The organism is Streptomyces sp. NPDC030799, from assembly GCF_055572255.1.
Genome location: NZ_JBVIDS010000010.1, coordinates 1 through 115,343 on the forward strand (window position 1 = coordinate 1; position 115,343 = coordinate 115,343).

The following is a 115,343-nucleotide window of genomic DNA, read 5'->3' on the forward strand; positions in this document are numbered from 1 at the left end:
TGATTTTTGGCACGCTGTTGAGTTCTCAAGGAACGGTCGCTTCCTTCGTACTCACCCTCTCGGGCTTTCCTCCGGGCGCTTCCCTTCGGTGTTTCCGACTCTATCAGATCTTTTCTCGATCCGATTTCCTCGGTGCTTTCCAGGTTCCCGCTCTCGCGTTTCCCTTTCCGGCGGTCCCGACTTTATCAGAAGTTCTGAGTCGGTTTTCCCACCCGCTCCGGGGCACCTGTATCCAGCGCATGAAGTGCTGGGGTTCCCGGTGGGCGGAGCCGTAAACGTACTGGAGCGGGGCGCCCCGATGCAAATCGAGGCGCCCCGCTCCGGGCTCGCACCGACGGGGCGTCAGACCTCCACGACCACCGGGAGGATCATCGGCCTGCGGCGATAGGTGTCCGAGACCCACTTGCCGAGGGTCCGGCGGACGAGTTGCTGCAGCTGGTGGGGCTCCACGACGCCGTCCTGGGCGGACCGCTCCAGCGCTTCCGTGATCTTCGGGGCGACGTCGGCGAAGGCCGCGTCCTCGATGCCGGAGCCGCGCGCCTGGATGTGCGGGCCACCGGTGATCTTTCCGGTGGACGAGTCCACGACCACGAAGACCGAGATGATGCCCTCGTCGCCGAGGATCTTGCGGTCCTTGAGAGCCGGCTCGCCGACGTCGCCGACCGAGAGGCCGTCGACGTAGACGTAACCGGCCTGGACCTTGCCGGAGATCTTGGCCTTGCCCTCGACCAGGTCGACCACCACGCCGTCCTCGGCGATGACGATCCGGTCGTGCGGAACTCCCGTGAGCGCTCCCAGCTCGGCATTGGCGCGCAGGTGGCGCCACTCCCCGTGCACCGGCATCAGGTTCTTCGGGCGACAGATGTTGTAGAAGTACAGCAGCTCGCCCGCGGACGCGTGGCCGGAAACATGCACCTTTGCGTTGCCCTTGTGGACCACGTTGGCGCCCCAGCGCGTCAGGCCGTTGATCACCCGGTAGACCGCGTTCTCGTTCCCGGGGATGAGCGAGGACGCGAGGATGACCGTGTCGCCCTCGACGATGCGGATCTGGTGGTCGCGGTTGGCCATGCGGGACAGGGCCGCCATCGGCTCGCCCTGGGAGCCCGTGCAGACCAGGACCACCTCGTGGTCGGGCAGGTCGTCCAGCGTCCTGACGTCGACCACCAGGCCCGGCGGGACCTTCAGGTAGCCGAGGTCGCGGGCGATGCCCATGTTGCGGACCATGGAACGGCCGACGAAGGCGACCCGGCGGCCGTATTCGTGGGCGGCGTCGAGGATCTGCTGGATGCGGTGGACATGGCTGGCGAAGCTCGCCACGATGATCCGCTTGCGGGCGCCGGCGAAGACCTGGCGCAGCACGTTGGAGATGTCGCGCTCGTGCGGGGTGAAGCCCGGGACCTCGGCGTTCGTGGAGTCGGTGAGGAGGAGGTCGATGCCCTCCTCGCTCAGCCGGGCGAAGGCGTGCAGGTCGGTGAGGCGGTTGTCCAGCGGGAGCTGGTCCATCTTGAAGTCGCCGGTGTGCACCGCCATGCCCGCGGGGGTGCGGATGGCGACGGCCAGGGCGTCCGGGATGGAGTGGTTGACGGCGACGAACTCGCAGTCGAAGGGGCCGATGCGCTCACGGTTCCCCTCCGCCACCTCGAGGGTGTACGGGCGGATGCGGTGCTCCTGGAGCTTGGCCTCGATCAGGGCGAGGGTCAGCTTGGAGCCGATCAGCGGGATGTCCGGCTTCTCGCGGAGCAGGAACGGGACACCGCCGATGTGGTCCTCGTGACCGTGCGTGAGGACGATGCCCTCGATGTCGTCGAGGCGGTCCCGGATCGACGAGAAGTCCGGCAGAATCAGGTCGATTCCGGGCTGCTCCTCCTCCGGGAAGAGCACTCCGCAGTCGACGATCAGCAGACGGCCGCCGTACTCGAAAACCGTCATGTTTCGGCCGATCTCGCCCAGGCCGCCGAGCGGGGTGACCCGCAGGCCGCCCTCGGGGAGCGGCGGGGGCGGGCCGAGTTCGGGGTGCGGATGACTCAAAAGACCCTCCTCAGCACGCGCGCCACGTACCGGTCGGGCACGTGGCGCGCGTGACGTTCGTGCAGAAGCAGTTGTCGTTGTGGGGTGCGGGCACCGGTGGCCCGCTTCTTCTGTTGTTCTTCAGTTGTGAAGCTGTTCTTCAGTTGTGAAGCCCGTGTGGTGCCAAGTCTGTTGTCAGAGCTGTACCCCGCCGGCAGCAAGATCGATCTTGAGCTGGGCGATCTCCTCGGGCGAGCATTCGACCATGGGCGAGCGCAGGGGTCCCGCGGGCAGGCCCTGCAGAGCGAGCGCGGCCTTGGTGGTCATCACGCCCTGGGTGCGGAACATGCCGGTGTAGACCGGGAGCAGCTTCTGGTGGATCTCGGTGGCCTTGACGACGTCGCCGGAGACGTAGGCGTCGACGAGGGCGCGCAGGTCGGGGGTGACGACGTGGCCGACGACCGAGACGAAGCCGACCGCGCCCACGGAGAGCAGCGGGAGGTTCAGCATGTCGTCGCCGGAGTACCAGGCGAGGCCGGACCGGGCGATGGCCCAGCTGGCGCGGCCGAGGTCGCCCTTGGCGTCCTTGTTGGCGGCGATCCGGGGGTGCTCGGCGAGCCGGACCAGGGTCTCGGTGCTGATCGGGACGCCGCTGCGGCCGGGGATGTCGTAGAGCATGACCGGCAGGCCGGTGGCGTCCGCGACGGCCGTGAAGTGCCGGTAGAGGCCCTCCTGCGGGGGCTTGTTGTAATACGGCGTGACGACGAGGAGGCCGTGGGCGCCGATGCGCTCGGCCTCGCGGGCCAGCTCGAGGCTGTGGTGGGTGTCGTTGGTTCCGACGCCGGCGACGACGTGGGCGCGGTCGCCGACCGCCTCCAGTACGGCTCGTACGAGGTCCGCTTTCTCCGCGTCAGTGGTGGTGGGGGACTCGCCGGTGGTGCCGTTGATGATCAGGCCGTCGTTGCCTGCGTCCACCAGGTGGGCGGCGAGCCGCTGCGCGCCGTCGAGGTCGAGTGCGCCGTCCGCCGTGAAGGGCGTGACCATGGCGGTGAGGACCCGCCCGAAGGGGGTCTGCGGAGTCGAGGTCGGAGCCATGGGTAACACGCTACTCGGTGCTGCATACGTGGTCTGCCCGTGGGGTGCCGGGAAAGTCAGGACAAATGAGGAGCCCGGCACTGCCTGCTCGGGGGTTCAAGCAGTGCCGGGTCCGTTTGATCAGGCTAGATGAACTTCTCTAAATGCCGCAATACGGACACTTCGCCCGGCTGATCCGGACATCCGTTCCTGGTGGGGGAACAGAGCTTCGTAGGCCTTTCTTACGGGGCCACGCGCCCGTTCGCGTTGAAGGCGGCGTAGGTGAGCGGCATGAGCTTCGCCCACTCCGCCTCCATCTGCTCGCCGACCATCTCGATCTCCCGCTGCGGGAAGGACGGCACCTTGGCCAGCTCGTGCTGGGTGCGCAGGCCGAGGAAGTGCATCAGGGAGCGGGCGTTGCAGGTGGCGTACATCGAGGAGTACAGGCCGACCGGGAGGGCGGCGCGGGCGACCTCACGGGCGACGCCCTCGGCGAGCATCTTCTGGTAGGCCGCGTAGGCCTGCTCGTACGACTCCCGCAGGGTGCTGCTGACCGCCTCGTACTGGGCCGGGGTGCCCTCGACGAAGACGTACTTGCCGGGGCGGCCCTCCTGGACCAGCTTGCGGTCGGTGCCGGGGACGTAGAAGACCGGCTGGAGCTCCCGGTAGCGGCCGGACTCCTCGTTGTACGACCAGCCGACCCGGTGCCGCATGAACTCGCGGAAGACGAAGATCGGGGCGCTGATGAAGAACGTCATCGAATTGTGCTCGAAGGGGCTGCCGTGCCGGTCCCGCATCAGGAAGTTGATCAGGCCCTTGGAGCGCTCGGGGTCCTTCTTCAGCTCGTCCAGGGACTGCTCGCCGGCGGTCGAGACCCGCGCGGCGAAGAGGACGTCGGCGTCCGAAGCGCTGGACTTCACCAGCTCGACGGTGACGTCACTGCGGAACGTGAGCGACTCGGGGGTGGTCACGGGGGTTGGGGTCCTTCCCATCACAGCTGTGGTTCGCGCCCACCTTACGGGGCACTCGCCGGGGCCACGGCAGTACCTCACCTCAAAAATCCCACCATGGATTTTTTCCGACATGGGCACCTTTTGTGTCACTCGAGCGTCTGTACCGGTGAGGCCTGCTCGTTCGATCCCTGAAAGGAGACGTACCCGCGATGTTCCGTCGGCGCGAGCCCGTGCCCTTCGCCTTCCTGGCCGAGGCGGACCGGTTCCGCAGCAATGTCACTCCCCCGCCCCGTCAGCGGGCGTCCTTCGGCGAGATGGCCGGGCGCTGGCTGCTGGGTCTCACGATCGCCGCGGGGTTGGTCGGAGCCCTCGTCCTCGGCATGCCGGCCATGTCCACGCCGTCCAGTACGCCGGTGCAGCAGTCCCAGGCCTCCCAGGGGCACTGACTGACCCTTCCGGCCGCCCACGGGTGGTGAGCGGGAACACCGGCGGATAGCCTCACCGGGCACAGCTCACGCAAGGATTGTGAGGACCAGCCGTGCCCCTGTCCTTCCTGACGGCCGACCGGACCTTCGAGGCCGCCGCCGAGAGCGCGCTGCCGTACGACGACCGCGAGCGCTGGCGGCGCCCCTACCGACCCGGCCCCTGGCGTGTGGCCGCGGCGGCACTGGTGCTGCTGTTCGCCTCCTTCGTGCTGTTCGCCGCGGTGGCCCTCGCCCTGACCGACTCACTGTCCTCCGGCGGAGCGGTCTTCGTCGCGGCGCTCCTGGTGATCACCGGCGCGCTGCGGCTGCTGCGCATGGGCGTGTGGGTGAGCGGCCGGGGGCTGCGCCAGGTCGGTTTCCTGGTGACGCGTACGGCGCCGTGGGCCCGGGTGATCTCCGTGCGGACGGTGCAGCAGCCGGTGCGCTGGCTGGGGCTGCCGCGGACGGTGCAGGGGCAGGCGCTGACGCTCGTACGAAAGGACCGGGCGGCCGGGGAGACGGCGCCCCTGCTGACCACGCACACGCTGGACTTCCTGGGCCGCCCGGCCGCGTTCGACCGGGCCGCGGATGTGGTGGAGGCGTGGGCGGCGGAATACGGGCGCGGGTGACCGAAGGGTGCCCTGTGCCGGTCGGGGGCGGCGGGCGCTGCCCGCTGTGAGGCGCCTCCCCCGGAGGGGGTGACCCCCAGCGCCCACCGGTGCCGTCTCTGGGGTCCCCCAGGCCCTTGAGGCACTGGGGGAGGCAGAACTTCCCGCCGCTACGGCGCGATGCGACCGACGGGGCTGCCGCTCCCCCAGCGACAGGGGCAGTCAGGGTTGGACGGGTCGGCCGTCGTGCAGGGCGATGGCCCGTTGCATCGCCTTGCGGGCGCGTGGCGTGTCGCGGGCGTCGTGGTAGGCGACGGCGAGGCGGAACCAGCAGCGCCAGTCGTCGGGGGACGCCTCGGTCTCGGCCTTGCGCTTGGCGAAGACCTCGTCGGCCGAGTCGCGGTCGATCCGGCCGCTGGGCAGGCGCTTCAGCTCGTCGACCGGCAGGCCGCCCTCGGCGTCCAGCTCGGCGGCGAGGGCGTTGGCCCTGCGGACGAACCGGGTGTTCTTCCACAGGAACCACAGCCCGATGACCGGCAGGATCAGCACCGCGACCCCGAAGGTCACGGTGACGACCGTGCCGGACTCGATGAGCATGACGCCACGGCTGCCGACCAGGACGAAGTAGAAGACCAGGACGGCGGCCGTGACGAGGTAGGAGATCTTCGCGCGCATGGCAGGGCCTGTCTCAGCTCAGGTCCAGGAAGTGCTCCAGGCCGAACGTCAGGCCCGGAGTGGTCACCACGCGGCGGGCGCCGAGCAGGATGCCCGGCATGAAGCTGCTGTGGTGCAGGGAGTCGTGGCGGATGGTGAGGGTCTCGCCCTCGCCGCCGAGCAGCACCTCCTGGTGGGCCAGCAGGCCGCGCAGGCGGACGGCGTGCACCGGGATCCCGTCGACGCTCGCGCCCCTGGCGCCGTCCAGGGCCGTGGCCGTGGCGTCCGGTGCCGGCGCCGTACCGGCCGCCCGGCGCGCCTCGGCGATGAGCTGGGCGGTGCGCGTGGCCGTACCGCTCGGGGCGTCCACCTTGTTCGGGTGGTGCAGCTCGACCACCTCGACCGACTCGAAGTACGGCGCGGCGATCTGCGCGAACTTCATCGTCAGCACGGCCCCGATCGAGAAGTTCGGCGCGATGAGCACACCGGTCCGCGGGGACTCGGCGAGCCAGCCCTTCAGCCGCGCGAGGCGCTCCTCGTTCCAGCCCGTCGTACCGACGACAGCGTGGATGCCGTGGCGCACACAGAAGTCGAGGTTGTCCATGACGGAGTCCGGGGTGGTCAGCTCCACGGCGACCTGGGCGCCGGCCGCCGTCAGCGTCTCCAGGGTGTCGCCCCGGCCGAGAGCGGCAACCAGCTCCATGTCCTCGGCGGCCTCGACCGCCCTGACCGCCTCGGACCCGATCCGGCCCTTGGCACCGAGGACCGCCACGCGCAGCTTGCTCATCTCTTGCTTCCTTAGGGGAGTGACCGGGAGGGTTAGGCGACGGCGTCGTGCAGCCGCGCGGCCTGCTTGTCCTTCAGCGGGCCGATGACCGACAGCGACGGGCGCTGTCCCAGGATGTCGCGGGCGACCGAACGGACCTCGTCCGGGGTGACCGCCGCTATCCGGTCCAGCATCTCGTCGACGGACATCTGCTCGCCCCAGCACAGCTCGCTCTTGCCGATGCGGTTCATCAGCGCGCCGGTGTCCTCCAGGCCGAGGACGGTGGAGCCCTGGAGCTGGCCGATGGCGCGGGCGATCTCGTCGTCGGTGAGGCCGTTCGCGGCGACGTGGTCGAGTTCGTCGCGGCAGATCCTCAGCACGTCGTGCACCTGGCTCGGCCGGCAGCCGGCGTACACGCCGAACAGGCCGCAGTCGGCGAAGCCGGAGGTGTACGAGTACACGCTGTAGGCGAGGCCCCGCTTCTCCCGGACCTCCTGGAAGAGGCGGGAGGACATGCCGCCGCCGAGGGCGGTGTTGAGCACGCCCATGGCCCAGCGGCGGTCGTCGGTGCGGGCGAGGCCCGGCATGCCGAGGACGACGTGCGCCTGCTCGGTCTTGCGGCCGAGCAGCTCGACCTTGCCGGACGTGCGGATCGTACGGCTGCCGTCGCGCGGGGCGATGGGCTGCGCGTGCAGGTTCTTGAGCGCGTCCGCCTTCTCGAAGGCAGCGCGGACCTGTCGTACGACCGTGGCGTGGTCGATGTTGCCGGCGCAGGCGACCACCAGGTGGGTGGGGTCGTAGTGCTTCTTGTAGAAGCGGCGGATGCGGTCGGCGGTGAGGGCGTTGACGGTGTCGACCGTGCCGAGGACCGGGCGGCCGAGGGCGTTGTTGCCGAACATGGTGTGCGCGAACAGGTCGTGCACACAGTCGCCCGGGTCGTCCTCGGTCATGGCGATCTCTTCGAGGATCGCGCCGCGCTCGACGTCGACGTCCTCCTCGAGGATGAGCGAGTCGGTCAGCATGTCGCAGACGACGTCGATCGCGAGCGGCAGGTCGGTGTCGAGCACGCGCGCGTAGTAGCACGTGTACTCCTTGGCCGTGAACGCGTTCATCTCGCCGCCGACGGCGTCGATGGCGGAGGAGATGTCCAGCGCGCTGCGCTTGCGCGTGCCCTTGAAGAGCAGGTGCTCCAGGTAGTGCGTGGCGCCGTTCAGGGCCGGCGTCTCGTCGCGGGACCCGACGTGTGCCCAGATGCCGAAGGTCGCTGAGCGGACCGAGGGCAGGGTCTCGGTGACGATGCGCAGGCCGCCCGGGAGGGTGGTCTTACGGACCGTGCCGATGCCGCCTGTGCCCTTGATGAGGGTTTGGGTACGGGCGACGGCCCGCGCCTCCGAAGAGGTGCGGGCCGTCGTCCTGGAGCTACGGGACGTCACTGCTCGGCGTCGTCCTTGTCCTGGTCGTCGTTGCCTTCTTCGCCCTCGATCACCGGGACGAGGGAGAGCTTGCCGCGGGAGTCGATCTCGGCGATCTCGACCTGGACCTTCTGGCCCACGCCGAGGACGTCCTCGACGTTCTCCACGCGCTTGCCGCCGGCGAGCTTGCGGATCTGCGAGATGTGCAGCAGACCGTCCTTGCCGGGCAGCAGGGAGACGAACGCACCGAAGGTGGTCGTCTTGACGACCGTACCGAGGTAGCGCTCGCCGACCTCGGGCATCGTCGGGTTGGCGATGCCGTTGATCGTGGCGCGGGCGGCCTCGGCGGAGGGGCCGTCGGCGGCACCGATGTAGATCGTGCCGTCGTCCTCGATGGTGATCTCGGCGCCGGTGTCCTCCTGGATCTGGTTGATCATCTTGCCCTTGGGGCCGATGACCTCACCGATCTTGTCGACCGGGATCTTGACGGTGATGATCCGCGGGGCGTGCGGGGACATCTCGTCGGGCCGGTCGATGGCCTCCATCATCACGTCGAGGATGTGGAGACGGGCGTCGCGGGCCTGCTTGAGGGCCGCGGCCAGGACGGAGGCCGGGATGCCGTCCAGCTTGGTGTCGAGCTGGAGGGCGGTCACGAACTCCTTGGTGCCGGCGACCTTGAAGTCCATGTCACCGAAGGCGTCCTCCGCACCGAGGATGTCGGTGAGGGTGACGTAGTGCGTCTCGCCCTCGATCTCCTGGGAGATCAGACCCATGGCGATACCGGCGACCGGGGCCTTCAGCGGCACACCGGCGTTCAGCAGCGACATGGTGGAGGCGCAGACCGAGCCCATGGACGTCGAGCCGTTGGAGCCGAGGGCCTCGGACACCTGGCGGATCGCGTAGGGGAACTCCTCGCGCGTGGGCAGCACCGGCACGAGCGCGCGCTCGGCGAGGGCGCCGTGGCCGATCTCGCGGCGCTTCGGGGAGCCGACGCGGCCGGTCTCACCGGTGGAGTACGGCGGGAAGTTGTAGTTGTGCATGTAGCGCTTGCGGGTCACCGGGGAGAGGGTGTCCAGCTGCTGCTCCATGCGGAGCATGTTGAGGGTGGTGACGCCCAGGATCTGGGTCTCGCCACGCTCGAACAGCGCGGAACCGTGCACCCGCGGGATGGCCTCGACCTCGGCGGCCAGCGTACGGATGTCCGTCACGCCACGGCCGTCGATGCGCTTCTTCTCCTTGATGACGCGCTCACGGACCAGGGTCTTGGTCAGCGAGCGGTACGCGGCGGAGATCTCCTTCTCGCGGCCCTCGAACTCCGGCAGGAGCTTCTCGGCGGCGAGCCCCTTGACGCGGTCCAGCTCGGCCTCGCGCTCCTGCTTGCCGGCGATGGTGAGCGCCTGGGCCAGCTCGGGCTTGACCGCGGCGGTCAGGGCCTCGAGGACGTCGTCCTGGTAGTCCAGGAAGATCGGGAACTCGGCGGTCGGCTTGGCGGCCTTGGCGGCGAGGTCGGCCTGGGCGCGGCACAGGACCTTGATGAAGGGCTTCGCGGCGTCGAGACCAGCGGCGACGACCTCCTCGGTCGGCGCCTCGGCACCGCCCTCGACCAGCTTGATGGTCTTCTCGGTGGCCTCGGCCTCGACCATCATGATCGCGACATCGCCATCCTCCAGGACGCGGCCGGCGACCACCATGTCGAAGACGGCGTCCTCGAGCTCGGTGTGCGTCGGGAAGGCGACCCACTGGCCGTGGATCAGCGCGACGCGGACGCCGCCGATCGGGCCGGAGAAGGGCAGACCGGCCAGCTGCGTGGACGCGGACGCGGCGTTGATCGCCACGACGTCGTACAGGTGGTCGGGGTTGAGCGCCATGACCGTGGCGACGACCTGGATCTCGTTGCGCAGGCCCTTCTTGAAGGACGGGCGCAGCGGGCGGTCGATCAGTCGGCAGGTGAGGATGGCGTCCTCGGACGGCCGGCCCTCACGGCGGAAGAAGCTGCCGGGGATCTTCCCGGCTGCGTACATCCGCTCCTCGACGTCCACCGTCAGCGGGAAGAAGTCGAGCTGGTCCTTGGGGTTCTTGGAGGCGGTGGTGGCCGACAGCACCATGGTGTCGTCGTCCAGGTACGCCACGGCGGAACCGGCGGCCTGCTTGGCCAGGCGGCCCGTCTCGAAGCGGATGGTGCGGGTGCCGAAGGGGCCGTTGTCGATGACGGCCTCGGCGTAGTGGGTCTCGTTCTCCACTAGCGTTTTCTCCGTTACATATCGTCTTTCGTCCCTTGGCTGCCCGTGTGGCAGGGGGACGGTGGTGGAGAAGCGCGCCGTCTGGTGCGGGCCGGTCTTCGATCGAAGCACCCGGGGCTCGCAATCCCCCGGGGGCCACTACCGAGGACCGGCGGCGGCGAGGAGCGCTTCTCCTCGTTCTTCGTCGTACGTGCTGTGTCGTACGCCGTTCTGTGTCATGCGTATTGCGTTGTGCTACCACACTACAAAGCGTGAGTGACACTCCGCACGTTTCCGCATGTACGACGAAGGGAGCGGTCCCCGGGTGCTACCGGGAACCGCTCCCCTTCATGGCGTCTTACTTGGCGCCCGCCGCACCACGGCGGATGCCGAGGCGGTCGACCAGCGTACGGAAGCGCTGGATGTCCTTCTTCGCCAGGTACTGCAGAAGGCGGCGGCGCTGACCGACCAGGATCAGCAGACCACGGCGGGAGTGGTGGTCGTGCTTGTGGGTCTTGAGGTGCTCCGTCAGGTCGGAGATCCGACGGGAGAGCAGAGCGACCTGGACCTCGGGGGAGCCGGTGTCACCCTCCTTGGTACCGAACTCGGCGATGATCTGCTTCTTCGTAGCGGCGTCGAGCGACACGCGTACTCCTCATAGTCTGTTGAGTGCCACCGAGTGCCCCCGGTCTGCGTCTCGGGGGAGCTTCCGTTACTCGGGAGGCGGGGATCCGCTGGGCGCAGCCACCAGAACCGAGGGTTCCGGGGGTGCGTACACAAACGGCCGTCGCCCAGAGTACCAGCTGGTGGCCGACGCCATTCCCCCCGCTCCGGAAACCGCCCGGCCGGGACGCCGCAGGCCACTAGGGTGAGCGCCGGGACCGTACGCACGCCGGAAAGGGATCGCGCCAACGATGACGGAGACGGAAGCGGAGATCAAGGCACGCAAGGAGCGGGAGCGGGACGAGCTGTACGCGCTCGACATCTCGGACGTGGAGTGGCACTGCGCCCCCGGCACCGAGGAGCACGAGGAGCGCGTCGAGATCGCGTACCTGCCCGACGGAGCCGTGGCGATGCGCTCCTCCCTGGACCACGACACCGTGCTGCGTTACACCGAGGCGGAGTGGCGGGCGTTTGTGCTGGGGGCACGGGACGGGGAGTTCGATCTGGAGCCCAGCGAGCGCAACGGCGGTCTTGCGGCCCAGTGAGCGGAACGTGACAAAGGGCGGCACGCATGCGTGCCGCCCTTTTCCGTGGCGCCGGTCCTCAGCTGGTCATCGCCCGTGCGCGCGCGTACACGTCGAACACGGCCAGCGCCAGCGGGATCAGCGTGAGCAGGACGAAGCTCTCGGCGATCTCCAGGAAGCGCCCCCAGAAGGGGGTGACACCGCGCCGCGGAGTGATCAGCCCGATCGCGGTGACCAGGGCGGTGGCCGCGCCGACCGCCGCGGCGAGCCAGACGCTGCGGATGTCGAGTGCGGTGGTGTCGCCCTGGAAGGCGTCGATCAGGTAGCTCCGGGGCGGGTTCAGGGCGAGCCCGAGGCCGAGGAAGACGATCGCGGCGAGACCGGCGGCCAGGGTGGCGCCGACCTGCGCGGTGTAACGGAACAGGTGTGCCCGCATCAGCATCGCGAGGCCGGTCGCGAGAGCCAGGAGCTGGGCCCAGGTGTTGCTGGAGAAGCCGAGGACGATCGACGCGCCCACGGCGACGAGGGCACAGCCCCCGACGAGGCCTACGAGGAGTTCGTGGCCGCGCCGGGCCTGGGCGGCCACCCGCTCGGCGTCCACGGGCTCCTGCTGGGCGGGCTCGGCGGTGTCATAGCCGCCGCGGGAGGGGTTGGGCGGTTCGAAGCCGATGGGCAGCCGCGCGAAGCGCATGGACAGCCCCGGCAGGAAGGCCAGCGCCACCACGGACAGCGGGGCGCAGATGGCGGCCGTCTCGATGGGCTGCAGATCGGTGAGGGTCGCGATGAAGGTGGTGATCAGACCGATCGCGGAGGCGAAGAGGAACGCGACGAAGGGTCCGTCGCCGCCGGGCGAGACCAGGGTGAGCACCAGGGAGGCGACGAGGACCGCTGTGCAGGCGAGCAGGAACTGGAGCCGCCCGATGCCCTCGCCGGCGGCGAGCGGCAGCAGCCCGGAACCGGCCACGCCGACATTGGGCAGGGCGCCGAGTCCCAGCGCGACCGCGGAGCCCCGGTCGTCGTACACACGTGCGCGTACGCAGCCGATGGTGACCAGCAGGATGCCGGTGACGCCCGCGATGATGCCCTGCAGGCTGTGCATGTCGTGGCGGACCTGGGAGCTCCAGGCCACGAACGCGAGCAGCGCGGGCAGGATGCCGCCGGCGACGAGTCCGGCGGCGCGGGTGAGGTCGCCGCTCCACAGGGTGCGGTCACGGGTGACGGCGGAGGCCACCGCCTCGGAGACGTCGTCGAGGACGGCGGGCGGCAGCGACTCGGCGAACGGGCGCAGGGTGAGCAACTCACCGTCGAGAATGCGCTGTGCCGTGAAGGAGCGCGCGCCGTCGAGGACGGTGCCGTCCCGCCGTACGAGGTGGTAGCCGACCGGAGCGCCCTCGGCGGGGCTCTGCTGGGACAGGCGCAGGATCTCCGGGTACAGGTCGGCGACCGGTACGTCGTCGGGCAGCGCCACGTCGATACGACTGTCGGGCGCCACGATGGTGACCCGGCAGAAGCCGAATCCCATGCCCGCCCCGGAAGGGGCTCCGGTGCCCGGTCCACCGGTCGCGCCGGCCGGCGCGGAGGCCGTCATGCTCACCTGCTGTTCCCCCTCGTCGGTGGTGGGGCGGCCCATGGTGCCGCTGCCGCCGCGCACCTTCCGCCCGTAAAGATCCTGTGTAGGTTGTGCGGCGCCCCGCGCTCAACCGGTCGACCGGGCGGTCGCATCCGGGGTGTGCGGGGAGGCGCCCCCTTCGAACCGTTGCGGATTGCCCGGGTTTTCCCGGAACGATTCGCAACTGCTCACGCGTCTCACCGGCACCCTACCGCCAGCCGTTGTCAGTGGTTGTCAGTAGGATCGCGCTTCGCGATCGGCGTTCGCCTGACACGGGGCGGCGGACGAAAAATCTCGGTCCGGCAAGGGAATTGGTGCGTAGTGAGCCACATCGTCGTCAAGCGCCCGCCACGGGCACTGCCGAAGGAAGTGCCCACGGACGAGGTCGTGCTGGAGGCGCCGCCGGAACTGCCGCGCGGTCAGCAGGAAAGCGCTTGGATGCAGCTCCTGCCCATGCTCGGCATGGGCGGTTCGGTGGTGTTCTTCTTCAACCCGCAGGCCCAGCCCTTCATGAAGATCATGGGTCTGCTGATGGTGGCCTCGACGCTCGCCATGGGTATCTCGATGCTGGTCCGCTACCGCCGCGGCAACCAGGGGCAGATGGCGGACATGCGCCGTGACTACCTCCGCTACCTGTCCCAGACCCGGCGCTCCGCCCTCGACACCGCGAAGGCCCAGCGCGACGCCCAGTACTACCTGCACCCTTCGCCGGAGCAACTGTGGGCACTGGTCGCCGAGGGCAGCCGGGTGTGGGAACGGCGCACCGGTGACGAGGACTTCGGGCAGGTGCGGGTGGGTCTCGGCCCGCAGGCCCTGGCCACTCCCCTGATCCCGCCTCAGACCGCCCCGGTGGACGAGCTGGAGCCGTTGACCGCGGGCGCCATGCAGCGCTTCCTGGCCACGCACAGCAGCCTCGACGAGCTGCCGATGGCGGTCTCGTTGCGTGCCTTCTACCACGTGACGATCAGCGGCGAGCCCAACACCGTGCGCGGCGCCGCCCGTGCCGTCGCCGCCTCCCTCGCCTCACTGCACTCCCCGGAGGACCTGGTCATCGCGGTCGCCACCGGACGTCAGTCGGCGCCCGAGTGGGAGTGGGCCAAGTGGCTGCCGCACGTACAGGCCCCGGGCCTCGCCGACGGCGCCGGCAGCATGCGTCTGATCACCACCGACCCGGTGGAGCTGGAGGACCGGCTCGCCGCCCGCCTCCAGGGCCGCCCGCGTTTCCACCCCGGTGGCGCTCCGGTTGCCGAGCAGCCGCACGTGGTGGTCGTGCTCGACGGCATCTCCCTGCCCCCCACGTCACTGCTGGCCAACCCCGAGGGCCTGCAGGGCGTGACGGTCCTGGAGGTCGTGCCGGGCGACCTCACCGTCGGCCGCGGTGACCTCTCCGTCATCGTGCAGCCCAGGGAACTGCGCCTGGAGTCGGCGCACGGCATGGTCTACGAGGGGACACCCGACGTCCTGTCGTACGAGGCCGCCGAAGCCCTCGCCCGTCAACTGGCGCCGCTGCGGATGGCGTCGGGCGGGGACGACGACGAACCGCTGCTCGCCAACCTGGAGTTCACGGACCTGCTGAACCTGGGTGACGCGGCCTCCGTCGACCCGAAGCGGACCTGGCGGCCGCGCTCGCAGTCGGAGCGGCTGCGCGTGCCGATCGGTCTCGGTGAGGACGGCCGGCCCGTGATGCTCGACCTCAAGGAGGCGGCACAGGAGGGCATGGGACCGCACGGCCTGTGCGTCGGTGCGACCGGTTCCGGCAAGTCGGAGCTCCTGCGCACGCTGGTCCTCGGCCTCGCCGTGACCCACTCGTCCGAGACGCTGAACTTCGTCCTCGCCGACTTCAAGGGTGGTGCCACGTTCGCCGGCATGGCCCAGCTGCCGCACGTGGCGGCCGTGATCACCAACCTCGCGGACGACCTGACGCTCGTCGACCGCATGGGCGACTCGATCCGCGGTGAGCTCAACCGCCGCCAGGAGATGCTCCGTGACGCGGGCAACTACGCCAACATCCACGACTACGAGAAGGCCCGCGCGGCCGGCGCCCCGCTGCAGCCGATCCCGTCCCTCGTCCTGGTGATCGACGAGTTCAGCGAGCTGCTGACCGCCAAGCCGGACTTCATCGAGATGTTCGTGCAGATCGGCCGTATCGGCCGTTCACTGGGCGTGCACCTGCTGCTGGCCTCGCAGCGCCTGGAGGAGGGCCGCCTGCGCGGCCTGGAGACCTACCTGTCGTACCGCATCGGCCTGCGGACCTTCTCGGCGGCGGAATCCCGTGCCGCGCTCGGTGTCCCGGACGCCTATGAGCTCCCGAACGTCCCGGGTTCCGGCTTCCTGAAGTTCGGCACCGACGAAATGGTGCGCTTCAAGGCGGCGTACGTCTCCGGTGTGTACCGCACCAGCTCGCAGCAGGCCGCGGCGCTCGGCGGTCCGTTGCCCGTCGACCGCAGGCCGGTCGTGTTCACCGCGGCCGAGGTGCCGGTGCAGTACGTGCCGGTCCCGCAGCAGCGTCAGGAGGCGGCAGCCGAGCAGCAGGACGACGCACTCGCCGACACCGTGCTCGACGTGATCGTGCGGCGCCTGGAGGCGCAGGGCCCGGCCGCCCACCAGGTGTGGCTGCCCCCGCTGGACAGCCCGCCGTCGCTCGACACGCTGCTGCCGGGGCTCGCCCCGGTACCCGGCCGCGGCATGACCCAGCCGGGCTACGAGGGCGCGGGCCGGCTCGTCGTCCCGGTCGGCCTCATCGACAAGCCCTACGAGCAGCGCCGCGACCCGCTGTGGCTCGACTTCGGCGGCGCGGCCGGCCATATGCAGATCATCGGCGGCCCGCAGTCCGGCAAGTCGACGCTGCTGCGTTCGGTCATCGCGTCGTTCGCCCTCACTCACACCCCTCACGAAGTGCAGTTCTACGGTCTGGACTTCGGTGGCGGCGGTATGGCCGCGGTGGCCGGCCTGCCGCACGTGGGCGGCGTGGCGTCACGTCTCGACCCGGAGAAGGTCCGTCGTACGACGGCCGAGGTGTACGGCGTCATGACGCGACGCGAGGAGTACTTCCGCTCCACGGGCATCTCCTCCATCGCGGAGTTCCGCTCCCGCCGCGCGCGCGGCGACATCTCGGTGACCGACCAGCCCTGGGGCGACGTCTTCCTGGTCATCGACGGCTGGGGCAACTTCCGCACGGACTACGAGGCCCTGGAGCCGCTGGTCCTGGACATGGCCCAGCGCGGCCTCGGCTACGGCATCCACGTGATCATCACCGCGTCGCGCTCGATGGAGGTCCGGGCGAACCTCAAGGACCACCTGATGAACCGCCTTGAACTGCGGCTGGGTGACCCCATGGACTCCGAGATCGACCGCAAGATCGCGGCGAATGTCCCCACCGGCGTACCGGGCCGCGGCCAGACCCCGCAGAAGCAGCACTTCATGGCAGCGGTCCCGCGCATCGACGGCCTCTCCTCGGACACGGACCTGGCGGAGGCGACGACCGCTCTCGCGGCCGAGGTCACCCGCCACTGGCAGGAGCCCGGCGCACCGCAGGTACGCCTGCTGCCCCGCGAGTTCGCGGCGGCCCAGCTCCCGCCGGGCGACCGTTTCCCGAACCGGGGCATCTCCTTCGCCCTCGACGAGGACAACCTCGAGCCGGTGTTCGTGGACTTCGAACAGGACCCGTTCTTCCTGGTGTTCGGTGAGAGCGAGTCCGGCAAGTCGAATCTGCTGAAGCTGCTGATCAAGCGCCTCACCGAGCGCTACGACGGGCACAGCTGCAAGCTGTTCGTCGTCGACAACCGCCGCTCGCTCCTCGGGGTGACCCCGGACTCGCACCTGGCCGAGTACATCCCGATGTCGAACCAGATGCAGCACCACATGGACGCGCTGGCCGACCTGATGCAGCGCCGCACGCCGACGGCCGACGTGACCCCGGAGCAGCTGCGCAACCGCAGCTGGTGGCGGGGGCCCACGGTGTACGTCGTCATCGACGACTACGACCTGGTGTCCACCTCCAGTGGCAACCCGCTGGCCGGCCTGACGGAACTCCTCCCCTTCGCCCGCGACGTCGGCGTCCGCTTCATCATCGCGCGCTCCACGGCGGGCGCCGGCCGCGCCGGCTACGAGACCTTCATGCAGCGCATCAAGGAACTCGGCGCCCAGGGCGTGGTCCTCGCGGGCGACCCCGCCGAGGGCGAACTGCTGGGCGGCGTCCGACCGCGGGCGATGCCGGCGGGCCGGGGCATCTTCGTGTCGCGGAAGCGGGGGAAGCCGATGGTGCAGGTGGGGTTGGTGGAGTCCTAGCGGATTGTCATCCTTTCGAGCGATACGGCTCTCCGGCCGACCCGGATGCCGCGGACCATGACGGTCCGCGGCATCTTGCCGTTCGCCTCAACCAGCTAGCGGCAGACAGTGGGGGTGGCGGAGGGACTGGGGACTTGGTCGTCCACCAGGACGACCTGGGAGCCGTTGGGCACGAGGCCAACATCCTTTACGGCGAAGTGAAGAGTCAGGCGGACATCACCGCGGCCGGAGCGGGCAAGGGCTCGACCGGCTCGACGATGCAGGCCGCAGCAACTCTGAAGTCGCACGGATTCCAGACGGCCAATGCCCTGGAAACCACCGTCGAGATCTGGAGCTCACAGGTGAGGTCCGTACTACAGGCATGTGCGCATATCTCCGACCACCTGGACTACACCCGTAAGCTCCACGCGCAGGACGACGCCGAGATCGGTGCCGTACTCCGGGGCCGTGACGGCTCAGCCGTGGCCGTCTCCCAACTCAACGAGTACTTCAAGCAGGAGTACCTCCGATGGCCCTCACACTCACAGACCTCGTTGACGTCGACCTCAGCAGACTCGCCACTGCCGTGTCGGACTGGAAGAAGGCCGTCGACGGCTTGAAGAAGGCGGCGGAGAGCGCACGTACGGGGATGCAGGCCAAGTCGGACTCGGCACGGTGGGCCGGCGTGAACGCGACGGTGACGCATGAGTTCGTTGCAAAGACCGCCAAGGAGGTCTCGGATCTCCACAGCGAGGGCAACAGCAACTACCAAGTCCTCGAGGACGGGCACAACGAACTTGCCTCGCTGCAGAAGCAGTTGAGGACCGCCGTTCAGGTGGACGCCCCGCATCTCGGTGTCCGGGTCGAGGACATCGGTGCCGGAAAAGTCCCGGTGCCGCAGCCGACCTCGACTCGAACAACGCTGCTCGCTTCCTGGGTGAAGTGGGACAGGACCTGGACGCCTATTCCGCCATCACCACCGCACAGCAGACTTACACGACCAATGTCGTGGATCATGTGATCAACGGATCCAGCCATTCGACGGCGTCGCTGGACGGGCGAGTAGGTGCCGCTGTCGCCCCCGGTTCTGCGATCGCAGGGATCATGAGCGACGCCCGGGCTCATGCGATCTACGAATACCACACCGCTTCCGACACAGAGTTCAACGAGGCTGCTGCCGAGAAGCAAAAATGGGTGAATCGCGTCCTGGGCATGGGCATCGAAAAGGTGGGGGAACAGGTTCCCATCGCCGGCGCCCCTCTTGAATGGGCCTCGGAGGACATCCAGGAATCCATCATGGAGAGCATCGAGCACGACACGTCGAGCGAAGCCGAGACCCAGGCCGGTGAGGAGTACACCAACGGTCGGCAGGCGGCTCTGGATTCTGCCCGGTCCGCCGTCGACCACGCACTGGTGAACAACAAGACCATCGATCCCGACACCGCCGACGATCTCAGGAGGGCCGCGCGCACATCTGCCGGTCACAGCCATTCGGACGGCGCAGTGGAAATCGGAGAGTAGCAAGCATTGAGTTACGCACCGCATGCCCTCCGTGGCGTATCACTCCTTGTTGCCGCGCTGACCGCAGCCGGCTGCTCCTCCGACGCACCCCGGCAGGACTTCACCGTCCCCAAAGCCCTGTGCGGGATCTCTGTCCCGACCGACGCTCTCTCTCAGCTGTTGCCTGCCTCGGGCAAGCAGCTCGCCGCCGAACGGACCGGAAGTCTGGACGAAGGCTCCGCGCTGTGCACGGTCAAGGTCGACGGAGCCACGGTGCTGGAGGTCAGCGGAGAGCGCATCGATGCCGGAGACTCGGCGCGGAACATCTTGCGCAGCCGACTGTCCATTCAGGATCCGAAGTCCTCAGACACTGGCTCGATCGCATATGCCGATCACGCCGCAGCGTCGCTGATCAAGCGTCGCGGCAGCGAAGTCGAGGTGGAAGACGTCAGCACCGTCATGCTGGAGGCCTTCAGAACACCGGCAGCGCGTAGAGCGAGCTGTCGTTCGTGATGAACGCCCTGTTGCCGTCGACTGCGATGGAGTGGTGCCGCGCTTCGGGCAACTCGTATGACCAGCCCGACTGCCCCGAGTCCATGTTCACGGTATTGACCGTCGTGCGGTACGAGTGGTCGATCATCCACACTCCGGTGCCCTGGACGAGCACGGCGCAGTCGCCGCTGCCGGCCTTGTAGGAGGTCCAGGTGTTGCCGCCGTCGGTCACTCTGCGCCGTTCGGGGAACCGCCCGCCAGTCGCATAGACGGAATCTCCATGGACACTCACCGGCCCCCACTGCGCGGGATGGTCGTACATGTCCTGGGTCGTGTGAGACCAGATCTCCGTCGCGTCGGTGATTTTCAGGGCGGTCAGTGTCTTGCCGTTGAGGTAGACGACGCCGTCCTGTACGACAGGAGTGATCGAGACCTTCTCCGCCTGGTGTCGCAGCTCCCACGCGAAGCGGCCGTCGCCGGTCATCACCGCCAGTACGTGGCCGTCGGTCGTCGGAAGGACCAGACGTCCGCTCCCGACGGCTCCCTTGGCGGAAAGCTTGCCGCGGTACCGCGCCGGGGCCTGGGCCGTCCAGCGGATCCTGGCATCCGAGCGCCCGACGCTGCGCAGCCGGCCGTCCTTCGTGACAACGTAGACCGCTTCGTCGTCCACGCCCACGAGTGACTTGGCTTCGGCCTCCACGGTCCATTTACGCTCGCCCGTGGACGGAACGAACGTGTGCAGCGTGCCCTCGGCGTCGACGGTCACGATCAGGCGGTCGGACAGCGAGAGATACTGGCTCGGCTGCACATCTGCTGCCAGCCAGCGCCGTTTGCCATTGACGACGTTGTAGGCCCCGATCCCCCGGACACCATTGTTGTAGTCACCGATCACGACGACATCCCGTACGGGCAGTGGAGCGGGAGATTCCTGGTCGATGATGTCGTGGCGGCTCCACAGCGCTTTGGGAGACCCGTCGACGATGTAGTCACCGTCGTCCGCCGAGAGCAGGCGGGCTTCGGGAGTCGTCACTGCAGGGGGAATGTCGAACAGGGCGTCCTTCTCGTCCCTCCGCTCCTCCCGGAGCAGCCACCAGCCCGTCGTACCGCCCCCGGCGGCGAGCACCGTGCCGCCGGCCGCGAGCCCGGTGAGGAGACGCCGCCTCGTCACGGTCCTGACGGTGCTCAGCATGAGTGGGGCAGTGAGCCGCCGTACCTCGTCTTCACGCGCCTTGATCTCCTCCGCGACCGACCCGCGCCGCCATACGCGACCGCTGTTCCTCGGCGGGGCGAACGCCGTAACGATCTGGCCTGGGCTCGGCCGTGACGCGCCGTCCTTGGCCAGACAAGGGGCGACAAGTGCGTGCAGTTGGGGAGACAGTCCGTCCCAGCGTGGCTCGCCATGCACGACCTCGTACTGGACGGCTGCCATGTGCCCGCCCTCGAACGCGCGTCGACCGGTGGCCGCATAAACAAGCACAGCGCCCAAGGAGAACACGTCCGCGGCAGGCGTCACTCGCCGCCCGAGCACCTGCTCAGGCGCACCGTACCCCGGAGTGACGGGGATCTGACCGGTCGTGGTGAGCGTCAGCCCGTGCTCAGGGCGGGCGATGCCGAAGTCGATGACCCGTGGACCGGTCGACGTCAGCACGACGTTCTGGGGTTTGAGGTCACGGTGAATGAATCCCGCGGCGTGGATGTCCGCGAGGGTCTGCGCGATCGTCGCCGCCAAACCGCGCACACTCGTCTCGTCGAGAGGCCCGAGCTTGTCGACCGCCTGGTCCAGGGTCGGGCCGGCAAGGAATTCGGTGGCAATCCAAGGGCGACCGCCCTCGGTGTGCGCGCCCAGGACCGCCGCCACGCCCGGGCTGTGCACGGCCTGTGCCGCCAGCGCCTCACGCACAAAGCGCTGGGCGATGTTCGGGTCGTGAGCCAGTTCCGGGCGCAGGACCTTGATCGCCGCGACGGCCCCGGCGCCGTCCTGGCCGACGTAGACCCTGCCCATGCCGCCCTCGCCGAGGACGCCGAGCAGGCGGTAGGGGCCGAGGCGGACCGGGTCACCGACGCCCAAGGAGTTCATCGCTGACTGCTTTCTCTTCTGCTCATCGGGGGACGGCCACTCACTTGAGCGGGAAGGCGGCGAGGAACTTGCCGCCCAGTGCGACCGTCACCCTGGCCTTCTCGTGAGTGATGAAGCGGTCCCCGGTGGTCTTGTAAGAGTTCACGGGTGTGCGCGACGCGAGATCGACCGCCCAGAGTGCCGAAGAACGTTTGCTGTAGGCGAAGTCGGTGCCGATCACCGGCGCGGCGGACACGTCCGCTCTCGCTCCTCCACCGCCCCTTTCCTTCCACAGCACCCGGCCGCTGCCGGAGTCGAAGGCGACGAGACCGAGACCCTTTTCGACGGCGTAGACCACGCCGTCCTTGACCGCCGGAGGACCGTAGGTATGCCCGGGGCGCTCAGACCTGGAGTCCCATACCCGAGCGCCGTCGCTCAGCCGCAGCGCCCGCAGCCGACCGGTGCCGAGGTACAGATTCCGGGCGTCCGTCGCCAGCGGTGCGTACACGCGGTCCGGTGCGGCGCCGTCGAAAGGCTTGTCCCAGCGCACCGCACCTGTCCGGGTGTCCCGTACGACGATGCGCACCTTGCCGGCGTTCGTCTCCTGCAAGGCCACCAGGTGGTGACCGACGACTCGGGCCGTGAGGAAGTGCAAGCGGTCGGTCTTGTCCGGCCGTGAGGGCAGCGGCGCGGCCCACAGCTTCTTCCCCGTGCTGATGTCGACGGCGAAGACGGACCAGGACTGGGATGCCAGGAAGTACGCGATGTCGTACTTGCCCTTGCCCGCCGCCGCGTACACGACGCCATCGGCCGTACACAGCACCTGGTTCTCGTCGATGACACCGTTGAAATCCGTGAGTTGGGCAAAGGGCTCACTCGCCACGCCCGACAGAAGGTCTACGGAGGCAAGGACGAGCGGAAACCCACCAGGCTTCCCCGCGTTTCCCTCGGATCCTTTCGGGGCCACCATGCGCACGAGCCGCTCGCCGTCAGTGGCGACCTGCCAGTGGATCTCCATCTCTTTCGACGTCCACTTGATGTCTCCGGAGCGGGCGTCGATTCCGGCCAGACCGGTACCAGCCACCAGCGTCACAAGGTTGTCGACGGCGAGTGGCTGCGCGGGCGGTTCGGTGCCGTACGGCGGATCGGCGACTTGGTACTGCCAGAGCGAGTCGAGCTCCTTCTCCGGCAGCTGGCTGTTGCTTGGAATCACGACAGGATGCCTCTGCCCCGACTCCGATCGCCGGTTCCATGCCCAGACTCCCGCCCCGACGGCCACCGCGCCGACTGCCAGTCCGCTTCCGGCCAGCAGCAGCCTGCGTCGGGACATCGGCGCCGTCGGTGTGGTCAGCGTTTCTGCAAGGTGTTCCGGCGGTGCGGGGAGTCGTCGAGGCGCGATCTGCCAGACCTCGGTGGCCCGGCGGGCGATCTCCGCGAGCAGTGAGTCCGGCAGGTGATCGGCGAACTCTCCTGAGCCGTCGTGCAGTTGGGTGGCGAGCTCAGAGGTGGTCGGACGGCGGAACGGGTTCTTGTCCAGGCACTGGGCGAGGATCGGGACCAGGGTGGCGGGTACGCCGCTCAGGTCCGGGTCGCCGTACCGGACCCGGTAGAGAAGATCGGCAGCCTGCCCCTGGCCGAACGGGGCACGGCCGGTGGCGGCGTAGACAAGAACGCCGGCCAGTGCGAACACGTCGCCGGCCCCGGTGTGTTCCTCTCCGCTCGCCTGCTCCGGTGACATGAAGGCCGGCGTACCCATTGCCAATCCGGCTCTGGTCAGACGGTCGTCACCGATCGCTCGGGCGATACCGAAGTCGATGACCTTGGGCCCGTAGGCCGTCACCAGAATGTTGGAGGGCTTGAGGTCGCGGTGGACGACCTCGGTGCTGTGCAGTTGGCCAAGTGCTCCGCACAGAGCCGCCCCGAGCGCGCGCACGGCCCCCTCGGGGAGGGGTCCTTCCTGTTCGACTGCCTCGTCGAGCGGCGGGCCGAGCACGTACTCGGTGGCGAGCCAGGGCGTCGCGGCTTGCGTGTCCGCCTCCACGACCTGGGCACCGTGCTGCCCTCCGATCACGCGGGCGGCATCGGCCTCGAGCCGAAACCGGGTTCGAGCAGCGGGGTCCGAGGCAATGCCGGCGTGCATCGTCTTGACCGCGACGGTCCGTCCACCGGCCGATCGCGCCAGGTAGACCGTGCCCATGCCGCCGCTGCCAAGGCGGACGATCGGTCGGTACGGGCCGAACGCTTGAGGGTCGTCATGAGTGAGCGGAGTAGGCATACGGCGGATCGTCAGTCCTGGCGTGAGATGGACGCGCCGACGCCCGGGATGTCGGCGGCGAGTACGGCGGCCGACTGGTGGGCGATGGCGGCGATCACGCGGCTCGGCAGCCAGCCGGGGCTGAGCAGCGCGGCGACTCTGGTCGCGAATCCGACATCGGCCGGCATAGCCGCCATGGCGGGGCCGATGGGACCCGGCGCCGCTGAAGAAGTCGCCTCAGCAGGGGCGAACGCATCGATCAGCTCGGCAAGTTGAGGCCGCGCGGCGGCGTCCCTCGACAGACAACGGCTGACGATCGTACGCAGCGGGGCAGGAAGATCGTCGCGTTCGGGCGTCGTATGACCGGTGGCAGCGTAGGCGAGCGTTGCGCCCAGCGCGTACACATCGCCCAGGGGCCGTGGGTGCCCACCGGACGCCTGCTCGGGCGGCAGGCTGCCTGGCTCCAGTCCCGGCATGCCGGAACGGACCGTGCCGTCCGGGGCTGCGGCTCGTACGGCGCCAAAGCACGTGAGGCGTGGCCCGTCGGCAGCGAACAGCACGGCCGCCGGGGACACTCCGGCATAGGCCAGCCCCTGCCCGTGCACGATGGCCAAGGCCTCCGCGAGGGCCGCGCCAAGGGCCCGGACGGTCCGCTCAGGAAGTGGGCCGCCATGCACGGCAAGTGCGGTGGGAAGGGGAAGCGCCGGCAGATAGGGACGGGCGTGCCAGGCGGGCTCCTCAGGGGCGGCGCAGGTGACGGCGGGGGACATGACCTGGCCGAGAAGGTAACGCGAGCCCTCGGCTTCCATCATGAAGCGCTTTGGATCGGTGCCGGCGAGCGGAGCGCTGAGCAGGACCGTGCGCTCGCCATCGGTGCTGCGCGCGATGTAGCGGCGCTCCGGGACCGGGACTCCGCTGTAGGGGTCGTCCAGCGGGGTGAGAAGGACGTACGGGCCGATTCGCCGGGAGACTGAGCCGCTCTGCTGCGCCGCGCCGCTTCCGGCGGTCGTCGCCTGCACCTGATACCCATCCTTGTCCGTGCGTTGTCCGCGCCGGTCCCGGCGATCCAGCCGCGGCCAAGGACTGGGCGTCAGGCGATGGGTCTGTGGACCGACGACAGGGTGGGCGCCTCCCGCGCGCGCCCACCCTGGAGTTGCTTGTGCGAGCCGTGTCCTAGTGGAAGTAGGAGGCCGCCTTCTTGTCGCCTTCCATGTACGTACCGCCGGACTGGGCGACGACGTGACCGATACCCTGCAGCGCCTGGTGGATGTCGTTCGCTTCCTTGTCCCAGCGCTGCAGCTTCTCGTGGAAGGTGCCCTGGGCCTGGCCCTCCCAGTACTGCAGGCTGTTCACCACCAGTCCGCGCAGGTCGTGCAGGTCCGTCTCGAGCTGGCTCGCCTGGTTGCCGATGCTGGTCGCCGCGGTGTCGAGCCCGTCGTAAGTGACTGACAGCCCCTCAGCGTTGTTGGCCATGCGTCTTTACCTCGTCTCGCTGGTGTGTAGCTGATGAGTGCGCCGGTTGCCCGGCAGTCGTTCTGAGTGCTGCTCGGCTCAGTAGGAGCTCAGAGCGGACGGCGGGATCGAAGAAGCACCGTCCCGGACGTCGATCTTGTTGACGGCCGCGCGGACCTCGTCTTCCTTGCTGTCCTTGATGTTGCGCGTCGTGGTCATGGCCTCGATGACATCGCCGAGGATGTTGCCGATGTTGCGCAGGGACGTGTTGATCTCGACCTGCTTCTTGTCGAACGCGGCACGGCCGATACCCTGCCACTGGCCCTCGAGGCTGTCGATGACGCCCTGAAGCGTGTGCACGCGCTTCTGGATGTTCTCGTACTTCTCGAGCATCTGCTTCTGCAGCCGGATTACTGCATCATCGTGAAGCTTCTGCGTTCCGCCGGCCATGTTCGGCCCTGCCTTTCGTGTGTCCGTTGTTGATCTGACGGTTTCGGCTCACCGCTGTCGCTTGTAGCGTCCAGCGGTGAACACGCAGTGCCTGCCCTGTCCGAACGGCACCGGACTGTACGGCTGTTGATGCCGAGGAACTCACCTGGCTCGTCGTGCCCGCGCGATGGCCAGGGCACCACCGCCGACCACGACGACCGCACCAACGGCGCCGAGTGCGATCCACGTGGTGTTGCCGCTGCCACTCGATGACTCCGCGCTCGATCCTGCCGCCGAGGTCGAGCCCGTGGAACCCTTGCCCTGGGCTTGTGACGAGGCTGATGCAGAAGGGGACGAGGGAGATGCGGGCTGAGCAGAAGAGCCTTTAGGGGCCACGGGGGCCACGCTCTCCCACCCCTTGCTGCGGTCCTGTTTCTGGAGCGGATCGACATCGGCAGGGCCGGGGTCGTAGTTCTTGTCCGCCAGGACCACGCGAGGACGGATGACTCCATAACCGAGGTACTTGCTCGGCTTGTCCTTCGGCCAGGTGCGTCCAGCGGTGTCGAGAAGGGCCCGTTCGACCTGATACACAGTCCAGTTGGGGTGCGCGGACCAGATCAGGGCGGCGGCGGCTGAGGTGAGGGCGGTAGCGGGGCTCGTACCTTGACGGTTGTCGCAGTAGCGGACGGTGCCGCCGTCGCAATAGCCTGGGTATCCTTCGCCAGGAGCTGCCAGGTCTGCGTAGCCTCCGCTTGAGGAAAAGCTCGACGTCGTCAGGGACTTGCCGACGGACGCTACGCCGAGGACGTATGGGTACGAGGCGGGATAGTCGGAATAGCCGTTCTTCCCCTGGTTACCCACCGCCGCGATCAGCAGTTTGCCCTTCGAGAGAGCGTATTTGACCGCAGCTTCGTCCTTGTCGCTACCCATTCCGCCGAATGAGATGTTGATGATCTTTACATCAGTATCGGCAGCGGCCCTCAGCGCCTCGTCGGCGTCCGGAGTCCTGGCCTCTTCCTTCGCTCCTTTGATGCCCGTTACCTTGATGCGGTACGGAACGATCTTGGCGCCCGGTGCCAGCCCCTTCAGCCCACCACCTGCCCCGGTGCCTGCGATCAACTCGGCCATGCTTGTGCCATGGCCCGCATAGTCGACCGTCGCGTGATAAGCCACCGACTTGGGGACCTCATCCGTCAGGACCTGACCCTTGAGTGACGGCGTATTTGCGTTCACCCCAGAGTCGATGACCGCGATCTTGACGCCTTTGCCCGTGCTCACCTTCCACATCTGTTCGGCCTGCATGGGTCCCAAGTACCACTGTTTCGACTGTTCGTCGGACGCAGCGGCACCCGGTGCCAGACCGACGGTCACAGCGGTCAGGGCGCCAACGGCCGCGCCCACCGCGCGCACTCGTCTTCCGGAGCGCGCCCTGCGGGCCGCAGCCTGCTCGGCTCGTCGGCTGGTCCCTGACTTCATGGCGTTGACTGTCCTCGCTTGCGTTCAGTTGGTGACCGGCGGTACATCGCGCCGGGGCTTGTTCGGTAGGTGGGTCTCTTCGTCCTCGACCAGGTAGTCGGGTCGCGCAGCTCCATCCGTCTTCCGCTCGTCACCGGACTTTCCCTTGTCGCCTGCGCCGCGCGTGAGGCCGGCGCCACCACGGGTCATGCCGTTGCGTTCAGCTCCTGCCTCGGAGTTGCGCGAGGTTGGCCTACCCGTGACAGCCTCGGTCGGCCGGGCGCCGGTACGAGAACCCGTGACACTCGAACCCGGCCGCGCCGCGGACTCGGGCGCGCCGAAGACACCGCGCTGGCCCGGTCGACCAGTCGCGGCCCGGGAGTTGGACTCTCCCTCGCCACCGACAACCGTGCCGCGAGGAATCCTCGACCCGTTCCTTCCCGATGGGTTCGTGGTGGACGGCCGCCCCCCGACGACTCCGTTGGACCGCGCGGCCCCCGTGGTCGGCCCGCCGTTCGCACGTGGTGCCGCCGTGCCTGCGGGTCGGGGTGTGCCACCCGTGACTCCTCGGCCCATCGGCGAGGAGGACCTGGGTCCGGAACCGGTGCCCTTGACAGCGGACTGGCCAGTGGACGTCGCGCGGCCCATCTGGTCCATGGGACCTCGTGCCACGGCACGACCCGAGCCCGGGTTTGACAAACCAGACGTACCTGCGCGCCCCTGTGCAGACGGCGGTGTACGGAAACCGCCGGCGCCGTTCAGGCTCCGACCCGATGTGGCATTGGGCACGGGAAGCCTGAATCCACCGCCGTCGAACACGTTGGGCTGGCTGCCACCTGTGGGCGGCGTACCAGTAACCGGCGGAGTGTGGGTGGGCCCGGGAGTGGTGGTCGTAGGAGGCGGCAGCGTGCCGGTGGTGTCGATGTGCGTACCCACCGGCAGGTCCGGGTGCCTGACTCGGTCCGTGGCGTCTCTTACGGGTGCCGGCGTGTCGCTTGCATGTGGCGGCGTGTGGCTTGTGCCGCTCACGCCCACGTGACGCACCGGCTCCACCGTCACATGGTGCCCCCCGACCGCGCTCGACCCTGTGCCTTGGTGGCCTTGTGGCGTGGAGCCCTGGGCCGAGGGATCGTCATACCTAATGGGCTTGGGCACCCCAACGTTCGGAAGGCTGCCAAAGTCAGGCGCGGCCTTGTGCCATTCCTGCAGCGATGCGGTCGACACCGCGTAATACGATGCCAACCGGTTCATCTGGTTGATCGCCTCTTGGCGGTGCTTCTCAACCGTTACGGCAGTGGCGTACCCGTCTTTGTCCGCCGCCTTTTCGGCCGCCGTAAATTTCTCCGGCCGCGTCGAAACCGCTCTCGTGTCGCGGGGAAACTTCATGGCATTGCGGACAGACGCCAGCCCCTCGGCGGCGGAGGCGATCGAGTCGCCGGCTCCGCCAGCGAAGTCGGCCAGCCCGTGTGCGTGCTTGACGAGATTCTCGCCCCATACACGGAAGTCGTGGCCCGCCTGACCGACCCAGGGGACCGTATCGAACTTGCCCTTGAGTGTTTCAGCCGCCCTCTTGATGGCATCACGCGCGTCCCAGAGAGCTCGACCCGAGGACTCCAGGTCCTCCGGGTTCGTCTGCTCGACCAGGTCGATCATCGCGTTGAGGTCGTATTCGTCGAACTCCGTGCGCTTGACCATGGCCTGCCCATACGGGGTGGCCTTGGCGAAAGAGCGAATTACCTCGACGGGATTGAGAAAGTACCCGCCAGTGCTGGGCTGGTCCCCGAGACCCCGGGCAAAGTCGGTGAAGCCGTTCTCCGCGGAGACCCGATCCATGTCCGCCTTGTGCTTGTCGGTCATGCTCAGAGCCCTCCCTGCTCCCCGCCGCCGGTGTTCTTGTCGCCCTTCGGATTGAGCCGCTTGATCTCCGACTGGATCTCGTAGAACCTACGACGCTGCTCTTCCTCGAGCTCGGTGAAGGTGCCCTTCGCCCCCTGGACGGCGATGCCGATCGCCTCGATCTGCAGATGCAGGGTCTTGGAAAGGTTGGTCAGCGCCTCGTGGACCGTGTTGAACGTCCCGTACAGGGCGTCGGCCTCGTGGAAGGCTGCAGATCCGCTCCTGAGTGACGTCTGCCGGATCGTCTGGTCTCCGACGCGCGCCGGATTGCCCGGCGACTTCTCAAGTTCCGCGAGAACACTGTCCACCGTGTTGACGAACTGCGTCAGGGCGTCACCGCTGACCTCGAGGTTCGCCGCCGACCCGCCCCCGCTCATGTTCCTCCCCGTTTCCCCGTACACCATCGGCCCGATCGGATCGAGCCCGACCACCGACTCGCCGTACGATCGCAAAGCGAGCCGCGCCTCACAACGCGTTTACCACTGTAGTCACCCTGTACAACAGGTCCAACCGGCCTGTGTGTTAGGTCAGTTACGACGCCGGAGCCGATGCCGGGCTTTGCCCGGTTTGTCGCGCTGGAGCGAGGGGTTCCACCAACTCCCGGCTCGCCTCTCCAGGGAGCACCACCCCAGCATGGCCGCGGTCGGCGGCACCAACACCGCACCGCTTGCGATCTTCATCGAACTTCCACACCGACGCGTGGATCCCGCCACACAACGATGCGTTGACGTGAGACAGAGCCCGCCGGGGGTTGCGTGGGCCAGTAAGCGGAAGGCTCCGTTCACAGCACCACCCATGTCCGCCATAATCTGGGGCCATGGAGCAATGGGTTGGGATTCTGGTGAAGGTGCTGTTCGTCGCTTTCATTGCGGGCATTTTTGCCACAGTGTTCACAGTGTCTGCACGCGGACGCAAGAAGAACGCACAGATCAGACAGGATTACGCCCAACTTGCCCGCCTGGCTCCGGAGCATGGATGGACATACGAGGCACGCGCGCATGGCCGGATCGATCAGTATTGCGGTGCGGGACCCATGCCCGGACGCGGAAGCAATCTGAGCGCCTGGCACTACACCACGGGGGAGTTCCGAGGTCGATCCTTCACCTACTTCGAGTACCGCTACGTCAATCCCATGTCAGGTGCTGACGCGGTGGAACGCAAGCAGCCCATCATCGAGACGGTATTCGTCGTCACAACTCCCGGCTCGGCCCCGTCCGTGGAGGTACTGCTCCCGAGCAAGCTGGACTCCGTACTGGACCGGAGGGCCAGGACACAACTCGGTGTACGGGAATTCGATCAGAACTTCCGTCTTGTCACGGCGGACGAGGACTTTGTCCGGACCAGCCTGAGTGACACCCTGGTGCCCTTCCTCCTCGAGGACCCCCGAGCGAAGAGGTCACCGCTCCAGCTGCGGGACAACAAACTCTTCACGTGGTACAGGGGAACGCTGTCTCCGCAGGACGTCGACGAAAGGCTGAACTACCTGTGTGACGTCCTGGATCGGATTCCGGCACAGGCTTGGACTTCCGCGTGAGCCATCAGAGCGCGTCGGCCAGCCGCACTGTCCGCAGGAAGGCCTGGAAGTCCCCGATCACTGCTTCGAGTTGAGTCGGCTTCGCGGTCAACACGAATTCGAGAACCGCACGCTGTGCCGGATTCTTGACGTCCTCCATGCCGAGGTACACCTGGGTCTGGAGCAGCTCGAGCGGCTCTCCCCGCAGGGTGGTGTGGAGGCGGAGGTTCTGGACCACGCCAGGAGAGTCCGTCAGACCCGGGAGGTCCGGGGTGCCCACTTCAGCCTTCTTCACGACCTCCACGGTCCCGGCCTGCTCCAGCCGCCGCACCGACTCGCCGGCGATCTCCCACATGGTGGCGGCGTCGTTGCGCATCCGCCCGGCGATGGTGATGTTCGCCGTGAACCCGTCGATGGAGGGTGGATGGAGTGCGACGAAGGCGACGCCGGGGGCTCCCACCTCGTCGGGCGGCGCCGCCTGCCAGCCGTCCGGCAACGAGAAGGAGATCTTGACCGGCAGCGTGGCCGTCATGGTGAATCCACATCCTTGATGAGCATCAGTTCAGCCTAGAACCAACTACCGACCGAGTCGTCCCAGGTGTCGCCCACCCAGTCGGCCGCGTCACCGACCGAGTCGACCATCTTGTGGGGATCAACGGTTACATCGAAAGAGACTTTGCCGCCGACGCCCAGACCGACTCCGAGTTCGCCACCGATGGTGAACTTGCCGTCCTTCGTGCCCAGGTCGGCATTGGCGGATGCGCCGACGCCCGCCCAAGCCTCACCGTTGACACCGGCACCGACTCCGCCGACGTCGGCGGAGACCGACCCGGTGGCCTTGGCTCCGGCGAACGCCTCCGCGCCGACGTGCAGGCCGTCCTTGCCGACACCGACGTTCGCTGACGCCTCGGCACCCGCATAGGCCTTCGCATCAGCCTGAGCGGCTGCGATGCCCCATTCCGCACTGCCGTTCGCGGAAGCCTGCGCCAAATAGGCACTCCCTGAGACACCAGCCTGCAGCCGTCCATTGGTGATGCTCGCACCGGCGGTTCCGTCCACTCCGAGTACGGATACACCAGCTGCGCCCTTCAGCTTCACACCTCCCACGGACCCTTCCTTGCTGATGCCGTCCGACCAGACGTTGGCGTCCCCCGTCCACTCGGCGAGCTTGACGGTCAGGTTGGTCTTCCCTCCGGGTGCGGCAGGGTCCCCCGGCTCGGCCGATGGCTTGTTCCGAACAAACCAGTTGCCGTCGGCGTCCTTGCCCCACTCCTTCTCCTGGTGCCATCGGCTGGACTCGCCCCCCAGCCACTTCTGCGTCTCCCACTTCCACCGGTTCTGGCTGGTCTTGCCGACGCTGTGGTCCTTGATCCACTCCCAGTTGTCGACCTGCTGCCTGACCTGCGCGAGCCAGTGCGGACTGTGCGCGGCACCCCCCGCAAGATCACCCAGCTTCTTCGTCAGCTTCTCGGCCTCGGGCTTGAGCTGCTTCTGCGCGGCCTTCAGAGTCGTCTCTGCCGCGTCATGGTCCCCGGACTTCCACTGCTCGATCGCCGTGTGGGCCTGCTTCTGGGCCCATCCCAGGGTCGAGGAGTACGAGGTGATCTGATCGGCCGCCCCCGACATCGCGTCGGACGCCAGGTACCAGTTCCTCTTCTCCTTGGCCAGGGTGGGCCAGAAGACGTCACTGGCCCGGCCGGTCCAGCCCGGGATCTTCAGGTCGCGCAGGCCGTCGCCGATCTTCTCGAACTTCTTGGACCAGCCAGTGAGGGTGGTGGCGAGACCGGTCAGCTTTTCGGGGTCTCCGGGGATGAGGTCTTTGGGGTCGCTCGTCGACCCCAACTCGCTTGCCATGGGTGCGGATTCCCTGTCCCTAACTCAGATCCGACTTGACCGCATTCACCGCGTCACGGATCGCCTCGTCCGTCTCCGTGTAGTCGTTGTTGGCCTTGTTCAGCCCGCCGGCCAGGGTTGCGGCGGAATCCGCGAGAAACTGGGCCCCCAACTGCCAGGTGGCGCAGAACGTGACCAGTGCGCCGGACGCCGAATCATCGCCCAGCGAAGAGCCCTGCTCGGCCGGGTCCTTCAGGTCGACCTTCTGGACCGGCACGAGGCATTCCAGAATGTCCGAAGCGCCTTTCTTGAGGACTCCTGGGCCCACTCCGAGATCAGCAGTCAACGAAATCCCCCGCTCCCTCTCTTTCAACTGCGGCCGCTCATGGGTGCCTTGGCGGCGCCGCACACGCTAGCACCAACATCATCATGCGATTGTCGAGCTCATCGCCCCGCACTGCTCCTGCCACTCGGCGCCACCAGCGTCACAGGCCAGTCAACTGCCCGCAAATTCAGGGCCATTACGTCACTTCGTCGACTTCGGATTCACTCTCGTGAGTGACGCGGGCGTACTTCGTTCACCGGTTACGCCGGACTTTCAGGCGTCGCGGACCATTCGCGGAGAAAGTGGAGAACTTATGGAGCATCGCCTGCAACGGCAAACGCCCGGACAGCCGTTCAGCACGCCACAGGCCCTCGCCGCGTATGCTTTCCGGGTCTTCTTTTCATCACGAGCCGACGCGGAGTGTTGCAATGTCCAAAGCCCGGACGACCACAGCTGTTTCGATTCTCTCGGCCGTGGCCGCCGGTACGCTGCTCGTCGGCTGCTCGGGCTCGGTGAGTGTGGGGAAGTCCGAGCCGAAGGTGTCCGCCGACAAGCTGGCCACCACGGTTTCCGAGCGGCTCGCCGCACAGACGGGCCGGCCGAAGCCGCACATCAGCTGCCCCGAGGACCTCACGGGGAAGGTCGGCACCAGCACCCGCTGCAAGCTGACCGCTGAGGACGGCAGCACGTTGGGCGTGACCGTCACCGTCACCTCGGTGAAGGACGGCCGGATCAACTTCGACATCAAGGCCGACGACAAGGCCTCTCCGGCCGTCAACTGATCCGCCAACTGATCCGCCAAGTGATCCGCCAACCGATCTCGGCGCGGGACACCGTCCTCATGTCCTGCTGGACCCGGCGGGGAGTGATCTTCGGCAGGCCGTCCGTGAGGTCTGGCAGGTCTGGCAGGTCTGTCGGCCTGCCGCCACTCCCCTCAGCACTCACCCTTCTGCGTCGTCGCACTGAGCCTGTATCCCCGGTACGTCAGTGAGCCCTCCCCGCCGGTGATGCCCGGCGGTGTGTAGTCGTCCTTCTTGGAGCGGGTGCGCTCGATGCGGGTGCAGAAGGCCGCATCCGTACCGGCCGCCGTGACGGTGAGGTGCGCGTCGTCGTACGTGTCGGTGTCGGCCGGGGTGACGGTCACGCCGGTCTGGGGGGCGTCGCCGCCGCCGTACTGGACGACCTTGTCCTTCAGCAGCGACGTGTAGTCGTCGAAGGAGAGCGGCGTGCCGGAGTCGTCCGCCGTGAAGGTGTAGCCGTCCAAGTCGTCCACGGCCTGCTGCACCGCGCTGGTCAGCTCGCTGTCGTCCCATGACGTGTCGTCGGAGACGCCGAAGCCCTGGATCGCCGTGTAGATGCCGATGGCGGCCAGGGTGACGAAGAGGACGCGTGCGGCGACGAAGGCGCCGTCGGGCAGCTCCGGTGCCGATGGGTTGATGTTCGAGCGCCAGGACCGCACCCGGTCCGCCTTGACGCAGGCCATGGCCAGCAGCACGGCGGACACGGCCAGGCCCAGCACGTTCAGCTTGTCCAGGGCGTTCACCGGCCGGCCTCCGCCTGCCTCCCGCGCCTGCGGCGTGCGTCCCGTACCGCCACCGCCGTACCGCTCAGGGCCGCCACCAGGACCAGGCCGCCGACGACCACGTACATCGCCATACGGGAGTTCCGTTCCTCCGCCGTCTCGCCGAAGTGCAGGGGCGTGACCGACGGGGCCTCGCCCTTGGACACGCCGCCCTCGGGTTTCGGGGACTGGACGGGATGTTCCGGGTCGACGTCCGTCAGTGCCTTGACGGGGTCCACCACGCCCCAGCCCACCAGCTGGTCATGCCCCGGGATCGAGCGTTCCGCGGTCTGTTCGATCTGGGCGACGACCTCTTGGGCCGACCAGTTGGGGTACTTGGACTTCAACAGGGCGGCCACGCCCGCCACATAGGGGGCCGAGAAGCTCGTGCCGTTGTCCGAGCAGTGGCCGCCGCCCGGGACTGTGGAGATCATGTCGACGCCGGGTGCCGCGACGCCCACCGTGTCCTGGGACTGTGAAAAGGGCGCCCGTTCGTTGTTGCGGTCGGACGCGGCCACGGCCAGGACGCCCTCGTACGACGCCGGGTAGGTCCGCTTGACGTTGCCGCCCAGGCCGTCGTTGCCGGCCGAGGCCACCACGACGACCTTCTGCCCCAGGGCGAAGTCGACGGCGTCCTTCAGCTTCGAGTTCCTCGGGTCGAGCGCCTTGGCCGTGTCCTGGGAGATGTTGATGACGTCCGCGCCGGCGCGGACCGCGTCGCGGATGGCCTGGGCCAGCGTGTCCGCCGTGCCGTCGCCTTCTGCGTCGTTCTGCTTGATCGGGATGATCACCGCGTCCGGGGCCAGGCCGACGAAGCCCGTCCCCTTCATCGGGCGGGCCGCGATGATGCCGGCCACGCGCGTGCCGTGGCCGACCGTGTCCGTGGTGCCCGACTTGTTGCCGCGGTCGATCTTCTCGCCCTTGGAGTTCTTCTCGGGCAGCAGGTTCTCGCCCTTCGACGCGTCCACGGCCTTGGTGAGCTGCCGGTTCTTGACGTCGACTCCGGTGTCGATCACGGCGACCTGGACGTTCTTGCCCGTCGACTGCGCCCACAGCTCATCGAGGTTGACGCGCTGCAGCGCCCACGGCCGGCCCGTGTACGGCTTGGACGGGAAGGTGCACTGGCCGTCGTCCGCCAGGGCCGGGGCGGCGGGGAGGGCGATCGCCGTCGTCGTGGCGGTGAGGGCCACCGCGGCGGTCAGGGCCGCCGCTCTTGCCGCGGTGGCCGATGTCCTGGCTCCCGGCGTCCTTGCCTTCGCCTTCAGCATGATTCCGTTCTCCTCCGCGCCGCCGCTACGAGCCCTGCGGCTGCCGGGCCGCCGCCTCCGACAGACGCGGTCCCGTCGGCAGGAACGTCGACCACTGCATGGGGATGGGGGTGGGCGTCACCTGCGCGTAGCCGAGGTGGGTCTGGGCGATCTTCGCCTCCTGCAGCTCCTCCTTGCGCTTCTTGGCGGAGGTGCCGACGCCCTCGTTCTTGGAGTCGTTGTCGCTGTTGGACTGGAGGGCGTAGCGCAGGCCGGTGTCGGTGACCAGGAAGACGCCGCCGACCGTGGTCTCCGTGCCCTGGAACTGACGGTAGAGCTGGCCGGAGCCGGGGGTCACATACCCGCTGGAGGAGCCGGTGGGCAGCTGGGCGGGGAAGTCCTTGCCCACCCAGGTCGACAGGGTGGTGCTGCCCTTGGCGCCGACCGACCGGAGCACGTTGCAGACCGTGTTGCGGCCGCTGGTGGCGCTGGAGCCGTCGTTCACCGTGTTCGGCTTGTACGTCGGCCAGTTCTTGCTCATGCGGAAGGTCGTGCTGTCGGCGACCGCGCCGGGGCTGACCTGCTGCGCCTCGCCCGCCTGGCCCACCCTGAGGAGCTGGGGGCTGTTGAGCAGGAGCGTGGCCGTGAACTCGGAGACGCGGGCCACCTTGCCCTGCAGTACGACGTAGTACTGCAGGCTCTGGCCGTCGTACGCCTTGATGACCTCGCCGACCTTGTCGTACTGCGCCGGAACGATCCCGGCGCCGGCCTTCGCACCGGGCGTGCCCTGGATCCTCGGGATCGAGACCGGGTCGCCCTTGTGCAGGGTGTCGAGCCACTCCTGGGAGACGCGCTGCGGGGCGCGGCCGCGGGTGTCGAGGGCCTTGAGCAGTTCCTTGTCGCCGGGAGCGGCGATCTGGTACGCCGTGCCTTGCGCGTCGACGACGTACTGCGTCTTGCCGTCGGGGCCGACGACGTACATCAGATCTCCACGGGTGAGCCTGTCGGGCCCCTCCGTGGTGGACCATTCCTTCTTCGCGAGGACGAACGCCGCCTTCTGGATGGCCCGGCCGCCCTCGCCGGGGCGTTCGCAGACCGCCCAGCGCTTGGCTGAGGAGGCCTCGTCCGGGGAGGGCAGACGGTCCGGGGCGTACGGGATGCCGATGGTGACGCCGTGCGGGGGCTTTCCGCTGTCGAGGACCTTCTCGTCGACGGTGATGACGCTGTCGTTGTCGGGGCTCAGGAGCAGCTTGGCCGAAGCCATGTTGAGGACCGGGTGCAGCTGCTTCTGCTTGCCCGTCTTCAGCACGACGTAACGCGTGGTCGACTCGCTCGCGACGATGACGTGCTTTTCCGGGTCGTCCCAGCCCTTGGGCGCCGTCGGACTGAACATGCCGATCGCGCCGAACACCGCGAGGACGACGGCGCCGACGACGAGGCCGGGCACCAGTGCGCCCAGCGGTTTGGGAGCGCCTTCCTCCGAGCCGGAGGGCGAAGGCTGAAGGAATGCTGCGAGCGTGCGGCGCTTCGCGAAGGTGTAGGCGTTGAGTTCGTCCCGCCGTGATGCCATCTGTGTCCGCTCTCTCCCCGTTGCGGAGCCGTGGGGAACCTGTGAAGATCCGTCCCCCGCCCTCGGTTGCCTCTGGTGACTCGACTGTCAGACCCGCCCCCTACTATGCCTGTTGCGTGGACGTGCGTGTGGCACGGGTAGGGTGCTCAGGGCTTGAAGGGACCGGAGCTGAAAGGGTTTCCGGGTGAGTTCGGGGGTTTTGGAGTGATGGCTTCCGCAACGCGGACCCGGTCGCGATCGCAATCGGGCTCACGACCTCATCGTGCGCGCCGGTCGGGTGGCCGCGGCGACTCTTCCTCCCTGACCACCGTCCAGCAGGCACCGACGCCCCATCAGGGCGCTTTCTCGCCGCATCTGGAGTCCCGCTCGGGTCGTGGCGGTTCGTTCGCGCTGCAGCGGCTGGTACTGCTGGAGATCGCGGCCGCGCTCCTGGTGTGCGGGTGGCTGATGGGGACCATCGCGCTGATCGCCGTGGCTCCCGTCGCCGTACTGTTCGTGGTGCTCGCCGTCGTACGACGCCGGGGGCGCTCCCTGCCGGAATGGCTCAGCACCCTGCTGGCGCTGCGGGCCCGTAAGCGGCGGGCGGCGAGCACACCGGTGCCTTCGGGAACCGACTCCGGTCTCGCGCCCGCCGTGGAGTGCGACCCGACCCTGCGCACGTACAGCTACAGCCGCGGTGACGACCGCGACCAGCGGCCGATCGGCATGGTGGGCGACGGTGGTTTTCTGACCGCGGTGCTCCAGGTGGAGTCGGACGCCGACGCCCTGCGTGCGGAGCGCGGCCGCAGACCGCTGCCGGTGGCCCTGGTACGGGACGTCCTCGAAGTCGACGGGATCCGGCTGGAGTCGGCGCAGATCGTGGTGCACACCCAGCCCGCGCCCGCGTTGCACCTGCCCCAGCAGTCGGTCGTGGTCAGCAACTACGCGCCGCTGCAGGCCCAGACCGGCTCCCCTGCCGTGCGCATCACCTGGATCGCGCTGAAGCTCGATCCCGAGCTGTGCCCGGAGGCGGTGGCCGCGCGCGGCGGCGGGCTGCCGGGCGCGCAGAAGTGCCTGACGCGCGCGGCCGAGCACCTGGCGAGCCGGCTGACCGGCGCCGGCTTCCAGGCGAGCGTGCTCACCGAGGAGGAACTGACGGCGGCCATCGCCACGTCCGCCTGCGCCAACCCCATGGTGACGGCCCAGGCCGGGCGGGGGGAGGCGCCGCAGCGTCGCACCGAGGAGTCCAGCCGCAGCTGGCGCTGCGACAACCGTCGGCACACCACCTACTGGGTGCGCCGCTGGCCCCAACTCGGCGGTGCCGACGGGTCGTTGGCGCAGCTGGTGGCCCGGCTGACCGAGGTCCCCGCACTGGCGACGACCTTCAGTCTGACGCTGGCCAAGGGTGCGCAGCAGGACGTGGCCATCACCGGCCATGTGCGGATCACCGGCCGCAGCAACCAGGAACTGACCGACGCACGCCGCGATCTCGAACGTGCGGCACGCGAGGCGCGGACCGCACTCGCGCGTCTGGACCGTGAACAACTCCCCGGCGTTCTGGCCACCCTGCCGCTTGGAGGTGCCCGCTGATGGCCCCGTCGACATCGTCCGCGCCGTCGCGCACCACCACGTCGGCGCCCGGCCTCGGCGAGCGGTTGCGCACCGGCTTCGGCCTCCTGGGCCCCCGCCACCCGCGGCACGCGCTGCCCGTGGAACAGGCCGACGCCCTGTCCCTGCCCATCGGCGACGACGGCGTGGTGGTCGGCGTCAACGCCGAGGGCCAGCCCGCCGTGCTCGGGGTGAACCGTCCCACGCCCTACGACATCGTGCTCATCGGCGGTCTGTGGACCGCACAGGTCATGGCGTTGCGGGCGGCAGCGACAGGGGCGCGGGTGGCTGTGGAGACCGGACGCGCGCAGGCCTGGATGCCCATGGTGCACGCCATGGGCGGCGGGCAGAACGGCCTCGCGGTGTACGACGTCGGCCGTGTGCCCCCGCAGGGCGCCTCGGCCGGTACACCGGTGCTGGTGGTGCGGGACTGCGGCATGCGGCCGCCACGCGGACGGGTGGTGTCGGCTCCCTGGCAGTCCGTGCTGACACTGCTGCCCTATCTGAGCCCGGTCGCGCCGCGGTTGATGCGTCAGGCGCGTCTGGTGGGCGTGCAGCGGGTGTCGCCGGACGAGGCGGCGGAGATCGGGCGGGTGATGGGGCTCCCGCGTCCCGAACTCGAAACGCTGCCCACGCTTCCGGACGGTGTGACGCTCTGGTGCACGGAGCGGGACCGGCAGTACGTGGTGACGCGGGCGACCGACGCCGAGACAGGACTGCTGGGCGTGGCACGCCGGATGGACTGAGAAGCACCCAACTTGACCGGTTTTCACGTGCACTCGCGGGTTGTCGCCTGAATTCGCCCGCTTCCGTGGGCGAATTCCGATGCGTCTTCGTCACGTTTTGGTGTACGCACCCATACGCCGTGGCGGTCTCGGGCCCGGTGTGACGCGTCGGACGGGCAGGAAGGGGCGGACGGGCCTGCCAGCCGCGTCGTTTTGGTGATTAGGCTGGGGTCGGGCACGTCGCGAGCCCCCGCGAGCGGGTGGTGCGCGCTCTGCGACGCAGGGGTCCAGTGACCCAAGGGGGAAGCCCGGCGAATCGTACGACAGGAACGGTCGCCCCCAAGCACGGCATGAGGGTGTTCGACCACCAGGAGGAACTGTGAACAGCGATCGGGACGGGATCCGCGGGGGCTGGGACACACCCGACGACGACCAGACCGACGCGGAGTCCGCCATCGAGATGACGGGCGAGTTCACCATCGACTACGCCCCGCCCGCCTGGTACACGCAGAACGCGTCGGGTCCGTCCGGCGCGCCTTCGTCGGCCCCGATGCCGCCGCCCCCGCCACCCCACTCCGCGCCGTACGCCGCCCCCGTGCCGCCCGTCGGGAATCCCGTGCCGATGCAGAAGGTGCCGGACGGGTTCGAGTTGCAGCAGGCGCAGCCCGTCCCGCAGGCGCAGCCCGTCCCGCAGGCGCAGCCGGAGGCCGTGGCGCCGGCTGCGGCGGTCGGGCCGGAGACGGGCAACGGGGACCTGGAGAGCGGGGCCACCATGCGGTTCTCCGCCGTGGCCCTGAAACGCGAGATGGCCGAGATCGCCGAGCGCGCGGCGGCAGCCGCGAAGGAGGCCGGGTCCGGCGGCGAGGGCTCCGCCGGGGTTGCGGGTACGGCTGCGGGCGACGGGGCGACCACGCCGTCCGCCGGTGCCGAGGGCGCTGCGTCCGAGGAGCCCGCGCCGGATCCCGTGGCAGCACCGCGGGGCTCCGAGGAGCCGGCGGGCGAGGAGTCCGGGGACGGGGTCGTCGGGACTGACCGCCCCGGGCGCGATGCAGCCGCCTCCGACGGAGCCGGGGAGGCGGAGCACCCTGACAGCTCCGGCGCCGACGGGGGTGAGGAGCCGGGTGACCGCGACGCCGTGAGCAAGGTTCAGGCCGAGGGCGACACCGGGGCCGGGGACGCGGCCGGTGCTCGGGCAGGTTCCGCCGATGACACCAAGTCCGATGACCCCGGGTCTGCCGAGGCCGGGTCCGACGAGGCCGAGTCTGCCGAGGCCGGGTCTGCCGAGGCCGAGTCCGCCGACGCCCGGTCCGACGCCTCGGAACCCGCGGACGCCGTCGTCCAGGACGCCATAGCGGCGGACACCACCACCCAGGACGGCGCCTCTCAGCCGGGCACGCCCGAGAGCGGTGCTCAGCCGCAGGCCGGCCAGTCCCACGGCACCCCGCAGCCCGGCGCGCCCCAGGCCGCCGTACCGCCCGTTCCTCAGGACGCCCCGCCCGCCTGGACGCCTCCGCCCGCGCCGCAGAACGGGGTACCCCCGCTGCCGCCCTCCTACCAGCCCGCGGCGCCCGCTCCGGCGGCCCAGTGGCCCCTGCAGCAGCCCGCGCCGCAGCAGCCCGGCCCGATGCCGGGGCAGCCGCAGCCGGCGCCCGCGCAGGGCCCCGGCCAGGTACCCGCACAGCAGCAGCCGTTCCAGCCCCAGGCCCCGCAGCCCGCCCCCGCCGCCTGGAGCCAGGCCGACCAGCCGGGGCCGGGTCAGCCGGGTCAGCCGGGTCAGCCGGGTCAGGGCAACCAGGTCGGCGCGCCTGTGGCGCCGCAGCCGGGGCAGCCGACGGCGGGACCGGGACCGCAGCCGGTCCCGGCCGGGTCTCCCACGCCGAGCGGTTACGGCTTCCCGCAGCCGCCGGCGCCGCAGGCCGACCCCAACGCGCAGGCCCGGCCTGGAGGGTATGGGTTCCCTCAGCCCGGCACCCCCAACGCCCAGCCCCAGCCGCAGCCGCAGCCGCAGCCGCAGCCCGGAGGTTACGGATTCCCCCAGCCGCCGGCGCCGCAAGCCGACCCCAACGCGCAGGCCCAGCCTGGAGCTTATGGATTCCCCCAGCCCGGCGCGCCCAACGCCCAGCCCCAACCCCAGCCCGGTGGCTATGGGTTCCCCCAGCCCCCGGAGAACCTGCACGGGCCGCAGGGGCCGGAAGCCGGGCAGGGTGGCGGTGGGCCGCAGGCTCCGGTCGATCCGCGGTCCGGTGCCGCGTGGCCGCAGCCCGTTCAGCACGACCAGCGGCAGCCGACCAACCCGGGTGCGGCGCCGCTCGGTTACACCGCCGCCGTGGAGCTGTCCTCGGACCGACTGCTCAACAACAAGAGGCAGAAGGCGAAGAGCGGGCGGCCCGCTGCGGCGGGCGGCCGGTTCAAGATCGGCGGCAAGAAGGAGGAGGCCGAGCGGCAGCGCAAGCTGGAGCTGATCCGCACGCCGGTGCTCTCCTGCTACCGCATCGCGGTCATCAGCCTCAAGGGCGGTGTCGGAAAGACCACGACGACCACGGCCCTCGGCTCCACCCTCGCCACCGAGCGGCAGGACAAGATCCTCGCCATCGACGCCAACCCGGACGCCGGCACGCTCGGGCGGCGTGTGCGCCGGGAGACCGGGGCGACCATCCGTGACCTCGTCCAGGCGATCCCGTACCTGAACTCGTACATGGACATCCGGCGGTTCACCTCGCAGGCGCCCTCCGGGCTGGAGATCATCGCCAACGACGTGGACCCGGCCGTCTCGACGACGTTCAACGACGAGGACTACCGGCGCGCGATCGACGTGCTCGGCCGGCAGTACCCGGTCATCCTGACCGACTCGGGCACCGGTCTGCTGTACAGCGCCATGCGCGGGGTGCTCGACCTCGCCGACCAGCTCATCATCATCTCCACGCCGTCCGTGGACGGTGCGAGCAGCGCCAGTACGACGCTTGACTGGCTGTCCGCGCACGGGTACGCCGACCTGGTCTCGCGGTCCCTCACCGTGATCTCCGGGGTCCGCGAGACCGGCAAGATGATCAAGGTCGAGGACATCGTGTCGCACTTCGAGACGCGGACCCGCGGTGTCGTGGTCGTGCCCTTCGACGAGCATCTGGCCGCCGGTGCCGAGGTCGACCTCGACATGATGCGGCCACGGACGCGCGAGGCCTACTTCAACCTCGCCGCGCTGGTCGCCGAGGACTTCGTACGGCACCAGCAGTCGCACGGGCTGTGGACCAGCGACGGCAACCCGCCCCCGGTGGCCGCCCCGCCCATGCCGGGCCAGCCGATGCCGGGCCAGCCCATGCCCGGCCAGATGATGCCGGGTCAGCCCATGCCCGGCCAGCCCATGCCCGGCCAGCCGATGCCCGGGCAGCCGATGCCGGGTCAGCCGTACCCGCCGGCCCAGCCGTACCCGCAGGGCCAGCAGCCCTACCCGCCCCAGCAGGGCCAGCCGTACCCGCAGGCCGCGCCGGGCCAGCAGCCCCACCCGCAGGCGGCACCCGGCCAGCAGCAGCCCTACCCGCCGCAGCAGCCCGGCCAGCCGTACGGCTACCCGCAGCCTCCGCAGCAGGGACAGCAGGGACAGCAGCCGCCGCAGGCGCCGCCCCAGCAGCAGTAGCACGGCAGGAAACACGGAGCAGGAGACAGGAAAAAGGGCGGCCGGTGCGTTCTTCGCACCGGCCGCCCTTCGCCGTGGAAGGAGTCAGGAAACGCTGCCGCTCAGGGCCTACGCCTCCGCGGCGACGATCTCCCGGCACCGCTTCACATCCGCGGCCATCTGCTCCAGCAGGGCCTCCAGCGTGTCGAACTTCGCCTGGCCGCGCACATACGCGAGGAAGTCGACGGCGACGTGCAGCCCGTACAGGTCGAGGCCCACGCGGTCGATGGCGTACGCCTCCACCGTGCGCTCGGTGCCGTCGAACTGCGGGTTCGTGCCGACCGAGATCGCGGCGGGCATGGCCTCGCCCTGGACGTGCAGGTAACCGGCGTACACCCCGTCGGCCGGGATGGCGGTGTGCGGGAGCGTCTCGACGTTGGCCGTCGGGAAGCCCAGTTCGCGGCCGCGCTGGGCGCCGCGCACGACCACGCCCTCCACGCGGTGCGGGCGGCCCAGGATTTCGCGGGCGCCCTCGACGTCGCCCTCGGCGACCAGGCGGCGGGTCAGGGTGGAGGAGAAGGGCTCCCCACCGCCCGCCGAGCCGGTGACGTACAGGTCGACGACCTCGACCTCGAAGTCGTAGGTCTTGCCCTGCTCGGCGAGGAACTCGACGTTACCGGCGGCCTTGTGACCGAAGCGGAAGTTCGGGCCCTCCACGACCGCTTTCGCGTGCAGCTTGTCCACCAGGACCTTCACGACGAACTCGGCGGGCGAGAGCTTCGAGAACTCGGTGGTGAAGGGGAGGATGAGGACCGCGTCCACGCCCAGGTCCGCCATCAGCTCGGCACGGCGGTGGTGCGGGGCGAGCAGCGGCGGGTGGCTGCCGGGGCGGACGACCTCGCTGGGGTGCGGGTCGAAGGTGACCACGACGGCCGGTACACCCAGCTCGCGGGCGCGGTCGACGGCGTGCTTGATGATCAGCTGGTGGCCGCGGTGGACGCCGTCGTAGGAACCGATGGTGACGACGCTGCGCCCCCAGTCCTGGGGGATGTCCTCCAAGCCACGCCAGCGCTGCACTGTGACCGCTCCTCGAACCCGTGTCCGTGTCTGTCTTGACTCTTGTGCAGGTCTAAGGGTGCCATGCCGGGTGCCCGGGGCCCGCATCGGTACCAGGGCTGTGACCGGGCGCACGTTCACCGTTCGCCCCGGGCACGGCTCAGGCCGGTACGCGTACGCCCGCCAGGTTCTCCAGCATGCGGCGGGTGCTGGGGCCCACCACGGCGGCCCAGTCCTCCGGGGCGGCGGCCAGCCAGCGGGCCATCCGGGCGGCGAAGCCGGGCACGTGCCGGCCCAGGTCGACCAGGCCGCGGTCGAAGTGGGTGGCGCCTTCGGGCGTGCGGACGAGGAGCAGTCCGGTGCGGTGGACGAGCCCGCGGGCCTCCTGCTCCCACTCCTCCCAGGCCTCCCCCTCCTCCCGATCCTCAAGGTCCTCCCGCTGCTCACGGTGCTCCCAGTGCGCCCGCTCCGCCCGCTCCTCCGACTCCTCACGATCCTCCCGAGCGCCATGCCCGGCTCTGTCGCCATGGCCGTCGCCGGCGCCGTAGCCGTACTCGGCCGCCGCGTGCAGGACGGCATCCAGGACGGAGGGGGCCTGCTCCCGGGCGAGCAGGAACTCCAGCAGCTCGCGGCGCAGGGGGCGGGAGGCGGTGGTGCCGGGGGCGGCCAGGACGGTCGCGAGGGCGGCGCGCAGCTGTTCGGGGGCGTCGTCCAGCAGGCCCGTGACCAGCGGCAGCAGGACCGGGCGGGTGGTGGGGCCCTGGGCGAGGCGGCGGTCGACCTGGGCGGCGACGTGTCCGGCGGTCTCCGGGTGCAGCCGTACCGCCTCCCGGACCAGGGCCGCGACGCGGCGGGCGAGGGCCGGGTCCGTGACGTCGGTCAGGGTGCCCAGTGCCTCTCGTGCGTGCGGGCCGCGCAGTCGGGCGCGAAAGGCCTCAAGGACCGGTTCGGGGTGGGTGGCCAGGGCGGGGGCCAGGGCGCCCGGCGGGAACTGCGGGTCGCCGTCGGCGAAGTGCCGCAGGGCTGCGGCGAGGTGCTGGTCGCGGGTCTGCGGGTCGCCCACCAGCAGGGCGAGGGCGCCGCCGTGCAGGGTGCAGTCGGCGGGTCGGGCGAGCAGGGCGAGGGCGGCGTAGCGCAGCAGTTCGCGGTCGGCCGCCGAGCGGACGTGCGGGGCCGCGCGCAGCCCGAAGGCCACGGCGGCGACCCGGCGGGCGGGACGCTCGTCGTGCGCCCAGCGGTCCACGGCCCGGCAGATGGCCGACGGCTCGTCCTCGGCGAGGGTGGTGAGCAGTTCGTCGGCGCGCCGGTGCGCGCTCGCCACCAGGATCTCGGTGAGGTCGTCCAGCGCGCCGTGCCGGTGGGTGTGCAGCAGCGCCTGCGCGGCGGTCGCGACGGTGGCGTGCGGGGTCGCGGGCAGCGGCCGTTCGTCGTCGAACCAGCACGTCAGTCGCGGCTGTACGACGGCGGGGGCGGCGGCGAGCAGCCGGGCGACGGCGTCCAGGTAGCGCTCGCCGGCCTCCGGGGGCGCCTGGTCGGCCAGCACCAGCCGGCGCAGCAGATCGAGCCGCTCGGTGTCGGAGACCGGCAGCTCGGTCCAGAAGGCGGGACCGAACTCGGCCGGTACCGGCCGCTGGGCTCGGCGCCAGACGACGATGCGGTCGGCGAGCTGCCGCAGCACCTCGGTGTACGGGGTCGCGTCCGGGACCTGGAGCAGGGTGCGGGTGAGCAGCCGGGCCCCCCACCAGGAGCCGGGGTCGCGGTCCAGGGCGTCCGTCAAGTCACGTAGTCGAAGGGCGAGTTGGTCGTGTCCGTACTGCCGCGCGAGGAGCAGCAGGGCTTGGACGACGGGGCCGATCCGGTGGTGCGGCACCGGCACGGGAGCGTCTTCGCGGTCGGCGCGGGGACGGTGGACCAGGGCGCGCAGGGCCTCGTCGAGGTCGAGGTGCAGGCCCTGGATCCAGTCGGCCAGCTCCTCGTGCGCGAAGCGGTAGCCGCGGCCGGCCGGGACGAGGAGGCCCTCGGTGAGGACGGCGGACGCCCAACCGGTACCGCCGCCGAGCCGGGCCGGGGCGGGGCCCCAGGGGAACACCGCTTCGAAGGACTCCCGGTCCAGCTCGCCCTGCCCGGGCCCGAGGCTGCGCCGGGCGGCCTCGTGCACCTGCCCGGCGACGCGTGCGGCGAGCCGGCGTACGGCCGTGCCGCGCAGGCCGCTGCCGGCGGCGAGCCGGACCGCGATCCGCAGGCACATGAGGTCCAGGTGGGCCGCGAACACCTCGTGCCGGTCGACCGGCCCGGCGACCGGCATGTCCGGCACGGCGGCGCGGATCTCGGCCAAGAGGCGCAGGGTCAGCGGATGCCGCGCTTCACGATCGGCCAGGACCCCGTCCGGGATCCAGTAGCGGGCCCGGGCGAGACGCGCCTCGTCCTCGGTGAGGTCGGGGAGGTGCAGGCGGGGCGGGAGAGGCCGGGCGGGTTCGGTGGGGGTGGGCGTGGTCGGCGGCGTGGTGGCCTGGGGAGCGGGAGGCCCGGGGGGTTCGGCCTGCGCGGTGATGACGGCGCTGGTGACCTTGGTGGCGGTGGCGCCGAGGGCGGGCAGGGCGGTGGGCGCCATGCAGGCGGGGCTCGGCGTGGAGGTGGGGGCGGCAGATGTGGCGCGGGCGGCGGATGTGGGCTGGGCAGCCGACATGGTGCCTGCGATTCCGGGGGCCTGCGCGGCTGAGGGGGCTGCCGGGGCTTGGATGGCGGCCGCGTCCGTGGGAGACGGTGACATGACGGCGGGGGCCGCCGGCGCGGCGAGACTTGCGGTGCCGACCCAGAACGCGGGCGTCACGACGTGTGTCGGAGCGGCGGGTCCCTCGGGCGCCACGGCGCCCCGCGAAGTGACCGGAGTCGCAGAAGGCAGTCGAGTGATCGGAGTCGCCGGAGCGGCCGGAGGCACCGGATCGGCGGGGGCAGTGGCGGGGCCCGGGGCCGGCGGGGTGTACAGCAGGTCGGTGGGGAATTCGGCCCCCGCGCGCTCCCAGTACTCCTCGCTGCAGGCCACCACCAGCCGTGCCCCGGTCTCGCGCAGCCAGGCGGCCGTTCCCCTGGTCCACTCGGGCAGCCGGTGTGCGAGGACGGGGGGCATCTCCTCGGGGCAGTCGAGGACGAGCAGGAGCGGGCGGCCGGCCCGTGCGGCGCGCCGGGCCAGGTGTTCCGGGCCGAGGTCGCCCAGGTCGGCACGGTGGACGGCGCGGGCGGCGGCGACGATCCGTGCGGCCCGTTCCAGGGTGCGGCGGGCCGCGTCGGCCACGGAGTCGTCGGCGTCGTCCAGGTCGGCACCGCGCAGCCACAACGTCGGGGCTGCCCGCTCGCCGTGGGCCCGCCGCGCGGCAAGGGCGGCGAGTTCCGTCGTACGGCCGCTGCCCGGGGCGCCGACGAGCCCGAGCACCGTGCGATCACCGTCCGTGAAGGCCCGCAACTCCCGTACGACATCGCCTCGTTCGACCGGTTCCACGGCACCTGCGAGGAAGCCCTGCGCGCTGTCCTGGCCGGCCGAGGTGGCGGTCAGCTGCAGGATGCCGGCCAGGTTGAGGTCGGCGCCGTAGGCGGGCACCGTGGTCGCGTTGCGGGCGAGCAGCTCGGCCAGGGGGCCGTCGGCGGGCCGAAGCGGCACCGCGAAACCCGTGTCGCGCTGCGCGGAGTGCAGGGCGGTGCCGAGGACGCCGAGCACCGCCCCGGTCCTCGCGTCGACCACCGGGCCCCCGGCCGCTCCGCCGCCCAGCCGCAGTGCGTCCTGGCCGGCGGTGCCGATGGCCAGCTCCAGCGCCTCCTGGACGAGGTGGAAGCGGTCGTTGGCGGTGTACGTCACCTCGGTGGCGGCCAGCACCCGTGCCTCCCGCCAGCAGCCCGCAGGGAGCCGCACGTACGTGCCGGCGTCGACATGCTCCCGCACGGTCAGCGGCAGCGGGTCCAGGCCCAGGCCCTCGGTGCGGATCAGGGCCAGGTCGAGAGCGGGCAGGGGGGTGACGGCGTCCGCGGCCACCACGCAGGTGCGGTCGTCCGCGGCATGCAGTACGAGCCGGGGCAGGCCGTCGACGGTCTCGTGGCTGGTGATCAGGGTCCCTTGGTGATCAGCGAGGAAACCGACGCCTCTGGGGCGCCCGGCGAGATCGCGGATCAGGACGAGGGCGGGGTCGGGGCTGGGGCTGGGCCCGGGGCCGTCGCCGGCGGGGTCAGAGGGGTCCGGGTCTGCGGTGGTGCCGCCGCCGACCGCGCCCCTGGTGGCGCCGGCGCCGCCGATACCGCTGGTACCGGTGGTGTAGCCGGTGCCGGCGGGGTTGCTGGTGTAACAGCTGCGAGCAGTGCCCGTGGCGTACCCGGTGTCGTCACCGCCCCCGCGGCCCCTGCCGGTCCTGTCGCGCCCCCGGCCACGACGCTCCCCTCCAGCGCCGTACCCCGGCTCCCCGGTGCCGTACGCCGACTCCCCGATGCCGACCGCCGACTCCCCCACGCCGTCCGCCGCCGCCCCGCGACCGCTTCCGGTGCGCGGGCCCCGTACCGCCATGCCGTACCTCCCGCCCGTACCGCGTGCCCTGTTTTCCGACGGTAGGTGCGCGATGATCGACGGGACAGATCGCCTGGCGAAAGCGCCCCCTTCCGCTCCCCCGGTTCACTCCGAGCGCCTGCCCGGACGGGTGAATAGGCGGGAGCCGTTGGATAACCCTAGAGGTGGGGGAACCGAGGGGGGACCGTGGAGCGGCGGCAGGGGCACACCCCGTGGCAGGCCGCCGCTCCACGGGCAACACCCGTGGCAGGTGTCTCAGCCGAAGACGGCCAGGCTCTTGGCCTTGCCCTTGTGCTGCTCGACGAGCGCGAGAAAGCGGCCGTCGGGGTCGAACACCGCGACAGGACCGGCGCCCGCGTACGCGTCGGGCATCTCCAGCCGGACGCCGTTCAGCAGCAGCCGGGCGCGCCGGGCGTCCACCTGCCAGCGCGGGAACGCGGCTCCGGCGGCCTGTGCGATCGGCATCACGGTCAGCTCCTTCTGGAGCTGGTCCAGCGTCTTCGCCGTGTCGATCTTGTACGGCCCGACGCGCGTGCGGCGCAGCGCGGTGAGGTGGCCGCCGACGCCCAGGTCTGCGCCCAGGTCACGGGCCAGGGCACGGATGTAGGTGCCGGAGGAGCAGACCACGGACACGACCAGGTCGAGCACCGCGGTGCCGTCGTCGGCGACGGCGTCCCGGACGTCGTACACCGTGAAGGAGGAGATCGTCACCGGCCGGGCGGGGATCTCGAAGTCCTCGCCCTCGCGGGCCCGCTTGTACGACCGTACGCCGTCGATCTTGATGGCGCTGACCTTGGACGGGACCTGCATGACGTCGCCGGTCAGCTTGGCGATGCCGGCGTCGATGGCGTCCCGGGTCACCTTGGAGGCGTCGGTGGACGAGGTGATCTCGCCCTCGGCGTCGTCGGTCACCGTGTTCTGGCCCAGGCGGATGGTGCCCAGGTACTCCTTCTCGGTCAGCGCGAGGTGCCCGAGGAGCTTGGTGGCGCGCTCGACGCCGAGGACCAGGACGCCGGTCGCCATCGGGTCGAGGGTGCCGGCGTGGCCGACGCGGCGGGTCCTGGCGATCCCGCGCATCTTGGCGACCACGTCGTGCGAAGTGAAGCCCGACGGCTTGTCGACGATGACGAGGCCGTCGGGCGTGGTGTGCTTCTGGGTCATTCCGCGGCGTCGCCGTCCGTCTCGGCCTCGTCCTCGGCAGGCTTGCGGTACGGGTCCGCGCCGCCCGCGTACGCTGCCCCCGCGGAGGCCTCGCGGACCTTCGCGTCGGACTGCCGCGCCTTGTCGAGGAGGTCCTCGATGGTCCGGGCGGTGTCCGGCAGGGCGTCCGCGACGAAAGTCAGGGTCGGCGTGAACTTCACACCGGCTGCGCGGCCGACCTCGGAGCGCAGGATGCCCTTGGCGCTCTCCAGGCCCGCTGCCGCGGCCTTCCGCTCCTCGTCGTCGCCGTAGACCGTGTAGAAGACGGTCGCCTCCCGCAGGTCACCCGTGACCCGGGTGTCCGTGATGGTGACGTGCGAGCCGAGCCGCGGGTCCTTGATCCCGCGCTGCAGCTTCTGGGCCACCACCTCCCGGATGAGGTCCGCCAGCCTTTTCGCCCGCGCGTTGTCGGCCACTGGTCCGTCTCCCGTTCTTTCTTCTTCTTGCGTTCTGTGGTCAGTCGTCGTCGCCGTGGAAGCGCCGCCGCACGGACAGCAGCTCCACTTCGGGGCGTCCGGCGACCAGCCGTTCACACCGGTCCAGTACGTCGGTCAGGTGCGCCGCGTCGCCGGAGACCATGGCCAGGCCGATGATCGCTCGCCGGTGGAGGTCCATGTGGTCCACCTCGGCCGCGCTCACGGCGTACTTCCGCTGGAGTTCGGCGACGATCGGGCGGACGACGGAGCGCTTCTCCTTCAGCGAGTGGACGTCGCCGAGGAGGAGGTCGAAGGACAGAGTCCCCACGTACATGTGTGTAGCCGGTTCACCCGCCGGTACGGGATCGATGGCCCCGGGTCCGTGTGGCCGGGGACATCAAGAACGGTACCGCGTACCTGCCGGTGACTCGACAGGGTTTCGGCACCGTGGACTGCGCTCCTGCCCGGGGGCGAAGCCCCCGGGAACGGCGCGCTGGCCGACAGGACCGCAGTCCCGCCGGCCAGCAGCAAACCGTCGGCCATCAGGCCCGCGGCTTCTCCCGCATCTCGTACGTCGCGATGACGTCGTCCACCTTGATGTCGTTGAAGTTGCCGAGGTTGATACCGCCCTCGTAGCCTTCGCGGATCTCGGTGACGTCGTCCTTGAAGCGACGCAGGCCCTCGATGGTGAGGTTCTCCGCGACCACCTTGCCGTCGCGGATGAGGCGGGCCTTGGTGTTGCGCTTGACCTCGCCCGAGCGGATGAGGACACCGGCGATGTTGCCCAGCTTGGACGACTTGAAGACCTCGCGGATCTCCGCCGTACCGAGCTCGACCTCTTCGAACTCCGGCTTGAGCATGCCCTTGAGGGCCGCCTCGATCTCCTCGATCGCCTGGTAGATGACCGAGTAGTACCGGACGTCCACACCCTCGCGCTCGGCCATCTGCGCCGCGCGGCCGGCCGCACGGACGTTGAAGCCGATCACGATGGCGTCGGAGCCCATCGCCAGGTCGATGTCGGACTCCGTGACCGCACCGACGCCGCGGTGCAGGACGCGGATGTCGACCTCTTCGCCGACGTCCAGCTGGAGCAGGGAGGACTCCAGGGCCTCGACGGAACCAGAAGCGTCACCCTTGATGATCAGGTTCAGCTGCTGGACCTCGCCGGCCTTGAGCACCTTGTCCAGGTCCTCCAGGGACACGCGGCGCGTGCGCTTCGCGAAGGCCGCGTTGCGCTCACGGGCGGCACGCTTCTCGGCGATCTGACGGGCCGTACGGTCCTCGTCGACCACCAGGAAGTTGTCACCCGCACCCGGGACGTTGGTCAGGCCCAGGACCTGGACCGGCGTCGACGGGCCGGCCTCGGCGACGTTGTTGCCGTTGTCGTCGAGCATGGCGCGGACTCGGCCGTAGGCGTCGCCCACGACCATCGTGTCGCCGACCCGCAGCGTGCCTCGCTGGACGAGGACCGTCGCCACGGCACCACGGCCGCGGTCGAGACGGGACTCGATGGAGATGCCCTGCGCGTCCTGGTTCGGGTTGGCCCGCAGGTCGAGCGAGGCGTCGGCCGTGAGGATCACGGCCTCCAGCAGCGAGTCGATGTGCAGACCCTGCTTGGCGGAGATGTCGACGAACATGGTGTCGCCGCCGTACTCCTCGGCCACCAGGCCGTACTCGGTCAGCTGACCGCGCACCTTGGTCGGGTCGGCACCCTCGACGTCGATCTTGTTGACCGCGACCACGATCGGCACGTCGGCCGCCTTGGCGTGGTTGAGCGCCTCGACCGTCTGCGGCATGACGCCGTCGTTGGCCGCGACGACCAGGATCGCGATGTCGGTCGACTTCGCACCACGGGCACGCATGGCGGTGAACGCCTCGTGACCCGGGGTGTCGATGAAGGTGATCTTGCGCTCTTCGTCGTTGACCTCGGTCGCGACCTGGTAGGCACCGATGTGCTGGGTGATGCCACCGGCCTCGCCCGCGATGACGTTCGTCTTGCGGATCGCGTCGAGCAGTCGGGTCTTACCGTGGTCGACGTGACCCATGACGGTCACCACCGGCGGACGGACGACCAGGTCCTCCTCGGAGCCCTCGTCCTCGCCGAACTCGATGTCGAAGGACTCGAGCAGCTCGCGGTCCTCCTCCTCCGGGCTGACGATCTGAACCGCGTAGTTCATCTCGTCCGCGAGGAGCTGCAGCGTCTCGTCGGAGACGGACTGCGTCGCGGTGACCATCTCGCCGAGGTTCATCATGACCGCGACGAGGGACGCCGGGTTGGCGTTGATCTTCTCCGCGAAGTCGGTGAGCGACGCGCCGCGGGAGAGACGGATGGTCTCGCCGTTGCCGCGCGGCAGCATCACGCCGCCGACGCTCGGGGCCTGCATGGCCTCGTACTCCTGGCGCCTCTGCCGCTTCGACTTGCGGCCACGGCGCGCGGGACCGCCGGGACGCCCGAAGGCACCCTGCGTGCCGCCACGACCGCCCGGACCACCGGGACGACCGCCGAAGCCGGGACGGCCACCGCCGCCACCGCCGGGACCACCCGGACGGCCGGCGAAGCCACCGCCGCCACCGCCACCGCCGGGACGGCCGGCGAAGCCGCCGCCGCCACCGCCGCCACCGGGACGGCCGGCGAAGCCGGGACGACCGCCGCCGCCACCGCCGGGACGACCGCCTGCACCGGGACCGCGGCCGCCGGGGCCGCCACCGGGGCGCGGGCCGGCAGCGGGACGCTGCGGCATCATGCCGGGGTTCGGACGCGGACCGGCCGGGCCGGGACGCGGGCCGCCCTGCGGCCGGGGCATGCCGGCCGGCGACGGACGGGGACCACCGGGAGCCTGCGGACGCGGACCGCCGCCCTGCTGGCCGGGAGCCTGCGGACGGGGACCGGCGCCGGGGGCACCCGGGCCGCCCGGACGGGGACCGCCCTGCGGGCGCGGGGCCTGCGGACGGGCCATGCCGGTGGAGCCACCGGAGGTGAAGGGGTTGTTACCCGGACGCGGACCGGCCGGACGGGCACCCGGACGCGGGGCCTGGCCACCGGGGCGCGGGGCACCCTGACCCGGACGGGCCTGCCCCTGGCCGGGAGCCGGACGGCCACCGGGCTTCGGGGCACCCGGACGGGCACCGGGACGCGGACCCTGCGCGGCCGGGGCCTGCGGGGTCTGGGCGGCCGGAGCGGCCGGCGGAGCGGTGAACTCCGGAGCGGCCGGAGCCGGACGCGGCGCGGGCTTCGGGCCGGGAACCGGACGCGGACCCGGGGTCGGCGCGGGCGCCGAGGGGGTCGACGGGGCCGCCGGCTGCTGGGCAGCGGGCGCCGTCGAAGGCTTGGGAGCCGCCGGCCTGGGGGCCGGGGCAGCCGGACGCGCCGCCTGCGCCGGAGAGGGCGCGGCGGGCTTGGGGGAAGCCTTGCGGGGGGCGGGCTTGCCGGCGGACTTGCCGTTGCCACCGCCCTGGAAGGCGTCGGTCAGCTTACGTACAACCGGCGCTTCGATGGTCGAAGACGCCGAACGGACGAATTCACCGAGTTCCTGGAGCTTGGCCATGACGACCTTGCTCTCGACACCGAACTCCTTGGCGAGTTCGTAGACCCGGACCTTAGCCACTTCGCTCCTTTGAGGTCCGGGTTGAAGCCGGACCGTCGCTAGTTCATGGGCGTACTCATCGCGTACTCATCGAGTGCTCATCGCAATCTCGACCTGCTTTCGACTCGCGAGGTACCAGGGCCGCACGGGGTTCCGCGCGGCACGTCTTACCGTGTTGCCTGCTCGACAACTGTTGTCTGCTCGACGTATCGGCGCAACGCCTTTGTGTCGAGCGGCCCCGGGGCGCGCAGTGCCCGCGGGAACGCCCGGCGGCGTACCGCCTGGTCGAGACAGACCAGAGCGGGGTGTACATAGGCACCCCGGCCGGGCAGCGTACCGCGAGGATCGGGGGCGCATGCGTCCTCGATCCTCACGATCCGCAGTAGATCGTTCTTGGCCGCCCGCTCCCGGCACCCCACACAGGTGCGCTCAGGGCATGCTCGGGCGTGCGTCCGGCCAGACACAGTTAAGTCTACCTCCCCGTACCGACCTCACCCGTTTGGGGCAAAGATCGAACGGTTGTTGTCGTGATCTCAGCGACCTGCGGCCGGGATTTATTCCCCGCCTATTCCCCGGCCTGCTCGGTGTCGGGCCGGATGTCGATGCGCCAGCCGGTGAGGCGGGCGGCGAGGCGGGCGTTCTGCCCCTCCTTGCCGATCGCGAGCGACAGCTGGTAGTCCGGCACGGTCACCCGGGCCGAGCGGGAGGCCATGTCGACGACCTCCACCTTGCTCACCCGAGCGGGTGACAGGGCGTTCGCCACCATCTCGGCCGGGTCGTCCGACCAGTCGACGATGTCGATCTTCTCGCCGTTCAGCTCGCCCATCACGTTGCGCACCCGGCCGCCCATCGGGCCGATGCAGGCGCCCTTGGCGTTCAGACCCGAACGGGTGGACCGTACGGCGATCTTGGTGCGGTGACCGGCCTCACGGGCGATCGCGGCGATCTCGACGGATCCGTCGGCGATCTCCGGCACCTCCAGGGCGAAGAGCTTCTTCACCAGGTTCGGGTGGGTACGGGACAGGGTGACCGACGGTCCGCGGACGCCCTTCGCCACCCGGACGACGTACGACCGCAGGCGCATGCCGTGCGGGTAGGTCTCGCCGGGCACCTGCTCCTGCACCGGCAGGATGGCCTCCAGCTTGCCGATGTCGACCAGCACGTTCTTCGGGTCGCGGCCCTGCTGGACCACGCCGGTGACGATGTCGCCCTCGCGCCCGGCGTACTCGCCGAGTGTCGCGTCGTCCTCGGCGTCGCGCAGCCGCTGCAGGATCACCTGCTTGGCGGTGGTGGCGGCGATACGGCCGAAGCCGGTGGGGGTGTCGTCGAACTCGCGGGGCTCCTGGCCCTCCTCGAGGTCCTCGGGGTCCTCCTTCGCCCACACGGTCACATGCCCGGTCTCCCGGTTGAGCTCCACGCGCGCGTGTCGGCGGCTTCCCTCGGTGCGGTGGTAGGCGATGAGGAGGGCCGACTCGATCGCCTCGACCAGCAGGTCGAAGGAGATCTCCTTCTCCCGAACCAAGCCCCGCAGGGCACTCATGTCGATGTCCACGGCTACGCCTCCTCCTCTTCCTTCATGGTGTTCTCGTCCGTCTTGTCGGCCTTGCCGGCCCTGTCGTCGGTCTTGTCCTTGCGGTTGAACTCGACCTGCACGCGCGCCTTGTCGATCTCCGGGAAGCCGAGTCTGCGGGTGGTCGCCTTGCGGCCCTTGACCCCGGGGACCTCGACGTCGAGACCGTCCTCGTCGACCGCCAGGATCCGGGCGACCAGCTCGCCGCCCTCGGTGAGCTGGAACTTCACGAGCCGGTCGGTGGCGCGCACGAAGTGCCGGTGCTCGGTGAGGAGGCGCTCCGCGCCGGGGGTTCCGACCTCCAGGTCGTACGCCGCGTCGCCCATCGCGTTGGTCTCGTCGAGCTTCGCCGAGAGCGCACGGCTCACATCGGCGATGGCGTCCAGATCCGCTCCGGTGTCGGAGTCCACGACCACGCGCAGCACCCGCTTGCGCCCGACGGAGTCCACGGCGATCTCTTCGAGATCCAGTCCCTGGGAGGTGACGAGCGGTTCCAGCAGCTCTCGCAGCCTCTCGCTCTGGGTGGTGCTCATCCGGGTGACTCCTCGGCCGCGTGTGCTGTTGTGGGATGGGTCGCGTGTCTGGTCAAAGGGTATCCGGTCGCGGGGGGTGTTGCTGTCCCCTCCGGGGGTGGGGCGGGGCGCCTTCGAGCTCGGGTGGCTGTGGTGACGGGCTGAGCCGGTGACATGAAGCGAGGGAGTGCACGGGTACCGTGATCACGGCGGGCCGCGCTCCCGCCCGTGTGTTCGTACGAGCCCCCCGAGGACGTCAGCCGTGCCGTACCCGCCACCCCTGCGCGCCCCCTCGGGGCCGCGCAGAAGATCCCTGCTCACCTCGGCCGCCGGTGCCGCGCTGCTGGCGGGCTGTTCGGCCGACCCGGACTCCGCCGGCAGCGGCGGCCCGTCCGCGACGGCACGGGCACGCGCGCGTGCCGCGCGGGACAGCCGGGCACTCCTGGAGCGGTACGACGCCGTCCTCGCCGCGCATCCCGGGCTCGCCGACCGGCTGCGCCCGCTGCGCGCCCAGGTCGCCGCCCACGCCGCGGCCTTCACGGACGGTGCGACGCCCACGACGGCGACCCCGGCATCCCCCTCCCCCGCCCCCGTGCCGGCCGCCGAGAAGGACGCGCTGGCCGGGCTGGCCGCCGCCGAGCGCGCCCTCGCCGACCAGCGTGCGAAGGAGCTGCTGGAGGTGCCGGGCGAGCCGGCGCGGCTGCTGGCGTCGGTGGCGGCGGCGGGCGCCGCGCACGCGTACCTGCTGGCGGAGGCGGCGAAGTGAGCGGCAGGGCGAGGGACGACGCGAGGGCCGCCGAGCTGACCGCACTGCAGGCGTCGCTGGCGGCGGAGCACGCGGCGGTGTACGGGTACGGCGTCGTCGGCGGCCGGATCGGCGCGGCGCGCCGGGCCGAGGCGCGGGCAGCGTACGACGCCCACCGGGCGCGCCGGGACGCGCTGATCCTGGAGGTCCGGGACCTGGGCGGCCAGCCGGTCGCCGCGAACGCCGCGTACGCGCTGCCGTTCCCGGTGCCGGACTCGGTCGCGGCCGTACGGCTCGCCGCCCGGCTGGAGGAGCGGGTGGCCGGCGTGTACGCGGACCTGGTGCGGGCGGCGACGGGCGCGCGGCGCGGTGCGGCCGCCGCGGCGCTGCGGGAGGCCGCGGTGCGCGCGGTGCGCTGGAGCGGGGAGAGCGTAGCCTTCCCTGGGCTCGCCGAGCGGGCCGGCGAGGGGACGGGCGCGGCCGGCGCGGCCCCGTCGGCCTCCGCCTCGGTGGCACCGTCACGGTGACCCGGTGAGTGCCCGTACGACAGGAGCCGGACTGGAAGGGAACGACTCGCGCATGGCTTTCGAACCGCCGCCGCGCCTGGTACGGGCGCTCGGTGAGACGGCACCGGCCGGGGACGCCTGGCTGGCGGAGCTGCCCGCGATCGCGGAACGGGCCGTCGCCAGGGGCGACTTGACCGTGGAGCGGATCCAGCTGCCGGGCGGGCGCAGCAGCCTGGTGGTGCTGGTGCGGCGGGCGGACGGCACCCCGGCCGTGCTGAAGCTCGCCCCGCCGAGGGCCCGCCCGGAGAGCGAGCGGGCGGCGCTGGCGCACTGGGGCGGACGGGGTGCCGTACAGCTGCTGGAGACCGGTGCCGAGGACGGTGTGCTGCTGCTGGAGCGGCTGCATCCGGATGTGTCGGTGCGGTCGCTGCCGGAGGCGAAGGCGCTGCTGGAGGCGGCGGGGACGCTGCGGCGGCTCTGGGTCGAGCCGCCGGCCGGTCATGCCTTCGAGACCGTCGCCGAGCGCACCGGGCGGCAGGCGACGGCGATGCGGGCGGGTGCGGACGCCGACCCCGAGGTGGCACCGCTGGTCGACGCGGCGCTCACGGCTCGCGAGGAGCTGCTGGCCGTACCGCTCGATCAGCGGCTGCTGCACGGCACGTTCCGGCAGAGCAAGGTGCTCGCCGGGGAGCGGATGCCGTGGCTCGCGGTGGGGCCGGATCCGGTGGTCGGTGAGTGTGCGTTCGATCTGGCGCGGCTGGTGCGGGACCGGGTGGAGGATCTGATCGCGGCGCCGTCCGGAGCGGCCGTCGTCCGGCGTCGGGTGAAGCGGCTCGCGGAGTCGCTGGAGGTGGACCAGGAGCGCCTGCGGGGCTGGACGCTGTTCCGGGCGGTGGAGTCCGGGGTGCGTGCGCTTCGGGTGGGGCGGCCGAAGGACGCCGAACTCCTGCTGGAGTTCGCGGGCTGGCTGTAGGCATGAGTAGGCGTACTCATGCACCTGGGTAGCCGGACCCGTGCCGGCTGGGCAGGGCACCGGACAGACTCACCGCATGCGAACAACATGGCACGGGGGCCTGCTGATGGCCATGGCCGGGCTGCTGGTCGCGGGCTGCTCCGCCGCGGAGCCGGACGACGGCGAACGCCACCGTCTGGCGGCGTCTGCGGCGGCGCAGCGGCAGCGGGCAGGCGAGGAACGGGCCCTTCGCAAGCGGGTGGCGGACTTCGCGGCGCTGCCCTCGCTGGAGCCCGTGCTGCTGCGGTTCAGCGACTTCTGCTTCGGTCCTCGGCAGCCGGATCTGTTCGACCAGTCCGAGGACCCCGACGTGGTGCACTGCCGGATGGACGCCGTCGCCCACTACGGGGCGTCCCGCAGGGTGACGCCGGTCCTTCGGGACATCGGGCGGGCGCACCTCGGCGACTGGGGCGGCTTGCCGGACGGGGTTCCGGACACCGGCGGGCGCGGCGGGCTCCGGTACGCCCTGGAGTACCAGCGCGCCAAGGGCCGGGGGGCCGACGGACGGCTCATGTCCGAGCCCGACCTCGAGGATTCGTCGCTCACCGTCGAGTGGGACGACCCGTGGGACCGGAGGGAGCGCGTTCAGGAGCCCGTGCCGTGCCCCTCGCCCGCCCCGGACGGGCGGTGCCGGCTGGAGCCCGGTGGCACCACCGTCGCCCGGGCACGCGCCCGCTACGGCACCGTCTTCTCGGTCACCTTCAGGAGCCGGGAGTACTGGACGCTCTCCCGCAAGGAGTGGCGGCGGTCCCACACGTGACCGCCGCCCTCACCGTCGTCAGGCCGTCAGGCGGGCGATCGCGTCCTCGACGGACAGTTCCTCGCGCTCGCCGGTCCTGCGGTCCTTCAGCTCCAGGACGCCCTCGGCGGAGCGGCGGCCGGCCACCAGGATCTGGGGGACGCCGATCAGCTCGGCGTCGGTGAACTTCACGCCCGGGGAGACCCCGGCCCGGTCGTCCACCAGGACCCGGGCACCGGCGGCGGCCAGCTTCTCGGCGACGTCGAGGGCCAGCTCGGTCTGCAGGGCCTTGCCGGCGGCGACGACGTGCACGTCGGCCGGGGCGATCTCCTTGGGCCACACCAGGCCCTTGTCGTCGGCGCTCTGCTCGGCGATGGCCGCGACCGCGCGGGACACGCCGATGCCGTAGGAGCCCATGGTGACGCGGACCGGCTTGCCGTTCTGGCCGAGGACGTCCAGCTTGAGGGCGTCGGTGTACTTGCGGCCCAGCTGGAAGATGTGGCCGATCTCGATGGCGCGGTCCAGCTTCAGGCCGGTGCCGCACTTGGGGCAGGGGTCGCCCTCCTGGACCACGACGACGTCCACGTACGCGTCGACCTCGAAGTCACGGCCGGCGACGACGTTCCTGGCGTGCGTGTGCTCCTTGTTGGCGCCGGTGATCCAGGCGGTGCCGGGGGCCACGCGCGGGTCGGCGATGTACGTCACCTTCTCGCCCAGGCCCTGCGGGCCGACGTAGCCGCGGACCAGGTCGGGGCGGCCGGTGAAGTCCGCCTCGGTGACCATCTCGACGACGGCCGGGGCGAAGTGCGCCTCGACCTTGTCCAGGTCCACCTCGCGGTCGCCGGGCACGCCGACGGCGACGATCTCGCCGTCCACCTTGACCAGCAGGTTCTTCAGCGTGGCGGAGGCCGGGACGCCGAGGGAGGCGGCCAGGGTCTCGATGGTGGGGGTGTCGGGGGTCGGGATCTCCTCCAGGGCCGGGACGGCCGAGCCGTCCACCGGCTGGAGCGGGTAGGTGATCGCCTCGGTGTTGGCGGCGAAGTCGCAGTTCGGGCAGTCGGCGAAGGTGTCCTCGCCGGCCTCGGCGGGGGCGAGGAACTCCTCCGACTTCGAGCCGCCCATGGCGCCGGCGGTGGCCGCGCAGATGCGGTAGTCCAGGCCGAGGCGCTCGAAGACGCGCTGGTAGGCCTGGCGGTGCAGGGCGTAGGACTGGGCGAGGCCCTCGTCCTCCAGGTCGAAGGAGTACGAGTCCTTCATCAGGAACTCGCGGCCGCGCAGGATGCCGGCGCGGGGGCGGGCCTCGTCCCGGAACTTGGTCTGGATCTGGTAGAGGATCACCGGCATGTCCTTGTAGGACGTGCACTGGTCCTTGACCAGGAGGGTGAAGATCTCCTCGTGGGTGGGGCCGAGGAGGTAGTCGCCGCCCTTGCGGTCCTTGAGCCGGAACAGCTCCTGGCCGTACTCGTCCCAGCGGCCGGTCGCCTCGTAGGGCTCACGGGGCAGCAGGGCGGGGAGGGTGACCTCCTGGGCGCCGATGGCGTCCATCTCCTCGCGGACGATCCGCTCGACGTTGGAGAGGACCTTCTTGCCGAGCGGCAGCCAGCTCCAGATGCCGGCGGCCGTGCGGCGGACGTAACCGGCGCGGACGAGGAGCTTGTGGCTGAGGACCTCGGCGTCCGCCGGGTCGTCGCGCAGCGTCTTCGCCATCAACTGGGACATGCGCTGGACCGGTGCGTTCGCCATGGTTCTCGTACTCCTGCCGGGTAAGGGTGATGGCATAGGAGGTTAGCCGGGCCGACTGTGCCGGTGGAAATCGGATATGACCCCGGCTTTGTCTGCGTTTATCTGCGCCGCAGCGGCAGGGGGGCGCCCATCACCACGTACGGCCGTGGCGCGCTCGGGAAGTGGACCTGGCGGGCGAGGTCCGTGTAGCCGAGGGAGTAGTAGAGGCCGCGGGCCGGGCTGTCGGTGTCGATCGCGGAGAGGATCGAGCGGGGTTCGGTGGCGGTGTCGGTGATCGTGGTGATCAGGCGGCGGCCGATGCCGCGGTTCTGGTGGTCGGGGTGGACGTGCAGCTCCGTGATCACAAAGGAGTCGTCCAGCCAGAAATCGTTTCCGCCCGCGCGGAGGTAGGGCTCCACGACGGTGGACCACCAGTGGGTGCGGGAGTTCGGCATGCCGTAGACGAACCCCACGAGGTGACCGCCCACGGTGGCTCCGAGGGCCCTCGCGCCCTGGTACTGCATGTGGCGCTGGACGATCTGACGGCGTACGGCGACTTCGTCGGGGCCGAGGCCGAAGGCGACGGCCTGGACGGCGAGGGCCTCGTCGACGTGGGCTGCGAGGTCCAGGGGGCCGATCACGAGGTCCATGACGGGAGCGTACAGGGGTGTACAGGGCTTCAGAACAGCACGCTCATGAAGGCGCCGACCTCCTGGAAGCCCACCCTGCGGTACGTCCTTCGCGCCGCCGTGTTGAAGTCGTTCACGTACAGGCTGACGACCGGGGCCACGTCGGCGAGCGCATACCGCAGGACGGCCGCCATGCCGGGGGCTGCGAGCCCCCTCCCCCGGTACTCGGGGGCCACCCACACACCCTGGATCTGGCAGGCCTGGCGGGTCGCCGCGCCGATCTCCGCCTTGAAGACGACCTTGCCGTGCTCGTCCAGGCGTGCGAAGGAGCGGCCGGCGCCGACCAGTTCGGCGACGCGGGCCTGGTACAGCAGCCCACCGTCACCCGCCATCGGCGACACGCCGACCTCTTCGGTGAACATCGCCACGCACGCCGGCATGATCGTCTCCATCTCGTCCTTGCGGACGCGGCGGACGTAGGGGTCCGGGGCGATGTCGGCGGGCATGCGGTCGGTGACCATCAGGGGCTGGTGGGCGCGGACCTCGCGGGCCGGGCCCCAGTGGGGCTCCAGCAGGCGCCACAGCGCGGTGGTGGGTTCGGCGGGGCCGACGATCGAGGAGCAGCGCCGGCCGGTTCTTCTCGCCCGGTCCGCGAAGGCGCGTACGGCGCGCGGGGTGGCGCAGACCGGGACCAGGTTGGCGCCCGCGTAGCACAGTGACGTGAGCATGCCGTCCTCGTACCAGCCCCACATCTCGCCGCCCAGGCGCCACGGGTCCAGCCCGGCGACCTGGACCCGGGCGGCCACGAAGGCGTTCGCCACCGGCTCGCGGTCGAGGACGGCGAGCGCGGCGTCGAGGTCACTCGGTTCGAGCACCCGAGAGGTGGTCTGGGTCAACACGTACGGGGCCTCACCCTGGGGTTCTGCTGGTCTCGGAACTGTACCCCGAGGGCTTGCGGAACGCTTCCGGGTGAGAACGGCTGCGGCGCCGGGCCGGTGCAGGTCCCGGCCGGCCGCGGGCATCCGGCGAGCGCGTCCTCGCCCGTCTCGAGCAAGGGTGGATCTTCCAAGCTCGGCCGGAGGGTCACCGCCGACCACACCGTCGAGACCGCCCGGCGATCAGGGTGCCGCCCGAAGAGCAAGCCCCCCAGTTCCGAGCCTTCTTCCCCTTGCCGTGCGCTGACGCGTCGGCAGTTGGTCAAGAACGTAAATAAGTTGGCCATAAGATGGCGCCTCCCCAACTCGTTTGAACTAAGGAAACAGATGGGCAGACAGATACGGCGCTTGGCGGCACTCCTCGCCCCTCTCGCCCTCGGTGCGGCAGTGCTCGCTCCGGCCACCGCTCAGGCGGAGACCGTCGTCTCCGGGAACTACACCGCGGTGTTCAACTACCCCACGCCCACGACGTACGACTCCTCGATCAACACCTCGGTCGGTGACCTGATCGATCTCGCGGCGCCCAACTCGACGCTGTACATGGGCATGTACTGGTTCAACAGCTCGACTCTGCAGGCGAAGCTCTCCGCCGCCCAGAGCCGCGGCGTCACGCTGCGCATCATCTCCGAGTCGGCGAACCGGCCCAGCAGCAACCTGGACGGTCTGACGCTGACGGGCAACTCCAGCCTCACCTGGTGCTCCCGCGGCTGCCTGGGCAACGGCTCGGGCGACACGAACGCGATCGACCACGACAAGTACATCGTGTTCGACGCGCTCACCGACGGACGCACGAACGTCGTCTGGCAGAGCTCGCAGAACCTCGCGGGCGGTCAGGACGGCGAGATCAACAACGCGGTCGTCGTGTCCAACAACGCGACCCTCGCCTCCCGGTACCGCGCGCACTTCAACGACCAGATCAAGCATGCCGGCGACAGCCTGCACACGACGTACAACTACACCACGGGCGACCCGAGTTCTCCCGTCGAGGCGTTCTTCTTCCCCCGTGACACCGCCTCGGACGCCACCCACTACGGCAACGCCGACATCCTCGCCTCGTTCATCGACAAGGTCGACTGCTCGATCGACGGAAAGATCAGGATCTCGGCGGCCGAGCTCGACCAGCGGTCCACCCGCCCGGCCGTCTACGACGCCCTGCAGGCCAAGCGGTCCCAGGGGTGCAGCGTCGACGCGAACATCCGCGATCTCAGCAACGGCGGCGGCAACAACGGCGTCAACGACCTGACCGCCCTCGACATCGCGGCCTACGGCAACCGCCCCGGCGGGTGCCGCTACAAGTCCTCGGCGACCGCCTCCTGCAACCACGGCACCACCCACTCCAAGTACCTGCTGACGGAGTGGACGAAAGCCGACGGCAGCAAGGTCCAGCATGTGTACACGGGCTCCCACAACTGGACCTCGGGCTCGCTGAAGACGAACGACGAGACGCTGCTGCGTATCGACGACCCGGCGGTCTACCAGGCCTACGTCGCCAACTTCACCAAGGTGCACTCGGGCGCCGTCGACATCGACGCCTCGAAGTACGGCTCGACGTCCCAGCACTACTCGCGGGTCAACGTGCAGGCCGACGGCGACCAGCACTACAGCGCCATCGCCTCCGGCGGCACCTCGTCCGTCTACACCGCCGTGGTGTACGAGCAGGGCGACCGGCACGACTCCTCGGACACCGAGCTGGGCACCGACGTGTACATCCGCATGTACAAGGACGGCGTCGCGCTGTGGAACGAGAAGCTGCTGAGCAACAGCGGCACCGCCGGCAACACGACCTGGTCGCACCAGAAGCCCGACGTCGGCGTGGACGACCAGGGCAACGCGATCGTCGCGTGGGCCAAGGACGACGACGGCAACAAGTTCGCCGACATCGCGGTGGTCAAGATGGCCCCCGACGGCACGGTGACCGCGCTGCCGCGCCCGCACGCCTCCGGCAGCGGGGACCAGCTGCGGCCGACGGTCGCGGTGGCCGGCGACGGCTCCTACACCGTCGCCTGGGAGAGCACGGCCGACGGCTCCACGCTCAACCAGATCTACGCGAGCAGCTGGTCCGGGACCGGTGCGCTGCGCTACCAGGACGTCCAGGTCAGCACGATCAACTCGGGTGCAGCCGGGTCGAACCGCCGCCCCGACGCGGCGATCGACGACGCCGGTAACACCGCGATCGTCTGGGAAGAGGACGCGGACGGCAACGGCGGCATCAACATCGGTCTCGCGAAGCTGAACGCCTCGGGCGGCTTCGCCGTGGCCCGCAAGGTGGCCAACTCCCTCACCGACGGGCAGCAGACCGTTCCCGCGGTGGCGTCGGCCGGCGACGGCCGGTTCGTCGTGGCGTGGACGGACGAGTACACCACTGGCACCGGCACGCTGGTGCGGCCGCAGCGGATCTACGACCGCGTCTTCTCCGCGACCGGCAGCGCCGCGGCGGCCGAGCAGCGGACCACCGAGGACGCCACCAGCAGCGGCCCGTACGTCGACAGCGAGCGGCCGATCTCCGACCAGGACACCGCCGATGTCGCGGTCGCCGACGACGGCAGCTTCGTCGTCGCGTGGAAGGAGGCCTTCGACGTGAACGTCGGCGGGACCCTGTACGCGGGCAAGGACGACGTGTGGGCCCGCGGCTTCAACGCCGACGGCACGACCACCGGCCGGCTCCCCGCCTACCGGATGAACGTGGTGACCGGCGGCGGCCAGGGCGGCCCGGCCGTGACCCTGGCCTCGACCGGCCGGCTCGCGCTGACGTACTCGGACGACTACGACGGCAACGGCTTCAATGAGATGCGCCTGCGGGACGCGTTCAGCAACTCCTGAGCGCCCGAGGGCGGCACCCTGCAAGGGGTACCGCCCTCGGTAGCTGCGCTCCTCCGCGCATGGATTTCAGACTTCGTTCACATACGCCGACAGTTTTGAGACGAATGCAGTGGCTGCGACGGCTCGGATGCGAGTCCCGGACGAGATGACGTTGACAAGGATGCCCTTGCCGTCACCCTCCCCGCCGAGAGAAACATCTGCCGCGATGTGAGTTCCGAAGCCCTCCAGAGTGACCGTTTCGAGGCCGCTCAGGGAAAGCTCAAGCTGCACCGTGTTGAAACCCTGCGTGGTCCACTTGCGCGGAGGCCGGTCCGGGTAACGCGGGAGATCCAAGCGCAGCCGCAGCGTCGGTCCGTCCTCCTGCAGAGCCACCTCGTGCAGATGAACACCGACGAGATCCGGGGGGACGCCTTCATAAAGAGAGGCAATTCCCTCCGGATTGCGCAGCAGCGAGGTCCATGACATGTCGACTCACTCTTCACTGAAACAGTAGACGTGACCGTCCGATCCTCCTCTGACGGCCGCCTCGATATCGCCAAGCGCGGCGAACCGGGAGCGCACGGGCCGGCGTACATCCCGCGCCCGGCCTAGACGGAGTAGGGGTAAACCTCGATCCGGGGTGTCGTGAATTCGATGAAGTCACCGACTCCCGGCCTGCGGGCCTGATCGGGCTGCGTGGAGTTCAAGGGGTCCGCGAACTCCACGAGAACGATGTCGGCGCCGACCCGGACAGCCGTCACGGAGTCCTCGTCCACAGCGGCCACGGCACCCCTGATCCGGACCGGGGATCCCGGTGCGTCCGATGCCACCACGGCCGGTCCGTCGACGACGGCCCACTGGGCGATCTCATCCGGAATCTCGATCTCGACATCCACAGGCGTGCCCACCCGTGGCATCTCGGACCCACACCACTGGGCCCATGCTCGTCCGCAGGCGCTGCTGAAGGCGACCATGGGTCCTTTCTCGGTCTCCCCGCCGGGTGAAAAGTTCAGAATCTCAATGTGCACTACTTCAGCCCCAGTGGTACTCGAACCATGGTGTTGTCCACAATCCACGTGTTGGTAGGCGCTTCGAACGTCCAGGTTTCCATATGGAAGTGGAATTTCGTCGGCTTGCTGTTCATTTCGTGTGGTCCCAGTCGAATGCTGCGCCGACCGTCGGCGGAGACCAGACGATCCGGATCCGGTAGTCCAGTGCGCGGGTGGACGTTCGTATAGGGGCCGTCGCCCAAAAACTTCTCCCACTCGTCCAACACCTGGTGCGGCTTGAGGGGTTTGGGTGCGACGACCTCCGGGGTCTGGACAACTTGTTGTTGCGGAGGGTAGGGCGCGAGCCCGAAGGGGTCCGACCAGGTGTGTGGATTGTCGACGTACGCAGAGGGATTGGGCGCCGGTGCGAGACCGAGGGGGTCGGGGCTGAGATACCGGGCGGCTTCGGCGTCGTAGTGGCGGAAGTAGTTGTAGTGGAGGCCGGTCTCGGGGTCGTAGTACTGGCCCGGGAAGCGCAGGGGTGTGTAGGTCGTGCTGTTTGCCGCCCATGCCGTGGTGCCCCAGAGGGTGCTGCGGGTGCGCCAGGCGATGTCGCCGTGTTCGTCTATGAGTTCGTTGGGGGTGCCGACGAGGTCGGTGACTATCGCGAAGAAACGGGAGTCGATCTCGTCCTGGGGCGCATCGGCCGCGGTGATGCGTTCCGTCTGGGCCAGGGGGCGCAGGCCTTCGTGGTCCCAGGTGAGGGTGACCGGGTTGGGGAGGGCAGGAGAGGTGGTCGTCTGCTCGCAGAGAGTGGTGCCGTCCCAGGTGAAGTCCACCCGTTCCAAGACCGTTTCGCCGTCCTCCGCCAGGCGGAGTTTCGCGGTGCGGCGGCCCAGGGGGTCGTAGGTGTAGCGCCAGCGGGTGCCGTCCGGCGTGGTCACCGAGGTGAGGCGGTCTTCGGCGTCCCATTCGTAGTGCCAGGTGTCCGGCTTGCGGGACAGGCGGGTCTTCTGGCGGAGGGTGATGCGGCCGAGGGCGTCGTGTTCGTAACGGACGTTGCCGGCTCGGGTGATCCGGGTGCCCGTGTAGGTGCGGGGGCCGGTTGCCTCCGCGCCCGGGTGGTTCGCCGGCCAGACGGCCTCTGTCTGGTTGCCCGCCTGGTCGTAGGCGTAGCGTTCCGTCCAGCCCGCCGCGTGGACCGCCGTCACCCGGCCCGTCGCGTCCAGGTCGAAGCGGCGGGTGCCGGAGAGGTGGTCCGCTACGGCGGTCAGATTGCCGTCGGCGCGGTAGGTGTACGCCCGGCTCTGCAGCGTGCGGCCCTCTGCACCGGTCACCGACTGGGTGGTCAGGCGGCCGAGCGGGTCGAAGGTGTGCTGCAGGGTGATCGTTTCGGCTATGTGGCGGGTCAGTTCGCGGCCCGCCTCGTCGTAGGCGAAGTCGATCGTGCGGCCGTTGGTGGTCAGCCGGGTGCGGTTGCCCGCCGCGTCGTACGACCACGTGGAAACGGCACCGGTGGGTGTCGTGCGGCCGGTGCGGCGGCCCAGGGAGTCGTAGGCGTACGTCAGCGTGCGGCCGTCGACCGTTTCCGAGTGCAGGCGGCCGTAGCGGTCGCGCAGCAGTGTCAGGGTCGTGCCGTCCGGGCCCGTGGCCTGGGCCAGCTGGTCGGTGAAGTCGTAGGCGTACGTGGTGACGGCGCCCGCGGCGTTCTTCGCGGTGATCCGCCCCAGCGCGTCACGCTCGAAGGACGTCACCTCACCGAGGGCGTTCCGGCATGAGGTCAGGTGGCCCGCCGGGTCGTACTCGTACGTCAGCGTGCGGTCGTCGAAGTCCGTCTCCGACAGCAGGCGGCCTGCGGGGTCGTAGGCGTACTCCCACGTCAGACCCTGCGGGTTCGTGACCTTCGTCAGGTGCAGTTCGGTGTCGTGGGCGAATTCGTAGCGGACGCCGTCCGGGCCCGTGCGGGCCGACAGGAGGTCGAAGTGGGTGTACTCGAAGCGGGAGACGCCGCCGAGGGGGTCCGTGTGGCTGGTGCAGTTGCCCTCGCCGTCGTACGTCCAGCTCTCCGTCGTGCCGTCGGGGGCCGTGCGGCGGGCCAGGTGGCCTTCCACCGTCCATTCCAGGTGGGTTGTCGCGCCGGTCGGGTCCGTGATCGCGACCGGACGGCCGAAGGCGTCCCTGTTGTAGCGGGTGACCGCGCCCAGGGGGTCGGTGACCTCGACGGGGAGGCCCGCGCGGTTGCAGATCACCGTCGTCGTGTTGCCCAGCGGGTCCGTCACCGAGGTCAGGTGACCGGCCTGCGAGTAGGTGAAGCGGGTGGCCTGGGACGCGGGGTCCGTCACCGATGTGCGGTTGCCCCGCTCGTCGTAGGTACGGCGGTGGGTGTTTCCGTCCGTGCCGGTCACCTTCACCGGCAGGCCCAGGTCGTTGTACTCCGCCCTCGCCTCACGGCCGTCCGGGCGGACGACCGAGACGAGGTTGCCCTCGTCGTCGTAGCGGAACGTCGTCGTGTGGCCCAGGGGGTCGGTGTGCGACAGCAGGCGGTTGTAGCGGTCGCGGGTGAAGTGGGTGGCCGCGCCCAGGGGGTCGATCTCGGTGACGACCTGGCTGTTGGCGTTGATGAGGTAGCGGCGGGTGTGGCCCTCGCCCGTCACCGTGGTGGTGATCCGGTGGCCGGTCGCCGGGTCCGTGTCGTCGTACGACAGGCGCAGGGCCATGTGGCCGTGTGAGCCGCTCTCGGCGATGCAGCGGTCCCGGTCGTCGTACTCGTAGGTGTAACTGCGGTCGTTCGTGTCCGTCCAGGACACCACCCGGCCGCGGTCGTCGTAGCCGAAGCGCAACGGGAGACCCGAGGCATTGAAGACCTCTGTCAGGTGGCCCTCGGCGGAGTAGCCGTAGCGCTTGATCTCGACATCGGTGCCGTCCGGGGCCGCGCCCGCCAGATGCAGGGCCGTGATCCGGTCACCCGCTGTCGTGATCTTCAGGCGGTAGCCGGCGGAGGAGGCGATCGCGAGCGGGGTGCCGTCGGTGTCGTACTCGAAGGTCAGCCAGTTGCCATTGCGGTCGTCCATCTGCTCCAGGACCGCCCTCGTCCCGGACTGGTCGGCGAAGTGCCGGACCCGCCCGGTGCGGGGATCGCTGATCGTGTAGCCGCCGTCCACCCTGTGCAGGGGCCAGCGGTTGCTGCCGTGTGTGGGGAGCGACGGGGCGCCCGGCTGCGGGTGGGGATAGGTGAGGAGGCGGCCGTCCTCCGTGACGAAGATGATTCCCTCGGCGTCGATCGCCAGGTGCTGGTCGACGGTGGAGGACCAGGACGGGCCGAACCAGTGGCCCAGGTGGTAGCCGGACTCCACGCGGCGGGTGAAGGTCAGCGGGAGAGTGCCGGGGAGTACGACATCCGTCTGCGGCAGGTACATCTTGCCGGTGACCAGGTCGACCGGGTCGGTGTTGTCGTCCTGGACCTTGTTCTTCGGGTTCTCCGCCACGCCCTCCGGGTCCTCGCCCGCGGCCCGGCGGGCGTCGCCTGCCGCGGCCCGCTCACCCGCGCTCAGGTCGGAGCCGAGGCCGTCGAGTTCGCTGGGCAGGGCGCGGGCGCCGGGGATGGAGATGCCGTCGAAGAGGGCGCGGAAGCCGCCCGCCTCGCCCGCCGCCTTGGCGAGGGCTCCCCCGCCGCCGAACATGCCGCCGAACACCATGCCGGTCGTCGCCGCGTCGCTCGCCTCGTCCAGGCTGAAGCCCTTGCTCTCGCCGGTGGCGATGGCGACCGGCTGGGTGACGGCCAGGTCGACGGCGACCGACTCGACACCGCCGAACGCGGCCGTGGCCAGGGTGGTGCCCGCGATCGTGGCGACCTCGGCGGAGACCTCGATACCCAGCGTCCCGGCGAGTTCCACGATGCTCGCCGTGGCCGCCGCCGCCGCGCCTTCGGAGATACCGGCCGTGAAGATGGCGAGCGCGGTGCCCGCGACGATGGTCGCGCCGACGATCTCCAGCTCGTGTTCCAGCTTCTTGACCGCCTTGTGCACGACGTCGGCGTACTTGTCGAGCGCCTTGGCCATGCCCCGGGCGGCGTCGGCCATGTCCTTGAGCCAGCCATGGCCGTTGTAGTAGTAGCGGCGCCAGTACGGGTCGTCGAAGGCGGAGATCGCCTCGCCCTTGTTGTTGTCGATGATGCCGCGGGCCGACTTGTTCGCCGCGGACAGTACGTCTTCGATGTCGTCGGCGAACTGCCGCCAGGCCTTCGCCGCGTCCCGCAGTCCGTCCTCGTCGGCGTCCGGCCACCACATGCCGGTGAGGTCCTGGACGATCTGCTTCGCCTTGTCGGCCGCGCTCACTTCGGCTGGCCCCCGCCCTCGCCGTGGCCGTCGTGCTTCACCTGGATCCGGCTGAACATCGAGCGGACGAGCTGCTCGTTGTCGATGTGGCCGTCCGCCATGTCGGTCATCGCCTGCTCGATGCTGGCGAGTCCCTGAGCGAGGATGGTCGCGGCCTTCTCGATCTTCGTGACGTTCGGGCCGTAGACCTTGTGGAACTCCTTGCCCTGCTTGTCGTCGCCCCACGGCGAACCGGCCGCCGCGAGCGCCGTCTTGAGCTTGGTGAGCGCCTTGGTGAGATCAGTGCTGTGCGTGTGGAAATGCGGAGCCGTCTGCTTCAGATCGGCCATCTTGATGTCGAGTATCTTGCCGTCGCCGCCGCTGCCGCCCTGGTCACCCATGGTGCCGCGCTCCTCCCCGTCAGTCTGCTCACCAGCCCGAAGACCCTAGTGGGCAGGACGAGTTCGCAATCGGAAGCGGAACCAAAGGGACGGTAAAGTTCCGTTCAGGATTGCGCAATCCTGAGGAACGCCTGCCAGGCGGCGGGGGGCAGCGTGAGGGTGGGGGCGGTGGTGGGGCGCATGGACAGTCATGGTGCTGCCGCTGTTCAGCGTTACTGAGCGTGCGGAGGCGTAAGCGGCAGGAGGTCAGAAATCTCCAGCCGCGAGTTCGCCATGCGCTTCACCTCCTCCCCCCCCCCGCGGCGCACGCCTCGCCCGGCGGCTCGTCTCGCACCGGCTGGACGAGTGGGGGCATCCCTACGACGGTCCCGTCTTCCGGCTCCAGCTCACCGAGTCGGCCGGAGCCCTGCGGGTGGAGGTTTCCGACACTCGCCGACAAGTGGGGTGTCACTCCGCGGCAGCCCGGCACATCCGTCTGGGCGGAGGTGCACGTGAGTCCCGCCACCAAACGGTGACGGGACTCACAGGACAGTCGAAGGGATCAGCCCGCGACCGACACCGACGGCTCGCCCGACTCCACGCCCTCGTCCTGCATCTGCTCGGCCAGCTTCATGGCCTCCTCGATGAGGGTCTCGACGATCTTGGACTCGGGGACCGTCTTGATGACCTCGCCCTTGACGAAGATCTGGCCCTTGCCGTTGCCGGAGGCGACGCCGAGGTCGGCCTCGCGGGCCTCGCCGGGGCCGTTGACGACGCAGCCCATGACGGCCACGCGGAGGGGTACGTCCATACCCGTCAGGCCCGCGGTGACCTCCTCCGCCAGCTTGTAGACATCGACCTGGGCGCGACCGCAGGACGGGCAGGAGACGATCTCCAGGCCGCGCTGGCGCAGGCCCAGCGACTGGAGGATCTGGAGGCCGACCTTGACCTCCTCGGCGGGGGGCGCTGACAGGGACACGCGGATCGTGTCGCCGATGCCCTGGCTCAGCAGCGCGCCGAACGCCACCGCCGACTTGATCGTGCCCTGGAAGGCGGGACCGGCCTCCGTGACACCGAGGTGGAGCGGGTAGTCGCACTGCGCCGCGAGCTGCTTGTACGCCTCGATCATGATCACCGGGTCGTTGTGCTTCACCGAGATCTTGATGTCGCGGAAGTCGTGCTCCTCGAAGAGGGACGCCTCCCACAGGGCCGACTCGACCAGGGCCTCGGGGGTCGCCTTGCCGTACTTCTGGAGGAGGCGCCTGTCCAGGGAGCCCGCGTTGACGCCGATGCGGATCGGGGTGCCGTGGTCCTTGGCGGCCTTGGCGATCTCCCTGACCTTGTCGTCGAACTGCTTGATGTTGCCGGGGTTGACGCGGACGGCGGCGCAGCCGGCCTCGATGGCGGCGAAGACGTACTTGGGCTGGAAGTGGATGTCCGCGATGACCGGGATCTGGGACTTGCGCGCGATGGTCGCGAGGGCGTCGGCGTCGTCCTGGGTGGGGCAGGCCACACGGACGATCTGGCAGCCGGAGGCGGTCAGCTCGGCGATCTGCTGGAGGGTGGCGCCGATGTCGGACGTACGGGTCGTGGTCATCGACTGGACCGAGACGGGCGCGTCTCCGCCGACCGCCACGCTTCCGACCTGGATCTGCCGGCTCTTCCGGCGCTCGGCAAGCTTGGTCGGAACGGACGGCATGCCGAGAGAAATCGCAGTCATCTGCTGTGCAACCCCAAGTCGTTGATCAAGGTCCGGGCCCGTCAGCAGCGGGCTCCGGGCTTCGAGATTACGGCACGGACGTGAACGGAGGCACGTGGCGTCCCAGCAGTCCACCCGATGGCGTCGCGTCACAGGGGGCCGGGCATGGTGCGGGACCCGGAGGAGCAGGGTTTCCGGTTGATCGCCGTGCCCGGCCCGCAACACGGCCTGCGCCGCTGAGCAGGGCCGGGTTAGGGTCGGATGATGATCTCCCTCCGTGAGCCCGTCTTCTTCACCCGCCTGCGCACGGCGGGCCGGGTCCTCGTCGCCGGGGCGGGTGGGGGTTTCGACGTCTACGCCGGGCTGCCGCTGGCCCTCGCGCTGCGGTCGGCCGGTGCCGAGGTGCACCTGGCCAGCCTGTCCTTTTCCGACCTGTTCGGCCTGGACCTGGACTCATGGGTCGCGGAGGACGTCGCCGCCATACGCCCGGACACCCCGCTGCGGGGCGACTACTTCCCCGAGCGCGCCCTCGCCCGCTGGCTGCAGTCGCAGGACCTGCCCGACACCGTGTACGCCTTCCCCCGCACAGGTGTCCGGCCGTTGCGCGCCGCCTACCGGGCGCTGCTGGAGCACCTGGGCGGGGTGGACGCGGTCGTGCTGGTGGACGGCGGGACCGACATCCTGATGCGCGGTGACGAGCACGGGCTCGGCACCCCGGAGGAGGACATGGCCAGCCTGGCGGCCGTCGCCGGGCTGGACGAGGTCACGCACCGGCTCGTGGCCTGCGTGGGCTTCGGCGTGGACGCCTATCACGGCGTCAACCACTCGCTCGCGCTGGAGAATCTGGCCGCTCTGGACCGCGTCGGCGGGTATCTGGGGGCGTTCTCGCTGCCTCGCGAGAGCGTCGAGGGTGCCGCCTATCTCGACGCGGTGGCCCATGCCCAGCGCAGCCATGCGAGTCATCCGAGCATCGTCCACGGGTCCATCGCCGCTGCCGTGCGAGGGGAGTTCGGCGACGTACGGTTCACCGAGCGCACCCGTGGCAGCGAGCTGTTCGTCAACCCGCTGATGACGCTCTACTTCTGTGTCGACCTGCCCGCCCTGGCGCGCGCGAACCTCTACCTCGACCGGCTGGAGGACACGGTTCTGATGCGCCAGATCAGCTCCGCCATCTCCGGTTTCCGCGAGGAGCTGCCCCGGCAGCGGCCACCCCGGGCTTTTCCGCACTGAGCCCTCTCCCGCACTGAGCCCTTTCCCGCACTGAGCCCGGCAGCAGCGCGAAGGCTCCTGCGCCGAGGTGCGAGGTCACGATCCTCACCCGCAACGGCACAGGAGCCCTATGTGTGCTGCACGGTCTCAGCGGTGGGCGTCGACCTGCTGGAGCATCAGCTGATCTTGACGGGGTTGACGATGTCGGCCACCAGCACGAGCACGGTGAAGCAGACGAAGATTCCGGCCACCACATACGCCACCGGCATCAGCTTCGCCACGTCGAACGGACCGGGGTCCGGGCGGCGCAGCACCCTGGCCACATTTCGCCGCAGGGCCTCCCACAGGGCGCCCGCGATGTGCCCGCCGTCGAGCGGGAGCAGCGGGAGCATGTTGAACAGGAACAGGGAGAGGTTGAAGCCGGCGAGGAGCATCACGAACCCTGCGACCTGCTGGGAGGCGGGGATGTCGAGGGTGGCGATCTCGCCGGTGACCCGGGCCGCGCCGACGATGCCCATCGGGGAGTCCGGTTCGCGCGGGCCGTCGCCGAAGGCGGCGTCCCACAGGGCGGGGATCTTGCCGGGCAGGGCGGCGAGGGAGTCGACGGCGTCGCTGACCCGGTCGGTCATCCAGGTCACGGACTGGCCGAAGTCCTGGTGGACGACGCCGGTGGCGGCGCTGAAGCCGAGGAAGCCGGCCTCGACGTACTTGCCCTGGACGTACTGGCCGCTGGAGTCCTTCTTGGCGACCCTGTTCGACGCGATCGTCGTGTGCAGGGTCAGCTCCTGGCCCTTGCGGTCGACGACGATCGCGACGTTCTTGCCGGCGCTGTCGCGGATGAGGTCCGAGAGCGTGTTCCAGTCCTTGGTCGGCACGCCGTCGAAGGAGACGATCCTGTCGTGCGGCTTCATGCCGGCCTGCGCCGCAGGGGACACCGGGTCGGACTTCTTGCAGGTGTCGCGGTGCTGGCTCTGGTCGATGGAGCACGGCGAGACCGAGGCGACCGTGGTGGTCTGCTGCTGGATGCCGAAGCCCATGAGCACGGTGAAGAACAGGCCGATCGCCAGGATCAGGTTCATGAAGGGGCCCGCGAACATGACGATGACGCGCTTCCACGGCTTGCGCGTGTAGAACATGCGCGTCTCGTCACCGGGCTGCAGCTCCTCGAAGGCGGCCGAGCGGGCGTCCTCGATCATGCCGCGCCACGGCGAGGTGGAGCGGGCGGAGACCCGGCCCTGTTCGTCGGGCGGGAACATACCGATCATGCGGATGTAGCCGCCGAGCGGGATGCCCTTGATGCCGTACTCGGTCTCGCCCTTCTTCCGCGACCAGATGGTCGGGCCGAAGCCGACCATGTACTGCGGGACTCGGATGCCGAAGAGCTTGGCCGTGGACAGGTGCCCCAGCTCGTGCCACGCGATCGAGACCAGCAGGCCGACCACGAAGACCACTATGCCGAGGATGAACATCAAGGTCGTCATGCACGCGCCTCCGCGGTCGCCGTCGTGGCAGTCAGTTCACGGGCCCGGGCTCGCGCCCAGGTCTCCGCTTCGAGGACGTCCGACACAGTGAGTGAAGTTCCCGTGTCCGGGGTGCCGTGCTCCTCGACGACCCTGGTGACGGTTTCCATGATCCCGTTGAAGGGCAGTGCGCCGCTGCGGAAGGCCTCGACGCACTCCTCGTTGGCCGCATTGAACACCGCCGGAGCGGTCCCCGCGAGCTGCCCCACGTGCCGGGCGAGGTTCACCGAGGGGAAGGCCTCGTTGTCCAGCGGGAAGAACTCCCAGGTGGAGGCCCTGCTCCAGTCGAAGGCGGGCGCGGCGTCGGGGACGCGTTCGGGCCAGCCCAGACCGATGGCGATGGGCCCGCGCATGTCGGGCGGCGTCGCCTGGGCGATCGTGGATCCGTCGGTGAACTCGACCATCGAGTGAACATACGACTGGGGATGCACGACCACCTCAATGCGGTCGAACGGAATGTCGTAGAGGAGGTGGGCCTCGATGACCTCCAGACCCTTGTTGACGAGGGTCGCGGAGTTGATCGTGATGACCGGGCCCATGGCCCAGGTGGGGTGGGCGAGGGCGTCCTCGACGGTGACGTGCGCCAGCTCGGCCTTGGTACGGCCGCGGAAGGGGCCGCCGGACGCGGTGACGACCAGCTTGCGGACGTCGGCCCGCGTCCCCGACGCCAGCGCCTGGAAGAGGGCGGCGTGCTCGGAGTCGACCGGGATGATCTGGCCGGGCTTGGCGAGCGCCTTGACCAACGGCCCGCCGACGATCAGGGACTCCTTGTTGGCGAGGGCGAGGGTGCGGCCGGCCTCCAGGGCGGCGAGGGTGGGGGCGAGGCCGATGGAGCCGGTGATGCCGTTCAGCACCGTGTGACAGGGGGAGGCGGCGACCTGGGTGGCGGCGTCCGGTCCGGCGAGGATCTCGGGGAGTGGCTCGCCGGTGCCGTACTCGGCGGCGAGCGCCTCGCGCAGGGCGGGCACGACGTCCTCGCGGGCGACCGCGACGGTGCGCACCCGCAGCCGGTGCGCCTGCTCGGCGAGGAGGGCGATGCGGCCGCCGTTCGCGGAAAGGGCGGTGACCCGGAAGCGGTCGGGGTGGCGCAGCACGAGGTCGATGGCCTGGGTGCCGATGGATCCGGTGGAGCCGAGGATCACCACGTCCTTGGGGCCGTCGCCCGCGAGGGGGTCGTAGACGAGGTGCGGGTCGGCGAGGGGTGCCGGATGGGCGGGGCTGTCGGTCATCCCTCCATTGTTGCCGCAAGCGGTGACGGTCAGGACAGGGCGTCCCCCGGGCGGGTGCGTGAACAGGTTTCATCGCCGGATGGAGTGATTTTCCCCTTGTGAAGTATCGGTGAAGATCATGTGATAACACTTTGGCGGTATCACTTTCGCGGACGACATCCTTGGGGGGATCTCTCCATGCGTACTGTGCGCATTCGCGCCGCCCTGCCCGCCCTCGCCGGCGCGGCCCTGCTGACCGGCACCCTGCTCAGCACCCCGGCCCAGGCGGCCGGCGGCGTGCAGATCCACCACGTCTGGTTCGACAGCCCGGGCAGCGACAACCGCTCCAACGCGAGCCTGAACGCCGAGTGGGTGCAGATCAGGAACACCGGCGGCACGGCCGTCTCGCTCCGGGGCTGGGTGCTGAAGGATGCCTCCAACCACCGGTACGTCTTCCCGAACGTCAAGATCGGCGCCGGGAAGTACATGAAGATCCACACCGGTCGCGGCTCGGACACCGCGTCGGACAAGTACCAGGACCGCCGCGCCTACGTCTGGAACAACGACAGGGACACGGCCACCCTCACCAGGGCGAGCGGCTCCAAGGTGGACTCCTGCTCGTGGACCACGCGGGACCCCAGCGACAAGTACTGCTGAACAAGTCCTGCTTAAATTGCGCACGTCGGGCCCCGGGAGATGGCATCCTTCTCTGTCGGGGCCCAGTCAAGAAGGGCCAAAGGGGGGAGTACCACCATGAACAGCAAGCGTGCGACCGCGGCCGTCCTGGCCACCGCCGGAGTTCTGACCGCCACTCAGCTCGGACTCGCCGGAGCGGCATCGGCCGCCACCCGGACGTCGACCAGCGCCGGTTGCCCGATCAACATCGTCTACCCGAGCCGCTTCTACGTCGACTCGCACGGCTGGGTCACGAACGGGGGCCTGTACTTCGGCATCAAGAGCAAGACGTCCCAGAGCTTCAAGAGGGTCACGTTCAACGTCACGAACGTCAAGAACCTCCGCTTCGGCAAGGCGAAGCCGACCGGCGGCCGGATCACCCGCAACTCGTCGACGTCGGTGTCCGTCTACACGGGGACGTTCAAGGGCAAGGCCAGCCTGGGCTTCCGGGTGCCCTCGCACCTGCTCAACACGCACTCCTACCAGCTGAAGTTCAGCCTGTACGGCTCGGGCTGGAACTGCGCCGTGAAGCAGGGCACCTGGGGGGCGTGACCCCAGGCGCCCTGCCGGCCGACACAGGAGCGGCTCAGTCGCTGTAGGAGCGATTCAGTCGCCGTAGGGGCGGCGCTCACTCGGCCGGGTGGCCGGTCCGGGGGTCGCGTCGGCGATCCACGGACCGTCCCCGGACGGGTCGACGATCCCCTCCTCCAGCCAGGTGTAGGCACCGCCGAGCACGCCCTTGACCACACTGCGGTCGAGGGCGTCGGTGTTGGTCCACAGCCGGTCGAAGAGTTCCTCGACCCGGATGCGGGCCTGCCGGCAGAAGGCGTCGGCCAACTGGTAGGCCTCACGGCCGTGTTCGTCGCGGGTGCGCAGCAGTTCGGCGCGGACACAGGCCGCGCTCATCGCGAACAGTTCGGCGCCGATGTCCACGATCCGGCCGAGGAAGCCCTGCTTGGTCTCCATGCGGCCCTGCCAGCGGGACATGGCGTAGAAGGTGGAACGGGCCAGTTTGCGGGCGGTGCGTTCGACATAGCGCAGATGCCCGGACAGGTCGACTCCGTGCCTGAATTCGCCGTAGGACCTGGGCAGTTGTCCTGGTCCGGCGACCAGCTTGGGCAGCCACTTGGCGTAGAAGAGGCCCGCGTTCGCGCCCGCCTTCGCCTTGTCGGACAGGGACTTGTCGGGGTCGATGAGGTCGCCGGCGACCGCGAGGTGGGCGTCGACGGCCTCGCGGGCGATCAGCAGGTGCATGATCTCCGTCGAGCCCTCGAAGATGCGGTTGATGCGCAGGTCGCGCAGCATCTGCTCGGCCGGGACCGCCCGTTCGCCGCGCGCCCTGAGGGACTCGGCGGTCTCGTAACCGCGTCCGCCGCGGATCTGGACCAGTTCGTCGGCCATCTTCCAGGCCATCTCGGAGCCGTAGAGCTTGGCGAGGGCGGCCTCGATGCGGATGTCGTTGCGGTCCTCGTCGGCCATCTGCGAGGACAGGTCGAGGACGGCCTCCAGGGCGAAGGTGGTCGCCGCGATAAAGCTGATCTTGGAGCCGACGGCCTCGTGCAGCGCGACCGGCTTGCCCCACTGCTCGCGCTCCGCCGACCATTCCCGGGCGATCTTCAGGCACCACTTGCCGGACCCGGCGCACATCGCGGGCAGGGACAGCCGGCCGGTGTTGAGGGTGGTGAGCGCGATCTTCAGGCCCGCGCCCTCCGGGCCGATGCGGTTGGCGGCCGGTACGCGGACCTGGTGGAAGCGGGTGACGCCGTTCTCGATGCCACGCAGGCCCATGAAGGCGTTGCGGTTCTCGACGGTGACGCCCTCCGAGGTGGCCTCCACGACGAACGCGGTGATGCCGCCCTTGTGCCCCTCGGACTTCGGTACGCGCGCCATGACGACGAGCAGGTCGGCGACCACGCCGTTGGTGGTCCACAGTTTCACCCCGTCGAGGACGTAGTCGTCCCCGTCCGGTACGGCCGTGGTGGCGAGCCGCGCCGGGTCGGAGCCGACGTCCGGCTCGGTGAGCAGGAAGGCGGAGATGTCGGTGCGGGCGCAGCGGGGCAGGAAGGCGTCCTTCTGCTCCTGGGTGCCGAAGAGCTTCAGCGGCTGCGGTACGCCGATCGACTGGTGGGCTGAGAGCAGGGCGCCGACGGCGGGGCTCGCGGAGCCTGCCAGGGCGAGGGCCTTGTTGTAGTACAACTGGGTGAGGCCGAGACCGCCGTACTTGGGGTCGATCTTCATGCCGAGGGCGCCGAGTTCCTTCAGGCCCGCCACGACCTCGTCGGGGATGCGGGCCTCGCGCTCGATGCGGGCGGAGTCGATCGTGGACTCGCAGAACGCGCGCAGCTTGCCGAGGAACTCCTCGCCGCGCCGGACGCTGTCGGGGTCCGGGAGTGGGTGGGGATGGATGAGGTCGAGCCGGAAGCGCCCGAGGAACAGTTCCTTGGCGAAGCTGGGCTTGTGCCAGTCCTGCTGCCGGGCGGCCTCCGCCACCTGGCGTGCCTCGCGTTCGGTGACGGTGGTGCGTGACTGGGTGGGGGCGGACATGAGGCTCACCTCGCCGCGAAGAGGGATGATTGCGGACCGTTCGTTACCGACCAGTGCTACTGGATCGTTGGTACCCGAAACGGGCCGACCCCACCACCCCTCGCGCGTCCGAACGGCCGAAAGGTCTGCCGCAGCCGGGCTCCGGGGTGCGTACTGCTCCCCCGTGGCTCGTTCGGCATCGCGACCGCGCCCACCCGTCCAGGAGAGCTGCCGAGCCTGCGGCCGGGCCCCCCGGGGGCGGGCCCGGCCGGACGCGTCCGGGTCAGGCCCGGCAGACGGATGCCACGGAACGCACGAGCGCGCCCGTGTGCAGCAGGTCGGGGTGCTTCTCGTGGTGGACCTCGACGACGGCTACGACGAGCTCGGGCCCGCAGGCCGGGGTGGTGCGCTCCGCGGTGGTGTCGGCGAGGGTGCGGACGAGGTCCGTGTTGATGCGGTTGATCGTCTGCCGTACGACGTTCAGGTCCGGCCTGGTGGTCGGGGCCTGCTCGGGATGGGCCGTCCACCGGGCGAACAGGCCGCGCTGGACGATCTTGTTGGCTGCTATCTGGTCGCGGAAGACACGCCGGGCGTCGTCCGGATCGGCGCCGAGCTGCTCGGCCTGCGCGGCCACGGAGTCGAGGACCTGCTGTTCCCGGGCCGGGTCGTCGATGGGGCTGTCGGTGCCCCACTTGGCGGCGGCGACCAGGTCGGCGGTGGCGAGCCGTTCGGCGGCGAGCGAGGCCATGGGGCGGAGGGGCGAGGACGTGGGAGCCGCGGCCGCGGTGCCCGGCACGGCGAGCAGCGCGCCGGCGGCGGTCAGGGTGCAGATGAGGGGGGTGGAGATTCGCATGGAGTACATGGAACCCCATCCCCCGGCTTCTCAACTGCTGTTGACGGTCCCGTGGTTCTCCTTCCCCGGGGACTAGTACCTCTGGAACCAGTGGGCGCGGAAGTGACGGGCGGTCGAGAAGGGCTGCTTCGGATCGGTGAGCAGGCGATGGATGTACTCCCCGGTCGACCCGTCGAACCGGTAGGCGGTGCCGTCGTCCTCGTACGCCAGGACGGGCCATCCGTCGGGGTCGGGGCCCTCGGTGAGCCAGTAGAACGAGTCGGCCTGCACGCTGTCCGCCCATTTCAGCAGCCCGCCCGGAGCGGGGTACGGCCAGTGCGGTTCCCACAGCCGGTTGCCGTGCGCCTCGGCCCACCGGGCCAGCCACTCGCTGTGCTCGACGAGGTCGGAGTGCCGGTCGCCGGGCAGGTAGAACTGGAGGTAGCCGTCGAAGGCGCCGCGCCCGAACAGCTCGGCCAGCCGCTTGTAGTCGCGTGGCAGCGCGGTTCCCAGCCGGGCCTCTGCCGCTGCCCAGTCGACGGTGTGCGGTCGGTCCGCCACCCATCCCGTGACGGCGACGACCCGGTCCACCCAGGAGGCGTCCTCCGGCAGGTCCGCCGACGACGGTACGGCCCGCTCCGCGATGACGACGACGGGGCGTATGCCGTCGCGGGTGCGGGCGGTACCGCAGCCGGCCCACCGCCCGCCGACGGCCCATGAGCACATCTCGATCACGTCGTCGCCGAACGGAGCGAGCAGCGGCAGCCCGGTCCGCTCGCAGGCCACCGGATCGGCACGCCCGTCCGTGACCAGCGTGCGCGGCTCTCCGTACCGGTCACTCAACTGTTCGCGCAGCCCGGGCAGACCGGTCCCGGCGGACGCCGTCAGGCACACATGTCCCTTCGGGTGCCCGGCCTCCCCGCTCGCCAACTCCTTCGTGTCCGGCCAGCCCAGGGAGTGGATGGCCGCGAGCAGTTCGTGTGTGTCCATGGCGGGGAAGTGAAGCACATGCGTACTGCGGGGCGGAGTGCCGTACCGGAAAGCCCTCCGGCCCCGCTTCGTCACGCGCCACGACGTCCGCGGCGCCGCCCAGCACCGGCTCGACCAGGTCCGTACGGCCGGTGATCCCAGGACGATTCCGCCGAAGTGCCGCCATGCTTCGAGGAGTACGGGGACGTTCCCGGCCGTGCCGCTGCAGAGCGTCGGGGCCGGCTCGTCGTCCGAGGGCCTGGTCGTCCGGGTGAGACCTGCGGAGGAGGTTTCCCGCGCCGCAGGTCCCTCTGCTCGCCGCGTGCGGCACGCGCCGACGGCCCGGGTCGGGGACCCGGGCCGTCTGGGGCTTCCCCCGGTGAGTGGCGGGGCGTCAGCTGCGGTGGGCTGCCTTCGCCAGGGCCGGGACGAAGCGGAGGGCGTCCAGCGTGCCCACGCCGGTGGCCATGTCGTAGCCGTTGACGGCCTTGTAGCCCTTGACACCCTGGTAGGTGTTGTCGGTGCCGTCGTTGACGTCGACGACGCCCGGGTTCTTCTGCTTGAGAAGGGTGTAGAGGGCCCCGTTGATGTCACCCAGGCGGTGGCCGGCCACCTGGTCGGCGAGGGCGACGATGCCCGAGAAGAGCGGGCTGGCCTCGCTGGTGCCGCCGCTGACGTCCCAGCCGGTGGCGGTCGGGTCGTAGCTGGAGTACACCCAGGCACCGCCGTTGACCGCGGCGGCCATCGAGATGTCCGGGGTGCCGCGCCGGGTGCCCACGACGTTCTTCACGCCGTCCTGGAAGGACGGACGCGTGAACACGTGGGACTGGCCGCCGCCGCCCGCGCCGTAGTCGTTGTAGACGCTGTCCGGCTTGATGCGCTCACCCTTGTCGTTCAGGTGGAGCTGGGTGCCGCCGATGGAGGTGACCAGCGGGTCCGAGGAGGGCCAGGAGTTGACCCGCTTGTTGTAGTACGTCTTGCCGTCCAGCTTCATGTCCGTGGCCCCGCCGTCGCCGGAGGAGGCGAGGACGGTCACGTTCTTGCGCCGGGCGTCCTCGAAGGCGTACCGCAGCTTCTTGATGCTGGAGAAGTCGCCCTTGCCGAAGCCCGGGAAGGTGTTCTCGGTGGCGCCGAAGCTCTGGGTGATGACATCGCCGACGCCCTGGTCGATCAGGTGCTTCTCGGCGGACATCATCTCCGGCAGACCGGTGGTGCCCTCGGTCTCCGCGACCGCCGTCTCCACCAGGACGATCTTGGCGCCTGGCGCGACGGCGTGGGCCATCTCGACGTCCAGGGTGGTCTCGCCGGCCCAGCCGGTCATGTCGGAGTTCTTGGGGTCGAACTTGGGGACGTGGCCCCACTTGACGACCTTGACCTTGGTGCTGGGCAGCCCGAACTGCTTGCTGTAGACGTCCAGGTCGTGCTGGACGGTCGGGGAACCGAAGGAGTCGACGATGACGATCGTGCGGCCCTTGCCGGTGATCCCCTTCTTGTACAGGGGGTTCAGGTTGTACGCGGTGCGGTACTGCAGCGGGTTGTAGCAGTTGATGTGCCACTTGGCCTGGCACTGCGCGATGGGCAGCGGGCTGGCCACGCCGTGGACCAGGGTGTGCCCCGCGATGGCCGGTGCCGCGAAGGTGTGCGGTACGCCGGCGGGCGCGGCGGTGGTGGCGCCGGCCTGGGAGGTGGCCGCCAGTGCGGCGGCGGCGAGTGCGACGGTGGCGGCGGACGCCGCGACGCCGCGCCCGGTACGGGCTATGTGCATGTGGTCCCCTGAGAGATCCTGGGACGTCCCGAGTTGGGCGAACCAACTGGACGAAGTGGTCAGGCGCATCTCATCGGGAGAGTCATGGACAGAACAAGACTCTTGAACCGCCGATATCAAATCCTTTACCAGCAGGCAGAAAACGGGTGAGCGTTCTCCTCGGATCTCGGCCGGATGGTGATCGGCGGCACCGTGCCGGGTCACGAGGCCGGACGGAGGGTCATCGAGCAGACGGGGCGGTCCGGCGGGCCCATCGTGGTGTCGACGCGGCGCAGCGACCGGCGGCCCGGGTCGGCAAACTGCTCGGCGACGGCGGCGGGCAGGTCGGTGCGGCCGGAGACGGAGAGTTTGCGGTACACGCGGCTGAGGTGGAGTTCGACGGTACGCCGGGTGACGTACAGGCGGTCGGCGATCTCCTTGTTTGTCAGGCCCTCGGCGGCCAGCAGCGCGGTGCGGTGCTCGGCCGGGGTGAGGGCGTCGAGGCCGGTCTCGGCGCCGCGCCGGGGACGGGCGCCCGCCGAGGCCAGGTCGTCGCGCAGCGCGGCGACGAGGGCCCAGGCGCCGCACTTCTCGGCCAGGGCGAGAGCGGCGCGCAGTTGTTCGCGGGCCTGGCGGTTCTTGCGCAGCAGCCGCAGTTCGTGGCCCAGGGAGCGCAGCACACGGGCCTGTTCCAGCCACGCCCCGGAGTCCTGGAGCAATTCGGCCGCCTCGTTCAGGAGGGGGGCGCGCCGGCCGCCCCGGGTGACGAGGGCGAGCGTGTGCAGGGCGGCGGCGACGGCGTGCGGAGCGCCCCAGCCGCGGGCCAGTTCGAGTTCCTCGCGGGCCAGCCGTTCCGCGGTGGCAGTGTCGCCCGCCTCGGCGTAGAGGGCGGCGGCGGCCGAGCGCCACGGACAGCGGGCCTGGTGGTACATGCCGTCCGGCAGCCTGCGCCCGCATTCCTCCAGGTCGGCGAGTGCGGCCTGGGTGCGGCCGAGCGTCCCGTTCAGCCGCCCCCGGTGGAACAGCAGGTCGGGCAGCGCCGTCGCGGGCAGTTCGATGAGCGCCAGGTCGTCCAGCAGCAGCCGGCGCGCCCCGTCCAGGTCCCCGGTCTCCAGGAGGATGCCACCGAGCCGGCAGCGGGCCATGCCGCTGCCCACCCAGATCCCGGGCGGCCCCTCCGCGAGGGCCGTGCGGGCCGCCCGGGCGGCCTCGCTCAGCCGCCCGGCCTTGTAGCCGCACGCGGCCAGGACGGTCTGGGCGAGGGCCGCCATGGTGTGGGCGCCCTCCTCGCGGGCCTCGGCGGCCAACACCCGGCAGGCGTCCAGGGCATCGTCGTGGTGCCCCGCATCGCACAGCAGTTGGGCGAGCAGCAGCCGGAGCGGGGTGGTGGGCACGTCGGACGGGTCGTCGGGTTCGCTCAGCCCGGTGCGGGCGTACCGGACGACCTCCTCGCGGCGTCCCCCGTGCGCCCAGGCGGCGAGCGCCGACAGCGTCGCCTGGGCACAGCGCACCCATGGGGTGCGGACGGCGGTGGGGTCGACCGGGACGGGCAGCGGCGTGCCGTTGCCACCGGTGATCAGGGTGAGGACGCCGAGGAGAGCACGGGCGCCGGCGGCCGGTTCCTGGGCCGGGTCGAGTGGGCCCAGGTCCGCGAGCGCGGTCCGCAGGGCGTGACGGGCGCCGTTCAGGTCGCCGTCCAGGGCGGTGGCCTGGACGAGGTTGACGAGGGTGGCGAGGGCGGCGGTGTCGCCGCCGTGGCGGGGCCGGGGCAGGGCGCGCAGCCGGCTGACGGCGGTGGCGGGCGCGTCGGCGGAGAGCAGGACCCGGCTGAGCCGGCGCAGCAGTTCGGGCTGGTCGCCCGCTCCCCCTTCCTGGAAGCAGCGCTCCAGCAGGGTGCGGGCCTCGCCCAGGTCGTGCCGGGACAGGGCGGCGCAGGCGGAGTCGAACAGCAGCCGGTAGGCCCAGCGTTCGCCGATGCGCGTGGCGTGCCGCAGGTGGTGGACCACCTCGCGGGCGGGGGCGGCGGAGGCGTGCAGGGCGTGGGCCGCCGCCGTGTGCAGCCGGGCGTGTTCGCTGGGCGGCAGCGCGGCGAGGAAGGAGACCCGCATCATCGGCTGGGCGAAGGCCACGCCCTCGCGGGTCTGCTGGAGCACACCGCAGAGCACGAGGGTATGGAGCATGTCGGCGGCTTCGGTGCGGGAGATGCCGACGAGGTCGGCGACCAGGGCGGCGGTGCCCGCGCGCACGCTGACGGCGACGGAGTCCAGGGCCCGGCCGACACCGGGGAAACGTTCCTCGAACCGGGCGGCGACGGTCTGCGCGACCTCCACCGAACCGAGCGAGCCGATCTGCTCGCAGGTCGGTTCGGTGACGGTGCCGGCGCGTCTGAGTTCGCGCAGCAGGGCGTGCACCAGAAGCGGGTTGCCGCCGGTGGCCCGGTGGCAGGCCTGCACCAGGGCATCGGCGACGGGGCGGCCGAAGAAGGAGTTCAGCAGGTAGCCGACGGCGTCGAGGTCCAGGCCGGACAGCACGGTGCGCTGGTGGAAGTCGGAGACGACGCGGGCGAGGGCAGTCGTGCCGTCATCGCCGCGCGCGGGGCCGTCGCCGCGTGCCGTGGCGGCGCGGCGCGGGGCCAGGCCGGGGGCGATCGTGGCCAGCAGCGCCACCGGCAGCCCCTCCAGACGAGCCATCAGACGTTCCAGCCAGCACAGCGAACGCCGGTCGGCCCAGTGCAGGTCGTCCACCGCGATCAGCAGCGGAGTGCGTGGGGTGAGCGCGCCGATGAGCTGGTCGAGCCGGCCGGCGGCGGCCTCGGGGGTGTCCGGTTCCCCGGCAGGCGGCCCGGCCGACGCGCCTTCCGCTGTCTTCAGTTGGCGCAGTACGTCGCAGGTGAGGGCGGGGCCGGACGGGCGGGCGCGGAGGGAGATCGTGTCGAATCCGGCGGCGCGCGCGGTTCTGACGGCGACGCGCATCAGATAGGACTTGCCGGACCCGATGCCCCCTTCCAGCAGGAGGCTGGCCCCCGCGCTGGACGCCGCCGACGCCAGAAGCCTTTGTAAACCGGACGCTTCACAATCGCGGCTCAGCACATCAATCCCTTCTTCGTACCGTTCGCCCTGGACTCCGTGTCACCCGGTGCGGTGTCAGACGCCGTCCACGGCCTGGTGCTGGCTGCGCCACTGCGGCGTGGCCACGCCGGTGAGGACCAGCTCCACCACGTCCTCGGCCAGGGTGGGCGTGAGCGGCAGATGCCCGAAGAGCACCCGGTAGTAGACGGTGGCGCCGAGCATGTCCAGCAGCAGGTCGATGTCGGCGTCGGGTCGGATGTCACCGCGCCGGATGCCCCGGCGCAGGGCGGCGGCCGTGGCGGCCCGGCGCGGGTGGAACAGCCCGTTCAGGAACTCCGATTCCAGTTCCTCGTCGTCGGCGAGGTCCGCGATCAGCGCGGGCAGCGCGCGCCGCCCGACGGTGGTGGTGAACGCATGACTCAGGGTGCGGATCCCGGCGATCAGGTCGCAGTGGGTGCAGCCGGTGTCCGGGGTCGGTGAGGTGCCCATCGTGTGTACGAGCGCGCTGACCACGAGGTGCTGCCTGGAGCGCCAGCGGCGGCGCAGGGTGGGCTTGCTGGTGCCGGCCCGGGCGGCGACCGCCTCCAGCGTCAGCCGGCCGTAGCCGACCTCGTTGAGGATCTCCACCACGGCGCGCCGTACCGCGCCGTCGATGCGTTCGTCGCGCGGGCGGCCTCGCGACCGCTGATGCGCCGTCATGGGGGAGGCGCCCGCGGCGCCTTGTGGCGTGCTCACCATGCTCCTAGTATATTTATAATTCCGTTCCGGATCGGAACGTAATTCTCACACGAGGAGACCTGATGTCTCAACACGCCGACGAGTTACCGGAAGCACCGGGGCGGCCCGCGACCGTCGCCGAGCCCGCGCAACCGGCGCAGGCCGAGAGCGTCTTCTCCGGCCCGTACCGCGCGCTGAGTCTCGGCGTGATCCTTTCGGTGAGCATGGTCGCGTTCGAGTCCCTGGGCGTGGCCACGGTGCTGCCCGACATCGCCCGCAGTCTGGACGGTCTGGGCGCCTACGGGTGGGGCCTGTCGGCACTGATGCTCGCCAATATCATCGGCACCGTGCTCGCGGGCCGGGCCGCCGACCGCCGGGGTCCGTGGGGGCCGGTGGCCGTGGGGATGGCCGTCTTCGCGGTGGGCTGCGCGGTGGCCGGCGCGGCCGGCTCCTGGCCGCTGTTCCTGGTGGGCCGCTTCCTCCAGGGCCTGGGCGTGGGCGCCGTGATGGCCATGGCCTACACGGTGATCGGTCTGGCCTACCCGGAGCACCTGCGGGCCCGGATGTTCGCCCTGCTCTCCTCGGCGTGGACGATCCCGTCGCTGATCGGCCCGGTCATCGCGGGCACGCTGGCGGACAGTGTCAGCTGGCGGGCGGTGTTCCTCCTGATGCTGCCGATCGTGGCGATCGCGGCGCTGCTCACGCTGCCCGGTCTGCGCCGCCTGGAGCGCCCGCGGGCCGAGGAGTCGGCGGCCCCGCCCGAGCCGTGGTGGCAGGGCCCGCTGGCCAGTGCCGTGCTGCTGACGGTGGGCACCGGAGTGCTGCTCCAGGCGCTGCTGCTGAAGAACATGGTCCTGCTGGTCGTGTTCGCGGTGGTCGGCATCGCCGTCGCCCTGCCGGCGCTGCGCCGGGTCACCCCGGAGGGGACCCTGACGGCGCGCGCGGGGCTGGGTGCCGGTGTGGTCATCCGGGGCCTGCTGTGCGGGGTGTACTTCGGCAGTGAGGCGTATCTGCCGCTGGGCCTGCAGGAGTTGCGCGGGCAGAGCGCGTGGGCGGCCGGCCTCGGCCTGTCGGCGGGTGCCATCGCCTGGGTGGTGGGCTCGGCCTGGCAGGCCAAGCGGGACGCCCGGGCGGGCGGGCGGACCGGCAGCGTGGTCCTCGGCTTCGTCGTCCTGCTGCTGGGCGTGGCCGTGATCGCCCTGTCGATCCTGACCGAGTCGGTCCCGGCGTGGCTCGCGGTCGTGGGCTGGGCCGTCGGCGGCATCGGCATGGGTGTGGCGTTCAACGCCGCCACGACCGACACACTGGAGCAGACTCCGGCGGAGCGGCAGGGCGAGATGAGCGGGGCGCTCCAGCTCGCCCAGACCCTCGCCACCGGTGTGGTCGCCGGGCTCGGCGGCGCGGCGCTGGCCATCGCCGAGCACTACGACTCGACGACGCGTACGGCGCTGGGCGGCCTGTTCGCCTTCACGGCGCTGCTGGCCGTGATCGGCGTCCTGCTCTCCCGGCGCCTGCGGCCCGCGGCCACGGCGCAGTGAGGTTTCCCGGCCGGGCCCCCGGGTCCGGCCGGGAAACGGCCGGTGCCGGTCTTTGGGGATCGCCGGCACCGCGCCGAAGGGTGCTCCACTGCTTGGGCTGCGGTGGAAGCATCGCTGTTACAAGGCGTCCGGCACGGGGACGGCTCACCGTGCCGGACGCCGAACGGCCCGCCGCATGCACCGTGTCGACGGGCAGGCGGGCCGGGTGTCCCTCCCCCAAGCTGCCGTCGGGGTGATCCGGGCGGACGGTCGGCGTATCCATTCCCCCGTCGCGCCACACCGGACCGAGCCGGACACCCCGGCGGCACAAAGGAGTCCTCGTCCAGCCGTTCAGCACGGCCGGACGAGGACTCCCGTCCTTCCCGCTCCCCGGATGCGCGCGGTCAGGCCCGGCAGTGGAACATGGTCAGCGGCGGGTTGGCGAGGAAGTCCGCCCAGTAGTCGGCGCCCCGGTCCCGCAGGCCGTCCTCCGGCACGTGCAGCGGCACCCACGTGAGGTCGTGGAAGCCGGCCTTGCGCAGGCTCTGCTCGTACACCTCGCGCCGCGGGTACGACGTCACGAACTCCACCGGCGGGTCGAGCAGCGCGGTGATACGCACCCGGGGGCCGATCGGGCCCTCCCCGACCGGCTCGTACGTGAAGCCGTACTTGGCCATGTCCGGGCCGTCGAAGCGGTAGGCGGGCGCCTGGGTCAGCACACAGAAGCGGGCGCCGGGCCTCAGGCTGCGGTGCACCGACTCGCACATGCGCTCCATCGCCGCGGCGTCCTCGGCGTAGTTGAGCAGGTACACGGCGCTCGCCACGTCGAACGGGCGCTCCGGCTCGGGCAGTTCGGCGATGTCGGCGACGGCGTACCGCACGCCGAGCGGGGCGCGCTCCTCCATCGCGCGGGCAGCGGCGACCATCTCGGTGGAGATGTCGACGCCCAGCACGTCGGCGGCGCCCAGGCGTTTGATCTGCCGGGTGTAGAAGCCGGTGCCGCAGGCCAGGTCAAGCACCGACGCGCCGCGGACGTCACCGAGCATCGCGAGGAAGCTCGCGGACTCCGCGTAGTGGGCCATCGGCAGCGACTTGAAGCCCTCGTAGGTCTCGCCGATCTCGTCGTACTGCTGCACGCTCATGCCGTGCTCCTTCCATTGGTGCGGGTGACAAACCGCTCGGGGTCGGTGCGCACGGTGTCCTGCCGTACCGTGCGGCGCGGGCGCGGGGCGCGGCGGAGCAGGTCGCCCGCGAGGGCGGTGCGCCGGCCCTGGTGGGCCACGGCGGCCCTGGCCTGCGGAGTGGGCACGTCGCCCGCGGTCCGGGGGTGGCAGGTGCCGTAGGGGTTGCCGCCCGCCGCCTCGACGGCCGGGTCGGTATAGCCGGGCGGGACCAGCACCGCGCCGGCGTGCAGCAGCATGTGGCCGAGGCCGAGGACGGCCGTCTCCGAACCGGCGTGCGTCGCCGGGCTGGTGGCGAAGCCGCTCGCCGGTTTGCCCCAGAGCGGGCTCCGGCCGCCCTCGGCGGGCTCCAGCGCCTGTACGAAGTCCAGCAGCGGCGCGGCCAGGGCGCCCAGCCGGACCGGCGCGCCGAACAGCACCGCGTCGGCCCAGGCGATGTCCTCGGGGGTGGCGGGCACGGCCCAGGGCCCCAGCCATGTCGCGGGACGGCCCCCGCGCCCGCCCGGCACCCGCCGCAGCCGCACCCGTGAGCCGAGGGCCCGCCCTGCCGCGGCGGCCTCCTGAGCGAGGATCCGGGTGGCGGCGTCCTCACCGTGGTAGACGACGGCGAGTCGGACGGGACGGGGCGTGGCGTCGAGTCGGCCGGAGCGCGCGCGACGGGCAACACCGTCCGCCCGACCACCGGCCGGCGCCCCGCCCGGCCCCACTCCGGCAGCGACCCCGGAACACGCGGGGCGGACAACGCTGTCCGTCGGGCCTTCGGGCAGCGCTCCGTGCGGCCCGGCTCCGGGGGCGGGCTCGCCCGGGGCGGTGGCGTCGGCTTGCCCCGCCGGTGCCGGCCGCCGGGCGGGGACGGTGGTCAGCAGGGGTGACATGGCGGGTGTGGCGCGGGCCCGGGCCGTGAGGTGGGCCAGGCGGCGGCCCAGGGCTCGGGCAGCCGCGCGCTCGTGCGGGGCCGGGTCGCCCCGGTGGTTGTCGGCGGCCAGCCCGTACGGTGTGCCGCCCGCCGCGCGGGTGACCGGGTCGGCCGGGTCGGCCCCGGCCACCCAGCAGCCCCAGTGGTACAGGGTGTGCTGAAGGGCCGTCAATGTCGCCTCCCGGCCGCCGTGCCGCTGGGTGGAGACGGTGATGCCGGTCGCCACCCGGTCGGCCAGCAGTCCCTGCCGCCACAGCGGTGACGTGGACTCCAGGAACCGTTTGAACGGCGAGGACACATTGCCGTAGTACGTGGGACAGGCCAGCACCAGTCCGTCCGCCCACAGGACGTCCTCCGGTTCGGCCGGCCGCTCGGGCCATCCCGGATCTGCGGCTCCGTCGTCCGCGACGCGCAGCAGCCGCACCTCGGCGCCGGCCTCCCGCGCCCCCTCGGCGGCGAGCGCGGCCAGCGCGCGCACGGTGCCGTGCCGGCTGTGGTACACCACCGCGATCCGGTGGCTCATGCCCCGCCTCCCTCCGCCGTACGGCTCTCCGCGCGCTCCGGATCCGGTCCCGTGCGGCTCCCGGCGGCGGCTGCCGTCGCGTCGGCCGGCAGGTCCCGCGTGCGCAGCAGCAGCCGTACGTCGTCGCCGAGGCGGGTCACCTCGCCCAGCCGCAGCCGCAGGCCCGCCAGGAGGGTGCCGGCGCCGAAGTCGCCGAGGACGGGGCGGGCGGGGGCGCCCAGCACCACGGGCGCCACGTACGCCACGACCCGGTCCAAAAGGCCCTGGGCGACGCAGGACGCGGCGAGTCGGGCGCCGCCCTCCAGCAGGACCGAGCGCACGCCCCGGCCCCACAGATGTCCGAGCAGGGCGGCGAGGTCGAGCGCACCGTCGGTGACCGGCACCCGCAGCACCTCGTGCCGGCCGGGCAGCGTCGGCCCGGGCGTGTGCGGCCCGGTGACCACGAGGGTGGGGGCCGTGTCGTCGAGCACGCGCGCGTGCCGCGCGATGGTGCCGTCGCGGTCCAGGACGACACGCAGCGGAGGCGCGCCCGCCACGCCGTGCCGCAGGCCCAGGTGCGGGTCGTCGGTGCGCAGGGTGCCGGAGCCGACCAGCACCGCGTCGTGCGCGGCGCGCAGGGTGTGCGCGTCCTGCCGCGACTCGGGGCCGGTGATCCACCGGGAGGTGCCGTCCGGCGCCGCCGCCCGGCCGTCCAGGGTGCCGCCGAACTTCCATGTCACGCACGGCCGTCCCCGGCGGACGGCGGTCAGCCACAGCTCGTTGCCGCGCTCGGCCTCGGCACGCAGCACCCCGCCGGTCACCTCGACCCCGGCGTCCCGCAGCCGCCGCGCGCCGCCCGCCGCCGTCGGGTCGGGGTCCGGCACCGCGTACACCACGCGGGCGATGCCGGCCCGCAGCAGCGCCTCGGTGCAGGGCCCGGTGCGGCCCTGGTGCGAACAGGGCTCCAGGGTGACCACAGCGGTCCCGCCGCGCGCTCGGTCCCCGGCCGCGGCCAGCGCCTCGACCTCGGCGTGGGGCCGGCCGGCACCCCGGTGGAAACCCTCCCCCACCGGGGTGCCGTCCGCGCCGAGGACCACGCAGCCGACGACGGGGTTGGGGCTGGTCCGGCCCAGCGCCGTCGCGGCCAGCTCGACGGCCCGGCGCATGGCGGACTCCTCGGCCGAGGACGCCGGCGGCGGGGTCGGCTCCTCGGCCGAGGAGCCGGGTGCCGGGACCGGCTCGTCGGACGGGTACGGACTCCGAGTGGCCGTCACCCGCCCCGTCACGGCGTCTCCGCGAGCCGGAAGCCCATGGCGTAGATGTCGCGGTCGTACCAGCCGTGGCGGCGTCGGGTGCGGGCCAGGTCGCCGAAGCGGGTGAAGCTGCCGCCCCGGGCGATGCGGTACCTGCCCCGGGTGACGGCCAGATCGTCGGCGACGGCGCTGCCGCCGGGGTAGGGCCGGTAGTCGTCGGCGGTGTACTCCTCGACGTTGCCCGCCATGTCGTGCACTCCGAACGGGGAGCGTCCGGCCGGATGCACGCCGATCGGGGTGGTGGACAGCGGCCCGGCCTCCACGGTGTTGGCACGGTCCCGCTCGAACGACTCGCCCCAGGGGAACTCCCGCCCCTCGGGACCGGCAGCGGCGTACTCCCACTCCGCCTCGGTCGGCAGCCGGAAGGCGCGGCCGGTACGGGCCGAGAGCCAGGCGGCGTAGGCGTCGGCGGCCTCGGGCGACACGGTCCACACCGGGTGGTTGCCGAGTCCCTCGGGGTAGCCGCCGAACCGCCAGGAGGTCGGCAGCGCCGTGCGGCCGGTGTCCTCCAGGAAGCGCCGGTACTCGGCGTTGGTGACCGGGTGCAGCGCGATACGGAACGCCGGGAGCTCCACCTCGTGCACGGGGCACTCCTTCGCGATCCAGTCCTCGATCACCCCGGCGTGCCGCCAGCGCGCGGTGACCCGGCCGACCTCGTCGGGGTCCAGGCCGAGCCGGACGCGGGCGGCGGGGACGTCCGCCATCGGCGGGTCGTCGGGACGGATGCGGGGGTCGCCGATCAGGCCGAGCACCCAACCGGCCGCGTAGCGGCGCGGAAAGGACAGCTCGGGGTCCTCCGCGACCGCGACGAGGGTGTCGGCGGGCGCGCCCAGCAGGTCACGGTGGTCCCGCAGCAGCCAGGGGCCGGTGCGTGCCACGAAGGAGTCGGGCAGACCCATCGCGGCCCGGTCGGACAGGGTGTTGGGGTTGGCCATCGCCGGGGCGCCGGTCACGGGTGCCTCCCATCGGTGTGCGCTACGGAGTCCGCCGGGGCACCGGCGGTGAGCAGGTCGGTCGGCACGGCGCCGGCCACCGCCCGGTAGCCGGCGTCGTTGAGGTGGATGTGGTCTCCGGAGTCGTAACCGGAGCGCACCCGCTGCGGGTCGGCGGGGTCGCGCACGACCGCGTCGAAGTCGGCGACGGCGTCGAAGTCCCGGGAGGTGCGCAGCGCCGCGTTCAGCGCGACCCGCTGCCGCTCGGCGTCGGCCGTCCACAGCGCCGAGTCCTTGAACGGCGTGAGGGTGCCCACGATGACCGGTATGCCGCGCGCGTGCAGCCGCTCGGCGAGAGTGCGCAGCCCGGCCAGGACCTCATCGGCGCTCGCGCCGGGGGTGAGCTGGAGGTCGTTGATGCCTTCGTAGAGGACGGTGGCACGCACCCCGGACTGGTTCAGCACGTCCCGGTCGAGCCGGCCGAGTGCGCTGGTGCCGCGCTGCGGACGGTCGGTCTCGGCGCCGTCGCGCAGCACCCGGTTGCCGCCGATGCCCTTGTTGAGCACGCCGAGGCCCCGGGTGGCGGGGACGGCGGCGAGCCGGCGGGCGAAGGCGTCGGTCCAGCGGCCGTTGCCGTTGTCGGTGGAACCGCCGCCGTCCGTCTGCGAGTCGCCGAGCGCGACGACGGTGCCGCGCGTGGCCGGGCCGCGCACGTCGACGCCGGTCAGGAAGAACCAGGAGGTGGCGGCGTCGGTGAAGGCAGCCGCGCCCTGGTCACCGGTGTGGTCGCCGGGCTCGGAGAGGTAGTTGGTCTGGTGGGCGAGCCAGTGCCAGGTGGTGGGGCCGGTCGCCTTGGGCAGGTGGACGCTGACCAGCAGGTCGGCGTCGGCGGGCACGTCGTAGGGCAGCGGATCGCTGACGGTCTCCGTCCCGGCGGGCACGACGGTGCCCGGTGCGCCACCGAAGGTGACCGGGCGAAGACTGCCGGGGACGGCTGCCGCCGAGGCGGGCGACTCGGCACGGCCCACCGTGACCCGGCCGAGCACCAGGTCCCGGGTGCCGTGGACGGCGGACAGCCGCAGCCGCAGCGCACCGCCGCCGACCGAGGTGTGCACGATCATGCGTACGGTGCGGTCCTCGATGCCGGTCTGCGAGACGCCGTCCGGTGCGGCGGGTGCCGGTGCGGTGCCCCAGGTGCCGGACCAGGTGCCCCCGGCGGCGCCCGCGGTGGGGCGGGCGGCGGCCGAGGGGGCGGTGCCCAGCAGGGAGCCGCCCAGCAGCGCGGCCGTGGTCAGCTCCGCGAGCACGCCGGACAGCCGGCCGCCGCGTCGGCGGGCCGGCACCGGCTCGCCCTCGGTGCGGACCGCACTCATCGCTCCCCGTCCCCGGAGGTGCCCGAGCCCGTTCCCGTGCTCGCGTCGGCGGCGCGGTAGGTGCCCACCAGGTAGTGCAGCCCGCCCGTCCCGCGCGGCACCAGCCGCACCTCAACGGGACTGAAGCCGTGCGCGGTGACCAGCTCGGTCAGCTCCGCCTCGGTGAACTCCCGGTACAGGCGCCGCGCCCCGTTGGCGAAGAGCCGGCCCGGGCCGTCCGCCGACTGGAACACGGACACCGTGAACAGGCCTCCGGGGCGCAGCAGTTCGTGGATCCGGCCGAGGTAGCGGCCGTAGCCGTCGGGGTGCTGGTGGTGCAGGCAGCCGTTGTCGAGGACGGCGTCGTAGACGGCCGTGCCGTCCAGGTCGGGCAGCGAGGACACCTCGAACCGCGCCCGCCCCTGGCTGCGGGCGGTGATCTCGGCCCACTCGGGGGACTCGACGAGGTCGATGCCGGTGACCCGGCAGCCCGCGGCGCTCAGGACGGCGGCGTCGCGGCCGTGTCCGGTGCCGATGTCGAGGATGTGCGCGTCGGCACGGTCGCCGAGGGCGCGCAGCAGCAGGCGGGGAGCCTCGCGCATGGCCTCCTCCGCGGTCCACACGTCGCGCCCATTGACGTAGTGGTCCTGGAAGTCGGAGCGCAGCACGTCCGCGTACGCCGTCTCGTCGAGCGGCGGAGCAGGCGTGGGAGAGACGGAGTAACGGTCGGCTATCCGGTGGCTGGGCATGGGTCATTCAGTCCTGTCGTGTGGGGCGGACGAGGGCGGCCGCGAGCAGGAGGGGGCCGCACGCACGGACGGTGCCGCGCGGACGCGCTGCCGCGGCACCGCTCGTGTCGGGCGCCGGGCGCCGCGTCGGGTGGGGCCCCGCTCCCGCTGCCGTTCAGCCGGCGACCGTGTAGACCTGCCCGTCGTAGGAACCGGCGACGAAGAGCTTGCGTGCCGCGTCGTAGGCGAGGGAGGAGATGCCGGAGGTGGTGGGCCGCTCGGTCACGGACCAGCGGTCGTCGGTCCGGTCGTAGACCGCGATACGGCCGTCGTAGCTGCCGGTGGCGATCAGGCGGCCGTCGGTGTCGGCGGCGACGCACTTGACGGAGTGCGTGTGCGGCGTCGACAGGACCTGCACGGTGCGGTCGGGGCGCCAGATGCGCAGCTTCAGATCGCGGCTGACGCTGGCGAACCAGCCGTCGCCGAGGCCCGTGCACCCGTTGGCGATCTTGTCGTGGGCGTCCTCAACGGTGGCGACCTTCTCCAGCGTGGAGATGCGGTACCAGGTCGCGGAGGCGTCGGCGGCGACGGAGAACAGCAGGTCGCCGGAGACCGCGACGTCCTTGACGGCGTTGACGTTCAGCGCCAGGTCCGTGATGTGCTCGACGGTGTCGCCGGTCAGCTTCAGCAGCAGCCCCTCGCCGGTGTAGGCGCCGACCACGGCGTAGCTCAGGCCGTCTCGTTCGAAGGCGACGCCGCAGTTGAGCGGCGAGCGGTGCTGGTGGAGCTCGCGGCCGGTGAGCGCGTCGAAGACCTTGCCGAGCTGGCCGCCGGAGAGCACCAGACCACCCAGCGGGGTGAGGAAGTTGCACAGACTGCCGGTCTCGGCCACCGGCTCGCCGCCGCGCCGCACCACGCCCGCGTCGCCGACGGTGAGCGTCGAACCGCCGCGCTCCGGCAGCACCGCGTTGACGCCGCCGGTGACCGGTACGACGGCCGTGTCCCAGGTGCGCGCCTGGTAGTCGTAGCCGCGGTAGGTGGCGCCGAAGGTGGCGAACACCAGGCGGGTGCCGCCCGCGAAGGCACAGGAGCGGGGCCAGACGTCGTCGGGCAGAGCGGTGGTGTCCCGGGCCTCGGGCGCGCCGGAGGAGACGTCCCACAGCCGCATCGTGCGGTCGTAGGAGAGGCTGACCAGCAGGTTGCGGGCGTCGTCGAGGACGAGGCGCTTGATGCCCGCGTCGTGCGCGGGGACCGTGGTGCGTCCGGCGGGGTCGACCACGATGATCTGGCCCTCGTCGTTGCCGGCGAAGATGGTGCCGGAGGAGGAGATGGCGACGGTGTCGGTCTCCACGCCGTCCATGTCCAGGTCGGCGATCATGCCGCCGGTCTGCAGGGACCAGCGCTTGATGGTGCCGTCGTCGCTGGAGGAGATCAACTCGTCGGCGTCGCGGGCCCATTCGACGGAGATGACGTCGGCCGTGTGCCCCTCGAAGCGGTGCAGCAGCCGGCCGGTGAAGTCGTAGACCCGCACCCGGTGGTCCCGGGAGGCAGTGGCGATGAGTTCCTCGCGCGGGTGGAAGACGGACATCTCCACGTCGTCCTCGTGATCCCCGAGGACCGCCACCAGCCGCAGGTCGGGCACGGTCCACAGGCGGGCGGTGTAGTCGCTGGAGGAGGTCAGCAGATGTGTGCCGTCCGGCGCGAACTGGCACTGGTTGGCCAGGTGGTCGTGGAACGAGCGGGCCACCGCGCGACCGGTCCGCTGGTCCCAGCAGATGACCTGGTTGTCGTAGCCGGCCGTGGCCACGTACTCGTCCCCCCAGGCGGCGATGCCGCTGATGGGTCCACGGTGCTGGATCATATGGACTCCCCCAGAAGCTCTATGGTGTGTCCGCCCTGTTCGGCCTTGACCCGCAGATAGTCGTGATTGCGTTCGGTCCGGTGGATGCCCGTGGGGATGACCTCTTCCACACCGATGCCGTAGCCCCGTAACTGGCCGACCTTGTCGGGGTTGTTGGTGCGCAGCCGGATGCGCGGCACGTCCAGGGCGCGCAGCATCTGCGCGGCGACGAGGTAGTCGCGCAAGTCGTCCGAGAAGTTCAGCTCACGGTTCGCGGCGAAGGTGTCCAGGCCCTGGTCGTCCTGGACCCGGTAGGCGTCCAGCTTGTTGTACAGCCCGATGCCGCGCCCTTCCTGGCGCAGGTACAGCAGGATTCCGCCGGACTCGGCGAACAGGTCGACCACCTCGGCGAGCTGCGGTCCGCAGTCGCAACGGGCGGAACCGAACACGTCACCTGTGAGGCATTCCGAATGCACACGCACCAGGGGTACGGACCGTGCGGACGGGAACACTACGGCGATGTGCTCCCGTCCGTCGGCGAGTCCGGAGAAGCTGATCATTTCGGCGGTGCGCCAGGAACCGTCGCTGAGATTCACCGGTACCTCGACCCGGGTGCGGATCGCGGCTTCGGTGGTGAGCGGGCTGGTCCCCGCTGGCGGCATCTTGCTGCCGGACGTACTCAACATGGATCGTCCCTCCGCTTGTAAGGGTGCCCTTACGTAATCACACCGTTACCGCAGCGCACAGTACGGTCCGACCGAGACACCCTCCGAAATGTTTTGCGTCCGCTACCGAAACAAGAACGATCACCGTGAACGGCCGGAAGCGCAGAGGCAGCGGCGAGGAGAGCACGCGGCAACCGCGAGAGCGGAGAAGAGGAGAAGAAGGGGAAACAGAAACGGCCGGAGCCCCCGCACAGTGGGCTCCGGCCGTTTCGTCCGACCTGTCCGTGGCAGGTCAGAGCGCGAGTCCGGTGAGAACCAGCACGCGCTCGTAGGTGTAGTCCTCCATCGCGAACCGCACGCCTTCGCGGCCCACGCCGGACTGCTTGGCGCCGCCGTACGGCATCTGGTCGGCGCGGTAGGACGGGACGTCGCCGATCACCACGCCGCCGACCTCCAGGGCGCGGTGGGCGCGGAAGGCGACCTGCAGGTCGTGGGTGAACACGCCCGCCTGGAGGCCGTACTTGGAGTCGTTGACCGCGGCGAAGGCCTCGGCCTCGCCGTCCACCTTCTGCACGGTGAGGACGGGCCCGAAGACCTCCTCGCAGGCGAGGGTGGTGTCCGCGGGCACGTCGGTGAGGACGGTCGGCGCGTAGGAGGCGCCGTCGCGGTCGCCACCGGTGAGGAGCGTGGCACCGGCCTCGACGGCCTCCTTGACCCACGCCTCGACGCGCTTGGCGGCGTCCTCGCTGACCAGCGGGCCGACGTCCGTCTTGGCGTCGCTCGGGTCACCGGTGACCTGGGCCTCCACGGCGGCGACGATGCGCGGCAGCAGACGGTCGTAGACGGAGGCGTCCGCGATGACCCGCTGCACGGAGATGCAGGACTGGCCGCCCTGGTAGTTGGAGAAGGTCGCGATGCGGGTCGCGGCCCAGTCCAGGTCGGCGTCGGAGGCGAAGTCGCCGAGCACGACCGCCGCTCCGTTGCCGCCCAGCTCCAGCGTGCAGTGCTTGCGCGGCACCGAGTCCATGATCGCGTAGCCGACCTTCTCGGAACCGGTGAAGGAGATGACCGGCAGGCGCTCGTCCTGGACGAGGGCGGGCATCTTGTCGTTGGCGACCGGGAGGATCGACCAGGAGCCGGCGGGCAGGTCGGTCTCGGCGAGCAGGTCGCCGAGGATCAGGCCGGACAGCGGGGTGGCCGGGGCCGGCTTGAGGATGATCGGGGCACCGGCGGCGATCGCCGGGGCGACCTTGTGGGCGCACAGGTTCAGCGGGAAGTTGAACGGCGCGATGCCGAGCACGACGCCCTTCGGGAAGCGGCGGGTGAGCGCCAGCCGGCCCTGGCCACCGGCGTCGGTGTCGAGGCGCTGGGCCTCGCCGCCGTTGAACCGCCGGGCCTCTTCGGCGGCGAACCGGAACACGGAGACGGCGCGGCCGACTTCGCCGCGGGCCCACTTGATCGGCTTGCCGTTCTCGGCGGAGATCAGCTGGGCGATCTCCTCGGTGCGCTCGACCAGCCGCTTGCTGACGTGGTCCAGCGCGGCGGCGCGCACGTGCGCCGGGGTGGCGGCGAACTCGTCCCGCACGGCGTACGCGGCGGCCACGGCCTCCTCGACCTGGGCATCGGTCGGCACACTGACCTTGCCGACGAGCCGGCCGTCCCACGGGGAGGTGACGTCGAAGGTGTCCTCGCCGGTGACCTGGCGGCCGGCGAGCCAGAAGGCGTGGGTGGCCCCCACATTCTTTTCCTGGGGCATGTCGTGAGTCCCGGCCCTTCCGCGTTGGGGGGTGTTCTTTCGGTCCGCTGTCCACGGTAGGGCGGGGGCGGCCGGGGGTCGTTTGTCCGAGTCGTAGCAGTCGGGGTGGGGGGTGTGCCGGAATGGCGGGGTCACTGCCGGCGCTCGGGCAGTGCGGGCGCCCCCGGGGTGGTCACTCCGTCGACGTCGCCTTCAGGGCGAGCCACAGCTCCATCCGCACGTCGGGGTCGTCCAGGGAACGGCCCAGGATCTCCTCGACCCGCCGCATCCGGTAGCGCAGGGTGTGCCGGTGGACACCGAGGTCCGCCGCGGCCGCGTCCCACTGCCCGTGCCGCGACAGCCACGCCCGCAGGGAGGCGACCAGATCGCCCCGCCCCGTCGCATCATGCTCGTGCAGCGCCCGCAGCAGCCCGTCGGCGAACGCCTTCACCGCGTCGTCGGCCAGCAGCGGCAGTACGGACCCGGCGGCCAGCTGCTCGTGTTCCACCAGCACGCGCCCCCGCCGCCGGGCCACGGACAGCGCCTGCTCGGCCTGCTTGTAGGCGGCCGCCGCGGCGATCGGCCCGGCCGGCGCGGACAGTCCGACGACCAGCTCGTCCTCGTCGGCCGCGGACTGCTCGGGCACCGCTCGCGCCGCCTCCAGCGCCGCCGCGTACCGCGTACAGGCGGCCACCGCCGCGCCGCCGTCGGCGGCCAGCACCACGAGCCGCTCACCTTCGGGCACGATCAGCACGGCCTCGCCGGAGCGTGCGGCGGCTGACTCCACGGTCTCCGTCAGCCCGCCCAGCGGGTCACCGCCGGTGCCGGCGGCGGCGAGAGCGGCGGCCGGGGACGCCTGCTGGGCGGCACCGGGCACTCGCGGGTGAGCGTGAGCATGGGCGTGTGCGTGTGCGTCCGCGTGCGCCCGTGCGGCCGAGCCGGACACCGACTCGGCGACGATCATCCGGAACGGCGCGTCGAGCAACCCGCCGTACAGGTCCCCGGCGACGGCCCGGGCGTGGTCGGGCTGCCCGGCGAGCAGCATGCGCAGCACCGCCGTACCGATGCGCTGCTCGGCCGCGTGCAGGGAGCGGGAGCGTTCGGTAACGAGAGTGAGCAGGGCGATGGCGGAGTGGACGGCGTACCGTTCGGCGGTGCCGAGGGCTGCGGCCGTACCGACGGCGAGCGCGGCGCGCGGCCGCCGCCCGGTGCCCAGGGAGTGCAGCTCGACCCGGTCCTCGTGATCGGGCCCGCCGACCACGGAGGAGGCCGGGGCCGGCCGCTCCCGCAGCCGCTCGACCTCGGCGGTCAGCCGGGCGGCCCGCCGGCCGGCCCACTCGGGCGCGGCGGCGACGACGGCGCCGGAGGCGTCGTACAGCGCCGCCCAGCCGTCGACCTGCCCGGCGAGCGCGCCGAGCAGCCCCTCGGGCCCGGCGTTGAGGGCCTGCTTCGTCAGCTCGCGCTGCGCGGCGAACCCTGCCGTGACGGCCCGGTACTGGTCGGCGGCGATGGCGGCGGACACGGCCTTGCTGATGGCGAGGAAGGGGGTGCGGCGGGGTACCTCCAGCAGGGGCAGCCCTTCCGCCCGCGCGGCCTCGACGAGCGCCTCGGGAATCTCTTCGTAGTTCACCCCGACGGCGAACCCGAGCCCGACGACACCGGCCCCCACCAGGCGCTTCACATACCGCCGCATGGCCTCCGGGTTCTCCGCGTCCAGCTTGAGCGCGGTGATCAGCAGCAGCTCGCCGCCCTCCATGTACGGCACGGGGTCGGCCAGCTCGCTGACGTGGGCCCAGCGGACGGGCACGTCGAGTCGGTCCTCGCCCGCGCGTACGGTCAGTTTGAGCGCGGAGTGGTGGACGAGCGAGGCGAGGGTCGGGGGCATGGGGCCTTCACGGTGAGGAGATCGGGTGCTCTTCCGATGATCTTTCGCTGATCTCTTGGCCGCAACGTATGAACGGCCTACGCCGATTCTGCCTCACCGTACGGTCCCCCGGTGCCCCCTCACCCCCGCAGATCCACCAACAACGGCGGCGCATGCTCCCCGCGCACACTCGTCAACGACAACACGGCATGCCCCGCAGGCACCCCATGAGCCAACTCGGAAGCCGACCAGCGCTCCCGCTCCACCTGGCGGACGGTGACGGCGCGAGCGGTGGGGGCCTTCCCGGTGATGACCCGGCGCAGCATGTGCACGGCCTTGCCGGCCGGGGTCTCGGCGATGATCTGCCGATCGGTGACGTCCCGGGCCTCGGTCCACTCCTTGCCCCATACGTCGGCGAAGTCCTGTCCGTCCCAGGGGGTGACGCCGGACAGTGCCATCCGGCAGCCGGTGGCACCGAGCAGCGGCCCGCGCAGCGGCCTGGGTACGTCGTCCAGGGTGCGCAGGGTGAGCACCGCGCCGGCACCCACGGAGCGCAGCCGCTGGATGCCGCGGACCGCCTCCGGGGTGACGACACCGGAGGCGTCGTCGAGGATCAGGCAGGCGAACAGCGACCGGTCCTCCCGTACCGTCACGGCCGCGGTGAACTGGGCGAGCACCAGTCGGGCCAGGATCCGCGAGGCGTCGGCGTGGCCGCGCTGGGGCAGGTCGATACGGACGCGGACCGGGTGGTCGAGGGCCTTCAGCGAGAACGGCCGGGTCTGCCCGGAGGTGTCGAAGAAGGCCGCGAAGGCGGGCCGGTCCAGCAGCGCGATCCGGTCGGCGAGCACCGTACCGACGTCACCCGGGTGTGCCATCTGCCGCTCACGGGCGTCGAGTTCGCGCAGCAGGCCGTCCTGCCGGGTGTCCGTGAGCGCCTTGCGCAGCGCGGCGAGCGGGCCGGGAGCGCCGTCGAGGAGTCCGCGCAGCTCGGGTACGGACGGAAACCGGCCGTGGACGGCGTGGAAGGGGCCGAGCAGCTGGGCGAGGACCGTGGTGGAGCGGCGGCTGTCGCTGCCCGGGTGCGGGTCGGCGAGATCACCGACGAGGGCCTCGGCGAGTATGGCCGCGGCCTCGTCGGGGTCGGTGGTGCCGCCGTAGAGGTCGAGGTCGTAGACGGAATCCGGCTGGCCGATGCGTACGACGACGTCGTAGGCATCGGCCGGGCCGAGCCCGGCGCCCGCCGCTCCGACGACCACGACGGAGGCTCGCCCGGCGAGAGCGTGCAGGCACAGGGACTCGGCGAGCGGCCGGACCACCGCGCCGGTCTTCCCGGAACCGGCCGGGCCGACGGCGAGCAGTGAGGTGCCGAGCAGTCCGGGGTCGAGGCCCAGGCCGGCGCCGCGGTAGTGGTAGGGGTTGCGGGGGTCGTCGGCGGCGGTGCCGAGCCGGACCTGGCCGGTGAGCAGGTCGTGGCGGGCGTGCCGGACGGGCAGGTCGCGCTCGCCGGAGGGGTGCAGGCAGGCGGCGGAGCCGTCCTTGAGCACGGCGCCGGTGAAACCGGCGAGCGTGTGCCGCCCCGACCGCACGCCCTGCCAGACCCGGCTGATCCGCGCGTGATCGACATCCCGCATCAGCCCGGCCTTCGCCTCAGCAGCAAGCCGCTCCGCGGCCTCGTGGGCACCGGCGCGGCGCAGGTGAGGCCATTCGGCGAGGTCCTGTTCGGGTGCCGGGGGGCGCTCGGCCGCCGGCGCGGCCGAACGCCAGGCGGGCGGGCCGTAACGGCGCCAGACCTCGCCCCAGCGGCCGAGCCGCCCGACGACGATCATGATCGTGAGCGCGACGACGCCGTACCAGGCGTAGCTGATGATCACTCGGTCGTAGGAGTGGGGATCCGTCCAGGAGTCAGGGATCATCACGTAGAGCGGCAGCACCCACCAGCTGCCCAGGTAGCCGTTCCACAGCAGCGACCACACGAGCCAGCCGACGAGGAAGGCGATCAGGGCGCCGCTGATCAGTTGCCGGGCCGGGATCTGCTCGGGCTCCTGCTCTGGCCTGGGCCGGTGCCCGAGGCGCCACACACCGGGCACCGCCTCGGGGCGGGGTGTCCGCAGCCACGTCAGGAAGGCCGAGCCGTCCGGTTGCGGCGGAACACCGGGCGGTACCGTCGGCATGGGTGGTACGTCGCCGGCCTCGAAAGGTGTCGCCGGGCGAGGTACCGGATGCGCATGCGTGCCGCGTGCGTCCCGTGTGCCGTCGCTGTCCATCGCCCTTGCCCCCTGACCAGCCGCTCCGTCCACCATCAGCGAGCCAATCTAATGCCACGGCAAGGGGAGTTCACCGCTTACGCGGCCGGGAGTGCCCGCCGACCGGGCGTACCCGGGCCACGCGGCTATGTCCACGGCGGACAACCGGAGCGGCCGACAACGCCCACATGGAGCATGCCCACCCCCCACTCCCGGCCCTAGCCTGCGAAGAAAGATAGGTAAGCGGCTGAAAACGCACCGCCCGGAATCGTCCGGGACCGCCCGGTACGCAGATCAACGCAAGATCAATCAGGGAGCCCCCCATGACCGCACTTCCGCAGGAGCGCCGCGTCGTCACCGCCATCCCCGGCCCGAAGTCGCAGGAGCTGCAGGCCCGCCGTACCGCCGTGGTCGCGCAGGGTGTGGGCTCCGTGCTGCCCGTCTTCACCGCGCGCGCGGGCGGCGGGATCATCGAGGACGTCGACGGCAACCGGCTCATCGACTTCGGGTCCGGTATCGCCGTGACCAGCGTCGGCGCGTCCGCCGAGGCCGTGGTGCGGCGGGCCTCCGCCCAGCTCGCGGACTTCACCCACACCTGTTTCATGGTCACCCCCTACGAGGGCTACGTGGAGGTCGCGGAGGCGCTGGCCGAGCTGACCCCGGGTGACCACGCCAAGAAGTCCGCGCTGTTCAACTCCGGCGCCGAGGCCGTCGAGAACGCCGTCAAGATCGCTCGCGCCTACACCAAGCGGCAGGCCGTCGTCGTGTTCGACCACGGATACCACGGTCGGACCAACCTGACGATGGCGCTGACGGCGAAGAACATGCCGTACAAGCACGGCTTCGGGCCGTTCGCGCCCGAGGTGTACCGGGTGCCGGTGGCGTACGGCTACCGCTGGCCGACCGGGGCGGAGAACGCCGGCCCCGAGGCCGCCAAGCAGGCCATCGACCAGATGTCCAAGCAGGTCGGCGCGGACAACATCGCCGCGATCATCATCGAGCCGGTGCTCGGTGAAGGCGGCTTCATCGAGCCGGCCAAGGGCTTCCTGCCGGAGATCGTGAAGTTCGCCAACGACAACGGCATCGTGTTCGTGGCCGATGAGATCCAGTCCGGGTTCTGCCGGACCGGTCAGTGGTTCGCCTGTGAGGACGAGGGCATCGTCCCCGACCTCATCACCACCGCCAAGGGCATCGCCGGTGGCCTTCCGCTCGCCGCCGTCACCGGGCGCGCCGAGATCATGGACGCCGCGCACGCCGGTGGCCTGGGTGGTACGTACGGCGGCAACCCCGTCGCCTGTGCGGGTGCGCTCGGTGCCATCGAGACCATGAAGGAGCTCGACCTCAACGGCAAGGCCAAGCGCATCGAGGAGATCATGAAGGGTCGCCTCACCGCCATGGCCGAGAAGTTCGACGTCATCGGTGACGTGCGTGGGCGTGGCGCGATGATCGCCATCGAGCTGGTCAAGGACCGCGCCACCAAGGAGCCGAACCCCGAGGCCACCGCCGCGCTCGCCAAGGCCTGCCACGCCGAGGGCCTGCTGGTCCTGACCTGTGGCACCTACGGCAACGTGCTGCGCTTCCTGCCCCCGCTGGTGATCGGCGAGGACCTCCTGAGCGAGGGTCTCGACATCATCGAGCAGGCCTTTTCGCGCATCTGAGCGAGAGGTCCGCACGGGTGACGGGGTCCTACGGCAGGCCGTGTGAAGAAGGTGTGCGAGGTGGATGACGGGACGCGATTCCGTCTGCCCAAGCGCCTTCGCCTGCCGTAGGTTCTACCCAGATGAGAGATACACCCCGCCCACAGGGGACTGTGGGCGATTTCAGGCCGAGGCCTCCCCAGCTTCGACCTGGTCGTGCCCTCGCGCACACAACCGGCGCCTGACGGCTCCGGGATCTCCTCACCGATCGGACGGTCGCCGCCCCAAACCCCCCGGGGCGCGCGACGTTCCGATCCGGACGGCCGCCTCGGAACGCCCCCCCTGTTCCGGGGCGGCCGACCTCCTTCTCGCCGAGCCCGTCTGTCAAGCTGAGCGTCGTGTCGACCGCAGTCCGCCGCGCCCCGCTCCTCGGCCTCCCGGCCGTCCTCTTCGCACTCATCACCTGGCAGGTGGCTGGCCACGGCCGGCTGCTGCACCTGGACGCCCGCCTCAGCCGGGCCCTCGTCCATCCGGACCGGTCCTCCGAGCTTCTCTCGGACCTCGGGAACATCCAGGTCGCCGTCCCGGCGCTGGTCCTGGCCCTCGGGTTCGCGGCCTGGCGGGGGCGTGCCGCCGGTGCGGGCCGGTGGTGGCTGCCGCCGCTCGCCGCGGCCCTCCTGATGGCGCTGGTCCCCGCGGTCGTCGTACCGCTCAAGGACTGGACCGCACGGCCGGGTACCCCGGCGATGCCGCCCGGGGCGGGGTACTTCCCCTCCGGTCACACGGCCACGGCGGCCGTCGCCTACGGCTCCGCGACCCTGCTCCTGCTCCCCTGGCTGCGCTCCGCGGCCGCCCGCCGCACCCTGGTGGCCGGCTGCGCGGCCCTCGTCCTCGGGGTGTCGTACGGCCTGGTCCGCCGCGGCTATCACTGGCCGCTGGACGTGGTGGCCAGCTGGTGCCTGTCCACCGTGCTGCTGACCGCCCTCGCCCTGTTCGCCGGCCTCGCCGGCCCGGGCAGGACGACGGCCGGATTCCGTGGGGCGCGCACGAGCCGCGGTCCGTCCACGCCGTCAGGAGGTCAAGGGTCCTGCGACCCCGGCGAACTCGGTGCCCGGACACCTCCCGTGCCCTGACCGTCCCGCTCCCCGCCCCTGACCTGCCCTGCCGCCGCCTCGTGCATCGCCAGCTCCAGCAGCGCCGGGTCGGTCAGCGTGCCCGAGCCGTCCGGCGGCACCAGCCAGCGCACGCCCTGGGCGGCCCGGCCCGGATACGGCACGACGATCCAGGTGCCGGGTCCCGCGGTGCGGATGCCGGTGCCGAGCCAGCGGGCCGCGGTGCCCGCGGGCACGAAGAACCCGACCCGGTTGTCACCGAAGTCGGCGAGCACCGGGCCGGGCTGGTCGAGGACCCGGGTGAGCACGTCCAGAGTCGGACAGCCGAGGTCACCCGGCAGGATCAGCACGTCCCAGGCCCTGCCGGCGGGCAGCAACGCGACACCGAGGGGATGGCGCTCCCATGCCCAGCGGCAGGCCTCGGGATCCGGCGCGACCGATACCAGCCACTCGACGGCCGTCTTCGCCCCAGTCATGAGAAGGCCTCCCTCTTCTCTCGCCCGACCGTCGTCGTGCGGTTGTGTCAGGAGGAGAGAGGGAGGCCTCCCGGGAGCATTACGCGGGTTTCGCGGCCCCCTTCAAGTGATCTGGATCACATGTGACGGGGCTCAGCTGTCGAAGCCCAGGCCCAGCCGGTCCATCGTCCGCAGCCACAGGTTGCGTCGGCCGCCGTGCGCGTCCGCGCGGGCCAGGGACCACTTGGTGAGCGCGATCCCGGTCCAGGCGAACGGCTCGGGCGGGAACGGCAGCGGCTTCCGGCGCACCATCTCCAGCTCCGTCCGCTCCGTGCGCTCCCCGTCCAGCAGGTCCAGCATCACGTCCGCGCCGAAGCGGGTCGCCCCCACGCCCAGGCCCGTGTAGCCCGCCGCGTAGGCGACCCTCCCCTGGTGTGCCGTGCCGAAGAACGCCGAGAAGCGCGAGCAGGTGTCGATCGCGCCGCCCCAGGCGTGGGTGAAGCGGACGCCCTCCAGCTGCGGGAAACAGGTGAAGAAGTGGCCCGCGAGCTTGGCGTACGTCTCCGGCCGGTCGTCGTACTCGGCGCGGACCCGGCCGCCGTAGTGGTGGATCGCGTCGTAGCCGCCCCAGAGGATGCGGTTGTCGGCGGACAGGCGGAAGTAGTGGAACTGGTTGGCCGAGTCGCCGAGGCCCTGTCTGTTCTTCCAGCCGATCTCGGAGAGCTGGTCGGCGGTCAGCGGCTCGGTCATCAGCGCGTAGTCGTAGACCGGGACGGTGTACGAGCGCACGCGGCGCAGCAGGCTCGGGAAGATGTTGGTGCCCAGGGCGACCCGTCGGGCGCGGACCGCGCCGTACGGGGTGCGTACGGCCATCCCGGCGCCGTACTGCTTCAGGGTCAGGGCGGGTGTGTGCTCGTAGATCCGCACCCCGAGCTTCAGGCAGGCCTTCTTCAGGCCCCAGGCGAGCTTCGCGGGGTGCAGCATGGCCACGCCCCGGCGATCCCACAGGCCGGCCTCGAAGGTGGGCGAGTTCACCTGCTCGCGTACGGCGTCGGCGTCCAGGAACTCGATGCCGTCGGCGAGGCCCTTCTCCTCCAGTTCCCGGTGCCAGTCCTTCAGTTCCCAGGCCTGGTAGGTCTCGGTGGCGACATCGATCTCGCCGGTGCGCTCGAAGTCGCAGTCGATGCCGTGCCGGGCGATCGCGGCCTCGATCTCGTCGAGGTTGCGCCGGCCCAGCTCCTCCAGTGTGTGGATCTCGTCGGGCCAGCGGGTGAGGCCGTTGGGCAGGCCGTGCGTGAGGGAGGCGGCGCAGAAGCCGCCGTTGCGGCCGGAGGCGGCCCAGCCCACCTCGCGGCCTTCCAGCAGCACCACATCGCGCTGCGGGTCGCGCTCCTTGGCGTTCAGCGCGGTCCACAGCCCGCTGTAGCCGCCGCCGACGACCAGCAGGTCGCAGGTGTCGGTGCCGGTGAGGGCGGGCTCGGCGTGGGGCTTGCCGGGGTCTTCCAGCCAGTACGGGACCGGCTGGGCTTCGGAGAGAGAGGAGATCCAGTTGTCTTTGCCACGGCTCATGGCGCTTGGGGCCATGATTTCAACTCCCTACAGAGGACGTGCTGAAAAGGCCTATGCCTTTTGCTTGTTCCGGCGATTGCTGATGACCATCGAGGTCAGGACGAAGAGCACGGCCACCAGGAACATGGCCGTACCGATGACGTTGATCTGGACGGGCGTGCCGCGCTGCGCCGAACCCCACACGAACATCGGGAAGGTGACGGTCGAGCCCGCGTTGAAGTTCGTGATGATGAAGTCGTCGAAGGAGAGCGCGAACGACAGCAGCGCGCCCGCGGCGATGCCCGGTGCCGCGATCGGCAGGGTGACCCGCAGGAAGGTCTGCACGGGGCCGGCGTACAGGTCCCGGGCGGCCTCCTCCAGACGCGGGTCCATCGACATCACGCGCGCCTTGACCGCGGTGACGACGAAGCTGAGGCAGAACATGATGTGCGCGATCAGGATCGTGTAGAAGCCGAGTTGCGCGCCCATGTTGAGGAACAGGGTGAGCAGCGAGGCGGCCATGACGACCTCGGGCATCGCCATCGGCAGGAAGATCAGCGAGTTCACGGCGCCGCGGGCGCGGAAGCGGTAGCGGACCAGCGCGAAGGCGATCATCGTGCCGAGCAGGGTGGCGCCGATGGTCGCCCACACGGCGATCTGGAGGCTGATGGACAGCGAGCCGCACATGTCGGCGACGCCGCACGGCTGCTTCCAGGCGTCCAGCGAGAACTGCTGCCACTCGTAGTTGAAGCGTCCCTTCGGCTTGTTGAAGGAGAACACCGTGACGATGACGTTCGGCAGCAGCAGGTACGCGAGCGTGAGAAGTCCCGCGATGACGACGAGTTGGCGCTTGAGCCAGGTGACGAAGGGCATTTAGACCAGATCCTCCGTCCCGGACCGGCGGATGTAGATCGTGACCATGGCCAGGATGGCGGCCATGAGGATGAAGGACAGGGCCGCGGCCGTCGGGTAGTCCAGGATCCGCAGGAACTGCGTCTGGATGACGTTGCCGATCATGCGGGTGTCGGTGGAGCCGAGGAGTTCGGCGTTGACGTAGTCACCGGCCGCGGGAATGAAGGTCAGCAGGGTGCCGGAGACCACACCCGGCATCGACAGCGGGAAGGTGACCTTGCGGAAGGTGGTCCACGGCCTGGCGTACAGATCGCCGGCCGCCTCGTGCAGCCGCCCGTCGATCCGCTCCAGCGAGGTGTAGAGGGGGAGGATCATGAACGGGAGGAAGTTGTACGTCAGGCCGCAGACGACGGCCAGTGGCGTGGCCAGGACGCGGTCGCCGGCCGTCCAGCCGAGCCAGTTGGTGAGGTCCAGGACGTGCAGCGAGTTCAGGGCGTGCACGACCGGGCTGTTGTCGGCGAGGATCGTCTTCCAGGCCAGGGTGCGGATCAGGAAGCTGGTGAAGAACGGCGCGATCACCAGGATCATGATCAGGTTCCGCCAGCGGCCCGCGCGGAAGGCGATCAGGTAGGCCAGCGGGTAGCCGAGCAGCAGGCAGCCCACGGTCGCGGCGGCGGCGTAGAGGACGGACCGCAGGAACTGCGGCCAGTATTCGCTGAGCGCGTCCCAGTAGGTCACGAAGTGCCAGGTGACCTTGTAGCCGCTCTCCAGGGAGCCGGTCTGCACGGACGTGGAGGCCTGGTAGATCATCGGCAGCGCGAAGAAGACGATCAGCCAGAGCATGCCCGGCAGCAGCAGCCAGTACGGGGTGAACCGGCCGCGCTTGCGCGGGGGCTTCTTCTCCGGCGCGGTGGGCGCGAGAGGCGGGGGCGCCTCGGTGAGGGTGGACATCAGGCGGCCGCCTCTTCCTCGGTGCCCGCGTCGATGTCCTGAGCGGCGTCCAGGCCGAAGGTGTGCGCCGGGCTCCAGTGCAGGACGACGTCGGCGCCGGGCACGAGCCGGCCGTCGCGCTCGACGTTCTGGACGTACACCGACAGTTCGTCGCAGACCGGGCTGTCGATCACGTACTGGGTGGAGACGCCGATGAAGCTGGCGTCGGCGATCTTGCCGGTGAGGCGGTTGCGGCCCACCGGGATCTGCCCCGCGTCGTCGGCGTGCGTGAGGGAGATCTTCTCGGGGCGGATGCCGACCAGTACCTTGCCGCCGGCCGTCGTCGGGGCGGAACATCGCGCCTCGGGCAGCACCAGCTTGCCGCCGGCCGCCTTGAGCACGATGTCGTCGCCGTTCTTGGTGTCGACCTCGGCCTCGATGAGGTTGGAGGTGCCGAGGAAGTTCGCGACGAAGGTGGTCTTCGGGTTCTCGTAGAGGTCGGTCGGCGAGCCGAGCTGTTCGACGCGGCCGGCGTTCATCACGGCGACGGTGTCGGCCATGGTCATGGCCTCCTCCTGGTCGTGCGTGACGTGCACGAAGGTGATGCCGACCTCGGTCTGGATGCGCTTGAGCTCCAGTTGCATCTGGCGGCGCAGCTTGAGGTCGAGGGCGCCGAGCGGCTCGTCGAGCAGGAGCACCTTGGGGTGGTTGATGAGCGCGCGGGCGACGGCCACACGCTGCTGCTGACCGCCCGAGAGCTGGTGCGGCTTCTTGCGGGCCTGCTCGCCGAGCTGGACCAGCTCCAGCATCTCCTCGACCTGCTTCTTCACGCTCTTGATGCCGCGCCGGCGCAGACCGAAGGCGACGTTCTCGAAGATGTCGAGGTGCGGGAAGAGGGCGTAGGACTGGAAGACCGTGTTGACCGGCCGTTTGTACGGCGGCAGGTGGGTGACGTCCTGGTCGCCCAGGCGCACGGTCCCGGAGGAAGGTTCCTCCAGGCCGGCGATCATGCGCAGGGTGGTGGTCTTGCCGCAGCCGGAGGCGCCGAGCAGGGCGAAGAAGGAGCCCTGCGGCACGGTCAGGTCCAGCGGGTGTACGGCGGTGAAGCCGTTGTCGTAGGTCTTGGAGATACCGGAGAGGCGGACGTCGCCGCTGTTGTCTGGTGTCGTCATCGTCGTCACGCCCCTGTGAGCTTCGAGAACTTCTGCTGGTAGGCCGTCTCTTCCTTCGAGCTCAGGGAGCGGAAGGCATGGGACCTGGCCTGCATCGCCTTGTCGGGAATGATCAGTGCGTTGTTCGCCGCCGACTTGTCGATCTTCGCAAGGTAGGGCTTCACATCCGCGACGGGGCTCACGTAGTTGATGTACGCGGCGAGCTCGGCGGCCGGCTCCGGCTCGTAGAAGTAGTCGATGAGCCGCTCGGCGTTCGTCTTGTGACGTGCCTTGTTCGGGATCAGCATGTTGTCGGTCGACGTCATGTAGCCGCTGTCGGGGACGACATAGCCGACGTCCGGGCTGTCCGCCTGGAGCTGGACGACGTCACCGGCCCAGGCGATACAGGCCGCGAAGTCGCCCTTGGTGAGGTCGGAGGTGTAGTCGTTGCCGGTGAACCGGCGGATCTGGCCCTTGTCGACGGCCTTCTGGAGGCGGGCGACGACCGCGTCGAAGTCGTCGTCGGTGAACTTCGCCGGGTCCTTGCCCATGTCGAGCATGGTCATGCCGATGCTGTCGCGCATCTCGGTGAGGAAACCGACGCGGCCCTTGAGCCTGGGGTTGTCGAGCAGGTCGGAGACCGACTTCACTTCGATGCCGTCGAGTGCCTTCTTGTTGTAGGCGATGACGGTGGAGATGCCCTGCCAGGGGTACGAGTAGGCGCGGCCCGGGTCCCAGTCGGGGGCGCGGAACTGGTCCGACAGGTTGGCGAAGGCATGCGGCAGGTTGGCCGGGTCCAGTTTCTGGACGTACCCGAGGCGGATCATGCGGGCGGCCAGCCAGTCGGTGAGGACGATGAGGTCACGGCCGGTGTCCTGGCCCGCGGCGAGCTGCGGCTGGATCTTGCCGAAGAACTCGTCGTTGTCGTTGATGTCCTCGGTGTACCTGACCTGGATGCCGGTCCGCCGGGCGAACCCGTCGAGCGTGGGATGGCGCTTGCCCTTGTCGTCCACGTCGATGTACTCGGGCCAGTTGGAGAAGTTGACGACCTTCTCCTGGGCCGAGTGGTCGTCGGCGGGGACACCGCCCTGCGTCTTGGTCGCCGCGGGGATGCCGCAGGCGCTCAGCGCGCCGAGTCCGCCGGCCGCGAGCGCACCGCCCGCGGAGGCCCGCAACAGCGACCGGCGGGTCATCGCGGCCCGGCCGTCGCGCAGACTGCGCCGCATCGCGGCGACTTCGACCGGTGTCAGGCGGTCGGGCTCGTACTGCTCCATGCGCGTGGTGCCCTTTCCGAGGGTTGGGGTGGTCGGCCTGGTCGGGGCCGGGTCGTCACACCCGGCAGCAGCCGGCTGCGTGTGGGGTGCCCGGCTCGCGCCGGGCGACGGCTGCTACCGGTCCCCGAAGATCGTGCGGTGCCAGTCCTTGCGGGCGACCGCCGTGTTGTCGAACATTACGTGCTTGACCTGGGTGTACTCCTCGAAGGAGTACGCCGACATGTCCTTGCCGAAGCCGGACGCCTTGAAGCCGCCGTGCGGCATCTCGCTGATGATCGGGATGTGGTCGTTGATCCACACGCAGCCCGCCTTGATCTCACGGGTGCAGCGGTTGGCGCGGTAGACGTTCGTGCTCCACGCGGACGCGGCGAGGCCGTAGGGGGTGTCGTTGGCCAGCCGGATGCCCTCATCATCACTGTCGAACGGCAGCACGACCAGCACGGGGCCGAAGATCTCGGACTGCACGATCTCGCTGTCCTGGGCCGCGTCCGCGATCAGGGTCGGCCGGTAGTAGGCGCCGTTCTCCAGATCGCCCTTAGGCGCCTCACCGCCGGTCACCACGCGCGCGTAGGCACGCGCACGGTCCACGAAGGCGGCGACCCGGTCCCGCTGGGCGTGCGAGATGAGCGGACCGAGGTCGGTGCCGGCGGCGAACGGGTCGCCGAGCCGCACCGTCTCCATCAGGGCCGCCGTCTGCTCCACGAACGCCTCGTACAGCGGTCGCTGCACATAGGCGCGCGTGGCGGCCGTGCAGTCCTGTCCGGTGTTGATGAGCGCACCGGCGACGGCCCCGTGGACGGCTGCCTCCAGGTCGGCGTCGTCGAAGACCACGAAGGGCGCCTTGCCGCCCAGCTCCAGATGGAGCCGCTTGACGGTGGCGGTGGCGACCTCGGCGACGCGCTTGCCGACGGCGGTGGACCCGGTGAAGGAGGTCATGGCGACGTCGGGGTGGCCGACCAGGTGCTCCCCCGCCTCCCTGCCGGTCCCGGTGACGATATTGATCACACCGTCGGGGATGCCGGCGTCCGTGGCGGCCTCGGCGAAGAGCAGCGAGGTGAGCGGGGTCAGCTCGGCCGGCTTCAGCACGACGGTGTTGCCGGCGGCGATCGCCGGCAGGATCTTCCAGGCGGCCATCTGGAGCGGGTAGTTCCAGGGTGCGATGGACCCGACGACGCCGATCGGCTCGCGCCGGACGTACGACGTGTGGTCGCCCGAGTACTCGCCGGCGGACTGTCCCTGCAGGTGCCGGGCGGCGCCCGCGAAGAAGGCGGTGTTGTCGATGGTCCCCGGTACGTCGAACTCGCGGGTCAGCTTGAGGGGCTTGCCGCACTGCAGCGACTCGGCGCGGGCGAAGTCCTCGGCGCGCTCGGCGAGCACGGCGGCGAACCGGTGCAGGGCGTCGGAGCGTTCGCCCGGGGTCGCCGAGGACCAGGCCGGGAACGCCTCGCGGGCGGCGGCGACGGCCGCGTCGACGTCGTCGGGGCCGGCCAGCTCGTAGGTGTACACCTCGTCGCCGGTGGCGGGGTCGATCACGGCGTGGGTGCGGCCCGAAGTGCCCTTGGTCAGCCGGCCGGCGATGAACTGCGCGCCGGCGGCGAATCGCTCCTCGGCGGGAAATCGTTCCGGGGTGGCGGTGCCCGGGTTGTGCATGTCGCTCTCCTCCGCCGTTCGCCCCGTCCCGGGGGGCGGGTGGCGTAGCTCCAGCTCGATTTGAGTGCCGATCCTGACAGAGGAGGTGGACTCCAACAAGTGATTCCGTTGTTGCCTTTTGGTTACGCGACGGAATCTGTCGACCAGGTGTCGAGTCCGGAGGGAAAAGGGCGGACGGAGTGTCAGTGGCGCGTGCCAGACTCGGGTGCATGGGGAAGATCGACGGGGTGGAAGCCCTGATCAGGGAGGTCCGGGCAGGGGCCCGGATCAAGTATCTGCACTTCTGGGGGCACCGGCCGCGGCCGGACGGCCGGATCGGCCCGAGCTGTCTGAGTCAGTGGTGGCCGTCACCTTTCACGGTGGACGGGGTGGAATACGCGACGGCCGAGCACTGGATGATGGCCGGCAAGGCGCGGCTGTTCGGGGACGCGGAGGCGGAGCGCCGGGTGCTGGCCGCGGAGCATCCTGCTCAGGCCAAGAAGGCGGGGCGGCTGGTCCGTGGCTTCGACGAGGCGCTGTGGGAGCGGGAGCGCTTCCGGATCGTGGTCGAGGGCAGTGTCCACAAGTTCGCGTCGGACGACGACCTGCGCATGTTCCTGCTGGGCACGGGCGAGCGGGTGCTGGTGGAGGCGAGCCCCCTGGACCGCATATGGGGCATCGGTCTCGCGGCGGACGACGAGGCGGCCTCGGATCCGGAGCGGTGGCGGGGGCCGAACCTGCTGGGCTTTGCGCTGATGGAGGCGCGTGAGCGGTTGTCGGGAGCGGGGGCCTGAGCGGGAAAAGCCGAGGGGCTCTGCGCGGGCGGGAGCCAAGGGGGTCTGCGCGGGCGGGAGCCGAGGGATGTGAGAGGGCGGAAGCCGAGGGGGCCGGCCCGATGCCCAGCCCCCCTGTGCCGCCTCCTGGTCCGCCGGGACGCCAGGGCCTTCGTCAGAAGGTGCTGGCGGTGCCCAGGACGCTCGCGAAGAACACGAACACCAGCACCGGCAGAAGCACGGTGGCGATGATCCCGCAGACGAGACCGGCGGTCGCCGCGCCCTTGTTGGTGGCCTCACCCCGGTTGGCCTTGCCCCGGCCGATGGCACCGAAGATGATCGCCAGGATGCCCAGGATCATCCCGAGGATCTCCATGAACACGGTGACGCTGCAGACCACCCCGATGATGCCCAGCACCAGGCCCGTGGTGCCCATGCCGTTGCTCGGCTGCATCGGCATCGCATAACCGGGACCCTGCGGATAGGCCGCGGGCGGCGCGGCCGGATAGGACGGCCCCGACTGGGGGTAGCCGTAGCCGGGCCCGGACTGCTGCGGGTATCCGTACCCCGGCGGCTGCTGCGGAGCCGGCGGACCGAAACCCCCGGCTTCGGGGTTGATGTTGGACATGAAGTGGTTTCCCCTCCGTTGACGA

91 protein-coding genes are annotated in these 115,343 nt (G+C 70.7%); 24 read left to right on the forward strand and 67 right to left on the reverse strand.

Annotated elements, in window-relative coordinates:
- Positions 1–342 precede the first annotated feature (342 nt).
- The 3 genes from ACZ41I_RS24325 to thyX form a co-directional block, all read right to left on the reverse strand.
- A complete protein-coding gene (locus ACZ41I_RS24325; protein WP_363220288.1) occupies positions 343–2,028 on the reverse strand; it encodes a ribonuclease J in 1,686 nt (561 codons plus the stop codon).
- A gap of 174 nt (positions 2,029–2,202) precedes the next feature.
- On the reverse strand, positions 2,203–3,102 hold the full coding sequence (dapA, locus tag ACZ41I_RS24330) for a 4-hydroxy-tetrahydrodipicolinate synthase (protein ID WP_468515043.1): 900 nt from the start codon (positions 3,100–3,102) through the stop codon (positions 2,203–2,205).
- A 221-nt stretch (positions 3,103–3,323) separates the two neighbouring features.
- The gene (gene thyX, locus ACZ41I_RS24335; RefSeq protein ID WP_399771063.1) at positions 3,324–4,073 is read right to left on the reverse strand and encodes an FAD-dependent thymidylate synthase; all 750 of its coding nucleotides are present in this window, start codon (positions 4,071–4,073) and stop codon (positions 3,324–3,326) included.
- A gap of 170 nt (positions 4,074–4,243) precedes the next feature.
- Here thyX and ACZ41I_RS24340 point away from each other — a divergent pair, with 170 nt between their 5' ends.
- Together ACZ41I_RS24340 and ACZ41I_RS24345 are read left to right on the forward strand one after the other, a co-directional pair.
- A complete protein-coding gene (locus tag ACZ41I_RS24340; RefSeq protein WP_399771060.1) occupies positions 4,244–4,480 on the forward strand; it encodes a hypothetical protein in 237 nt (78 codons plus the stop codon).
- Between the two features lie 92 nt (positions 4,481–4,572).
- The gene (locus tag ACZ41I_RS24345) at positions 4,573–5,127 is read left to right on the forward strand and encodes a hypothetical protein (protein ID WP_363220284.1); all 555 of its coding nucleotides are present in this window, start codon (positions 4,573–4,575) and stop codon (positions 5,125–5,127) included.
- Between the two features lie 201 nt (positions 5,128–5,328).
- On the opposite strand, the gene ACZ41I_RS24350 is transcribed toward ACZ41I_RS24345, so the two are convergent.
- The 5 genes from ACZ41I_RS24350 to rpsO all read right to left on the reverse strand — a co-directional run bounded on the left by ACZ41I_RS24350 (position 5,329) and on the right by rpsO (position 10,803).
- Positions 5,329–5,781 carry a tetratricopeptide repeat protein gene (locus ACZ41I_RS24350; protein WP_363220283.1) on the reverse strand — a complete coding sequence of 151 codons (453 nt, stop codon included), beginning with the start codon at positions 5,779–5,781 and terminating at the stop codon, positions 5,329–5,331.
- Between the two features lie 13 nt (positions 5,782–5,794).
- A complete protein-coding gene (gene dapB, locus ACZ41I_RS24355) occupies positions 5,795–6,547 on the reverse strand; it encodes a 4-hydroxy-tetrahydrodipicolinate reductase (protein WP_363220282.1) in 753 nt (250 codons plus the stop codon).
- A 32-nt stretch (positions 6,548–6,579) separates the two neighbouring features.
- Positions 6,580–7,959, reverse strand: a complete 1,380-nt coding sequence (locus ACZ41I_RS24360; RefSeq protein WP_399771052.1) for a M16 family metallopeptidase — start codon at positions 7,957–7,959, stop codon at positions 6,580–6,582.
- Positions 7,956–10,178: a polyribonucleotide nucleotidyltransferase gene (locus ACZ41I_RS24365; protein WP_399771049.1), complete on the reverse strand. Its 2,223-nt coding sequence runs from the start codon at positions 10,176–10,178 to the stop codon at positions 7,956–7,958. The genes ACZ41I_RS24360 and ACZ41I_RS24365 overlap by 4 nt, the downstream gene beginning before the upstream one ends.
- Positions 10,179–10,515: 337 nt before the next feature.
- Positions 10,516–10,803, reverse strand: a complete 288-nt coding sequence (gene rpsO, locus ACZ41I_RS24370; protein WP_030619140.1) for a 30S ribosomal protein S15 — start codon at positions 10,801–10,803, stop codon at positions 10,516–10,518.
- A 268-nt stretch (positions 10,804–11,071) separates the two neighbouring features.
- On the opposite strand from rpsO, the gene ACZ41I_RS24375 reads away from it, so the two are divergent.
- Positions 11,072–11,365 (forward strand): DUF397 domain-containing protein, encoded by a 294-nt coding sequence (locus tag ACZ41I_RS24375; RefSeq protein ID WP_363217945.1) that lies wholly within the window; start codon positions 11,072–11,074, stop codon positions 11,363–11,365.
- A gap of 58 nt (positions 11,366–11,423) precedes the next feature.
- Here the strand turns inward: ACZ41I_RS24375 and eccD are convergent, their stop codons facing one another.
- Positions 11,424–12,932: a type VII secretion integral membrane protein EccD gene (gene eccD, locus ACZ41I_RS24380; protein ID WP_363217948.1), complete on the reverse strand. Its 1,509-nt coding sequence runs from the start codon at positions 12,930–12,932 to the stop codon at positions 11,424–11,426.
- 342 nt (positions 12,933–13,274) lie between these two features.
- On the opposite strand from eccD, the gene eccCa reads away from it, so the two are divergent.
- The 4 genes from eccCa (at position 13,275) to ACZ41I_RS24400 (ending at position 19,232) form a co-directional block, all read left to right on the forward strand.
- Entirely contained in the window at positions 13,275–17,240 is a 3,966-nt protein-coding gene (eccCa, locus tag ACZ41I_RS24385) for a type VII secretion protein EccCa (protein WP_363217944.1), read from the forward strand.
- A 508-nt stretch (positions 17,241–17,748) separates the two neighbouring features.
- A complete protein-coding gene (locus ACZ41I_RS24390; RefSeq protein WP_468515044.1) occupies positions 17,749–18,240 on the forward strand; it encodes a hypothetical protein in 492 nt (163 codons plus the stop codon).
- The gene (locus ACZ41I_RS24395; RefSeq protein WP_468515045.1) at positions 18,162–18,740 is read left to right on the forward strand and encodes a hypothetical protein; all 579 of its coding nucleotides are present in this window, start codon (positions 18,162–18,164) and stop codon (positions 18,738–18,740) included. The genes ACZ41I_RS24390 and ACZ41I_RS24395 overlap by 79 nt, the downstream gene beginning before the upstream one ends.
- 6 nt (positions 18,741–18,746) lie before the next feature.
- Positions 18,747–19,232 (forward strand): hypothetical protein, encoded by a 486-nt coding sequence (locus ACZ41I_RS24400; RefSeq protein WP_468515046.1) that lies wholly within the window; start codon positions 18,747–18,749, stop codon positions 19,230–19,232.
- Here ACZ41I_RS24400 and ACZ41I_RS24405 read toward each other — a convergent pair.
- The 8 genes from ACZ41I_RS24405 to ACZ41I_RS24440 form a co-directional block, all read right to left on the reverse strand.
- Positions 19,192–21,288 (reverse strand): protein kinase domain-containing protein, encoded by a 2,097-nt coding sequence (locus ACZ41I_RS24405; RefSeq protein ID WP_468515047.1) that lies wholly within the window; start codon positions 21,286–21,288, stop codon positions 19,192–19,194. The two genes, ACZ41I_RS24400 and ACZ41I_RS24405, sit on opposite strands and share 41 nt — an antisense overlap.
- Before the next feature lie 40 nt (positions 21,289–21,328).
- A complete protein-coding gene (locus ACZ41I_RS24410) occupies positions 21,329–23,542 on the reverse strand; it encodes a protein kinase domain-containing protein (RefSeq protein WP_468515048.1) in 2,214 nt (737 codons plus the stop codon).
- 11 nt (positions 23,543–23,553) lie between these two features.
- The gene (locus tag ACZ41I_RS24415) at positions 23,554–24,540 is read right to left on the reverse strand and encodes a protein kinase family protein (RefSeq protein WP_468515049.1); all 987 of its coding nucleotides are present in this window, start codon (positions 24,538–24,540) and stop codon (positions 23,554–23,556) included.
- A gap of 154 nt (positions 24,541–24,694) precedes the next feature.
- A complete protein-coding gene (locus ACZ41I_RS24420; protein ID WP_363217940.1) occupies positions 24,695–24,994 on the reverse strand; it encodes a WXG100 family type VII secretion target in 300 nt (99 codons plus the stop codon).
- A 78-nt stretch (positions 24,995–25,072) separates the two neighbouring features.
- Positions 25,073–25,423: a WXG100 family type VII secretion target gene (locus ACZ41I_RS24425; RefSeq protein WP_363217939.1), complete on the reverse strand. Its 351-nt coding sequence runs from the start codon at positions 25,421–25,423 to the stop codon at positions 25,073–25,075.
- Positions 25,424–25,564: 141 nt separating this feature from the next.
- Complete coding sequence (locus tag ACZ41I_RS24430) at positions 25,565–26,812, reverse strand: S8 family serine peptidase (protein ID WP_468515149.1); 1,248 nt, start codon at positions 26,810–26,812, stop codon at positions 25,565–25,567.
- A 90-nt stretch (positions 26,813–26,902) separates the two neighbouring features.
- The gene (locus tag ACZ41I_RS24435; protein WP_468515050.1) at positions 26,903–28,714 is read right to left on the reverse strand and encodes a hypothetical protein; all 1,812 of its coding nucleotides are present in this window, start codon (positions 28,712–28,714) and stop codon (positions 26,903–26,905) included.
- 2 nt (positions 28,715–28,716) lie between these two features.
- Positions 28,717–29,184: a hypothetical protein gene (locus tag ACZ41I_RS24440; protein ID WP_468515051.1), complete on the reverse strand. Its 468-nt coding sequence runs from the start codon at positions 29,182–29,184 to the stop codon at positions 28,717–28,719.
- A gap of 386 nt (positions 29,185–29,570) precedes the next feature.
- Between ACZ41I_RS24440 and ACZ41I_RS24445 the strand changes: the two genes are divergently transcribed.
- Positions 29,571–30,287: a hypothetical protein gene (locus ACZ41I_RS24445; protein ID WP_468515052.1), complete on the forward strand. Its 717-nt coding sequence runs from the start codon at positions 29,571–29,573 to the stop codon at positions 30,285–30,287.
- A gap of 4 nt (positions 30,288–30,291) precedes the next feature.
- Here ACZ41I_RS24445 and ACZ41I_RS24450 read toward each other — a convergent pair whose 3' ends face one another.
- The 3 genes from ACZ41I_RS24450 to ACZ41I_RS24460 are packed head-to-tail and all read right to left on the reverse strand — an operon-like array spanning position 30,292 to position 32,376.
- Entirely contained in the window at positions 30,292–30,798 is a 507-nt protein-coding gene (locus ACZ41I_RS24450; RefSeq protein WP_468515053.1) for a hypothetical protein, read from the reverse strand.
- A 35-nt stretch (positions 30,799–30,833) separates the two neighbouring features.
- On the reverse strand, positions 30,834–32,120 hold the full coding sequence (locus tag ACZ41I_RS24455; RefSeq protein WP_468515054.1) for a putative T7SS-secreted protein: 1,287 nt from the start codon (positions 32,118–32,120) through the stop codon (positions 30,834–30,836).
- Positions 32,121–32,139: 19 nt separating this feature from the next.
- The gene (locus ACZ41I_RS24460; protein ID WP_468515055.1) at positions 32,140–32,376 is read right to left on the reverse strand and encodes a hypothetical protein; all 237 of its coding nucleotides are present in this window, start codon (positions 32,374–32,376) and stop codon (positions 32,140–32,142) included.
- Positions 32,377–32,852: 476 nt separating this feature from the next.
- Between ACZ41I_RS24460 and ACZ41I_RS24465 the strand changes: the two genes are divergently transcribed.
- Positions 32,853–33,206, forward strand: a complete 354-nt coding sequence (locus ACZ41I_RS24465; RefSeq protein ID WP_399771004.1) for a DUF4333 domain-containing protein — start codon at positions 32,853–32,855, stop codon at positions 33,204–33,206.
- 152 nt (positions 33,207–33,358) lie between these two features.
- Here ACZ41I_RS24465 and ACZ41I_RS24470 read toward each other — a convergent pair whose 3' ends face one another.
- From ACZ41I_RS24470 to eccB, 3 genes are read right to left on the reverse strand one after another with little or no spacing between them, the layout of a single operon-like run.
- Positions 33,359–33,967, reverse strand: coding sequence for a hypothetical protein (locus ACZ41I_RS24470; RefSeq protein WP_468515056.1), 609 nt, complete (start codon positions 33,965–33,967; stop codon positions 33,359–33,361).
- Positions 33,964–35,253: a type VII secretion-associated serine protease mycosin gene (gene mycP, locus ACZ41I_RS24475; protein ID WP_468515057.1), complete on the reverse strand. Its 1,290-nt coding sequence runs from the start codon at positions 35,251–35,253 to the stop codon at positions 33,964–33,966. Before mycP ends, ACZ41I_RS24470 begins: the two co-directional genes overlap by 4 nt.
- 25 nt (positions 35,254–35,278) lie before the next feature.
- The gene (eccB, locus tag ACZ41I_RS24480) at positions 35,279–36,802 is read right to left on the reverse strand and encodes a type VII secretion protein EccB (protein ID WP_468515058.1); all 1,524 of its coding nucleotides are present in this window, start codon (positions 36,800–36,802) and stop codon (positions 35,279–35,281) included.
- 207 nt (positions 36,803–37,009) lie between these two features.
- On the opposite strand from eccB, the gene eccE reads away from it, so the two are divergent.
- The 3 genes from eccE (at position 37,010) to ACZ41I_RS24495 (ending at position 42,745) form a co-directional block, all read left to right on the forward strand.
- Positions 37,010–38,371: a type VII secretion protein EccE gene (gene eccE, locus ACZ41I_RS24485; RefSeq protein WP_468515059.1), complete on the forward strand. Its 1,362-nt coding sequence runs from the start codon at positions 37,010–37,012 to the stop codon at positions 38,369–38,371.
- A complete protein-coding gene (locus ACZ41I_RS24490) occupies positions 38,371–39,135 on the forward strand; it encodes a hypothetical protein (protein ID WP_363217925.1) in 765 nt (254 codons plus the stop codon). Before eccE ends, ACZ41I_RS24490 begins: the two co-directional genes overlap by 1 nt.
- A 358-nt stretch (positions 39,136–39,493) precedes the next feature.
- A complete protein-coding gene (locus ACZ41I_RS24495; protein WP_468515060.1) occupies positions 39,494–42,745 on the forward strand; it encodes an SCO5717 family growth-regulating ATPase in 3,252 nt (1,083 codons plus the stop codon).
- Positions 42,746–42,853: 108 nt separating this feature from the next.
- Here ACZ41I_RS24495 and ACZ41I_RS24500 read toward each other — a convergent pair whose 3' ends face one another.
- From ACZ41I_RS24500 to rimP, 9 genes are all read right to left on the reverse strand, one after another.
- Positions 42,854–43,801, reverse strand: a complete 948-nt coding sequence (locus ACZ41I_RS24500; protein WP_399770987.1) for a bifunctional riboflavin kinase/FAD synthetase — start codon at positions 43,799–43,801, stop codon at positions 42,854–42,856.
- Between the two features lie 139 nt (positions 43,802–43,940).
- Positions 43,941–48,326 carry a hypothetical protein gene (locus tag ACZ41I_RS24505; protein ID WP_468515061.1) on the reverse strand — a complete coding sequence of 1,462 codons (4,386 nt, stop codon included), beginning with the start codon at positions 48,324–48,326 and terminating at the stop codon, positions 43,941–43,943.
- Between the two features lie 255 nt (positions 48,327–48,581).
- Positions 48,582–49,487 carry a tRNA pseudouridine(55) synthase TruB gene (gene truB, locus ACZ41I_RS24510; protein WP_468515062.1) on the reverse strand — a complete coding sequence of 302 codons (906 nt, stop codon included), beginning with the start codon at positions 49,485–49,487 and terminating at the stop codon, positions 48,582–48,584.
- On the reverse strand, positions 49,484–49,942 hold the full coding sequence (gene rbfA / locus ACZ41I_RS24515; protein ID WP_363219960.1) for a 30S ribosome-binding factor RbfA: 459 nt from the start codon (positions 49,940–49,942) through the stop codon (positions 49,484–49,486). The genes truB and rbfA overlap by 4 nt, the downstream gene beginning before the upstream one ends.
- A 40-nt stretch (positions 49,943–49,982) precedes the next feature.
- Positions 49,983–50,276 (reverse strand): DUF503 domain-containing protein, encoded by a 294-nt coding sequence (locus ACZ41I_RS24520; protein ID WP_067008837.1) that lies wholly within the window; start codon positions 50,274–50,276, stop codon positions 49,983–49,985.
- Positions 50,277–50,484: 208 nt separating this feature from the next.
- A complete protein-coding gene (gene infB / locus ACZ41I_RS24525) occupies positions 50,485–53,547 on the reverse strand; it encodes a translation initiation factor IF-2 (protein ID WP_468515063.1) in 3,063 nt (1,020 codons plus the stop codon).
- A 146-nt stretch (positions 53,548–53,693) separates the two neighbouring features.
- Positions 53,694–53,990, reverse strand: coding sequence for a YlxR family protein (locus ACZ41I_RS24530; protein WP_363217625.1), 297 nt, complete (start codon positions 53,988–53,990; stop codon positions 53,694–53,696).
- A gap of 101 nt (positions 53,991–54,091) precedes the next feature.
- Positions 54,092–55,078, reverse strand: a complete 987-nt coding sequence (nusA, locus tag ACZ41I_RS24535) for a transcription termination factor NusA (protein ID WP_363217624.1) — start codon at positions 55,076–55,078, stop codon at positions 54,092–54,094.
- 2 nt (positions 55,079–55,080) lie between these two features.
- Positions 55,081–55,629, reverse strand: coding sequence for a ribosome maturation factor RimP (gene rimP / locus ACZ41I_RS24540; protein WP_468515064.1), 549 nt, complete (start codon positions 55,627–55,629; stop codon positions 55,081–55,083).
- Positions 55,630–55,870: 241 nt separating this feature from the next.
- On the opposite strand from rimP, the gene ACZ41I_RS24545 reads away from it, so the two are divergent.
- From ACZ41I_RS24545 to ACZ41I_RS24560, 4 genes are all read left to right on the forward strand, one after another.
- A complete protein-coding gene (locus ACZ41I_RS24545) occupies positions 55,871–56,374 on the forward strand; it encodes a hypothetical protein (RefSeq protein WP_468515065.1) in 504 nt (167 codons plus the stop codon).
- On the forward strand, positions 56,371–56,880 hold the full coding sequence (locus tag ACZ41I_RS24550) for a ferritin-like domain-containing protein (protein ID WP_399770973.1): 510 nt from the start codon (positions 56,371–56,373) through the stop codon (positions 56,878–56,880). The genes ACZ41I_RS24545 and ACZ41I_RS24550 overlap by 4 nt, the downstream gene beginning before the upstream one ends.
- 52 nt (positions 56,881–56,932) lie before the next feature.
- Complete coding sequence (locus ACZ41I_RS24555; protein ID WP_363217620.1) at positions 56,933–57,832, forward strand: aminoglycoside phosphotransferase family protein; 900 nt, start codon at positions 56,933–56,935, stop codon at positions 57,830–57,832.
- A 76-nt stretch (positions 57,833–57,908) separates the two neighbouring features.
- Positions 57,909–58,631, forward strand: coding sequence for a hypothetical protein (locus tag ACZ41I_RS24560; RefSeq protein WP_468515066.1), 723 nt, complete (start codon positions 57,909–57,911; stop codon positions 58,629–58,631).
- Between the two features lie 18 nt (positions 58,632–58,649).
- On the opposite strand, the gene ACZ41I_RS24565 is transcribed toward ACZ41I_RS24560, so the two are convergent.
- From ACZ41I_RS24565 to ACZ41I_RS24575, 3 genes are all read right to left on the reverse strand, one after another.
- On the reverse strand, positions 58,650–60,353 hold the full coding sequence (locus tag ACZ41I_RS24565; protein WP_399770966.1) for a proline--tRNA ligase: 1,704 nt from the start codon (positions 60,351–60,353) through the stop codon (positions 58,650–58,652).
- A gap of 98 nt (positions 60,354–60,451) precedes the next feature.
- Complete coding sequence (locus tag ACZ41I_RS24570; protein WP_363217617.1) at positions 60,452–60,982, reverse strand: GNAT family N-acetyltransferase; 531 nt, start codon at positions 60,980–60,982, stop codon at positions 60,452–60,454.
- A gap of 29 nt (positions 60,983–61,011) precedes the next feature.
- Positions 61,012–61,860 carry a GNAT family N-acetyltransferase gene (locus tag ACZ41I_RS24575; protein WP_363217616.1) on the reverse strand — a complete coding sequence of 283 codons (849 nt, stop codon included), beginning with the start codon at positions 61,858–61,860 and terminating at the stop codon, positions 61,012–61,014.
- 363 nt (positions 61,861–62,223) lie between these two features.
- Between ACZ41I_RS24575 and ACZ41I_RS24580 the strand changes: the two genes are divergently transcribed.
- Positions 62,224–64,716 (forward strand): phospholipase D-like domain-containing protein, encoded by a 2,493-nt coding sequence (locus tag ACZ41I_RS24580; RefSeq protein ID WP_468515067.1) that lies wholly within the window; start codon positions 62,224–62,226, stop codon positions 64,714–64,716.
- Between the two features lie 66 nt (positions 64,717–64,782).
- Here ACZ41I_RS24580 and ACZ41I_RS24585 read toward each other — a convergent pair whose 3' ends face one another.
- The 5 genes from ACZ41I_RS24585 to ispG form a co-directional block, all read right to left on the reverse strand.
- Complete coding sequence (locus tag ACZ41I_RS24585; protein WP_468322566.1) at positions 64,783–65,181, reverse strand: Imm50 family immunity protein; 399 nt, start codon at positions 65,179–65,181, stop codon at positions 64,783–64,785.
- Between the two features lie 122 nt (positions 65,182–65,303).
- Complete coding sequence (locus ACZ41I_RS24590; protein ID WP_399770958.1) at positions 65,304–65,603, reverse strand: hypothetical protein; 300 nt, start codon at positions 65,601–65,603, stop codon at positions 65,304–65,306.
- Between the two features lie 119 nt (positions 65,604–65,722).
- The gene (locus tag ACZ41I_RS24595) at positions 65,723–70,018 is read right to left on the reverse strand and encodes a DUF6531 domain-containing protein (RefSeq protein ID WP_468515068.1); all 4,296 of its coding nucleotides are present in this window, start codon (positions 70,016–70,018) and stop codon (positions 65,723–65,725) included.
- Positions 70,015–70,398: a WXG100 family type VII secretion target gene (locus tag ACZ41I_RS24600; RefSeq protein ID WP_363217611.1), complete on the reverse strand. Its 384-nt coding sequence runs from the start codon at positions 70,396–70,398 to the stop codon at positions 70,015–70,017. The genes ACZ41I_RS24595 and ACZ41I_RS24600 overlap by 4 nt, the downstream gene beginning before the upstream one ends.
- A 541-nt stretch (positions 70,399–70,939) precedes the next feature.
- Complete coding sequence (gene ispG, locus ACZ41I_RS24605) at positions 70,940–72,097, reverse strand: flavodoxin-dependent (E)-4-hydroxy-3-methylbut-2-enyl-diphosphate synthase (RefSeq protein ID WP_363217610.1); 1,158 nt, start codon at positions 72,095–72,097, stop codon at positions 70,940–70,942.
- Positions 72,098–72,340: 243 nt separating this feature from the next.
- On the opposite strand from ispG, the gene ACZ41I_RS24610 reads away from it, so the two are divergent.
- Entirely contained in the window at positions 72,341–73,306 is a 966-nt protein-coding gene (locus ACZ41I_RS24610) for a DUF1152 domain-containing protein (RefSeq protein ID WP_399770952.1), read from the forward strand.
- Positions 73,307–73,461: 155 nt separating this feature from the next.
- On the opposite strand, the gene ACZ41I_RS24615 is transcribed toward ACZ41I_RS24610, so the two are convergent.
- Positions 73,462–74,754, reverse strand: coding sequence for a M50 family metallopeptidase (locus ACZ41I_RS24615; RefSeq protein WP_399771081.1), 1,293 nt, complete (start codon positions 74,752–74,754; stop codon positions 73,462–73,464).
- Positions 74,755–74,762: 8 nt separating this feature from the next.
- Entirely contained in the window at positions 74,763–76,034 is a 1,272-nt protein-coding gene (gene dxr / locus ACZ41I_RS24620) for a 1-deoxy-D-xylulose-5-phosphate reductoisomerase (RefSeq protein ID WP_468515069.1), read from the reverse strand.
- Between the two features lie 177 nt (positions 76,035–76,211).
- Here dxr and ACZ41I_RS24625 point away from each other — a divergent pair, with 177 nt between their 5' ends.
- Entirely contained in the window at positions 76,212–76,670 is a 459-nt protein-coding gene (locus ACZ41I_RS24625) for a lamin tail domain-containing protein (RefSeq protein ID WP_363217606.1), read from the forward strand.
- Between the two features lie 96 nt (positions 76,671–76,766).
- Positions 76,767–77,240: a hypothetical protein gene (locus ACZ41I_RS24630; RefSeq protein WP_363217605.1), complete on the forward strand. Its 474-nt coding sequence runs from the start codon at positions 76,767–76,769 to the stop codon at positions 77,238–77,240.
- A gap of 54 nt (positions 77,241–77,294) precedes the next feature.
- On the opposite strand, the gene ACZ41I_RS24635 is transcribed toward ACZ41I_RS24630, so the two are convergent.
- The 6 genes from ACZ41I_RS24635 to ACZ41I_RS24660 all read right to left on the reverse strand — a co-directional run bounded on the left by ACZ41I_RS24635 (position 77,295) and on the right by ACZ41I_RS24660 (position 86,562).
- Positions 77,295–79,232: an acyl-CoA dehydrogenase family protein gene (locus ACZ41I_RS24635; protein WP_399770946.1), complete on the reverse strand. Its 1,938-nt coding sequence runs from the start codon at positions 79,230–79,232 to the stop codon at positions 77,295–77,297.
- Between the two features lie 262 nt (positions 79,233–79,494).
- Complete coding sequence (locus ACZ41I_RS24640; RefSeq protein ID WP_468515070.1) at positions 79,495–80,064, reverse strand: chorismate mutase; 570 nt, start codon at positions 80,062–80,064, stop codon at positions 79,495–79,497.
- Positions 80,065–80,136: 72 nt separating this feature from the next.
- On the reverse strand, positions 80,137–81,033 hold the full coding sequence (locus ACZ41I_RS24645; protein WP_468515071.1) for an SMI1/KNR4 family protein: 897 nt from the start codon (positions 81,031–81,033) through the stop codon (positions 80,137–80,139).
- 373 nt (positions 81,034–81,406) lie between these two features.
- Complete coding sequence (locus ACZ41I_RS24650) at positions 81,407–82,777, reverse strand: S53 family peptidase (protein WP_468515072.1); 1,371 nt, start codon at positions 82,775–82,777, stop codon at positions 81,407–81,409.
- A 200-nt stretch (positions 82,778–82,977) separates the two neighbouring features.
- On the reverse strand, positions 82,978–85,845 hold the full coding sequence (locus ACZ41I_RS24655) for a helix-turn-helix transcriptional regulator (protein WP_468515073.1): 2,868 nt from the start codon (positions 85,843–85,845) through the stop codon (positions 82,978–82,980).
- Positions 85,846–85,899: 54 nt separating this feature from the next.
- Positions 85,900–86,562 (reverse strand): TetR/AcrR family transcriptional regulator, encoded by a 663-nt coding sequence (locus ACZ41I_RS24660; protein ID WP_363217599.1) that lies wholly within the window; start codon positions 86,560–86,562, stop codon positions 85,900–85,902.
- Positions 86,563–86,624: 62 nt separating this feature from the next.
- On the opposite strand from ACZ41I_RS24660, the gene ACZ41I_RS24665 reads away from it, so the two are divergent.
- On the forward strand, positions 86,625–88,079 hold the full coding sequence (locus ACZ41I_RS24665; protein WP_468515074.1) for an MFS transporter: 1,455 nt from the start codon (positions 86,625–86,627) through the stop codon (positions 88,077–88,079).
- 383 nt (positions 88,080–88,462) lie between these two features.
- Here the strand turns inward: ACZ41I_RS24665 and ACZ41I_RS24670 are convergent, their stop codons facing one another.
- The 11 genes from ACZ41I_RS24670 to ACZ41I_RS24720 form a co-directional block, all read right to left on the reverse strand.
- Positions 88,463–89,200: a class I SAM-dependent methyltransferase gene (locus ACZ41I_RS24670; RefSeq protein ID WP_468515075.1), complete on the reverse strand. Its 738-nt coding sequence runs from the start codon at positions 89,198–89,200 to the stop codon at positions 88,463–88,465.
- Entirely contained in the window at positions 89,197–90,678 is a 1,482-nt protein-coding gene (locus ACZ41I_RS24675) for a flavodoxin family protein (RefSeq protein WP_468515076.1), read from the reverse strand. Before ACZ41I_RS24675 ends, ACZ41I_RS24670 begins: the two co-directional genes overlap by 4 nt.
- On the reverse strand, positions 90,675–91,943 hold the full coding sequence (gene ribD, locus ACZ41I_RS24680) for a bifunctional diaminohydroxyphosphoribosylaminopyrimidine deaminase/5-amino-6-(5-phosphoribosylamino)uracil reductase RibD (protein WP_468515077.1): 1,269 nt from the start codon (positions 91,941–91,943) through the stop codon (positions 90,675–90,677). The genes ACZ41I_RS24675 and ribD overlap by 4 nt, the downstream gene beginning before the upstream one ends.
- Positions 91,940–92,905, reverse strand: coding sequence for a formylglycine-generating enzyme family protein (locus ACZ41I_RS24685; protein ID WP_399771078.1), 966 nt, complete (start codon positions 92,903–92,905; stop codon positions 91,940–91,942). The genes ribD and ACZ41I_RS24685 overlap by 4 nt, the downstream gene beginning before the upstream one ends.
- Positions 92,906–92,919: 14 nt before the next feature.
- Positions 92,920–94,275: an SGNH/GDSL hydrolase family protein gene (locus ACZ41I_RS24690; protein ID WP_468515078.1), complete on the reverse strand. Its 1,356-nt coding sequence runs from the start codon at positions 94,273–94,275 to the stop codon at positions 92,920–92,922.
- A complete protein-coding gene (locus ACZ41I_RS24695; RefSeq protein ID WP_468515079.1) occupies positions 94,272–95,003 on the reverse strand; it encodes an SAM-dependent methyltransferase in 732 nt (243 codons plus the stop codon). Before ACZ41I_RS24695 ends, ACZ41I_RS24690 begins: the two co-directional genes overlap by 4 nt.
- A 154-nt stretch (positions 95,004–95,157) precedes the next feature.
- Entirely contained in the window at positions 95,158–96,843 is a 1,686-nt protein-coding gene (locus tag ACZ41I_RS24700; protein WP_399770922.1) for a hypothetical protein, read from the reverse strand.
- Complete coding sequence (locus ACZ41I_RS24705) at positions 96,840–97,508, reverse strand: GTP cyclohydrolase II (RefSeq protein WP_468322529.1); 669 nt, start codon at positions 97,506–97,508, stop codon at positions 96,840–96,842. The genes ACZ41I_RS24700 and ACZ41I_RS24705 overlap by 4 nt, the downstream gene beginning before the upstream one ends.
- 271 nt (positions 97,509–97,779) lie before the next feature.
- Positions 97,780–99,225: an aldehyde dehydrogenase family protein gene (locus ACZ41I_RS24710; protein ID WP_363218123.1), complete on the reverse strand. Its 1,446-nt coding sequence runs from the start codon at positions 99,223–99,225 to the stop codon at positions 97,780–97,782.
- A gap of 190 nt (positions 99,226–99,415) precedes the next feature.
- Positions 99,416–101,107 (reverse strand): PucR family transcriptional regulator, encoded by a 1,692-nt coding sequence (locus ACZ41I_RS24715; RefSeq protein WP_399770916.1) that lies wholly within the window; start codon positions 101,105–101,107, stop codon positions 99,416–99,418.
- A 119-nt stretch (positions 101,108–101,226) separates the two neighbouring features.
- On the reverse strand, positions 101,227–103,350 hold the full coding sequence (locus ACZ41I_RS24720) for an ATP-binding protein (RefSeq protein WP_468515080.1): 2,124 nt from the start codon (positions 103,348–103,350) through the stop codon (positions 101,227–101,229).
- A gap of 302 nt (positions 103,351–103,652) precedes the next feature.
- Between ACZ41I_RS24720 and gabT the strand changes: the two genes are divergently transcribed.
- Complete coding sequence (gabT, locus tag ACZ41I_RS24725) at positions 103,653–104,987, forward strand: 4-aminobutyrate--2-oxoglutarate transaminase (RefSeq protein ID WP_363218120.1); 1,335 nt, start codon at positions 103,653–103,655, stop codon at positions 104,985–104,987.
- A gap of 377 nt (positions 104,988–105,364) precedes the next feature.
- Complete coding sequence (locus ACZ41I_RS24730; protein WP_468322520.1) at positions 105,365–106,099, forward strand: phosphatase PAP2 family protein; 735 nt, start codon at positions 105,365–105,367, stop codon at positions 106,097–106,099.
- Here the strand turns inward: ACZ41I_RS24730 and ACZ41I_RS24735 are convergent.
- From ACZ41I_RS24735 to ACZ41I_RS24765, 7 genes are all read right to left on the reverse strand, one after another.
- The gene (locus ACZ41I_RS24735) at positions 106,045–106,554 is read right to left on the reverse strand and encodes a hypothetical protein (RefSeq protein ID WP_468322518.1); all 510 of its coding nucleotides are present in this window, start codon (positions 106,552–106,554) and stop codon (positions 106,045–106,047) included. The two genes, ACZ41I_RS24730 and ACZ41I_RS24735, sit on opposite strands and share 55 nt — an antisense overlap.
- 132 nt (positions 106,555–106,686) lie before the next feature.
- Positions 106,687–108,117: an NAD(P)/FAD-dependent oxidoreductase gene (locus ACZ41I_RS24740; RefSeq protein WP_363218117.1), complete on the reverse strand. Its 1,431-nt coding sequence runs from the start codon at positions 108,115–108,117 to the stop codon at positions 106,687–106,689.
- Positions 108,118–108,153: 36 nt separating this feature from the next.
- A complete protein-coding gene (locus tag ACZ41I_RS24745) occupies positions 108,154–108,954 on the reverse strand; it encodes an ABC transporter permease (protein ID WP_363218116.1) in 801 nt (266 codons plus the stop codon).
- Complete coding sequence (locus tag ACZ41I_RS24750; RefSeq protein ID WP_363218115.1) at positions 108,955–109,884, reverse strand: ABC transporter permease; 930 nt, start codon at positions 109,882–109,884, stop codon at positions 108,955–108,957.
- Positions 109,884–111,035 carry an ABC transporter ATP-binding protein gene (locus ACZ41I_RS24755; RefSeq protein WP_399770899.1) on the reverse strand — a complete coding sequence of 384 codons (1,152 nt, stop codon included), beginning with the start codon at positions 111,033–111,035 and terminating at the stop codon, positions 109,884–109,886. Before ACZ41I_RS24755 ends, ACZ41I_RS24750 begins: the two co-directional genes overlap by 1 nt.
- A gap of 5 nt (positions 111,036–111,040) precedes the next feature.
- Entirely contained in the window at positions 111,041–112,288 is a 1,248-nt protein-coding gene (locus tag ACZ41I_RS24760) for an ABC transporter substrate-binding protein (protein ID WP_363218113.1), read from the reverse strand.
- Between the two features lie 114 nt (positions 112,289–112,402).
- Positions 112,403–113,938, reverse strand: coding sequence for a gamma-aminobutyraldehyde dehydrogenase (locus tag ACZ41I_RS24765; protein WP_468515081.1), 1,536 nt, complete (start codon positions 113,936–113,938; stop codon positions 112,403–112,405).
- Between the two features lie 209 nt (positions 113,939–114,147).
- On the opposite strand from ACZ41I_RS24765, the gene ACZ41I_RS24770 reads away from it, so the two are divergent.
- Positions 114,148–114,711 (forward strand): NADAR family protein, encoded by a 564-nt coding sequence (locus ACZ41I_RS24770; RefSeq protein ID WP_363218111.1) that lies wholly within the window; start codon positions 114,148–114,150, stop codon positions 114,709–114,711.
- A 154-nt stretch (positions 114,712–114,865) separates the two neighbouring features.
- Here ACZ41I_RS24770 and ACZ41I_RS24775 read toward each other — a convergent pair whose 3' ends face one another.
- Positions 114,866–115,318, reverse strand: coding sequence for a DUF4190 domain-containing protein (locus ACZ41I_RS24775; protein ID WP_363218110.1), 453 nt, complete (start codon positions 115,316–115,318; stop codon positions 114,866–114,868).
- Positions 115,319–115,343: the final 25 nt, after the last annotated feature.

Excerpts from the sequence above, each read along its gene's own strand:
- dapA (WP_468515043.1), bottom strand. The coding sequence starts at position 3,102 with ATGGCTCCGACCTCGACTCCGCAGACCCCCTTCGGGCGGGTCCTCACC.
- thyX (WP_399771063.1), bottom strand. The coding sequence starts at position 4,073 with ATGGGAAGGACCCCAACCCCCGTGACCACCCCCGAGTCGCTCACGTTC.
- ACZ41I_RS24340 (WP_399771060.1), top strand. The coding sequence starts at position 4,244 with ATGTTCCGTCGGCGCGAGCCCGTGCCCTTCGCCTTCCTGGCCGAGGCG.
- ACZ41I_RS24350 (WP_363220283.1), bottom strand. The coding sequence starts at position 5,781 with ATGCGCGCGAAGATCTCCTACCTCGTCACGGCCGCCGTCCTGGTCTTC.
- dapB (WP_363220282.1), bottom strand. The coding sequence starts at position 6,547 with ATGAGCAAGCTGCGCGTGGCGGTCCTCGGTGCCAAGGGCCGGATCGGG.
- ACZ41I_RS24375 (WP_363217945.1), top strand. The coding sequence starts at position 11,072 with ATGACGGAGACGGAAGCGGAGATCAAGGCACGCAAGGAGCGGGAGCGG.
- eccD (WP_363217948.1), bottom strand. The coding sequence starts at position 12,932 with ATGACGGCCTCCGCGCCGGCCGGCGCGACCGGTGGACCGGGCACCGGA.
- ACZ41I_RS24390 (WP_468515044.1), top strand. The coding sequence starts at position 17,749 with ATGGCCCTCACACTCACAGACCTCGTTGACGTCGACCTCAGCAGACTC.
- ACZ41I_RS24405 (WP_468515047.1), bottom strand. The coding sequence starts at position 21,288 with ATGAACTCCTTGGGCGTCGGTGACCCGGTCCGCCTCGGCCCCTACCGC.
- ACZ41I_RS24410 (WP_468515048.1), bottom strand. The coding sequence starts at position 23,542 with ATGCCTACTCCGCTCACTCATGACGACCCTCAAGCGTTCGGCCCGTAC.
- ACZ41I_RS24420 (WP_363217940.1), bottom strand. The coding sequence starts at position 24,994 with ATGGCCAACAACGCTGAGGGGCTGTCAGTCACTTACGACGGGCTCGAC.
- ACZ41I_RS24425 (WP_363217939.1), bottom strand. The coding sequence starts at position 25,423 with ATGGCCGGCGGAACGCAGAAGCTTCACGATGATGCAGTAATCCGGCTG.
- ACZ41I_RS24435 (WP_468515050.1), bottom strand. The coding sequence starts at position 28,714 with ATGACCGACAAGCACAAGGCGGACATGGATCGGGTCTCCGCGGAGAAC.
- ACZ41I_RS24445 (WP_468515052.1), top strand. The coding sequence starts at position 29,571 with ATGGAGCAATGGGTTGGGATTCTGGTGAAGGTGCTGTTCGTCGCTTTC.
- ACZ41I_RS24450 (WP_468515053.1), bottom strand. The coding sequence starts at position 30,798 with ATGACGGCCACGCTGCCGGTCAAGATCTCCTTCTCGTTGCCGGACGGC.
- ACZ41I_RS24455 (WP_468515054.1), bottom strand. The coding sequence starts at position 32,120 with ATGGCAAGCGAGTTGGGGTCGACGAGCGACCCCAAAGACCTCATCCCC.
- ACZ41I_RS24465 (WP_399771004.1), top strand. The coding sequence starts at position 32,853 with ATGTCCAAAGCCCGGACGACCACAGCTGTTTCGATTCTCTCGGCCGTG.
- mycP (WP_468515057.1), bottom strand. The coding sequence starts at position 35,253 with ATGCTGAAGGCGAAGGCAAGGACGCCGGGAGCCAGGACATCGGCCACC.
- eccB (WP_468515058.1), bottom strand. The coding sequence starts at position 36,802 with ATGGCATCACGGCGGGACGAACTCAACGCCTACACCTTCGCGAAGCGC.
- eccE (WP_468515059.1), top strand. The coding sequence starts at position 37,010 with ATGGCTTCCGCAACGCGGACCCGGTCGCGATCGCAATCGGGCTCACGA.
- ACZ41I_RS24490 (WP_363217925.1), top strand. The coding sequence starts at position 38,371 with ATGGCCCCGTCGACATCGTCCGCGCCGTCGCGCACCACCACGTCGGCG.
- ACZ41I_RS24505 (WP_468515061.1), bottom strand. The coding sequence starts at position 48,326 with ATGGCGGTACGGGGCCCGCGCACCGGAAGCGGTCGCGGGGCGGCGGCG.
- truB (WP_468515062.1), bottom strand. The coding sequence starts at position 49,487 with ATGACCCAGAAGCACACCACGCCCGACGGCCTCGTCATCGTCGACAAG.
- ACZ41I_RS24520 (WP_067008837.1), bottom strand. The coding sequence starts at position 50,276 with ATGTACGTGGGGACTCTGTCCTTCGACCTCCTCCTCGGCGACGTCCAC.
- rimP (WP_468515064.1), bottom strand. The coding sequence starts at position 55,629 with ATGAGCACCACCCAGAGCGAGAGGCTGCGAGAGCTGCTGGAACCGCTC.
- ACZ41I_RS24555 (WP_363217620.1), top strand. The coding sequence starts at position 56,933 with ATGGCTTTCGAACCGCCGCCGCGCCTGGTACGGGCGCTCGGTGAGACG.
- ACZ41I_RS24560 (WP_468515066.1), top strand. The coding sequence starts at position 57,909 with ATGCGAACAACATGGCACGGGGGCCTGCTGATGGCCATGGCCGGGCTG.
- ACZ41I_RS24565 (WP_399770966.1), bottom strand. The coding sequence starts at position 60,353 with ATGGCGAACGCACCGGTCCAGCGCATGTCCCAGTTGATGGCGAAGACG.
- ACZ41I_RS24570 (WP_363217617.1), bottom strand. The coding sequence starts at position 60,982 with ATGGACCTCGTGATCGGCCCCCTGGACCTCGCAGCCCACGTCGACGAG.
- ACZ41I_RS24580 (WP_468515067.1), top strand. The coding sequence starts at position 62,224 with ATGGGCAGACAGATACGGCGCTTGGCGGCACTCCTCGCCCCTCTCGCC.
- ACZ41I_RS24585 (WP_468322566.1), bottom strand. The coding sequence starts at position 65,181 with ATGTCATGGACCTCGCTGCTGCGCAATCCGGAGGGAATTGCCTCTCTT.
- ACZ41I_RS24600 (WP_363217611.1), bottom strand. The coding sequence starts at position 70,398 with ATGGGTGACCAGGGCGGCAGCGGCGGCGACGGCAAGATACTCGACATC.
- ispG (WP_363217610.1), bottom strand. The coding sequence starts at position 72,097 with ATGACTGCGATTTCTCTCGGCATGCCGTCCGTTCCGACCAAGCTTGCC.
- ACZ41I_RS24610 (WP_399770952.1), top strand. The coding sequence starts at position 72,341 with ATGATCTCCCTCCGTGAGCCCGTCTTCTTCACCCGCCTGCGCACGGCG.
- ACZ41I_RS24615 (WP_399771081.1), bottom strand. The coding sequence starts at position 74,754 with ATGTTCATCCTCGGCATAGTGGTCTTCGTGGTCGGCCTGCTGGTCTCG.
- dxr (WP_468515069.1), bottom strand. The coding sequence starts at position 76,034 with ATGACCGACAGCCCCGCCCATCCGGCACCCCTCGCCGACCCGCACCTC.
- ACZ41I_RS24625 (WP_363217606.1), top strand. The coding sequence starts at position 76,212 with ATGCGTACTGTGCGCATTCGCGCCGCCCTGCCCGCCCTCGCCGGCGCG.
- ACZ41I_RS24630 (WP_363217605.1), top strand. The coding sequence starts at position 76,767 with ATGAACAGCAAGCGTGCGACCGCGGCCGTCCTGGCCACCGCCGGAGTT.
- ACZ41I_RS24635 (WP_399770946.1), bottom strand. The coding sequence starts at position 79,232 with ATGTCCGCCCCCACCCAGTCACGCACCACCGTCACCGAACGCGAGGCA.
- ACZ41I_RS24640 (WP_468515070.1), bottom strand. The coding sequence starts at position 80,064 with ATGCGAATCTCCACCCCCCTCATCTGCACCCTGACCGCCGCCGGCGCG.
- ACZ41I_RS24645 (WP_468515071.1), bottom strand. The coding sequence starts at position 81,033 with ATGGACACACACGAACTGCTCGCGGCCATCCACTCCCTGGGCTGGCCG.
- ACZ41I_RS24650 (WP_468515072.1), bottom strand. The coding sequence starts at position 82,777 with ATGCACATAGCCCGTACCGGGCGCGGCGTCGCGGCGTCCGCCGCCACC.
- ACZ41I_RS24660 (WP_363217599.1), bottom strand. The coding sequence starts at position 86,562 with ATGGTGAGCACGCCACAAGGCGCCGCGGGCGCCTCCCCCATGACGGCG.
- ACZ41I_RS24665 (WP_468515074.1), top strand. The coding sequence starts at position 86,625 with ATGTCTCAACACGCCGACGAGTTACCGGAAGCACCGGGGCGGCCCGCG.
- ACZ41I_RS24670 (WP_468515075.1), bottom strand. The coding sequence starts at position 89,200 with ATGAGCGTGCAGCAGTACGACGAGATCGGCGAGACCTACGAGGGCTTC.
- ACZ41I_RS24675 (WP_468515076.1), bottom strand. The coding sequence starts at position 90,678 with ATGAGCCACCGGATCGCGGTGGTGTACCACAGCCGGCACGGCACCGTG.
- ACZ41I_RS24685 (WP_399771078.1), bottom strand. The coding sequence starts at position 92,905 with ATGGCCAACCCCAACACCCTGTCCGACCGGGCCGCGATGGGTCTGCCC.
- ACZ41I_RS24690 (WP_468515078.1), bottom strand. The coding sequence starts at position 94,275 with ATGAGTGCGGTCCGCACCGAGGGCGAGCCGGTGCCGGCCCGCCGACGC.
- ACZ41I_RS24695 (WP_468515079.1), bottom strand. The coding sequence starts at position 95,003 with ATGCCCAGCCACCGGATAGCCGACCGTTACTCCGTCTCTCCCACGCCT.
- ACZ41I_RS24700 (WP_399770922.1), bottom strand. The coding sequence starts at position 96,843 with ATGATCCAGCACCGTGGACCCATCAGCGGCATCGCCGCCTGGGGGGAC.
- ACZ41I_RS24705 (WP_468322529.1), bottom strand. The coding sequence starts at position 97,508 with ATGTTGAGTACGTCCGGCAGCAAGATGCCGCCAGCGGGGACCAGCCCG.
- ACZ41I_RS24715 (WP_399770916.1), bottom strand. The coding sequence starts at position 101,107 with ATGCCCCCGACCCTCGCCTCGCTCGTCCACCACTCCGCGCTCAAACTG.
- ACZ41I_RS24720 (WP_468515080.1), bottom strand. The coding sequence starts at position 103,350 with ATGGACAGCGACGGCACACGGGACGCACGCGGCACGCATGCGCATCCG.
- gabT (WP_363218120.1), top strand. The coding sequence starts at position 103,653 with ATGACCGCACTTCCGCAGGAGCGCCGCGTCGTCACCGCCATCCCCGGC.
- ACZ41I_RS24735 (WP_468322518.1), bottom strand. The coding sequence starts at position 106,554 with ATGACTGGGGCGAAGACGGCCGTCGAGTGGCTGGTATCGGTCGCGCCG.
- ACZ41I_RS24740 (WP_363218117.1), bottom strand. The coding sequence starts at position 108,117 with ATGGCCCCAAGCGCCATGAGCCGTGGCAAAGACAACTGGATCTCCTCT.
- ACZ41I_RS24745 (WP_363218116.1), bottom strand. The coding sequence starts at position 108,954 with ATGCCCTTCGTCACCTGGCTCAAGCGCCAACTCGTCGTCATCGCGGGA.
- ACZ41I_RS24750 (WP_363218115.1), bottom strand. The coding sequence starts at position 109,884 with ATGTCCACCCTCACCGAGGCGCCCCCGCCTCTCGCGCCCACCGCGCCG.
- ACZ41I_RS24755 (WP_399770899.1), bottom strand. The coding sequence starts at position 111,035 with ATGACGACACCAGACAACAGCGGCGACGTCCGCCTCTCCGGTATCTCC.
- ACZ41I_RS24760 (WP_363218113.1), bottom strand. The coding sequence starts at position 112,288 with ATGGAGCAGTACGAGCCCGACCGCCTGACACCGGTCGAAGTCGCCGCG.
- ACZ41I_RS24765 (WP_468515081.1), bottom strand. The coding sequence starts at position 113,938 with ATGCACAACCCGGGCACCGCCACCCCGGAACGATTTCCCGCCGAGGAG.
- ACZ41I_RS24770 (WP_363218111.1), top strand. The coding sequence starts at position 114,148 with ATGGGGAAGATCGACGGGGTGGAAGCCCTGATCAGGGAGGTCCGGGCA.
- ACZ41I_RS24775 (WP_363218110.1), bottom strand. The coding sequence starts at position 115,318 with ATGTCCAACATCAACCCCGAAGCCGGGGGTTTCGGTCCGCCGGCTCCG.